Below are 113,065 nucleotides of genomic sequence, written 5' to 3'. Positions count from 1 at the left end.
TCTGTTCGGGGCGCACGGCCTCCTCGACCATCATGTCGCCTTCGCGGCTTTCGGCCTCGGCCAGGTTCTTCTCCAGCTCGGGGATGCGCCCGTATTGCAGCTCACCCGCCTTGGCGAAATTGCCCTCGCGCTTGGCGTGGTCCAGTTCGACGCGGGCGCGGTCCAACTGCTCCTTGATGTCGCGTGCGGCGTCCAGCTTGTCCCGCTCGGCCTGCCACTGCGCGGTCATCTCACTCGACTGTTCCTGCAGGTCGGCCAGCTCCCGCTCCAGCTTCTCGAGCCGGTCCTTGGACGCCTTGTCGTCCTCCAGCTTGAGCGCCTCGGTCTCGATCTGCATCTGCAGGATCTGACGGTCCAGCGCGTCCAGCTCCTCGGGCTTGCTGTCGACTTCCATGCGCAGCCGACTGGCCGCCTCGTCCATAAGGTCGATGGCCTTGTCCGGCAGGAACCGGTCGGTGATGTAGCGCTGCGACAGCGTGGCCGCCGCGACCAGGGCGGAATCGCTGATCCGCACACCGTGGTGCAGTTCGTACTTTTCCTTGATGCCGCGCAGAATGCTGATCGTGTCCTCGACCGTCGGCTCCTCGACCATCAGGGGCTGGAACCGCCGCGCCAGCGCCGCGTCCTTTTCGACATACTTGCGGTATTCATCGAGGGTGGTCGCACCGACACAGTGCAACTCACCCCGGGCGAGCGCGGGCTTGATCAGGTTGGCGGCATCCATTGCGCCATCGGCCTTCCCGGCCCCGATCAGCGTGTGCATCTCGTCGATGAACAGGATCACTTCGCCAGCGGCAGCCGTCACTTCGCTCAGGACGGCCTTCAGCCGCTCCTCGAACTCGCCGCGATACTTCGCCCCGGCGATCAGCGCGCCCATGTCCAGCGCCATCAGCCGCTTGTTGCGCAGCGATTCCGGCACGTCGCCGTCGATGATCCGCAGGGCCAGGCCCTCGGCAATCGCCGTCTTGCCGACCCCCGGCTCCCCAATCAGGACGGGGTTGTTCTTGGTCCGGCGGCTCAAAACCTGCATCGCGCGCCGGATTTCCTCGTCACGTCCGATGATCGGGTCGATCTTGCCGTCGCGGGCCGCTTCGGTCAGGTCGCGGGCATATTTGGACAGGGCCTCATAGCCATCCTCGGCGGATGCGCTGTCGGCGGTCCGCCCCTTGCGGACATCGTTGATCGCGGCGTTGAGCGCCTGCGCATTCACCGCCCCGGCATCCAGCGCGTCCTTGGCCTTTGACTTCACCATGGTCAGCGCCATCAGCACGCGCTCCACGGGAACGAAGCTGTCACCGGCCTTCTTGGCGACCGTTTCGGCCTCGTCCAGAACGCGGGTCAGGTCGCGCGACAGAAACACCTGTCCCGCATCGCCCGACACCTTGGGCAGCTTGGCCACGGCCAGGTCGACCGCTTCGCGGACCCTGCCGGGCGCGCCGCCCGCGGCTGAAATGAGATTGGCGGCCATGCCCTGGTCATCGTCCATGATGGCCTTGAGCAGATGCTCCGGCATCAGTTGCTGATGTCCTTCGCGCGTCGCGATTGTCTGGGCCGCCTGCAAAAAGCCGCGCGCCCGTTCCGTGAACTTCTCCAGGTTCATATCGTCTCTCCTTCTACAAGCATCCGACTTTCACCGCCCCGAACGGGCACGGCATCTCACGGACCTTTCAGATTGAAATGGGGAGAGCAGAGCGCGGCGGCAAGACCGGCCGCCAACAGAAAGCGGGCGCCGACCCCTCGCAGGCGACGCCCGTTCCTGACCGGGGAAACCCCGTATCAGACGGGTCTTTCGACCCCGGAAACCGACTTCGGCCTCAGCCGTAGACGCTTTCCTTTCCGAAATGCTTGGTCAGCGCGTAATAGACGACCGCACGATACTTGTTGCGCTCCGACTTGCCGTATTTCTCGATCACGGCATTGATCGCTTCATCCAGCTTGGGTCCGTCCGACAGGCCCAGCTTCTTGATGAGGAAATTGTTCTTCACCGTCTCCAGCTCCTTGGGCTGGCCCGCGGCGACGGTCGCGCTGTCCGCGTTATAGATCGACGGGCCGCAGCCGATGGTCACCTTGGTCAACAGGTCCATGTCAGGGGCCATGCCCATCTTGTTCTTCAGATCGTCGGCGTACTTCGCGATCAGGTCATCACGCTTGCTCATAGTATATCTGTCCCCAGCTAGATCTCATTCCAGGACGCAATTCCGCGCCTCGGATCATGATTGCCGGGTCAGGCCGGAAAATAAAGCAAAAGTTGGGCAGGCCTCATCGGCACAGCCCCCATCCCCGCGATTGCAGGTGGAAATGGTCGGCATGCAAGTCGTTGTAGTCGGGCCCCAGAACCGTCGCGAACCATGTGCACGCCCCATCCCGCGCCGCACGCCAAAAAGCGGCTTCGGCCCCGCTCCCGTCCCAGCCATCCAACAGGCTCAGCTGTCGGCCATCGGCCAGAACGACCCCGCGCACATCCCAGGCTTCGGCGGTCGCATGGGTGCTCAGACGCGCCGAACTCCCCCGGATGGGGCGGCAATTATAGCTGCCCTGATGCAGGATGCGGGCAACGGGCGCGCCAAGGTCGGCGGCGGCGTCGCGCAGCGCGTGACGCTCCCACATGGCGGAGCGCAGGGCGATGGCGCAACTCGTCTCGACCGGATCGATCGCCGCCCCTCCGACCGACGACAGCATCACGCGGTTGCCGACACTGCACGCCCCGGCCTCCAGCGGCTCCATCCGGGAATAGGCGGCGCCGGTGTCGAGGGCGGCAAGGCAGGTCGCGTCACTGCCCAAGGCCTTGCGCAATTTCATGCCGGTCAACCATGTTTCGGGGGCCGCCACGTCCAGCGGTTCCAGCGGGTTCCAACCCGGGGGCAAAGGCGAGTCGGGGTCCATCAACGCCCACCATCCGCCCCAAAGGAGCAGAGCCAGGATGGACAGGCGCACAGTGATGCGCCCCAGAATGCGAGACAGGCGGGCCATTGCGGCCCTTCGTGCCCTGCATTCCGGTCAGACGAAAGGCCCCCGTTTCGGGGGCCTCCCGATCTTGCCTGCAATCGGATCTACTGACTGATCGTCGCGTCGCCGCCTTCGGGCGCCACGGGAAGGATTTCCTCTTCCAGCACATCGCCCGCCACGGTGGTATTCATCGGCAGGGCCTCGCCCGCGCCGTCATAAGCGGGCATCCCTTCCAGCGTGGCCAGGTCCAGGCTCTGCAACAGCACCGCCCCCTCCGCCGGGGCCAATTCGGTCAGCGGTACGGCCACGTCATGTTCGCCGAATCCCAGGAAGCCACCGATCCCCAGAACCGCCATCACGTCGCCATCGGCGCTCGCCTTCACAAGCGTTTCGATCTCGCCGACGTTCTCGCCGGAATTCGTCAGGACATTCAGCCCGACCAGATCGGACACGGCGATATCGGCAAAGGCACCGTATCCTCCGGTCGCAGGTGTCTGGTCCTGTGCCGCAATCGGCAGGGCGGAAAGGGTCAGAAGAACAGCCCCCATGGGCAGGATTGGGGAAAATCGCATTGGTTGAGTCTCCTTGTCGACACTCCGGGCATGATTGACCCGTCGACAAACGGTCCGCCAACGCGACCGACAAGGAAAGGCCACCCTGTCCCGCAAGCCCCGCCGCGCCTTCCCCCGCCGAAACGCCCGAGTCGCATCGGCGCAAAAAGGCCGCGCCCTCGGTCTGCGGGAACGCGGCCAATTTCAGCCGATGGTCAGCCGTCAGTAGCGGTAGTGCTCCGGCTTGAAGGGCCCGTCCGGCGACACGCCGATATAAGCGGCCTGCTCGGGGTCCATCTTGGTCAGCTTCACGCCGATCCGGTCCAGATGCAGACGCGCGACCTTCTCGTCCAGATGCTTGGGCAGGATGTAGACGCCGGGCGCATATTCCTCGCCCTTGGTCCAAAGCTCGATCTGCGCCAACACCTGGTTGGTGAAGCTGGCCGACATCACGAACGACGGGTGGCCCGTGGCGTTGCCCAGGTTCAGCAGGCGACCTTCGGACAACAGGATGATGCGATTGCCCGACGGCATCTCGATCATGTCCACCTGTTCCTTGATATTCGTCCACTTGTGGTTCTTCAGGCTCGCCACCTGAATCTCGTTGTCGAAGTGGCCGATGTTGCCGACGATCGCCATGTCCTTCATCTCGCGCATGTGCTCGATCCGGATGACGTCCTTGTTGCCGGTGGTTGTCACAAAGATGTCCGCCGTGCTGACGACATCCTCAAGCGTGGTCACCTGAAAGCCGTCCATCGCCGCCTGAAGCGCGCAGATCGGGTCGACCTCGGTCACGATGACGCGCGCGCCGGCCCCTTTCAGCGACGCGGCCGAGCCCTTGCCCACATCGCCGTAGCCCATGACCACGGCAACCTTGCCCGCCATCATCGTATCGGTGGCGCGGCGGATCCCGTCGACCAGCGATTCCTTGCAGCCGTACTTGTTGTCGAACTTCGACTTGGTCACGGAATCGTTCACGTTGATCGCCGGGAAGGGCAGCTGACCCTTCTTGTGCAGATCATAGAGGCGGTGAACGCCGGTCGTGGTTTCCTCGGACACGCCCTTGATCGCGTCGCGCGTCTTGGTGAACCAGCCGGGGCTTGCCGCCATGCGCTTCTTGATCTGCGCCTTGATCACCTCTTCCTCTTCGGAGGTCGGGACGGGGATGATGTCTTCTCCGGCCTCGGCGCGCGCACCCAGCAGCACGTAGAGCGTGGCATCGCCCCCGTCGTCCAGGATCATGTTCGGCCCGTCGGGGAACATGAACGACCGGTCCAGGTAATCCCAATGCTCGGTCAGGGTCTGGCCCTTGATCGCAAAGACCGGCGTTCCGCCCGCCGCGATGGCCGCCGCCGCATGGTCCTGGGTCGAAAAGATGTTGCACGAGGCCCAGCGCACATCCGCGCCAAGCTCGACCAGCGTTTCGATCAGAACCGCCGTCTGGATCGTCATGTGCAGGCTTCCGACGATGCGCGCACCCTTCAGCGGTTTCGCTTCGCCATATTCGGTGCGCAGGGCCATCAGGCCCGGCATCTCCGTTTCCGCGATGTCCAGTTCCTTGCGGCCATAGGCGGCGAGGTCGATGTTCTTGACGATATAGTCGGTCATGTCCGTGTCCCTGATCAGGTGATGCGCGGCCCCTAGCACCGGAACGCAAAACCCTCAATGCGACATCAGACCCAAGGTTGAACGGACCCGGTCACAAATCGCCGGCCGACACCTTCTGTTCCATCCCCGGCTGCCAGTCGGTCCCCGCCGCGATGATGCACGACAGGCCCATCGAGTCGGTCAGAAGCAGCGTCCAGGTCCCGCCATCGGCCACCCAGATCTCGAACATCGCATTCGCCCCCTGAAGACCGCCGCCCTGAAACACCTCGCCGTAATCGTCGGCCAGCCGTCCGATGACGACTTCGCGCGCGGCGCAATTGGCCAGCTCGGCCTGCGCGGGCGCAGACAGCGTATTCAGGATCGGGAAAAGGGCAGCACTCAGGATAGCGAGGCGGGTGTTCATCGGCAGACTCCATCATAAGGCACGCGTTCACGCACCGCTTCGACTCACTGCTCTTTTCTTGCTCTTGCGCCTGATAGTAGAGGTCATCTGAGTGCGCACCACCCCCAAGGGCCAGAAAAAGCCATGAAATCGCCAAAATCCCCCCGCGCATGGCAGCGGATGTTGTCGGGTCGCCGTCTGGATCTCCTGGATCCGACGCCCCTCGATATCGAGGTCGAGGATATCGCCCACGGCCTCGCCTTCGTGGCGCGCTGGAACGGACAGACCCGGGGCGACTGGCCCTATTCGGTGGCCGAACACTCCCTTCTGGTCGAGGCGATCCTGACCCGCATCGACCCTGCGGCGACCGCCCGCGACCGTCTGTCCGCCCTTTTGCACGACGCCCCGGAGTATGTGATCGGCGACATGATCTCTCCGGTGAAGGCCGCAGTCGGCCCCGGTTACGGCGCGCTCGATGACCGATTGCAGGCCGCGATCAACCTGCGGTTCGGCCTTCCGGCGCAGACGCCCGTGGCGCTCAAGAAACGCATCAAGAAGGCCGACAAACTCTCTGCCTGGCTGGAAGCCGTTCAGATCGCAGGGTTTTCCGAAGCCGAGGCCGACCGCTTCTTCGGCAAGCCCGCCCCGGGCCAACTCGGCGGCCTGTCCCTGACCCTGCGCCCCCCGGCCGAGACCCGCGCCGCCTATCTGTCCCGCTTCGCCGCGTTGATGGCCGCCTGCGACGCCTCCTGATCGCGCAGCAGGAACGCCACCCGCTCCCGGATCGACGGCCAGGGGTCGTCGATCAACAGCGCCGCAATGTCCCGCGTCTCGGGCGCGCCCCGATCCCGCAGACCATCCAGCAACGCGCGACGCACCACGGCCGACGGATCGCGGACAAAATCCCGAAGCGCCGCGTCCGACGCGGGCGCGCAGACGATCCGGCGCACCTCCAGAACGGGCTTCCAGGCAAACACATTGTAGCGCCGGTCGACCCAGACTTTTTCCCAACCCACGACGGTCCGGATGTCGCCCCGGGCAAGCGCCTGAACTGCCCCGGCACGAATGCCGGGCACCACGGCGTCGGTCGCCAATGACGGCAATATCCCGTCGAAAGCCTCTCCCACCATCAGCGCCGCCAGGGTCACCGGACGGGCCGACGCATCGCACATCCGGCGAAGAACCGCGTCTTGCAGATCGGCTTGCGCCAGAATGCCCCGGATCACCTGCTGCCCCGACCCATCCCGCCGCCACGACCGGCTCTCCACCAGAAGCGACAGGGCGACCTCTGCCACCTGCACTGGATCCGAGCGCGCCACACACCGCCGCACCGCCGCCCTGGCGGCCAGCCTGACGGACACCACCCAATCGTTCAGACGACGCAACAGCACGGCCAGCAGAAACCCGCAGGGCGCCGCCTGATCCAGCGTTTGCAACGCCGCCTCGCGCCGATGCCCATCCGGCGACAAAAGCTCCGTCCAGATCGCCACACCCGACCCGGCCACGCGCGGTACATCCCGCGTCCCCCATCGCAGGCCACTCCGAACCCGATCCTCCACCGCGCCGCTCCCGCGCAGGGGGATGGCCCCCGCCGCGATCACAGCCTCATCCGCGCTCCCATTCAACAGCACCTCGACCAGCACCGCCGCCATCGTCCGCCCATCGTCGCGCTGCCGCATCGTTTTGCCATTGTCCGCCCCGTCGAAACACAGCTAGCCTTATCGCATGGCGACTCTCAACATCCGACCGGCCCAGCCCTTCGACGCGGGCGCGATGGCGACGCTTCTGAACGCGATCATCCGGCAGGGCGGCACCACGGCCCTGACCAAACCGGTGACGGGCGACGACCTGCGCGACAAGATGGCCCTGGGCGGGATCTGGCACCTGGCCGAAAACGACGGCGACGTGATCGGTTTCCAATGGGTGAATGGCCACGCCGACCTGCCCGGCGACACCTGCGAAATCGCGACCTTCGTGGCCCTGGGCAATCACGGCATCGGCGTCGGCTCGGCCCTCTTCGATGCGACGCGCAATGCGGCACGCGCCCGCGGCTATGACTGGATCGAGGCGGTGATCCGCGCCGACAACGACGGCGGGCGGGCCTACTACCGCTCCCGCGGGTTCGAGACGGCCAGGCATCTCCACAACCAGACGCTCGCCGATGGCACGCCGGTGGACAAGGTCGTCAAGCGCTACAGGTTATAGGCCGAACAAGCCACGAGGTCCCCATGCAACCCGTCATTCTCTACGGCATCACTGTCGTCGCCTTTCTGGTCATTGATGCCATCATGCTGACCAACGTCATGAAACCGCTGTTCGAGCGGCACATCGGCGACATGATCCGCTCCCCCATAAGCCTTGCGCCCGCCGCCGTCTTCTACCTGTTCTATGTCGCGGGCCTGATCTGGCTCGTCTCCCTGCCCGCCCTGCGCGAAGGCTCGGTCTCTCAGGCGGCCATCAACGGCGCGATCCTGGGCGCGATGGCCTATGGCACCTATGAATTCACCAGCATGTCGATCATGAAGAACTGGAGCTGGACCATGGTCGCCGCCGATACCACCTGGGGCGCGATCCTGACCGGCGGCACGGCGGCCCTGGGTGTGTGGGCCGTCAAGACCTGGACCTAGAGGGCGCAGCACATGACCGACACCTACCTGCTCCGCGCCGCCGACATCGCCGCGATGGAGGGGCTGTCCAAGACCCACTACCTCAACCCCGCCGCCACCCGGGTGAACAAGTCGCTCGGCGACGCGACCGGCCTCGCCGGCCTCGGCGTCCACGTGATCACCGTGGCGCCGGGGGCCGAGACCACCGAATACCACGTCCACCACCACGAGGACGAGGCGATCTTCGTCCTGTCGGGGCAGGCCACCGCCACCATCGGTGACGACGATCATGCCATCGGCCCGGGCGACTTCATCGGCTACCGCGCCCGGGGCCTGGGCCATACCATCGTCAACACCGGCGACGGACCGCTGACCCTTCTGGTGATGGGCCAGCGCCTGCCCCACGACGTGACCGACTATCCCCGCCTGGGCAAACGCCTCTTCCGCAATGCGGGCCTGCCCTGGGACATCGTCGATCACGCCGCCCTGTCGCACCCGAATGCCGGGGCCAAGGGTTGAACGGCTTCACCCGCATCGCGACAGGCCACGACGCCACCGACATCTCGCTGGCCGTCACAGCACTCGAAGGGGCGGGGTTCATGGTGCTGACGCCCGGTCGCCACACAAATTCGGTCGTCCCGCACATGAGCCTGGCATTCGGCGGCGTGCCCATCATGGTCCCCGACCATGACGCGCCGGATGCCCGCGACCTGCTCGCCGCAATCGATGCCAAGGGTATCAAGATCGATCCCGCCGACCTGCCCCAGCCCTACGACGACACAGCCGACATCGCCCGCCCCCTAGGGGTTCTGGGCCGCTTCAAGGAGGTGTTCTTCTTCTGGCTCGGCGGCGTGTCCCGCCCGATCAAGGGGCTGTTCCTGAACGACAGGCCGAAAGACTAGGGCACGGCGGGCCGGAACAACGCCTCCATCTGGTCTGCCGTATTCGCGTTGGGCTCCTCCGCCCGTGCCTGCCGCAGCAGGGGCAGCGCCGCCTCAGGCCATGTTCCCCGCTCCCATGCCGCCAGGGCCTTGCAGGCCATGTTCCGGTTCCGCGTCACCGGGCTGCGCAGGGCGACCGCGATCAGGGGCCAGCCAAGCCCCGGGAAATGCCGCAATTCCTGCACGATGTAGTCCAGCGCCGAATGATCCTTCCAATCCGGCCCGAACCCCATTTCATCGGCGGGCCCGGTCTCAAGGTCCTCCAGCGGCAATTGCACCAGAGCCAGATCGACGACCTTCGCCACCCGCTCCGCGTCCTTCGTCGTCATCAAGGCGAACCAGTCCGACCGCTCCGGCTCGGCCATCTGCCGGTCGAACACGATCTGCCAGACATCCACCCCGACCTCAGGCCCGACCTGCCGCGCATCCCAGTTCGCGCCCTCGTCCGCCCCGGTCAGCGCCGCGCGCACAAGATCGGCCAATCCCTCACGCGCCAGATACGCCGCCACAAGACCCGTCACGCGGGCCCCGTCCTCTGCCGTCCACCCATAGCCTTCGACACCGCGTCGCAGCCCAATGGCGCAGGCCCCGTGGCGCAGGGACAGGGGCGCACGCCCGATCGCCTCCAGCCACAGAACCGAGGCCGACGCGCCCTCGGCATAATCCACCATCTCCTCTGCCGGACCCCCGCAACTCAAGGCGCGCAGGATATCCCCCGCCCCGTCCAGAAGGGCCGTGTCCGCCCCCGCCATGTCGCGCAACTGCCCCGCCAGATCGCCCTCCCGTGCCGCGAGACAGGCCAGATATTCGTACATGATCGCGTTTTGATATCCCTCCCGGACCAGCCACCTGCGCCAGTCGGCGTCGCCGCCCGCAGCCAGCCGTTCGACAAGATCGATCCGACCCCACCCGTTCAGGTCACGCGCCGCCGCCTCGAGCAGCGGACGCGCCTCCGCCTCGGGCAACAGCCGACCCAGCGCGATCACCGCGAACTTGCTGAACTCTTCATGCCCCGCAAAAAGCCGAAGGACTCCGGTATCGCTTCCCTCGATCAAACCGATCATGGCCAGCCCGAATTTCGCCGGCTCCGCCATCGGGCAGTCTTTGGCCAGCCATTGCGCAAACCGGCCCAGCTTCTGCAGATCGGGCGGATCGGCCATGACCCTCTCCGTCACATCGTCGACCAGTCCGATGGTTCTGTGCGTGTTCAGAAGGTCGACGAAATCCTTGATCCGACCCTTCGTCGGATGTGCCAGAACCCGACGCAATGCCGCGTCGACCTCTCGGGCACCATCCGTCGAACCGCCCAAGACGTTGTCGAGCATCCCCGCCGCAAACCGGATCTTGCGAGGATCGTCCCCCTCTTCCTCGACCTCAAGGTCATTCAGATTGGTGCCGGCCTCCCGCAGGGCGAAAAGCCGGTCATGGATCGACACCCGCTCTCCGGACCACGGCTTGGGAAACTGTCCGCTGCGCCATATCGCCGTCGCGTTGAAAAAGGGAAGGACCGCCATGCCGTGACCCTAGGCCAGCCCCGCGCCGCCGTGCAATTCCCGTCAGGCGCAGGTCCGCCCCGCGCTTGCCGCGACCGTATCCCATCCGACGAATTTGCCCCCGGAGAAATTCAGCCGGACCGAGTCCCTTGTCGCGAAGGCCTGCATGCCCGGGGCGCAATCGACCGCGCGCGGGGGGCGCCCCTCGACCCGGGCCACGCTTTCCAGCACGCCCGCGATGTCGCGACCGAACCCGATCTGCCGCCCGCCCGACCCGACCACGTCCAGCCCGTCCGACGCAGGGACAAGCGTCAACCCCGACACCGCCTCGGCGGCCGGAGTCGCAACCGACTGACAGGACGCCAGAGCAGCGACCAGAGCAAGGGAAATGTACAAACGTATGTACAGGGGGTGTACAGGGGGTGCACCGGGGGTGACACCCTGTTTCCCGCGTGTTTTCAACGGGGTGACCGCTTAGCCAGGATGCGTTGCAGCGTCCGGCGATGCATGTTCAACCGCCGCGCCGTCTCGCTCACATTCCGGTCGCACAGCTCATAGACCCGCTGGATATGCTCCCACCGGACCCGGTCCGCAGACATCGGATTCTCCGGCGGCGGCGGCAGTTCCTCGGGCAGGCAAAGCAGGGCATTCATGATGTCATTGGCATCCGCAGGCTTCGACAGATAATCCGTCGCCCCGATCTTCACCGCCGCCACCGCCGTCGCGATCGCGCCGTATCCGGTCAGCACGACGATGCGCGCATCGGGCCGCTTTTCGCGAAGCCTTTCAACCACATCCAGACCGTTGCCATCCTCCAGCCGCAGGTCGACCACAGCATAGGCCGCGGGCCGCGCGGTCGCCTTGGCGATGCCCTCGGCGACGGAGCCCGCCGCCTCGACCTCGAAGCCGCGCTTCTCCATCGCGCGTTCCAGCCGACGCAGGAACGGCTCGTCGTCGTCGACAAGCAACAGGGACTTGTCGGGTCCGATTTCCGGCAACTGCTGGTTCATGTCGCTCTCCTGGCGTGATCTTGTGACGTTCAAGATATGGCGCTAGCTCAAACGGTCAAATCCCACTAAGGCAATCCCCATGCCAAACACCGGAAACGCGGGCCTCCTGCCCCCCGAGACAACGCATCCGCAGGTCCGCCTCCAGACCCTGATCAACCTGCGCTGGCTCGCCATCGTCGGCCAGACCACCACGGTCGTGCTGACCAGCCTGGCGCTGACGATGTCGGTGCAGCTTCTCCTTTGTCTCGTCGTCATCGGTTTCGCCGTCGCCGCCAACGTGCTGGCCACCGTGATCTATCCCACCAGCACCCGGCTGTCGGACCGCGCCGCCTTCTTCTTCCTGCTCTTCGACCTGGCACAACTTGCGGCGCTCCTGTTCCTGACCGGGGGTCTCAACAATCCGTTCGCCCTGCTGTTCCTGGCCCCGGTCACCAGCTCCGCGACCGCGCTATCGCTGCGGTCGACCCTGACCCTTGGGGTGATCGCCGTCGCGCTCATCACCTTCCTTGGCGGGTATCACATGCCCCTCGAACTGGCGGATGGCTCGACCCTGACCCTGCCGCCGATTTTCCTGATGGGGTTCTGGGCGGCCATCGTCATCGGCACGCTATTTCTTGCGGGCTTTGCCTATCGGCTGACGCTGGAGACCGAGCGGATGTCAAATGCGCTGCTGGCGACACAGACCGCGCTGGCCCGGGAACAGAAGCTCCACGATCTGGGCGGCGTCGTCGCGGCGGCGGCGCATGAGCTGGGCACGCCGCTGGCAACGATAAAACTCGTATCGTCCGAATTGGCCGAGGAACTGGCCGACCGGCCCGACCTGCACGAGGATGTCATGCTGATCCGGTCCCAGGCCGACCGCTGCCGCGATATCCTGCGCTCCATGGGCCGGATCGGGAAACGCGACCGCCAGGTCAGCAGTGCCCCGCTGGAAGCGATCCTGCGCGAAGCCGCCGAACCCCATGCCGACCGTGGCATCACCATCCGTTACGACACCGCGCCGCTCGACGGGCAGCAAGGCACCGGACCCGGTCTGCGCCGCACGCCCGAAGTGATCCACGGCCTGCGCAACCTGATCCAAAACGCCGTGGATTTCGCCGAGACCGAAATCTGGATCGAGGGCCGCTGGTCCACCGAAGCCGTGGTCGTGCGGGTCATCGACGACGGGCCGGGATATCCTGCGGACGTGCTGTCGCGATTGGGGGACCCGTTCCTGCGAAACCGGCGGCGCCAGGGATACGAGGGCATGGGTCTGGGGCTATTCATCTCGAAGACCCTGCTGGAGCGGACCGGCGCGACCATCGCCTTCTTCAACGGATCACAAAGTGGACGGAACCGCCCCCCGAAACGTGGCGGAGCCATCGCCGAGGTGCATTGGACCCGCAACACGATCGAAGCCCCGCTCCGCGAAGGCCTGGGCGAGAACCTGCCTTTTGACGTCGCCTCCGAAATCTCGCGCCGTTAACACCCCCTTAACCAAATTGCCGCATGGTCACCTGATCCAGACGGACAGTGAGCCATGATCGACACCATCCAATTGCTCTGGCCACTCTTGGCAGGCTTGGCGACAGCAGTGATCGCACTGCACCTTGTCTTGTGGTTCGCCCCCGCCGACCGGCCGACCCCCCAGATAGGCGAGCATCTGTCGGAGCCGCGCTGGTTTACCTTCCGCGAAGGGTATCTGACGGAACATTCGGGGACCGTGGGATTCCTGCTCGAGGATCCGATCGACCACCTGAAGGCCTGGGACGAACTGGCCGAGGTCTTGACGGACGTAAACCCGACAATCCCCGAAGCCTTTGCCGCCCTCCGGCACATGGGTCGCCCCTTCCGGCTGGAAGGTCTGTTCGGCGTCGACCGCATTCTTGTCATCGGCATCCAGGAGGGTCGCGACATCCGGATCACCGTCACCGCGGCCTCTCGGCAAAGCAGCTCCATGCGGGTCGATCTCGCAAGCCTGCGCGCCATGGAGGAAGAGGTCGACGTGCTGTCCCGGTCCAACGACAGCAGCCCGACCCTGGCGTGGGTGGTCAACCCCCAAGGCGATGTCGTCTGGTGCAATGATCGCTATCTGAAGATGGTCGAGACCTGTTCGGGCAGCGAGGTCGCCCGGGGCTGGCCCATCCACACGCTCTTCCCGACATTCGACGCGGGTGGCCAGACCAAATTCCGCCGGAAGCTTGTGTGCAGGGCCGGCGCAGAGCATTGGTTCGAAGTGGTCGTCCAACCTGCGGACGCGAACGGTCTTCGGCACCTGCACGCGCAATCCATGAATGTCGTCATCGCGGCCGAGGAAACGCTGCGCAACTTCATCCAGACCCTGACGCGTAGTTTCGCCTTCCTGCCGAACGGCCTCGCCATCTTCGATCATGCGGGCGACCTGGTGTTGTTCAACCCCGCGCTCATCGACATGACCGGCCTTGACGCAGCCTGGCTCACGCGGCGTCCGAAACTGACCGAATTCTTCGATGCACTGCGCCAGGCAAAACGGATGGCCGAGCCTCGGGACTACCGCGCCTGGCGTGACGCCTTCGTCAAGCTCGGCTCGGCCGACGATGACGCCGCGCATGTCGAAACATGGGCGCTGCCCGATGGCCGGACCTTCCGCATGACCGGTCAGCCCCAGGGCGACGGGGCCGTGACCGTCCTGCTGGAGGACATCACCGCCGATATCGAAGCCGCGCGGCGGCAGCGCGCGGACCGGACGATCCTGACGACCGTGCTCGATACACTGAGCGAAGCGGTCATCATCTTCGACCACGACGGGAAGACCATCGTCGCGAACGATGCAGCGCGCGATATGTGGTTCAACGGGGCCGCCGACGCGATCCTTCCGGCCTCTCTGGACGGCTGCCTTGCCTTCTGGAGCGCCTTGTCCGAGCCGACCGACGCCTGGGCCGACCTGCGCAGCTTTCACCGCGATCCCGACAAGGAACGTGCCGACTGGACCGAGGCACTGCGCCTGCAGGATGGCCGCCCGCTGGACCTGCGCATTTCGCCGCTTGCGGGCGGTCGGTTGAGCCTGAGCTTCCAGTTGGCGTCCCGCACCGTCCACCGTCAGAGTCCGCACGGACCGCAGCAGGCCCTCCGCGCCTGAGAAACCGCCGCGCGCCCCTTGCGGGGCGGTGGCCCGGGCGTCTAACCGTGCAGCATGACCGCCGCGTGCCTGACCCGGACCCTGACGTCCCCCGCCGAGACCGAGGCTTTCGCCAGGTCTCTGGCGCCCTGTCTACGTGGCGGTGACACCCTTTTGCTGAACGGCCCGGTCGGCGCGGGGAAGACGGCCCTGGCGCGGGCCGTGATCGGCGCCCTGCGGGACTTGGCGGACCTGCCACCCGAGGATGTCCCCTCACCGACCTTCACCCTGATCCAGACCTATGATGTCGGCCCGGTCGAGGTCTGGCACGCCGATCTCTATCGCCTCGGCGATCCGTCCGAAGTGATCGAACTGGGGCTCGACGACGCCTTCGAGACGGCGATCTGCCTGATCGAATGGCCGGAACGTCTGGGCGCCGCGACCCCCGCGAACGCCGCGACGGTCACGATGGCGGTCACCGGCGACGACAGCCGGGCACTCATGCTGACCGCGCCGATGCCGATGCTGGCCCGCCTCGCCCCGGCCTTCGAAGGGACGCCCGCATGACGGACCGCAAGGACCTGATCGACCAATTCCTGAGCGATGCGGGGTGGGCCGGTGCCCGCCGCGACCCCTTGCCCGGCGATGCCTCGCTGCGCCGCTACATCCGGCTGGCGCGCGCGGGCGACCGCGCGATCCTGATGGACGCGCCACCAGAGACGGGCGAGGACGTCCGGCCCTTCCTTGCCATCGGTGACTGGCTGACCGGCTGTGGCCTTTCGGCGCCCGCGGTTCTGGCCCGCGACGCGGATGCGGGCTTTCTGCTGCTGGAGGACCTGGGCGACGATCTGGTGGCACGCCATGCCGACGCCTGGCCCGCCGATGCGCCGGTGCTCTATGCCGCCGCCACGGATGTCCTGACCGAAATCCATCGTCATACGCCGCCGACCCTGCGGCATTACCCCGACCAGATGGCCGATTTGGCCGCCACGGTCGTCGACTGGTACGCGCCCGAGGCCCGCGCGCATCGCCCGGCGATCCGCGATGCCATGCAGGCCGCCATCGACGCCACCCTGACCGGGCCGGACGTTCTGGTCCACCGCGACTACCATGCCGAAAACCTGCTTTGGATGCCGGACCGCGCGGGCGTCCGGCGCATCGGCCTGCTGGATTTCCAGGATGCGATGACGGGCCCCGGCGAATACGACCTTGCCTCGCTCATCCATGATCCGCGCCGGTCCGTGTCGAACGCATCGGCAGAGGCGGCCGTTCGGGCCTATCTTGGCGCGACGCAGGCTGACCCCGACGAGGTCGCCGCCCGCATCGCCGTCTGTTCGGTCCAGCGGTCCCTGCGGATCATCGGGCGCGTCTTCACCCGGCTCTGCCTGCACTCGGGCCGCACCTCCTACCTGCGGTTCATCCCGCCGACCTGGGTCGCGCTGCAACGCGAACTGCGCCACCCGGCATTGACGGACTTGCGCGGGGTTCTGGATGGCCTTTTGCCCGAACCCGACGCCGACTGGATCGCCGACAAGATGGCCCGCGCGGGCACATTGGCGGGCCGGGCCCATGCGGGCACCGAATGATCGGCACGATGGTCTTTGCAGCCGGTCTGGGCACGCGGATGCGGCCGCTGACCGACGACCGCCCCAAGGCTCTGGTCCAGGTGGCCGGGCGCGCCCTGATCGATCACGCGCTGGAGCAGGTCGCGGGCCCTGGCCCCACGATCGTGAACGCCCATCATTTCGCAGACGCGCTCGCCGCGCATCTGGCGGGCCGCGACGTGACCCTGCTGCGGGAAACGCCGGTTCTTCTGGAGACCGGCGGGGGCCTGCGCAACGCTTTGCCGCATCTGGGCAAGGGTCCGGTCCTGACGATGAATGCCGATGCCTGCTGGACCGGTCCGCGCGCCCGCGACACGCTCACGGCGGCATGGGATCCGACGCATATGGACGGCCTGCTGCTTCTGGTGCCATCGGCGCGGGCCGTCGGTCAGGCGGGCGGCTCCTTTGCCATGGACGGAGACAGTCGGCTGGTGCGGGATACGGGCGGGATGGTCTATACCGGTACGGGCATCGTGAAGCCCGAGGGTTTGCTGCGCGACCCGAGGCAGGTCTTTTCCCTCCGCGATCTGTGGTTCGAGATGCTCGACCGGGGTCGCCTGTTCGGGGTGGAGCATCCCGGGCACTGGGCCGATGTCGGCACCCCGGGCGGGATCGCCGAAGCCGAAGCCATGCTGGCGCAGGCACCATGAAGGGTCTTTTTGCCGAACCCATGGGCGTCGATTTCAGCGCTGCGCTGGCCGACGGTCTGCACGCCCGCCTGACCGGCAGCACGCCGCAGGCCATGGCGCGCGTGACCCTGCTGACCAACACAAGCCGGATGGCCCGCCGCACGGAAGCGGCGCTTGCCTCGCGCGGGGCGACGTTGCTGCCCAGGATCGGACTGGTATCGCAACTGGCCCCCCTGCTGGCCCCGGGAGAGGCGCCCGTGGCGGATATCTCGTCGCTGGCCACACGCCTGCGCCTGACCCAACTGGTCGATCTGCTTCTGGCGAAGGAACCCGGGCTGTCGCCCCGCGCCGCCGCCTTCGATCTGGCGGGGAGCCTGGCGAACCTGCTCGACGAGTTGCAGGAGGAGGAGATGGACCCCTCCGCCTTCGATGCGCTGGATGTGTCGGACATGTCGACCCATTGGGAGCGGTCGCTCCGGTTCCTGCGGATCGTCACCGGTTGGTCCGCCAGGGATGGGAACCTCACAGAGGCGGCAGCGCAGGGCCTGGCCCTCGACCGATTGGTCGCCGGGTGGGAACGCAACCCGCCGCAGGACCCCGTCATCATCGCGGGATCGACGGCATCGCGGACACCGACGCGGGCGCTGATCCGGCATGTCCTCGATCTGCCTTCGGGTGTGGTCATCCTGCCCGGCCTCGACACCGACATGCCCGAAGAAGCATGGCAGGCACTGACCGAAGAGGCAGGGCATCAGGACCATCCGCAGTACCGGCACGCGGCCTTGCTTGCGGCTTTGGGACGAACCCGAAGCGAGGTGCCGCGTTGGTCCGAACGGGCCCCGGCGGTCCCGGCCCGCAATGCGCTGATCTCGCTGGCCCTGCGTCCTGCGCCCGCGACGGATGCCTGGCGCGCCGAGGGGCCGGAGTTGCCCGGCGTCGCCGAGGCCTGCGCCGGGATCACGTTGCTCCGTGCCCCGTCTCCGGGCGCAGAGGCCGCCACGATCGCCGCCGGTCTGCGCGCCGCCCTGGCACAGGGCAAGCGCGCCGCGCTCATCACGCCGGACCGGGCGCTGTCACGGCAGGTCGCGGCCCAACTCGACCGGTGGCGTATCATTCCGGACGACTCCGCCGGTATCCCCCTGGGCCAGACGTCGCCGGGGCGCTTCCTTCTGCAATTGGCCGAGATGCGGGGCCAGCCGGTCGAGGCCGAGCCGCTGGTCATCCTGATGTCCCATCCCCTTACGCATTCGGGCCGGGGTCGGGCCGACCACCTGACCCGCCTGCGGGAGGTCGAGATCGAGTTGATCCGGGCCAAACCGCTGGCCTTCCCCGACCGCGCCGCGCTGACCGCCTGGCTGAACGACCCCGAAAAGCCGCGCCTGAACGACGCCTGGACGGAATGGCTGGCCGACATGCTCGACGCGGTCGCGGCACAACCGGACAGCGCGCCCCTGATCGACCACGTGACATCGCACCTCGAGCTGGCCGAAGCCCTGACCCGGGGCAGCGCCGACGAGGCCGGGGCCCTGTGGTCGGACGCGGCGGGCCGCGCCGCGCGCCAGATGCTCGACCGCATGATCGACGCTGCGCCGCATCGGGGCGAGACGGCGATCACCGCACGGGATTATGCGCGCATCCTGCACGCCCTCCTGTCGGGCGAAGAGGTCCGCGAGACGTTCTCCCCGCATCCCGAGGTCATGATCTGGGGCGCGCTCGAGGCGCGGGTCCGCAGCGCTGACCTGGTGATCCTGGGCGGGCTCAACGACGATGTCTGGCCCGGGCAACCCGCACCCGACCCCTGGCTGAACCGGGCGATGCGCCGGGCCTGCGGGCTCCGTCTGCCGGATCGCTCCACCGGCCTGTCGGCCCATGATTTTCAGCAGGCCGCGTCGGGGGCCGAGGTCTGGCTGTCGCGCGCCGTGCGCAGCGCCGAGGCCGACACCGTGCCGTCCCGCTGGCTCAACCGGATCGAGGGATTGCTCGGCGGGATCGGTCCGCACGGCGAGGCGGCGCTGGCCGGAATGGTCGCGCGGGGCGACAGGTGGCTGGCGACGGCGGCCCTGCTGGATCGGCCGGACGCCCGCCATCCGACCGCGCGCGCGCCCCGACCGGCTCCGCGCCTGCCCCGCGGCATCAAACTGGAGCGGATTTCGGTGACCGGCGTCGAGCGGCTGATCCGCGACCCCTATGCGATCTATGCCGAGAATTTCCTGCGCCTGCGCGCCCTGCCCGCCCTGCGGCAAGGCCCCGATGCGCGTCTGCGCGGCGAGATCGTCCACGAGGCGATGGAGCGCTTTGCCCGGGCGGTGCCCGACACCCTGCCCGAGAATGCCGACGCCATCCTGCGCGCGACCCTGGAGCAGGCCTTGGCCGACATCGCGCCCTGGCCCGGGCCGCGCAGGCTCTGGCTGGGCAAGTTCGACCGCGCCGCCGCCGACTTCCTTGCGGCAGAGGCCGAGAGACGGGCCAAGGGGCGGCCCCTGCACCTCGAGGACACGGGCAAACTGACAATCAACAGCCTGGGCCTTGTGCTGACCGCGCGGGCCGACCGCATCGACGACCTGGGCGACGCCGTCGCCATCTATGACTACAAGACCGGCACGGCGCCGGCCGGCCGGCAACAAAGGCAGTTCGCCAAACAGCTGCTGCTCGAGGCGATGATGGTCGAGGACGGGGGCTTCGCCGGTATCGCGCAACGCCGCGTGGACGAGGTCGCCTATCTGACCGTCGGGACCCGATACGCCGAAACCTCGCCCGAAGACTTCGGACCCGAGGCCATCGCCCGGACACGGGCCGACTTTCTCAAGCTGATCGGCCGCTACGCCGAGGGGCAACCGTTCATCGCGCGGCTTGCCCCGGATCTGCTGACCTACGTCGGCGACTACGATCAGCTCTCGCGCTTTGGCGAATGGGACGACACGCAGTCCGCCCGTGTCATACCGGTGGGCCAATGACCGACGCCTTCACCCCCGACGCCGCCACCCGCGCGCAGATCGACGCGGCCAACCCCGAAGGGTCGGTCTGGCTGGCGGCCAATGCCGGATCGGGCAAGACGCGGGTCCTGACCGACCGGGTGGCATGGCTCTTGCTGGATGGCGCGGCGCCCGAGCGGATCCTCTGCCTGACCTATACCAAGGCCGCCGCGGGCGAGATGCAGAACCGCCTGTTCAAGCGGCTTGGGCAATGGGCCATGCTGTCCGACGATGATCTGCGCCGGGAGATAACCCGACTGGGTGCGGCGCGCGGGACGATCCCGCCCGAACAGCTTCGCCGCGCCCGGACCCTCTTTGCCCGTGCCATCGAGACTCCGGGCGGCCTGAAGATCCAGACGATCCATGCCTTCTGCGCCTCGCTCCTGCGGCGGTTCCCGCTGGAGGCAGGCGTGACGCCGACCTTCAGCGAGATGGACGACACCGCCAAGGCACGTCTGCACGCCGAAGTCCTGGACGACATGGCCGCCGATCCGGAACGGCAAGCGCTGGTCGATGGCATCGCCAGCCGCCTGACCGACAGTGAGCCGTCGAAATTCCTGGAGGCCGTGGCCCGACTGCGGGGCGCGATCCCGGCGCTGTCGGACGCCGAACTGCGAGACCGTCTGGGGATTATCCATGACAGTCCCGAGGCCGCTCTTGCCGACTTGGTCGGCGAGCAAACTCTACATTTGCTGACTGAATTCATGGAGCTTGCCAAGTCCGCACCGGGCAAGTCGGTCGAAAATGTCGCGCGGCAATTCGAACTGATCTGCAAAGCCGATGCGACAGAGCGGTTGGATCTTTTGACAGCGGCCTGCCTCAATTCGGACGGCAGTCCGCGCAAGACAGGCAGATGGCCAAAAGCTGTCCAAGCCGGAGAGTTTGGCCCGCTTGTCGAACGATTCAACTCCTTGGTGCAGAGGGTCTTAAAGGGTCGCATGCACATCGGCGCCTTTGAAACGCTTGCCCAGACCAAGGCCCTGCACGCCTTTGCCCCCGCTTTCGTGGCCGAGGTGGAGGCGCGCAAGACGGCGCGGGGATGGCTCGACTTCGACGATCAGATCGCGGGGGCGCAGCGGCTTCTGTCGACCTCCGACATGGCGCAATGGGTTCTGTTCAAGCTGGATGGCGGCATCGACCACATTCTGGTGGACGAAGCGCAGGACACCTCGCCCGGCCAATGGGAGGTCATCACCAGGCTGGCCGCCGAATTCGCCGCCGGTCTTGGCGCACGGGAAGACGTCCGCCGGACCCTCTTCGTGGTCGGGGATCGCAAACAATCGATCTATGGCTTCCAGGGCGCCGATCTGAAGGCGTTCGAGGCGATCCGCCTGGCCTTCGGGGCCATGCTCCCGAAGAACGGCCCGCAATTGCGCGACCACGCCCTGCTCTATTCCTTCCGGTCCTCGCCCATCATCCTGAAACTGGTCGATGCAGTCTTTGCCGAGGACAGCGGCCTTGGCCCGGCCCCGGAACACATCGCGTTCTTTCAGGACAGGCCCGGACGCGTCGATCTCTGGCCTGCGATCCCGAAGGAAAAGGACGACAAGGAAGACCGCGAGTGGTTCGAGCCCATGGATCGTCCCGCGTCCAACGATGCGGATGTCGTTCTGGCGGACCATGTGGCCAATGCCATCGACGACATGATCCGCAGCGGCACGGCCATCGGCACCGGCGATGCACGACGGCCCATCGTCGCGGGCGACATCCTGATCCTGCTCCAACGGCGCAACAAGCTGTTCTATCACATCATTCGCGCCTGCAAGGCGCGGGGTCTGAACCTTGCCGGTGCCGACAGGCTCAAGCTGTCGAGCGACCTTGCGGTCAAGGACCTGATCGCCGCGCTGACCTGGACCGCGACCCCCGACGACGACCTGTCGCTGGCCACGGTCCTGCGGTCGCCGTTGTGCAACACCACCGAAGAGGGGCTGTTCGCTCTGGCCCACGGGCGCAAGGGGCGGCTTTGGGACGCGCTTCGGCACGGTGAAAGCGACCCGCAGGCCATCGAGATGCTGGCCGATCTGCTTCGGGTGTCGGATGTGCTGCGCCCCCACGAAATGCTCCAGCGGATCCTGATCCGGCATGATGGGCGCAGGCGGCTGCTGGCCCGTCTGGGCGCGGAATCGGCAGAGGCCATCGATGCCCTGCTGGGCCAGGCGCTGGCCTATGAACAGCTTGAAACGCCCAGTCTGTTCGGCTTTCTCGGCTGGCTCGCCTCGGCGGATGTGGACGTAAAACGGCAGGGGGCCTCTGGCTCCATCCGGGTGATGACGGTCCACGGGGCCAAGGGTCTGGAGGCACCCGTCGTCATCCTGCCCGAAACGATGTCTCGCAAGATCGAGGGCGCCAAGGGGGTTCGCAGGCTGGAGGACGACACGCCTGTCTGGCTGCCGACCAAGGCGGGATGGTCGCCTGCCGTCCACGCCATGAATGAAGCCTCCGAAACAGCCGAGCGGGCGGAACGCCACCGCCTTCTGTATGTGGCGCTGACGCGGGCAGAGAGCTGGCTGATTGTCGGGGCCGCAGGCGATTTGGGAAAGGAACCGGGTGACAGCTGGTACGGCATGATCAACGAGGGCATGAAGAACGTCGGGGCCGAACCGCACGACTTCCCGACCGGGACGGGTCTGCGGATCGAGTCGGGCGACTGGTCCGCGATGCCGCGCGACACCGAAACGGACTTCCCCGTTCCCGACCGGCCCGAATGGTTGGAAACACCGGTTCCCGCCCCCGACAAGGTGGCCGCGCGCATCGCACCGTCGGCCTTGCCCGGCCCCAAGGCCCTGCCCGGAGACATGGGCGACGATACCGAGGCGGCGCTGCGCCGGGGCACGGCCCTTCATGCCCTGCTGGAGCATCTGCCGAACCATGCGCCGGACCACTGGGACCGGATGGCCCGCGCGATCCTGCGCTCCACCGATGATGCCGCGGCCCTGCTGGCCGAGGCGCGCGCCGTGCTTGAGGCCTCGGAGCTTGCGCATATCTTCGCCCCGGGCACACTGGCCGAGGTTCCCTTTGCCCTGCCCGCGACCGCCGACCGTCCGGCCATCTTCGGCACGATGGACCGCGTCATCGTCGGGGACGACCGCGTGCTGATCGTCGATTTCAAATCGAACCGCGTGCTGCCCGACACGGCGCAGGCTCTGCCGGGTGGGTTGCGAAACCAGATGGGCGCTTACGTTGCCGCCGCGCGGGCGATCTGGCCCGACCACCGGATCGATGCGGCGATCCTCTGGACGGCGGGGCCGCGGCTCATGCCGCTTCCGCACGAACTCGTGACCGGATTCGACGCAGCCATTGACCCGGTGCGGCCGCCTGCATAGCTTCCACCTCCCGCGCTTGACGCAAAACCGACGGAGAATCCCATGGCCACCATCGCCGCCACCGACGCCACCTTCGACGAGGTGGTCAAGCAGTCCGACATCCCGGTCATCGTCGATTTCTGGGCCGAATGGTGTGGCCCGTGCAAACAGATCGGCCCCGCGCTCGAGGAGCTGTCGGCCGAGTATGACGGCCGGGTCAAGATCGTGAAGGTCAACGTCGACGAGAACCCGTCCAGCCCCGCCGCCATGGGCGTGCGCGGCATCCCGGCGCTGTTCCTGTTCAAGGGCGGCGAGGCCGTGGACCAGAAGATCGGCGCCGCCCCGAAGGCCGCGCTGAAAGACTGGATCGACAGCGCCGTCTGATCTTCGCCCTATCGAGACGGATATTCCAGGCCCGGTCGTTTGTTCGACCGGGCCTTTGCTATTGCGCGGAACGGGACCTCTCGGATGCTTCAGCCCGAACGCTTGGCCTTGAGGCGGTGACCGACCTGCACGATCGCGTCCAGCGCCGGCAAAAGCTCTGCCCCCAAGGGGGTCAGCCGATATTCGGTCGACGGCGGTGACGTGCGGCGGACATGTCGCGTGAGGACCGCCTTCTGTTCCAACTCGCTCAACCGCGTCGACAACACCTTGGCCGAGATCGGCGGGATGTCCGCCCGCAACTCGCTGAACCGGCGCGGCCCGGCCCGCAGGGACCAGATCACGTTCGGAGCCCAGGCCCCCGAGATCACCGCCATGCACTCGGACAGCATGCAGGGTTCGGGAGGCGCGACACTCTGATTTTTTCGCATCTTCAAGGACATGAAAGGTGACCAGGTTTCTGGAAAGTAACTCGAAAATCGAGGTTACTATTCGATACCTAATTGTCAGGCGAAACTCAAGCTGACATCTGATCGCCGCCCCTATCGGCAATTGGAAGGATCGAAAGATGAAGCTGTTCTACAAACCCGGCGCCTGCTCGCTCGCCAGTCATATCGCCCTGATCGAAAGCGGGGTTTCGTTCGACATCGACGCGGTCAGCGACATGGCCGGACGCACCGAAAGCGGCGTCGACTACACGACCGTAAATCCCAAGGGCTATGTCCCGGCGTTGCAGCTCGACACCGGCGATATCCTGACCGAAGGACCGGCGATCCTTCAGTTCGTGGCCGACACCTATCTGGACGCCGGGCTCATGCCAGCCGTCGGCACGATGGCGCGCGCCCGGACGATCGAGCACTTGGTGTTCGTGTCGTCCGAACTGCACAAGGCCTTTGCGCCGATGTTCAAGGACACCGCCGACGCGGCCGAGATCGCCCGGGCGCGCAGTGCCGTGATCCGCAACTTCGATGTCATTGAAAACATCCTGGCGGATGGTCGCCCCACCCTGGTCGAGGGACAATTCACCGTGGCAGATGTTTATCTGTTCGTCGTCGCGAACTGGGCGAACTTCAAGGAGATCGACCTTGCGGACTGGCCGCATCTTGCCGGATACATGGCGCGCATCGCGGCCCGGCCAAGCGTGCAAAGGGCCATGCGCGCCGAGGGCTTGCTCTGATGTCGGTGGATGATTTCGCAGAGGTCGGCGGTTTGATATCTGCCTATTTCGACGGCCTCTATCATGCGGACAGCGCCCGTTTGCGCGATGTGTTCCACCCAAGGCTCGCCTATGTCTGCGCGACCGAGGGGGATGAGATATATCTAGACTTGGAAACCTACATGGCCCGGATCGATGAACGCGAAGGCCCCGCTGCACGCAACGAACCGCGACAGGAGGCAATCCTCGAGATGAGTTTCGCAAGCCCGAGGCTGGCCCATGTCACCGCCGCCATGTCGATGATGGGGCGGCGCTATCTGGATCACCTGACCCTCGTTCGTCAGGGCCGGGATTGGCGGATCATCTCCAAGGTCTTTGCCTATGTTCCCGAGCGAGGCTGACCCATGCCTTACGTGAATATCAAGATCACCCGCGAGGGCGGTCCCGACGGCACCGGTCCCGGTCCTGAGGACAAGGCGCATCTGATCGCGGGGGTGACCGCCCTGTTGCAAGACGTCCTGGGCAAGAGCCCCGCCACGACATTCGTCGTCATCGAAGAGGTTGACCTGGCGGATTGGGGAATTGGCGGGCTTCCCGTCTCGGACTACCGCAAAGCCGCATCCTGACAGTTGTCCTGTTCACCGAGATGACCCGATCGCCCGGTCGGCACAACTGAGCGGCGGCCCCGTCCCTCGGGCATCCGACAAGGCCACGAAACGCAAAGCCCCCGGCCACTTTCGCGGCCGGGGGCATGTTTCGCACGGATCGAGGGAGGGTCAGCCGCGCGAGAATTCGGGATAGGCTTCCATCCCCAGTTCGGCCATGTCGAGACCGTTGATTTCGGCTTCCTCGCTGACGCGGATCCCGCCCAGAACCTTCAGGATCGACCAGACGACGAGGCTGGTGATGAACACGAAGGCACCGATGGAGACGAAGCCCAGGATCTGCGTCCCGAAGCTTGTGCCTTCGGTATAGACCGGAACCACGAGCGTCCCCCAGAAGCCCGCGATCAGGTGCACCGGGATGGCACCGACCACGTCGTCGATCTTGAGCTTGTCGAGCATCGGGACCGCGAAGACCACGATCACGCCGCCGACCGCACCGATCCAGAGCGCCCCGAAAAGCGTCGGGTCAAGCGGCCCCGCGGTGATGGACACGAGGCCCGCCAGCGCACCGTTCAGGACCATGGTCAGGTCGGCCTTCTTGTACATCACCTGCGTCAGGATCAGCGCGGTGACTGCACCCGCTGCGGCGGCCATGTTGGTGTTGGCGAAGATGCGGCTGATGTCGGTCACATCACCGATGGTGCCCATGGCCAGCTGCGAGCCGCCGTTGAAGCCGAACCAACCCAGCCACAGGATGAACGTACCCAGGGTCGCGAGGGCGAGGTTGGAGCCGGGCATCGGAACGGTCCGGCCATCCTTGGTGTATTTGCCCAGACGCGGGCCCAGGATGATTGCACCGGCGAGGGCCGCAAAACCGCCCGCGGCGTGCACGAGGGTCGAGCCTGCGAAATCGCTGAAGCCCGCTTCCGACAGCCAGCCGCCACCCCACTGCCAGGATGCCTCGACCGGATAGATGAAGGCGGTCAGAACGACAGTGAAGATCAGGAACGGCCAGAGCTTGATCCGCTCGGCCAGCGTGCCCGACACGATGGAGGCCGTGGTGGCCACGAACATCAGCTGGAAGAAGAAGTCCGAGGCAGCGGAATAGCCGGTCGCCAGATCGGCGCCACCGACATCGTCCAGCGCCTTGAGGGCGAAGGTGCCGAAGTAGCCTTCAATGATCCAGTTGCCGTCGCCCGGGTACATGATGTTGTAGCCGACGAGCCAGTACATGATCGACGCGATGGAAAAGAGCGCGATGTTCTTGGTCAGCTGCATCGCCACGTTCTTGGAACGAACGAGACCCGCCTCCAGCATGGCGAAACCGGCGGCCATCCAGAAGACGAGGAAGCCCCCGATCAGGAAGAGCAGCGTGTTGAGGATATAGGCCGTGTCAGGTGCGGCCGCGAATTCGACATCCTGCGCGGCGGCCACCATGGGCAGAGCCGCGAGCGCGGCGCCAAGCGCGAGGGTAGAGCGGAGTTTCATGTGGTTCATTCCCCTGTGTATTCGTTCAAATGGCGTCGTCGTTCATCTCGCCGGTGCGGACCCGGATGGCCTGCTGCACGTCGAGAACGAAGATCTTGCCGTCGCCGATCTTGTCGGTCTTGGCGGTGGTCGCGATGGTTTCGACCACCTGGTCGGCCATGGTGGAGGGCACCACGATCTCGAGTTTGACCTTGGGCACGAAATTCACCGCATATTCGGCACCGCGATAGATCTCGGTGTGGCCCGACTGACTGCCGAAGCCCTTGATTTCGGTTACCATCATGCCGCGCACGCCCAATGTGGTCAGCGCCTCGCGGACCTCCTCGAGCTTGAACGGCTTGATCGCTGCAATGATGAGTTTCACGAGGGTCCCCTTGTCTTGACGCCCGATGAACGGACTGATGCGGGCAGATCACGAACCGCCGCGGGGCTGCGCAACGAATGGGCGATTGAAAGACACCCCCTTCCCGGCGATTGCTGCAAATTGCGCCTCTTTTTCAGGCATAGCCTAAAATTTGTGCATTTCGTGGATGCTGCAAATGCGAAGGATTTACGGTTCGGGCTCCACAATCGACTCAGCTATGCTTATCTTGCCCCCAACCCCCATCAGAGGGACAGTGAACCCCGAGAGAGGGATGAGCAGACATGGCTAAACCCACCAGGTCCCGTCTTGTGGCCGACAAGCGCAAGACGACGCCGCCACCTCGCGCAGGGGCGGCCAAGACCCCGAAACGGCGTGCGGCGAAACCGCGTGCTGCGCGGCGGGGTCTGTTCTACTGGCTGTTCTGGCCGTTCCGCATTCTGTTGCGTGTGATCTGGGCCCTGTCCTGGCGTGGGGCCTTTATCGTGGCGGCGCTCCTCGTGGCGGCGACACTCTACAACTACACGCGCATTCCCGATCTGGCGACGCTGGCGGACGGGCGGGCCCGCGGGTCCGTCACGTTGCGTGACCGCAACGACGAGACCTTTGCCTGGCGCGGCGACAACTACGGCGGTCTGGTCATGCTCGACCAGGTGTCGCCCCATCTGGCCAACGCCGTCGTCGCCTCCGAGGACAAGCGGTTCTACAGCCACTTCGGCGTCAGTCCGCGCGGCATCGCCGGGGCCATGCGCACCAACATCCGCGCTGGACGCAGCCCGTTTTCCGGCTCGGGTGGCTCGACCATCACGCAGCAGGTCGCGAAACTTCTGTGCCTCGGCGTCGACTGGGACCCGCGCACCGGCCAATCCGAAGCCGATTTCGAGGCCGATTGCCGCCGCGGGTCCGTCTGGCGCAAGATCAAGGAAATCCCCTATGCCATGGCGCTGGAGCTGAAGTTCTCCAAGGACGAGATCCTGGCGATCTACCTGAACCGCGCCTATCTGGGCGCCGGTGCGCGGGGCTTTGCGGCGGCCAGCCAACGCTACTTCGGCAAGTCCGTGGCCGAATTGACCCCGCCCGAAGCCGCGATGCTGTCCGGCCTCCTCCCGGCTCCGTCCTACTATGCGCCCACCAACAACCTGGAGCGCGCGCAGGACCGGGCCCGCACGGTTCTGCGGCTGATGCGTGACCAGGGCCTTTTGAACAGCGCGATGTTCACCCAGGCGATGGAGACGCCCGCGACGCTGTCGCCCGCCGCCGGACAGAACACCGGCGGATATTTCGCCGATTGGGTGATGGCCGACGGCCCCGATTTCCTGACGAACGAGACGACCGAGGATGTCATCGTCCGCACCACGCTGGATCAGGACATCCAGAAGGCCGCCGAAGACGCGCTGGCCTACATCTTCGAAACCAAGGTCCGCGAAGGCTCGGATGCGCAGGCCGCCATTGTCGTGATGAGTGCGGATGGCGCCGTGCGCGCGATGGTCGGCGGGCGCGATACGCGCGGCGGGGGCCAGTTCAACCGCGCCATTCAGGCGGTTCGCCAGACCGGATCCAGTTTCAAACCCTTCGTCTATGCCGCGGCGCTCGACCTGGGGTGGACGTTCGACTCGCGCATCCTCGACAGCCAGCTTGCCATTCAGGTTCCAGGATCGGGCACCTATTCGCCCTCCAACTACACGAACCGCTTCTACGGCGAGGTGACCCTGACCGAGGCCTTGTCCCGGTCGCTCAACGCCGCGACGGTCCGCCTTTCGGAAAACGTCGGCCGCGACATCGTGCGCAACGTGGCCACACAGTTCGGCATCGCCAGCGACCTGGCCGCCGGACCCGCGCTGGCCCTGGGCGTCAGCGAATCCACCCTGCTGGAAATGACCGGAGCCTATGCCGGCATCCTGAATGGCGGGACGAGCGTCACGCCCTATGGCCTGACGGCGCTGACCCTGCGCGGTGAGCGTGACCCGCTTCTGGAACAGGACAGCGGTCTGGGCGAACGCGTCATTCAGGAGGGTGCGGCCCGCCAGCTGGTCTACATGATGTCCCGCGTGATCGAGGATGGGACCGGCCAGCGCGCCAAACTCCCCGACGGTCGGCCTGCCGCCGGCAAGACCGGCACCACGCAGGCCGCCCGCGACGCCTGGTTCATCGGCTTCACCGGGGATTTCGTCGCCGGCGTCTGGATGGGCAACGATGACAACACGCCCCTGCGCGGGGTCACCGGGGGCGGATTGCCCGCGGATATCTGGCGCGAAACCATGGTTCGCGTGCATGCCGGGCGTCCGATCCGGCCCCTGCCGATGATCGATCCGGCCACCATCCGCCCCGCACCACAGCCGCAAGTCGTCCAGCAACCCAACCCGACCCCCGCCCCCGTCGACGAACCCGATCTTGCCGAGCGGATCCTTCTGGACGTGCTCGGCGGGATCTTCCGCCGAAACTGACGCAATTGACTCAGAGGCCGATTAAGTCGTGCTATTCCTCGAACGCACCAAGCCTCGCTCCGGAAACCAAGCCGCATGAGACAACCTCAATCCGCCCGACCCGCTGACGGACGCCTCGAAGTCGCAGAGGTCCGCCGCAAGTCCAACGGGCTGATGGTCATGGTCTTCCTGTTTTCCGTGGCCGTGAACGCCCTGATGCTGACCGGCCCGATCTACATGTTGCAGGTCTATGACCGGGTTCTCGGCTCCCGCTCCGAAGAGACGCTGATCGCGCTGTCGGTCCTGTTGTGCTTCCTGTTCCTGATGATGGGCGTTCTGGACCACGCGCGCGGGCGGGTGATGGCCCGGGTCGGCGCCCGGTTTCAGGCAGCTCTCGATGCGCGGGTGTTTTCGGCGCACCTGCGCCGCGCGGCGGCGACACCGGGCGGGGCCGGGGGGCGCAACCCGCTGCGCGACCTGGAGGCGGTCCAAAGGCTGATGTCGTCGCCGGTCTTCCTGGCCCTGTTCGACATTCCCTGGACGCCCCTGTTCCTAGCGGCGATCTTCCTGTTCCACCCCTATCTTGGCCTTCTTGCCATGGGCGGCGGGTCGGTTCTCGTGATCCTCGCGTTGGTGAACAAATGGCTGACAACCGGCCCGATGGCCGAGGCGAACACGGCCACGGTCAAGGCCGAGATGACGTCGCAATCCCTTGCCTCCGAGGCGGAGCTGGTCCAGTCGCTCGGCATGCGTGGAGCGGCCTTCGCCCGCTGGTTCGACGCGCGCAGCAAGTCGCTGACCCAGGCGATCAACTATTCCGACCGCTCCGGTTTCTTCACGGTGACGACCAAGACGCTGCGGCTGTTTCTGCAATCGGCGATGCTGGGCCTCGGCGCCTGGCTGGTGCTGCAGAACGAGCTGACGGCCGGCGCGATGATCGCGGGATCGATCCTGATGGGCCGCGCGCTCGCCCCGATCGAGATGGTGATCGGACAATGGCAGATGGTCGATGCCGCCCGTCGCGGGCGCACCTCCGTGATCGAGCTTCTGTCCGCCGTTCCGCCGGAAAAACCGCGCACGCCGCTGCCACGACCGCAGGCGCTTCTGGTGGCCGAAGCCGTGACGCTGGTGCCACCCGGCGCGTCGCAGGCCTCGCTCAAGTCGGTGTCGTTCATCCTCAAACCCGGGCAGGCCATGGGCGTCATCGGACCGTCGGGCGCGGGCAAGACCTCGCTGGCCAAGGCCGTCACGGGGTCCTGGGCACCGGCGGCGGGCAAGCTGCGCCTCGACAGTGCGACGCTCGACCAATACGACCCAGACGTCCTGGGCAGCTATACCGGCTATCTGCCGCAGACCGTGACCCTGTTCGACGGCACCATCGCCGAGAACATCGCCCGTCTTCAGGCCGACCCCGACCCGGCCAAGATCGTCGAAGCCGCCAAGAAGGCTGCCGCGCACGAAATGATCCTGGCGCAGCCCAAGGGCTATGACACCGTCGTGTCGTCGGTGGGCGGTCTTCTGTCGGGTGGCCAGATCCAGCGCGTCGGCCTGGCCCGCGCGATGTATGGTGACCCAGTCCTGCTTGTGCTGGATGAGCCGAACTCCAATCTCGACAACGAAGGCACCATGGCGCTCAACAGGGCCATCGCAGGCATGAAACTGGAAGGGAAATCAGTCATCATCATCGCGCACCGTCCTTCGGCCATCAAGGAATGCGAAATGTTGCTGATGCTTGAAAACGGGGCCCGCGTTGCCTTTGGCCCGCGCGAGGAAGTGCTGCAAAGCATGGTGCGCAACCACGCCCAGATCGCGCAATCGCAGAAGCTCGGAGGCGTCACATGAACGCGCAGCTCCCGGTTCCGCACAAGCCCGCGATGGCGCCTGAGCCGGTCAACATCCCGACGATACGCCCCGTCCTTCTGGGCGTGATCGGGTTGCTCATCCTTCTGGGCGGCTTCGGATCCTGGGCGGTGATGGCGAATATTTCCGGCGCGATCATCTCATCGGGCCGCATCGCGGTCGAAAGCAATCGACAGGTGATCCAGCATCCCGACGGCGGCGTCGTCGAGGCCATCATGGTCCGCGAGGGGGATCGCGTCGAAAAAGGCGATGTCCTGGTCCGGCTGGACCCCTCGGTCCTGGCCTCCACCGCCGAGATTCTGCGCGGCCAACTCCAAGAGATCAGCGCGCGGTCGGCCCGGCTCGAAGCCGAGCGCGATGAAGAGCCGGAGGTGACATTCCCGCCGGACCTCTTGGCTGATGCCGCCGGGAACGAGGCCGTGGAAGAGATCATCGAGGGTCAGCGCGGCCTCTTCGCCGCCCGCGCCGCTTCCCGCGAACGGGAAACCGAGCAGTTGGCGCGCCGCAAGGAGCAGATCGCCTCACAGGTCGATGGGATCACCGCGCAGAGCATCGCGCTCGACCAGCAGCTTGCCCTCATCCGCGAGGAGCTGGAGGCACAGCAGAGCCTTCTCGACCGCGGCCTGGCCCAGGCACCCCGCGTCCTTGCGCTTCGGCGAGAAGAAGCAGGCCTTCTGGGGCAGGTCGGGGATTTCGCCGCCACCGTGGCCGAACTCGAAGGTCGCGCGACCGAGATCGACCTGGAGATCCTGAAACTGGGCACACAGGCCCGCGAACAGGCGATCACCGAACTGCGCGATCTGCAATTCCGGCAAATCGAGCTGGCCGAGCAATACCGTGCCCTGACGGAACGCATGTCGCGCCTCGATATCACCGCACCGGTTGCGGGCATCGTCTATGACATGCAGTTCTTCGCCGAACGATCCGTCATCCGGCCCGCGGATCCGGTCCTCTATCTGGTGCCACAGGATCGTCCGCTGGTCATCCAGACACGGGTCGATCCGATCCATGTGGATCAGGTGTTCCCCGGTCAGGATGTGACGTTGCGCCTTCCCACCTTCGATGCGAACACGACGCCCGAGCTCTTTGGGGCCATCATCCGCGTGTCGCCCGATTCCTTCACGGATCAGGCGACGGGTCAGACCTATTATCAGGCCGAAGTCCTGCCGAACGAGGGCGAGATCGAGCGGCTTGGCGATCTGGTCCTGCTGCCCGGGATGCCGGTCGAGGCCTATATCCGTACCGACGACCGCACGCCGCTGGCCTATCTGGTCAAGCCGGTGACGGACTACTTCAACCGCGCCTTCCGCGAATAGAGGTCAGGCGGCTTTCTGCGCCTGTTCCGGGCGCAGGAAGACGGGCGTCTCGGGCGTCGAAGGCCCGGCCTGCCAGACGTAGCCGCCGGTCGAGAAACCGCGCAGATCGTCCGCGTCGGTCAGCCGGTTCTCCATCACGAAACGCGCCATGGCCCCCCGCGCCTGCTTGGCGAAGAAACTGACGATCTTGGGGCCGCCCGGCTTGTCCTCAAGGAATGTCGGCGTAATGATGTCGAGCGCCAGCGCCTTGCGGTCGACGGCGCCGAAGTATTCCTGACTGGCGCAATTCACCAGAAGGCGCGTCCCCGCCTCTTCCGCATCCTGATTGAGCGCGCGGGCCAACCGGTCGCCCCAGAAAGCATAGAGATCCTTGCCCCGCCGTGTGGCCAATTTGCTGCCCATTTCCAGCCGGTAGGGCTTGAGCGCATCAAATGGCCGCAAAAGGCCGAACATGCCCGACAGGATGCGCAAATGCCCCTGGGCATGGCGCAACGCATCCTCCGACAGGGTCGCGGCGTCGAGGCCGGTATAGGTGTCGCCCGCAAAGGCGAAGATCGCGGGCTTTTCGGGCGCATCGTCCCAGTCACGGAACCGGTCGCGGTTCAGCCGGGCGAGCGCATCCGATATCGACATGAGTTTGCGGAGGTCCCCGATCCCCTGCCGCCGCGCCGTCGTCAGAAGCGTCGCGGTCTCGGCGGCGAAGCGGGGCGGCGTCATGGGGTGACCCACGGGGTCGAAGTCGAGTTTCTTGGCGGGAGAGATGACTGTCAGCATGGTGGCAAACCTAGCGGCATCGCGCGCAGTCTCAAGTCCCGTCGGACCCCATCAGACGGCATCGCGCAGAACCTCGAGGAAGGCATCCCCGAAGCGTTCGGCGTGGCGGTCACCGATGATGCGGGTGATGTCGGCCGGGTCGGGCCGCGCCTTGGCGACCTTGGCCAGTTGTGTCGACGAACAGGTCATCGGCTTGTCGAGGCCGGTCTGGCCCCGCGACAGGTCGTTCTGAACCGACAGCAGCCGATCATAGATCGCCCCCTCGCCCCGCCCGGCCAGTTTGCGCCGCGCCGGGTGGACGGCGTCCGGGGTTTCGCCGGTGATGACGGACAGGAAGGTCGCGCCATAGCGCTCCAGCTTGGTCGCCCCGACGCCCGAGACCTGGGCCATGGCGTCGAGCGTGGCGGGCCGCGTTTCGGCCATCTCGATCAGGGTCTTGTCGGTAAAGACGACATAGGCCGGCACGCCCTGCGCCTCGGCCAGGGCACGGCGCTTGGCCTTGAGCGCCGACAGAAGCGGCGCGTCCTCCTCGCTCACCAATTGCTTGACGGCGGGGCGACGCTCGGGCCGTTCGATGGTGTCGCGGCGCAGGGTCACGCTCGCCTCGCCGCGCAGGATGGGGCGGGCCGGGTCCGTCATCCGCAGCGCGCCGTGCCGTTCCGCATCCGGACGCACGAGATCGAGGCCCATCATCTGCCGGAACACCGCCTGCCACTGCCCCTTGGGCAGATCGCGGCCACAGCCCCAGGTCGGCAGGGTGTGATGGGCAAAGCGCCGGGTCTTGTCCGTTTCGGTCCCGCGCAGCACGTCGATCAGATGGCCAGTGCCGAACCGTTCCTCGGTCCGCAGCATGGCGGACAGGGCCTTGCGTACCGCTTCCGTGCCGTCAAACAACTCGGGCGGTGCCTCGCACAGATCGCAGTTGCCACAGGGCGCGGGGCTTTCGCCGAAATACGACAGCAGGGCCACGCGGCGGCAGACCTGCGCTTCGGCCAGACCCAGAAGGGCGTTCAGGCGTCCATGGTCGGCCTGCTTCATCTCGGGCGGGGCCAGCCCCTCGTCGATCTGCTGGCGGCGGTAACGGATGTCGTCAGACCCGAAGAGCGTCAGCGTATCGGCAGGCGCGCCGTCACGCCCCGCGCGTCCGATTTCCTGATAATAGGCCTCGATCGACTTGGGCAGGTCGGCGTGGGCGACCCACCGGATGTCCGGCTTGTCGATGCCCATCCCGAAAGCCACGGTGGCGACGACGATCAGCCCATCTTCCTGCTGAAACCGGCGCTCCACCTCGCGGCGATCTTCGGCGTCCATGCCGCCGTGATAGTAACAGGCCAGATGGCCGCTGTCCGACAGGGCGCGGGCCAGCGTCTCGGTCTTGGCGCGGGTGCCGCAATAGACGATGCCCGACTGTCCCTTGCGCGCGGCAGCAAACGACAGGATCTGCTGGCGCGGGCCGTCCTTGGGTTGAAACGTCAGGGTGATGTTGGGCCGGTCGAAGCCGTGCAGAAACGTCTCGGGCGCAGCATCGAACAGGCGCGTGACGATCTCGGCCCGGGTTTCGGCGTCGGCGGTCGCGGTGAAGGCGGCCAACGGCACGCCCAGGGTTTTGCGCAGCGCCCCGATCCGCAGATAGTCGGGGCGGAAATCGTGGCCCCACTGGCTGACGCAATGCGCCTCGTCCACCGCGATCAGAGAGCAGTTCGCGCGCTGCAACATCCGCTCGGTCCCGGTTGAGGCCAGACGTTCGGGCGCGATGTAGAGGAGTTTGAGCCGCCCGTCGTCGATGGCCCGCCAGACGGCGTCGGTCTCCTCCTCGGTATTGCCGGAGGTGAGCGCCCCCGCCTCGACCCCGGCCTCCTGCAGGGCGCGGACCTGGTCCCGCATCAGCGCGATCAAGGGCGAAATCACCACCGTCAGCCCGTCACGGCACAGGGCCGGCAGCTGGAAGCACAGCGACTTGCCCCCGCCCGTCGGCATGATCGCCAGAACATCGCGGCCTGCACAGACGGCATCGACGATCTCTTCCTGCCCGGGGCGGAAGGCATCGAATCCGAAGACGGAGGACAGAAGGTCCTTGGGCGTGTTCATCATGGGTCTCACAGGTTTCGCATAGGGAATCACATATGAAGAATCTCGAAACAAGACCCTGCTTGACCCCTTAGTTGAGAATTATTCGCAAATTTCCCCCTATCGGTGGCCCACATCTGCCCCTAGATAACCCGTCCACTACAACAAATGGGGGCCCTCCCATGAAGATTATCTACGCCACTCTCGCCGCCGCGGCCCTTGCCTCGCCGCTTGCCGCACAGGAAGTCACGCTGCGTTTTCAGCACTTCGTGAGCCCCGCGTCGGCCAATCCGACCTATTTCATGCAGCCTTGGGCCGATGCCATCGAGGCGCAGTCGAACGGGCGCATCAAGGTGGAGCTTTACCCCTTCATGCAACTGGGTGGCGCGGCCCCGAACATGTACGACCTGATCGCCGATGGCGCGGTCGATGGCGGATGGGTCATCCCCGGCTATCAGCCCGGGCGCTTCCCCGAAGCCGAGGCGCTGGAACTGCCATTCATGACGTCCAAATCGGGCGAGGCGGCCAGCATGGCGGCCTGGGACTATACCCAGGCCTATCTGATGGACGATTTCGAGGATGTGCATGTCATCGCCGCGCATATGCACGGGCCGGGCATCATCCACCTGAAGGGCGACGCGCCCGAAGCGTTGTCAGACCTGTCGGGTCTGAACCTGCGCGGCCCGTCGCGGCCTGCCACGCTTCTCCTGGACAAGCTGGGGGCCAATCCCGTCGGGATGCCGGTTCCCGCCTTTCCCGAGGCGCTGGCCAAGGGCGTTCTGGATGGCGGTGTCATCACCTGGGAGATGTCGCCCTCGCTCAAGCTGGACGAGTTGACGCGCAGCCATACGGATGTGGCGGGCGATGACGCGCTTTATAATCTCTATTTCATCTGGGCGATGAACAAGGCCGTCTATGCCGGTCTGCCCGATGACCTGAAGGCAGTGATCGACGCGAATTCCGGGATGATGGCCTCGGCCTGGGCCGGGCGCGCCCATGACACCGGCGATGCCGTCGGCAAGGCCACGATGACCGAAGCCGGCAACCAGATCGCGGAGCTTTCGCCCGAGGTGACGGACCAGATCGTCGCCCTGGGCCAGGAGGTGACGGCCGACTGGATCGCCGAGATGGATGGCAAGGGGTTCGACGGGGCCGCCCTGGTCGAAGCCGCACGCGCCGCCGTCACGGCGCACCGCTGACCCTGCACCAGGGTCGCCTTGCCTAGACCGACGTCGGCCTTGTAAGACGAGCCAACCGGGCGGCCCGCCATGTGGGCCGCCCCTTTGGTCTGATCCGGGGGGATCGCATGTCGGATCGCGTCACCATCGTCACCGTGGCCTATAATTCATCAGAGGTACTGCGCGACCTGATCGCCTCGGTCCCGCCAAGCGCCGATCTGGCCATCGTCGACAACGGCTCCCACGATATCGAGGCGTTGCGGGTGCTCTGCGACCGGCCCGGCGTCCGCCTGATCGAGAATGGCGAAAACCTGGGCTTCGGAACCGCCTGCAATGTCGGCGCCCAGGGCAGCACGCGGGACTTCCTCTTCTTTCTGAACCCCGACGCGCGTCTGCGGCCCGACACGCTGGATCGGCTCTGCGCCGCCGCCGACCGCTATCCGGATGCCTCTGCTTTCAACCCGCTGATCCGCGAACCGGACGGGTCCACTTTCTTTCGCCGCCGTTCGGTCCTCTTGCCCCGGTCGCGCTGGATGCCGCGCGGTGCGCCGACCGAAGACCGGGAGATCACGCTGCTGTCGGGGGCCGCGATCTTTGCCCGGCGCAGCGCGTTCGAGGCGATTGGCGGCTTTGACGAGGATATCTTCCTGTTTCACGAGGACGACGACATCAGCCTGCGGCTGGAGGCCAGGGGCCCGCTCATGTTCATCCGCGATGCGGTGGTCATCCATGGCGGCGGCTCCACCTCGGGCGACCGGGCCGAGGTCGCGGCATTCAAGGCGCGGCTGATGGGGCAATCGCGAGTCCAGACGACGATCAAGCACGGCATTCCCTTTGCCCGCGTGCGCAACCTGGCCGACGCGGGGTTGCAGGCGATGAATGTCATGGTGTTGTTCTCGCGCCGGAAGCGGGCCAAGAACTGGGCGTTCCTGCGTGGCGTCTGGGACGAGACTTTTTCGCGGGGAAAGACATGACGACATTTCGCACCTTCAAGCGACGGATGTTCCTGCGCCTTCGCGAGGGGCTCGGCACCGCGCGCACCGAATTCGCCCCCCATGGCGTGCCCGTCACGGTGCCCCGCGCGGCGGGTGTCGACATGCGTTACCTGCTGGAACGGGGCCGCCCCTATGAAGACCCGGAGGCCGCGCTGATCCGCGCCCATATCGCCCCCGGCACGCCGGTAATCGAATTGGGCGGCTGCCTTGGCATCGTGTCGGCCCTGGTGCGCAGTGTCATCGGCCCCGACGCGCGTCACATCGTGGTCGAGGCGATGCCCGACCTGGCCCCGATTGCCCGCCTGAACGCGACTCGCGGCGCGGGCGCGGGCAAGGCCGAAGTGGTCGAGGCGGCGGTCGATTATTCCGGCGCGGACCACGTGACCTTTGCCGTCGGCCACTCCGCCCATGTCGGCCATGTCGCGGGCGCGGGCGAGGCGGGGCTGAAGGTGCCCGTCACGACGCTGTCGGCGCTGGCCGACCGGTTGGGCGCAGATCGCTTTGCGCTGGTGTGCGACATCGAGGGGGCGGAGCTGGCCCTGTTCGAGCATGAGACCGAGGTGATGTCCCGCATCGACGTCATCGTCCTTGAAACCCACGAGCGGGCCTATCCGAACGGCAAGGCCGACCTTGAGGCGATGTGTGCCCGCATCGCCGCCGCGGGCCTGCCCGAAGTGGCGCGGATCGACGGCGTCTATTGCTTCAAGCGGGGCTGACCCCGGTGCAGGCGCCCCCCGTCTTCGTCATCAACCTGCCCGGCAGCGACGACCGCCTGGCCGAGATCAGCGGCAATCTGGCGACCGAAGGTCTGGAGTTCGAGCGGGTCGAGGCGGTGGATGCCCGCGCCATCGTGCCCGAAGATCACCCCGAGTTCGACGGGCGCGCCATGCGGCGCACCATGGGGCGGCGGATGATGGGGGCGGAACTTGGCTGTTGCCTCAGCCATCGCAAGGCCCTGCTGCGGTTTCTGGACGGCGACGCGGATACCGCGCTGATCCTCGAGGACGATGCGCGGCTGACCCCCGGCACCGGAGCCGTTCTGCCGAAATTGCTCGATGCATTGACGGGGCGCGACTGGTCGCTGGTCAACCTGGGGCATCCGTCGGTCAAGATGTCCCACCGGGTGGCGACGCTGCACCGCGATGGTGCGGCGCATGACCTGCTGGCGGCCCATTACGCGCCCATGGGGGGCTTTGCCCTGCTCTGGTCGAGGCTTGGGGCCGAGGATTACCTGCACCGCCACCCGAAGATCACCGCACCCTGGGACAACATGCTGCAAGGCTGGCTCTGTCGGGCAGGGGGCGGCTTCGCCCTGTCGCCCCCGCTGGTGGGCGTGACAGATGCGCTGAGCGAGATCGACGCGGTGGCCGCCTATGCCGCGACGGCCCCGCGCGCGCGTCACGGGCGGCACTGGTCCTATCCGCTGGCCAAACAGCGCAGGCTCTGGCGCAACCGGGCCTGGGCGGCGATCAACCGGGCCAGGTGGCAAGGGTGACGATCGTCTCGCCGTAGCGGCGCTGATCGACCGGCGTCAGGCCCGACTGATCGGGCGCCTGCCCCTCTTCCCAGACGATCATCGCGCCCGGGGCGAACCATCCCTCTCCGGCCAGCGCCGTCACCGCCTTTTCGCCCAGACCCTGCGCATAGGGCGGGTCGAGGAACACGAGGTCATGGGGCGTGCCCGGTCCGGGACGCCGGGCATCGCGACTGACGATCCGGGCCTGTGCCTGAAGCAGGGACAGGTTTTCGCGCAGGAGGGTCAGCGATTTGCGCCCCTGTTCGATGCAGGTCAGGCTGTCCGCCCCCCGGCTCAGCGCCTCGAGGCCGAGGGCCCCGGACCCGGCAAAGACGTCCAGAACCCGCGCGCCCGTGACCGGGTCGCCGTGGCCGTTGATGAGCAGGTTGAAGATCGACTCGCGCACCCGGTCGCTGGTCGGGCGCAGATGCGCCGCCGCATCGCCCTTGCCGACCGACGCCAGCCTGCGGCCCCGCCACTTGCCGCCGATGATCCTCACAGAAGCGACTTGATCGGGACGGAGGCATCGGCCACCTGCGCGGGATCGGGCGAACGCCCGGCCTCGATCAGGCGCTTGCCGACCATATAGGCGCGCGGGTCGTTCATGGCATCGACGGCCAGAAGGGTGTCCCCGGCGAAATACCAATGCGACCGCCCGTCATGTCCGTCTGACCCCTCGCGGACCACGACATGATCGAACCCGGTATTCAGGCCCGCGATCTGCAACTTGACGTCATATTGATCGGACCAGAACCAGGGCTTTGCCTGATAGGGCACGTCCGCGCCCAGAATGTTGCGCGCGACGGCCTGCGCCTGTTCGATGGCATGGGGCACCGACTCGAGCCGTATCCGCCGGTCGCCATAGGGGAAGGAGCAGCAATCCCCCGCCGCCCAGATCCCGGGCGCGGATGTCCGGCCCAGGGCGTCGACCACGATGCCATTGTCGACGGCGAGACCCGCCTTGGCGGCAAGGTCGGTGTTGGGTTCGATGCCGATCCCGCAGACGACGATACCGACAGCAAGGTGGGTGCCATCGGACAGAACCGCGCCGGTCACTCGGGTGTCGCCGGTCAACCGCTCCAGCGCCGCCTTTTCGCGGATCTCGACGCCCTCCTGCCGGTGCCGGGCCGCGAACCAGAGCGCGGTGTCCCAACAGGACACCCGCGACAAAAGACGCTCCGCCGCCTCAAGCAGGGTGACGTTCATGCCCCGCTTGCGCGCCACGGCGGCCGCTTCCAGACCGATATAGCCGCCGCCCACCACCAGAAGATGCGCGCCTTCCATAAAATGCGGCTCCATCGCATCGATGTCGGCCAGGGTCCGCACCCCGAAGACGCCGTCCAGATCGCCCCCGATCGCGGCGGGCAGGCGGCGTGGTGTCGATCCGGTGGCCAGGACCAGCGCGTCCCAGGCTTCCGTCCCGCCCGCATGGGTCAGCGTCCGCGCCTTGGCATCGATGGCGGTGATCCTCGTGCCGATGCGCAGTTCGATCCGCTGATCGGCATAGAAACTCTCGGGGCGCAGGTGCAGGCGGTCGCGTGTCATCTCGCCCAGAAGATAGGCCTTGGACAGGGGTGGCCGCTGATAGGGGATCTCCGGCTCCTCGCCCCAGAGGGTGATCCGACCCTCGTAGCCGTCCTTGCGCAGTGTCTCGACACAGGATGCACCGGCCTGTCCGGCCCCGATGACGGCGATATGATCCATTGTCTTCTCCGGCTGGTCCGACCCTGCCCGGAGAGCTATATGCAGCTTGTGTGAATTCAAACCCCCGAAGGAGGCTCTTCATGGCCATCACCACCGGCGACTCCCTGCCCGACGCCAACCTGATCCGACTGGGCGAAAGCGGCCCCGAGGCCGTTGCCATGTCCGATATCGCGGCGGGCAAGACCATCGCGGTCTTCGCCGTGCCCGGGGCCTTCACGCCCACCTGCTCCATGGCCCATGTTCCCAGCTTCATCCGCACCAAGGATGACTTCGCCGCCAAGGGCGTCGACACCATCGTCTGCGTGTCGGTCAACGATCCCTTCGTGATGAAGGCCTGGGGCGAAGCGACCGGGGCGACGACGGCGGGGCTGCACATGCTGGCCGATGCCGACGGGTCGTTCACCAAGGCCATCGGCATGGATTTCGACGCACCACCCGCCGGGTTGATCGGGCGGTCCAAGCGCTATGCGATGCTGGTCAAGGACGGCAAGGTGTCGGCGCTGCACGTCGAGGAAAGCCCCGGCGTCTGCGAAACATCCGCGGGCGAATCCCTGCTGACCGAACTCTGAACCACTTGAGAGGACCGACCCGCGCCTGCCCCGCCATGTGATCTGGCGGGGCGAGGCGTGGGTTCCGGTGCTGTCAGGCCCCGGCCTCACGCCCTGCGACTCCCGGGGCACGGAATGGATCGGCGTCCGCCTGCCGCCCGAAGCCGGCGGCACCCTTCCCCCCGAGATCCGCGCCGGTGGCATCCTGCGTGGCGACGAAGCGCTGGCGGCGATGCCGAGTCTGCGCGACATGACGGGGCCCGAACACCTTTTGCACGTCGTAGCGAACCTCGGGGCACATCGGACAGTGCCGTCATGGTGCCGGTCCGCCCTTGCGGCACTTCGCGCGGGCAACAGACCCGGGGCCGTGGCGCGTGAAGCGGGGGTGTCGCCCCGGGCCTTCCGCCGGTCGTTGGTACAGGCAACCGGATTGACCCCGAACACCATCGCAGCACTTGGCCGGTTCCACCGCGCCCTGCTCCTGATCCGGGCTGGAGTGCCCTTGGCGGAGGTCGCCATTGCGGCGGGCTTTGCCGATCAACCGCACCTGACGCGCGCCTGCCGCCGGTGGGGCGGCTTCACCCCGGGGCGCATGCCGGACCTGGCCTTGCCGCATCTGCCGGCCTGTCCGGATCTTTTGTTCAAGACAGATCACGGTGCAGGCTTCAGACTGATCCTGACCGACAGGGGACCAGAGATGAAATTCGGATATACCATCCTCTATGTGGCGGACGTGCCCGCGATGCTGACATTCTGGGAGGCGGCCTTCGGTCTGACCCGGAAGATGCTGCACGAAAGCAATCTCTACGGTGAACTCGACACAGGCGACACGACGCTGGCCTTCGCCGCGGACGAGATGATCGCGATGAACGGCCTCGACCTGCGCCCAAATCGCGCGGCGGACCAATCGGCCGCCATCGAAGTGGCCCTCGTCTGCGACACCCCCGCAAAGGCCTGGGCGCAGGCCGTGGCGGCGGGGGCCGAAGGATTGAAGCCGACCGAAGAAAAGCCCTGGGGCCAGATCGTCGGCTATGTCCGCGACCCGAATGGTATCGTCGTCGAAATCTGCTCGCCCGTGGGATGACCTTGGGTTCAGTCGCGCCGTGTCGACAGATAGAGGTTCGTCTCGGATCGGGACACCCCGTCGATCAGGCGGATCCGGGCCAATGTCGCATCCAGCTGTTCCAGCGTGTCCGAGCCGAGTTCGGCGATCAGGTCCCACCGGCCGTTTGTGGAATGCACCGCCTCGACCTCGGGCATGACCGACAGGGTGCGCGACACGCGGGACGCGCCCTTCCCTTCGATCTCGATCAGGATGATCCCGCGCACGGGCCGCTGCACCAGATCGCCCTTGAGCACCGCGCGGAACCCCAGAAGCTCGCCGGTCTCGGACAGGCGCGTCATCCGGGCCCGAACGGTGGCCCGCGTCACGCCAAGCTCTGCCGCGAGGGACGCGACGCTGGCCCGCCCGTCCGAGGACAGCGCCGAGAGAAGACGATGGTCAAGATTATCCATAATGGTCGATTGTCCTGCTCAATCCGGGTCATCCATCGCCCGTTTTGACCCCTTATCGCCCTTCCGACTGCCCGTCGAGTTGTGTTTCCTCGGGCCAGCAACCCCGCAGGAGGTCCCATGTCGAAATCCGTCACACTCATCGGCGCGCCGATCCAGACCGGCGCCTGGCGTCGCGGATGCCTCATGGGGCCCGACGCCCTGCGCACGGCGGGCCTGCGGGCGGCTCTGGCCGAATTGGGCCATGATGTCGTCGATGCGGGCAACCTGCATCCCGTGGCCGCCTCGGTCCCGCCGACGCACAATGCCACGATCCGCGATCTGGACCTCTGCGCCGGATGGGTCCGCGTGCTGCAGGAAGCCGCGGCCGAGGTCGCGCCGGACACCATCCCGATCTTCATGGGCGGCGATCACCTGATGGCGGCGGGCACCGTTCCCGCGATGGCCAAACGGGCCGAGGCGGCGGGCAAGCCGCTGTTCGTCCTCTGGCTGGACGCGCATTCCGACATCCACGACTTCGACAGCACCGACAGCGGCAACCTGCATGGCACGCCCGTCGCCTATTTCACCGGCCTGTCCGATTTCACGCCGCAGTTCCCCGCGCTGGAGCAGACCGTGGACCCGGCGAACATCTGCATGATCGGCCTGCGGTCGGTCGATCCGCATGAAAAGAAGGTTCTGGCGGCCTCGAACATCGACGTGGCCGACATGCGGATGATCGACGAACATGGCATCGCCGCCCCGCTGCGCGCCTTTCTGGAACGTGTCGCAGAGGCCGACGGGCATCTGCACGTCAGTTTCGACGTCGATTTCCTCGACCCCGATATCGCGCCTGCGGTCGGCACGACGGTTCCGGGTGGCGCCACCTTCCGCGAGGCGCATCTGGTCATGGAATGGCTGCACGACAGCGGCCTTGTCACGTCGATGGATATCGCGGAGCTGAACCCCTTCATGGACGACCGGGGCCGAACCGCCCGGCTGATGGTCGACTTCGTCGCCTCGCTGTTCGGCAAATCCGTCCTCGACCGACCCACCCGGAGCTGAGATCATGCTGAACCCTTCCAAGCTGGCCATGGTGCCCTTCGTGTCGGTCCACGACATGATGCGGATCGTGAACGATGCGGGCGTGGCTGAAACCATCGCCGCCATCGCCGACCGGATCGAAGCCGATTTCCTGCGCTGGCAGGATTTCGACAAGGTCGCGCGCATCCCGTCCCATTCCGAGGAAGGCGTGATCGAGTTAATGCCCACGTCGGACGGGGAATTCTATGGCTTCAAATACGTGAACGGGCACCCGGCCAACATGGCGCGGGGATTCCAGACGGTCACGGCCTTCGGTGTGCTGGCCCGGGTCGATACCGGCTATCCGGTGATGCTGTCGGAAATGACCGTCCTGACCGCGCTGCGCACCGCGGCCATGTCGGTGGTGGCCGCGCGGCACCTCGCTCCGAAGGACGCCCGCGTCATGGCAATGATCGGCAATGGCGCGCAATGCGAGTTTCAGGCCCTGGGCTTCCACCATTGCCTCGGGATCGAGGAAGTGCGGCTTTACGACATCGATCCCGGCGCCACAGCCAAGGCCGCGCGCAACCTCGGCACTACGGGCCTGCGGGTCGTGTCCTGTGCCACGGCCGAAGAGGCGATCACCGGGGCGCAGATCATCACCACCTGCACCGCCGACAAGAAGCAGGCGACCATCCTGACCGACAACATGGTGGGGGCGGGCGTCCATCTGAACGCCATCGGCGGCGATTGCCCGGGCAAGACCGAATTGCACCGCGACATCCTTCTGCGGTCGGACATCTTCGTGGAATATCCGCCGCAGACCCGGGTGGAGGGCGAGATCCAGCAGCTGGACCCGGATCATCCGGTGACCGAGCTTTGGCGCGTGATCGACGGGCAACTGCCGGGGCGAACAGGCCCCGACCAGATCACCCTGTTCGACAGCGTGGGCTTCGCGACCGAGGATTTCAGCGCCCTGCGGCATATCCACGGCGAGATGAAGCGCACAGGGTTCTATGTCGATCTCGACATGCTGGCCGACCCCGATGATCCGCGTGATCTGTTCGGAATGGTTCACCGCGCTTCTGGGCCAATGGCCTAGAAGCGCGGCCTCAAAGCGAGAAATCCAAACCGGGACTTTGCCCGGCAAAGTCTCCGGGCCAAGCGCCCTCAGTCGTCCTTGACGATATGCACCGTGCGGTTCGGGAACGGGATCTCCACCCCTGCCGCGTCGAGCGCGAGTTTCACGTCGCGGTTCATGTCCTTCCAGAACCCGAAGAAGTCGGTCCGCTTGACCCAGGCCCGCACCAGGAAATCGACGCTGGAGGAGTTCAGCGCATCGACCTTCACCGTCATCTCGGGCTCGGCCAGAAAGCGGGGGTCGGCGCTGACCGTGTTTCGGATGGTATTCTCGACCACGGCCAGATCGGCGTTGTAGCCCACGCCGAAAATCCACTCGGCCTGACGCGTGTCATAGCCCGAGTAGTTGGTGATCGTGTTCCCCCAGACCTCCGAATTCGGGATGATGATCTGGACATTCCCGATACTGGCGAGTTCGGTGAAGTTCAGGTTGATGGCCTTCACGGTCCCCATCTCGTCGTTGATCTTGACGAAATCGCCCAGCTTGATGGGCCGGAAAAAGATCAGCATGACCCCGGCGGCGACATTCGACAGCGTCCCCTGCAACGCAAGACCGATGGCCAGACCGGCGGCACCGATGACGGCGACGACCGACGTGGTCTGAATGCCGAAGGTGTTCAGAACGATCAGGACGCAAAGTCCCATGATGACATAGCGGACGATGTTCGACAGGAAATCGAACAGGGTGTCGTCCAGCTTGGCATGACGATGGGACAGGCGGCGGATGCGGCGCGCGACCCAGCCCGAGATCACGAAACCGATCAACAGGACGACGATGGCCGACAGCACATTGCCGAAGATCGAGACAAGGAATTCCAGAGAGAGGAAATCGCCGAGCGACCGTCCGGCATAGATTTCCGTCGACAAGAGTTCAGAGAGATTCAAGGGAGAGTGTCTTTCAGGTCAATTCGTTGATCGCCCGGGCCAGATCGATGTCCTTGTCGGTCAGCCCGCCCGCGTCATGGGTGGTCAGGGTGATATCCACCTTGTTCCAGACGTTGCTCCATTCCGGATGATGCCCCTGGGTCTCCGCCACAAGCGCCACACGGCTCATGAACCCCCAGGCCTCGGAAAAGTTCCCGAACTTGAAACTGCGGGTGATCGTATCGTCGGACCTGGTCCAGCCTTCGGGGATGTTCATTCCTGTTCCTCCACATTGGCGCGCCTGAACGGCCCGTAGGACGTCAGCACTTCGATATCCTGTTCGATGGCCCGGGCTTCGGCCTTCAGGAAATGGGCCACGGCATCGCGGAAGCCCTTGTTGGGGATATAGTGCAAACTGTGACAGGTCACGGGCAGATAGCCGCGCGCCAGTTTGTGATCGCCCTGCGCCCCCGCCTCGACCCGCGACTGGCCCCGGGCGATGGCGTGGTCGATGGCTTGATAGTAGCACAGCTCGAAATGCAGCATCGGATGATGTTCGACGCAACCCCAATAACGCCCGTAAAGCACATCACGGCCAATGAAATTGAGCGCCCCGGCCACCGCCACCCCGTCGCGTTCGGCCAGAACCAGCAGGACATCGTCGCGCATGTGGGCTTGGATTTCATCGAAGAACGCCCGCGTCAGATAGGGCGTGCCCCATTTGCGCGCGCCGGTATCCTGATAGAACCGCCAGAAGGCGTCCCAATGGTCTGGCCGGATCGCGTCGCCGGTATAGCTGTTGATCTGGCCGCCGAAGCCTTGGGCCGCGGCGCGTTCTCGGCGGATGGTCTTGCGCTTGCGCGACGACAGCGCGGCCAGGAAGTCGTCGAAGCTGCCATAGCCGTCGTTGAACCAGTGGTATTGCTGGCTCGACCGCTCCATCAGGCCAAGCGACGCGCCGGCGGCCCGCTCGTCTTGGGTGCAGAAGGTGATGTGCAGGGACGACAGTTTGTTCTGGTCCGTGACCTGCATGGCGCCCTGCACCAGTGCCTGAAATCCGACCTCCTCGAACCCGGGGCGCAGCAGGAACCGCCGACCCGTCGCGGGCGTGAATGGTACGGCCAGTTGCAGCTTGGGGTAATAGTCGCCGCCCGCCCGTTCCCAGGCATGGGCCCAGTTGTGGTCGAAGATATATTCGCCCTGGCTGTGCCCCTTGGCATAGAGCGGCGCGCAGGCGATGACCTGACCCGCCGTTCGCGCCAGCAGGTACTGCGGTTGCCACCCGGTCCCCGGCCCGACGCTGCCGCTGGTTTCCAGCGCGCGCAGGAAGCGGTGCGTGGTGAAGGGATCGTTGGGCGGGCCACCATCCGCAGCCTCGGGACAGGCGCAGGCATCCCAGTCCGCGGCGTCGATCTGCCCCAGACTGGGCAGGACGCTGATCTCGATCTCGGTCTCGCTCATGGGGCTGAGGTGGGGCGCGATATCGTCAGGGCAAGTAGCCTTCGAAGGTCACCGCATCGGCGACCTTGCGGGCCTCGGCCTCCTGTGCGGCGGACTTGACCGTCCAGCACAGGATCGGAACCCCCTGCGCCTTGAGCTCCGCCACGCGGGGCATGCCGAGTTCAGCGACTTCGTGGCTGATGAAACAGGCGCCGACGCGGTCGAAATCGGGGATGTCGCGCAGATGGTCGCGCACCGGTTCGGACAGTTCCTTCCACCCCTTGGTGCGATAGCCCGAGGTGACGATGCCGCGCGGCAGATGCGGGGCCTCGCGCTGAAAGCAGGCGACGGAATGGGGGTTGAACGACATCACCGCGACATCGCCGTCATAGCCCGCAAGCGCCGCCATCACCGCTGTTTCCACGGGGCCGACATTCGTCCCCATCTCGCCGTCGCGGTCCTTGATCTCGATTAGCAGGGGAACGCGCCCGGCCACGAGCGTCAACACCTCGGACAGGCGCGGCACACCCGCAGGGCCGCCCGAGAGCGTGATGCCCGAAAGCTCGGTCGCGGACTTGTCGTGGGTCCAGCCCGTCTGGGCCGTCAGACGCTCCAGCTTGTAGTCATGAAAGGCCATCGGGACACCGTCCGACGACGGCTGCACGTCCAGCTCGATGGCAAAGCCGCGATCGATTGCCGCCTGAAAGGCCGCCATGGAGTTTTCGGGCCGACCGTCGGCGCGGTCATGCAAGCCCCGGTGCGCGATGTATCCGGGGCTCAGGAACGAGTCAGGCAGTTTCATTTGATGCGAAAGATCCCTTCGATCTCGACCGCGACACCGAATGGCAGGATCGCACCGACCGCCGACCGGCTGTGCCGACCGGCATCGCCCAGAACCTCGACCAGGAAGTCCGAGGCGCCGTTGATGACCTTGGGCTGATCGGTGAAATCGGGCGTGCAATTGACGAACCCGGTCAGTTTCACCACCTGCTCCAGCCGCTCGATATCGCCGCCGCAGGCCGTCCTGACCTGCGCGAGAAGGGAGATGGCACAGGCGCGCGCAGCGGCGGCCCCGTCCTCGACCGACATGCCGTCGCCCAGACGCCCGGTGACAAGGCCGTCGGGCCCGCTGGAAATCTGGCCCGAGACGAACAGCAGATCGCCGCTGCGCACGGCGGGCACATAATTCGCGGCCGGGGCCGGCGCGTCGGGCAGAGTGACGCCCAACTGGGCAAGGCGGTCGGTGATGGACATGAATCTTCCTCCGGGCATTCGCGGCAGGCTGCCACGTGGCCCCGGAATTGAAAAGCCGGGCTAGGGGGCGTCCGCGAAATACCGCGTCAGGATCCGGCCATAGATCGCCTTGAGCTGGTGGATCTGCTCGACCCGCACCCGTTCGTCGACGGCGTGCATTCGGTGGCCGACAAGGCCGAATTCGACCACGGGGCAATGATCCTTGACGAAGCGCGCGTCCGACGTGCCGCCAGTGGTCGACATCTCGGGCACGCGGTTGGTTTCCAGCTGCACCGCCTCGGACACAAGCGCCGACAAGGCGCCGGGCGGGGTCAGGAAGCTTTCGCCCGACACCTTCGTTTCCATCGACACCGACACGCCCGTCTCGCCCACGATGCGATCCACCTCGTCCTGCAACCAAGCGATGAGGCCCGCGCCGCTGTGGGCATCGTTGAAGCGGATGTTGACGGTCGCGCGCCCCTCGGCCGGGATGACGTTGGTGGCGGGGTTGCCCACGTCCATCGTCACCACCGCCAGAGTCGAGGCGTCGAAATGATCCGTGCCTTCGTCCAGCACGTGATCGGACAGCCGCGCCATCATCCGCGCCATCGCGGGCAGAGGGTTGAGCGCGCGGTGCGGATAGGCCGAATGCCCCTGCTTGCCCCGAAAGGTGAACCAGGCGGTCAGCGACCCGCGCCGCCCGATCTTCATCATCTGGCCCATGTGGTCGGGGTTGGTCGGTTCGCCCACGAGGCAGACATCCAGCCGCTCCCCCTGCCGGTCCATCCAGTCCAGAAGGGCGACGGTGCCGTCGGTCGCGTCGCCTTCCTCGTCCCCGGTGATCGCAAGGACGACCGCGCCATCTGGCGGCGTGTCGGCGACGAAGTCGATGGCGGCGGCGGCAAAGGCAGCCACGCCCGATTTCATGTCGGTGGCGCCGCGACCGTAAAGCCAGCCATCCTCGATCACCGCGCCGAAGGGGTCGTGCGTCCAGGCGGCGACATCGCCCACGGGCACCACGTCGGTGTGGCCGTTGAAGCCGAAGGTGCGCGCGTGGCCCCGCGCGCCCCACCGGGCATAAAGGTTGCTGGTGCCGTTGCGGTCGACACGGGTGCAGTCGAACCCCGCCCCGGACAAGAGCCCTTCGAGCAGGACAAGCGCGCCCCCTTCGGTCGGCGTGACAGAGGGGCAGCGGACCAGGTCGGCGGTCAGGGCGACGGGATCAATCATCGCCCTCATCCTCACCTTCGTCCTCGTCCTCATCACCTTCGCGAAATACGGTGCTTTGCGCCACGATGACCGAGTTTTCCCGCAAGGCGCGCGCCATCATCTTGCGCTCGTCCGGGGCGATGTCGTGGCCTTCGTCCTCCCGTTCCTCGAGGGAGCCATAGCCGGTCACTTCCAGCACATTCAGGTCCGCGGTCTTGAGGACGGCGACGGTTTCGCGCACCGCCTCATCCTCGTCCACGCCCGAGGCATAGCACATCAGCGCGGCCCCGGTAGCATCCTCGGGCAGGCCGTCGCCGACCTTGCGGCCGACCTCGACAAGCAGGGTGTAGACGTAGTGCGGGCGTTTGGGTTTCTTCTCGGACATGGGGTCGGGTGTCAGCCGGGCGACGGGTCTTGTCAACGGGGGCTTTCCCATGCGTCATGTGTCGATGAAGCGCCTGATCCTTGCCCTTGCCTATCTATGCTCTGCCGTGCCGGGACTTGCGCAACAATCCGCGAGCGACCGCCTTGTCATCGGCACAGTGACACGCGCGCCGTTTTCCTTCGTCGAGGATGGCCGCGACACCGGCTACGGGATCGACCTCTGGGATGCCCTGGCGGCAGAGAACGGTCTTGAATACGACCTGCGCCGCTACGAGACTTTCAGCGACATGCTTCTTGCGGTCCAATCGGGCGAGGTGAACGGCGCGGTCGCCAATATCTCCATTACCGAAGAGCGCGAGAAGGTGATGGATTTCACCCAACCGATCTTCAGTGCCGGGATCCAGATCATGATGCCGATGGAGGCTGGGACCGGTGCCGTGATGCGTGCCGCCCTGACGCCGCGCTTGCTGCTCATGATGGGCCTTGGCATCCTGGCCGTCCTGGCGCTCGGGATGCTCATGTGGCTGTTCGAAAGGCGGCGACAGGCCTATTTCGGCAACACCGCCAAGGAGGCCGCTTTTCCCGCCTTTTGGTGGGCGCTGCACCTTCTGATTTCGGGGGACTACCGGGCCGAAACCCCGATATCGCCTCTCGGGCGGATTTTCGGATCGCTCATGGTCATCGGCAGTTTGTTCATCGTCTCGCTGTTCGTGGCGAACGTCACGGCGAATCTGACGCTGAATGCCCTGAGCCGCGATATCGAGCGGATCACCGATCTGGATGGAAGGCGGGTCGGCACCACCGAAGCCTCGACCACGTCAAGCTTCCTGTCGCGGCGCGGGGTCACCCATCAGACCTTCCCGGATCTTGAAACGCTCTACGCGGAATTCGAGGCAGGAAATCTGGATGCTGTGGCCTTTGACGGACCGATCCTTGCCTACTACGCGCAAACCCGCGGTCAGGGCAAAGCCCGCGTGCTGGATCGCGTGTTTCAGCGGGAGTATTACGGAATCGTCTTTCCGACGGGGTCACCCCTGCGGGAGACGGTGAACCAGACGTTGTTGCGGTTCGAAGAGGGCGACGTGTCACATGAGATCGAGCTCAAATGGTTCGGCTCGATCTACGCGGACAAGTGATCGCCGCCCTGTTCGCGGGGTCAGCTGCGCACGGCCCTGACGCCGAAAATCAAGAGACAGGCCCCGGCGATCCCGACGAAAAGCTGCGGGATCCAGCTGTTGGCGGCGTAGATGCCGATCAGGCTCAGGATCAGGTTGAGCACGAGGGCGCCGACGATACCCAACACGATATTCATGAGCAGACCCGTGTCTGCCTTCATGATCATGCTTGCGATCCAGCCGGCCAATCCGCCGACGATGATTGATGCGATAAGTCCCAGGCCCATTCTGTGCCCCTCCGATTCAGTATTTCCGGGAACGAACGCAGCGATGCGCCATCCGGTTCCACGCGGGCCGTTTGACAGCCTCGGCCGCAGATCCCATGTCTGGCGCATGACGATTGGTCCGAGACAAGATCTCGCCCGCGCCCGTGACCGGGCAAGGGTCATGGCAGATTACGACGATCTGCCGCCCGCCCTGCGGGACTGGCTCTCCTCTGCGCGCCTTCAATGGGAACCACGGTCGGCGCATCGGGCCTGGCGCAAGGGCCTTTGGAAGGGTCTGGGCCGCACCAAGGCCGCCCGCGCCCATATGGATGCCCTCGAGGACGCGGCGATTGCGCGCGAGACTGCCATGATTTCGGCAGAGTCCCGCAAACCGCAGGATCGTGACAAGGAGTCTGGGGAGTCCCGATAGATTGCATGGGCAGGTGTCAGGCAGAACGGACAGGCAGAACCGCCGCATCCTCGAAAGGCCGCCGCAATGACACACCGCTCTCTCCCCCGGAAAACTGTGTCTGACCTCCCCCCGTCGCAGTGGTCCGACGATCTACAGGTCTGCCTCCCCCGACAGCTGGATCGGCGGCGGTTCTGCATCGCCCTCGCTGGCGGCGCTACGGCCCTCGCCATGCCTTCCCCCCTGCCCGCCGCCATCACCGGGACGCGCAATCGGACGGTCGGCACGCTGCAGGTCACGGCCTGGTCCGACGGATTCTTCGATCTGCCGCTTGCCGCCTTCATCGACACGCCCGCGGGCATCCTCACCCATGCCAGGGGACCTGTGCACCTGGGCGCGACGCTCTGGACAATCCGGACCCCGACCCGCCTTGTCCTGGTCGACGCCGGGTCCGGCACCGCTCTCAGGTCAAGCTATGCGGACACAGGGCTTCTGGCGGAACGTATGGCCGATGCCGCCTTCGATCCGGCAGACGTGACCGACATCGTCATCACCCACATGCATCCCGACCACATCGGCGGGCTGATGGTCGACGGCAACAAAGGCTTTCCCAATGCCACCCTCCACGTCTCGGACATCGAATGGCGGTATTGGACCGATCCGTCCCGTCCGTCGCAGGTGGCCGAGGCGCTGCGAGGCCCGGCCATGATGATCGCGAGCCTGGCGGCAACCCTGGACTATGACATCGCACGACACGGCGGCATGCTCGACATGGGCGAAGGTGTGACCGTCCTGCCCGCCCCGGGTCATACGCCGGGGCACAGCATCGTGCATATCGCATCTGGCGCAGAGCAGATGATGCTCATGGCCGATACCTTGATCTGCGGGCCGATGCAGATGTCGCATCCGGATATCGCCTATGTCCTCGACACTGACACCGATCTTGCGGTTCGGACGCGACGGCGGATGTTCGACTGGCTTGCCACCGACAGAATTCCCTTCGGCGCGACCCACATGAATTCCCTTGCGCCCGGAATTCTTCGACGCGACGGGGCCGGATATGCCTTCGCCCCTGTTTGATATTCTCCCTTGCAAAGCGAACCCGTGTTCAGGACCATCAACCCTGCAGAGACCGCAGGAAAGGGCGATGACCGACGCCACGTGCAAGCCCGGGTCAAGCGGGACCTACGACAACCTCTACGGGACGTTGTACCGCAAATTCCCCCAAGAGAACCGGTCCGCCGGGTCAGAAAGGCTTGCCCTTGTCGTCGCGGATCAGGACAGCCATGCGACCCCGGACCCGCCCGTGGACGACGTGGTCTTTCGCCTGGTGACCCGCGGCGGGACCCGGGTGTCACAAGTCGACTATGGCGATGGGCTTCGCACGTTGGCAGGCCGCGTCGGCAGCCTCTATCTCGCTCCGGCAGGGGCTACCGCCCATTGGGAGGCCGAAGGGACGCATCAGATCATGCTGCTTGCGCTGCCCCGCACGATCCTTGCGACCATGTTGTCGGGGCTCGGCGACGGAGATCCGCTGGCGTCACTCTACGGGCGGGAGATCTTCGACCCGCAGCTGGCAGGCACGATGAACCGGATCTGGACCGAATCGGAATCAGAAGGGCCGGTGGCCAATCTGATGGTCGACGGGCTTCTGATGTCGATGACCGCCATGCTGGCCCGAATGTCGGATACAGAGACTGAGATGACCGGGCCGGACACCGCCCTCGACGCCAAAAGGCTCAACCGCGTCACGGAATTCGTCGAGGCGAACCTGTCCGAAAACATCTCGGTTGACATGATGGCGCAGGTCGCCTGTCTGTCGCCCGCGCATTTCGCCCGGACGTTCCGCGCGGCGACGGGTATGCCGCCCCATGCCTACGTCCTGTCGCGCCGGTTGGATGCGGCCCGGCGGATGCTCGGGTCGTCGGACCTGGCCTTGTCGGAAATTGCGCTGGCCTGCGACTTCTCGAGCCAGTCGCATTTCACCGCGCGCTTCCGCGATGTCGTGGGGCAGACACCGCACCAGTTCCGCGCCGCCACGCGCTAGTCGCGCAGCAATTCGTTGATCGCCGTCTTGGAGCGGGTCCGCTCGTCCACGCGCTTGACGATCACCGCGCAATAGAGGTTCACGCCGTTCTTCGACGGCATGGACCCGGCGACGACCACCGAATAGGGCGGCACCTCACCATAGGTGAACTCGCCCGTCTCGCGGTCGACGATCTTGGTCGACTTGCCGATGAAGACGCCCATGCCCAGGACAGACCCTTCGCGCACGATACAGCCTTCGACGACCTCCGATCTCGCGCCGATAAAGCAATTGTCCTCGATGATCGTCGGGCCGGCCTGCATCGGCTCCAGCACGCCGCCGATGCCGACACCGCCCGACAGGTGCACGTTCTTGCCGATCTGTGCGCAGCTTCCGACCGTGGCCCAGGTGTCCACCATGGTGCCGCTGTCGACATAGGCGCCCAGGTTCACGAAGGACGGCATCAGCACCACGCCCGGCGCGATATAGGCCGACTTTCGGACGATGCAGTTGGGAACGGCACGAAAGCCCGCCTGCTCCCACCGGGCGGCGTTCCAGCCGTGGAACTTGCTGTCGACCTTGTCCCACCAGCTGCCGCCCTGGGGTCCGCCCGCCTGCAATTCCATGTCCTTCAGGCGAAAGCCCAGCAGGACCGCCTTCTTGGCCCATTGGTTGACATGCCAGTCGCCGTTGTCCTGCCGTTCGGCCACCCGCAGGGAACCGCTGTCGAGTGCGGCAAGGGTTTCCTCGATCGCGTCGCGCGTCTCGCCGGTGGTGGCGGGGGTGATCGCATCGCGGGCATCCCATGCGGCTTCGATGGCGACTTCGAGCTGTTCGTTCGACATGGGGCGGGCTCCGGCATTGGCGTGATTGACTGGCCTGCTCATATCGGCCAGCCCTTTCAGGGGCAATCCCGCCCTGCCGGAGCGTCGCCGGATGCGAAGCCTGTCGCAAGCAATGCTGATTCTCGCGGCGCTTTCCGCGCCGCCTCGGGCCGAACCCGTCCTGTCGCTGGCCGGAACGATGCCCGCCTCGGGCGACTATGGCGAGGTGATCGGGGCCATGCGGGAAATGCGCCTTTCCAGCACCTCGATCCTGTTGCGGTCGGACGATTTCGACCGGGGTAACGGCTATGACCCGATGGACGACTGGCCCGCCATTGCCAATCAGGTCTATCCGGCCCTCGACATCCGGTTGCACCTGACGCTGGCCGTGATCGACACAGTGGCCGACCGGCGCCCCGCCGACCTGCGCGACCGCCCGTGGGACGACCCCGAGACGGTGGCCCGATTCAATGCCTTCCTGACCGAGGTGCTGACCCGGATGGCGGATGTCGACCTGATCGCGATTTCCATCGGGAACGAGGTGGATGCCACGCTCACCGATGCGACGCGGCCCGCCTACGCCCGATTTTTCGCCGCCACCCGCGCCCATGCCAGAACCCTCCGCCCGGATGTGCCGGTGACCGTGACGCAGACCTATGCGGGCCTCATGGCCACGCCGGGCGCGCGCGAACTGGCGAATCTGGGGGACGGATGGGCGGTGACCTACTATCCGCTGGAGCCCGATTTCACGGTGCGCGACCCCGACACCGTGCCCACCGACATGGCGGGCTTGCGGTCACTGGCGACACCGCCGATCTGGCTGGTGGAGGCGGGCTTTCCGTCCGACGGCTGCGGTGCGGGGTCGCCTGCGGCACAGGCCCGGTTCTTCGATCTGGTCCTGGAAGAGACCCGCGATTTCGCTTTCGTCAACCTGACCTGGAGCCACGACATCGGCGACGCCGAAGTCGAGACCTATACCGAATACTACGGAGTCGGGACGCCCTGCTTTGCGCGCTATCTCGGCTCGCTCGGCCTGAAAGCTTCGGACGACCGGCCGAAGCCCGCGTTCGACGCGATGGTGCGCAGGGCAAGGTAAGGGAAACCTGACTGTCGCGATCGGTGACCTGGGGGCAGACTGCCCGCAAAACAGGCGTTTTGCAAACTGGTCCCGGAGGCTTCGATGCCCACATCCCTTGTCGTTCTTTTTCCCCTGACCCTGATCGTCGTCGCCGGCGGTCTGGCGGCGTTGCAGGCCCCGATGAACGCGGCCCTCGGCAAGGCCCTGGGCAGTCCGATGGCGGCGGCGACGGTGTCGTTCGGCGTGGGCTTCGCGTTCCTGCTGTTCCTGACGATGATCACGGGCGACGGCCGCACGTTGGCCCGGGCGGGGTCGGTCAATTTCTGGCTGCTGCTCGGCGGCTTTCTGGGCGCGTTCTATGTCTGGGCGATCCTCTGGTCGGTTCCGACGCTGGGCATCGTCACGGTCGTTTCGGCCATGATCCTGGGGCAGCTGGTCGTCGCGCTGACGCTGGATGCCTGGGGGCCTTTCGGCCTGCCGGTCCACGAGGTGACGCCGCAACGCCTGATCGCGGTGGTCTTGGTGGGGGGTGGGCTTGTCCTGTCACGGCTCTGATGGATCTGGCGACGGGTTGGCCCCGCAGATCAGCACCGCCACCCGCTCGCCCGCTGACGGCACGTAGGCACCGGAGGTCAGCACGGCGAGGGCGCAGGCCCCCGACGGCTCGACCCATTGGCGCAGATCCCGCCACAGCACCTGCCGTGCCTCCGCAATTGCGGCATCCGGCACGGTGACGGAGGCGATGCCCTGTGCCTGCGCCAGGCCAAAGCAGATGTCGCCAACCCGGCGCGCCCCCAGGGCGTCGGCGGCGATCCCGCTGACCGGGACGTCGACAGGGTGCCCGGCGGCCAGCGCGGCGTTCAGGGCGCAGGACGTCTCGGGCTCCACCGCGACGACCTTGCGCCGACCGGCCAGGCAGGCCAGCGACCCGGCGATCAGGCCACCGCCGCCGACCGCGATCAGGATCGTGTCCGCCTCCAGCCCCTGCGCCTCCCATTCCGCCATCAGCGTGCCCTGCCCCGCGACGGTCGGCACGGCGTCATAGGCATGGATCTGCATCGCGCCTGTCTCTGCCTCATGCGCCCGGGCCCGCTCCATCGCATCTGCATAGAGCCCCGGCACCACGTGGCATGTCGCCCCCGACCTTTCGATCAGGGCGATCTTGGACGGGCTCGACACCTCGGGCACGAAGATATGCGCAGGGTATCCCAGTTGCGCGGCGGCATAGGCGACGGCGGCCCCATGGTTGCCACCCGACGCGGCGACGACACCGGCGGCAGGCACGTCGGCGGACAGAAGCGTGTTGAACGCCCCGCGTGCCTTGAAGCTGCCGCTGTGCTGCATCTGCTCGAACTTCAACCAGAGGTCGTGCCCGCCAAGGGTCATCCGCGCTGCGGGTGTCTGCCGGATGTGGCCCGCGATGCGCGCCCGCGCGGCCGTGATCTCTGCTTGCCAATCCATGATGCACCTTTCCGTTCGGGCTGTTACACCCCTCTCAAACAAAGGACGCAAGAGCAGGACCATGACCGATCAGCACCGAACCCACCCGCTTCGCGAAGCCCGCGAAGACAGCCGCACCGCGCGCACCGTTCCCGACACGCCCCAGACCCGCAGCCCGGCCTATCGGCTGGCATTTGCGGACGAGGATTTCCTGTGCCGCGATGATCTGCGTCCCGTCCGCCTTCAACTTGAGCTGTTGAAGACCGGTCTTCTGATGGACGAGGCAGAAGTGGAATCGACGGTCGTCCTGTTCGGCGGCGCGCGCATTCCCCGGCCCGCCGACAAGGCGACCGCACGGACCGAGACGCTGCGCGCGTTGAGCCAGCAATACGACGAGGCGCGCCGCTTCGCCAAACTGGTGACCGAACATTCGATGGCCGCCTCGGGCGGGCGCCGGAACGTCATCGTCACGGGCGGTGGCCCCGGCGTGATGGAGGCGGGCAACCGGGGCGCGGCGGACGCGGGCGGCCGGTCCATCGGCCTCAACATCGTGCTGCCCCATGAACAGGCGCCGAATGAATATGTCACCCCCGAGCTGTCGTTCAACTTCCATTATTTCGCGATCCGAAAGATGCACTTCCTGATGCGGGCCAGCGCGATCTGCGTCTTTCCGGGCGGTTTCGGCACGCTGGACGAACTGTTCGAGGCGCTGACCCTGATCCAGACGGGCCGGATGGAGCGTGTGCCGGTCCTTCTGTTCGGCGAATCCTTCTGGCGCAGCATCGTCAATTGGGACGCGCTGGAGGAAGCGGGAACCATCGGGGCCGACGACCTGGCGCTGTTCCGCTTTGTCGAGACGGCCGAAGACGCGATCGAGCTGATTGAAAACTGGCCCCTGCCCCGCACCCGGCGGGAGTTTCACCGCTAACCGGTGCCGATCAGGATGCCCGCCGCAAGGACCAGCGCGCCGCCCACCACGACCTGAAGGGTGGCGCGCCAGAACGGCGTCTCCATGTAGCGGTTCTGGATCCAGGCAATCGCCCAAAGCTCCACGAAGACGACGGCGATGGCGATGGCCGTGGCCAGCCCGAATTGCGGGATCAGATAGGGCATGGCGTGGCCCAGGCCGCCGATGGTCGTCATCACCCCGGCGGCAATGCCCCGCTTGATCGGAGAGCCCCGGCCCGACAACTGCCCGTCATCGGAGGCGGCTTCGGTAAAGCCCATGGAAATGCCCGCGCCGACGCTGGCGGCAAGCCCGACAAGGAACGTCGTCCAGGTGTCCTGAGTGGCAAAGGCGACGGCGAAGATCGGCGCAAGGGTCGAGACGGAGCCATCCATCAGGCCGGCCAGACCCGGCTGCACCCAAGTCAGCACGAACTGCCGGTGGGCGCGCTCGTCCTCGACCTCGCGCGCTTCGGGGGTCAGGGTCTTGGCGGTCAGGGCATCGGCCCGCGCCTCGTGCCCTGCCTCGGCCGCGGCCAGATCGCCCAGAAGCTTGCGCGTCGCCGGGTCGCTGCTGCGCTGCGCGGCCTTGATATAGAAGTGGTGCGCCGCGTTCTCCATCGCCGAGGCTTCGGCCCGGATCCGGTCAAGGCCCAGATTCTCGGTCAGCCAGATGGGTTTGCGCGCATAGAAACCCGCGACGTGCTCGCGCCGGATCAGCGGAATGACCTTGCCGAAGCGTTCGGCGTGCAGGTCGATCAGGCGGCGGCGGTGATTGTCTTCCTCGGCGGCCATGGCGTCGAAGACGGTCGCGCTGTCTGGAAAGTCGGTCCGAAGGCGTTCGGCAAAGGTGCGATAGATGCTGGCATCGTCTTCCTCGGCCGAGATGGCGAGGGCCAATATCTCCTGCTCCGAAAGGTCGGCAAAGCGGCGGCGGTTCGAGAATCCGTAGAACATGACCCGATGTTGCGCCTGCGCGCGATCCTGCGCAAGCGCGGGCAGGTCTTGGCCGACGGCGAATATCCGCGAATTGTCCCCGGCCACCCGCGCCCCCAGATCAGGTGGGCAGGACGGAATGCCTGCGATGTGTCGAAAAGGAGATGTGCATGACACCCTTCAAGACTGCCGCAACCTTGACCACGGGCCTGTTTCTGGCGCTGACGGCGCCCGCGATGGCCCAGACGATGAAGATCGATGACGACGGATGGTCGCTGAATTCACCGTCGGAATCCTCAGGCGCGCCGGTGAGCATCGATGACGATGGCTGGTCGCTGGACGACAAGTCCGAAGTCCAGGGCCTGAACGAACGTGTCGGAACGCCGGGCGATTGCACCGCGCTGGAAACCTCTGCCGGGCTGGCCGGAGAGGCCTGCGGCCAGATGACCCGGGGCGAGTTGATCCGGATGCTCGACGGCTGACGTGACATGACGAGTTTCGCCGGGCCGTCCCCCTAGCGGCCGGGCGAAGGGGCGGACGGGTTGGTGGCGAGTTGGCCCGTCCGCGCACCTCCGGGACGTGATCGGACCAAGCCGGTCACGTCCCGCTTTTGGGAAGATCGCCCTCTGCAAAAAAGTGAACTGTTCGGTTCAGTTTTATCTTGACCGTCCCTGTATCGGCCTCTAGGTCTGAATTACGAACTAAACTGTTCGGTTCAATTTAAGGAGCGCCGCAATGACGAAGACACTTCTGAGCACCAGCCTGGTTGCATCGCTGATCGCCCTCTCGGCCCTGCCCGCGGCAGCCGATCGCATGGTCATCGACGACGACCGCTGGTTCATGGCCGATGACCGCCCCTCTGGTCCCGCCATCGAGATCGAAGACGACTACTGGCGTCTGATCGATGCGCCCGAAACCGCGTCCCAACGGGATGCGGGCGGCATTCCCGGAGACTGTTCCGGCCTCGAGTCTTCGGCCGGACTGAGTGGTGCCGACTGCGGAACGTTGTCACGCGCCGAGGTGATCCAGATCCTCGCGAACGACTGACACCGATTGCCCCCTCTCCCCCGGGGGCATGTCGGGCGGGGTCTTCCCCGGGGTCCCGCCCGACCCCTTTTCCCTCAACCCAAGGATACGACATGAAACCGATCATTGCCCTGCTGACTGCCGTCACTCTTCTCGCTTCCGGACCCGCGAGCGCCCGGTCGGGCGGTGGCGTCACGCTTCCGCATCTGACCTTCCCCAACGACGATTCCGGATCGCAAGTCACGACCATCATCCGGTCGAATCGCGGTCGATAAGGGCGTCTGAACGCCCGATGACGCGGGGTCGCTTGCATCTGCAGGCGGCCCCGTTTGCCGTTCGCCTTGTGCGACGGCTGCTTCGTCTATAATTTCAGCGCAAATGGGGTTCACAACATGAATGACGTCTCGCCGATCAAACGGGGCCGCAAGTTCGACCAGGTGCTCGAAGGCGCGCGGGCGGTGTTCATGGCCGACGGCTATGAAGGGGCGAGCGTCGACAACATCGCACGTGCCGCCGGTGTGTCGAAGGCAACGCTATACAGCTATTTCCCCGACAAACGCCTGTTGTTCATGGAAGTCGCCAAATGCGAATGCGGCCTCCAGATCGAGGAGGCCGATGCCATCCTGAGCGACGACAGCGATCCGCGCGAAGTGCTATGCGTGGCCGCCGAACGGATGTTGGGGTTCTTCCTGTCCGATTTCGGCCAGTCGATCTTTCGCATGTGCGTCGCCGAATCCGACCGTTTCCCGGAACTGGGCCGCGAATTCTATGAAACCGGGCCCAAGCTGTTTCGCGAACGGATGGTCGAATACATGCGCTGCGCCGTCGCCGACGGTGAGTTGGCCATCGACGATCTGGAACTGGCGGCGGACCAGTTCGCCGAACTCTGCAAGGCGAACCTGTTCCCCGAGATGGTATTCGGGATCCGCAAGACCACGACCGCAGCCGAGCGCAAGCGCGTCATCGACGGCGCGGTCGAGACCTTCATGGCCCGCTACGGCGTCTGACCGATCAGGCCGGTTTGGTGCTTGCCGTCACGTAGTTGACCGACAGGTCGCGTTCGGACAGGCGCCAGCTCCACCCCAATGGATTGAACACGAACCCCATGCGGTCGACCGGCGTCAGCCCCGCCTTGCGGATCAGGTCGAACAATTCGTCGGGGGTGATGAACTTCGACCATTCATGGGTGCCCTTGGGCAACCAGCGCATGACATGCTCCGCCCCGATGATCGCCATGACATAGCTTTTCGGATTACGGTTCAGGGTCGAGCAGATCATCAGGCCGCCCGGGCGCAAAAGCTGCTGACAGGCGGTCAGATAGGCCAGCGGGTCGGACACATGCTCCACCACCTCCATGTTCAGGACGACATCGAAGGGCGGCTCACCCGCCTCGACCAGCGCCTCGGCGGAGGTATGGCGATAGTCGATCGTCAGGCCGGATTGTTCGGCATGGGCTTGTGCGACCGGGATGTTGCGCCCGGCGGCATCGACACCCACGACCGTCGCCCCCAAACGCGCCATCGGTTCCGACAGAAGCCCGCCACCGCAACCGATGTCGAGGATGCGCAGCCCGGCGAAGGGGGTCTCGGACGTCAGGTCGCGATCGAACTCCCCCGCGATCTGCGTGGTGATATAGTCCAGACGGCAGGGGTTGAGCATGTGCAGCGGCTTGAACTTGCCGTTCGGATCCCACCACTCGGCGGCCATGGCCTGGAACTTGGCGATTTCGGCGTCGTCGATGGTCGTCGTCATGTCATCCTCTTTCGTATGTTTGCCGGTGGTGGCCGGGCAGCGACAGTCTATATAGGGCGAAATGGATCGGAGTCCGCATCAGACCAGCGCCAACGCGCTCTACCCGCCCATCGACCCGTTCGACCAGCGAACGCTCGATGTCGGCGACGGGCATCACATCTATGTGGAGCAATGCGGCAACCCCGACGGTTTGCCCGTGGTGGTGCTGCACGGCGGCCCCGGCGGCGGATGCAGCCCGATGATGCGGCGCTTCTTCGACCCGTCCATCTGGCGCGTAATCCTGTTCGACCAACGCGGATGCGGACGGTCGCGGCCCCATGCCAGCGTGCAGAACAACACGACCTGGCATCTGGTGCGCGACATTGAACTGATCCGCGAGACGTTGGAAATCGACCGCTGGGCCGTCTTCGGCGGAAGCTGGGGCGCGACGCTTGGCCTGATCTACGGCATCACGCATCCGGACCGGGCGGCCAGCCTGATCCTTCGGGGCGTCTTCCTGATGGAAGATCGCGAACTCGACTGGTTCTATGGGGGCGGCGCGGGGGCCTTCTGGCCCGACCAATGGGCACGCTTCACCGGGATGATTCCGGAGGACGAGCGTCAAGACCTGATCGCGGCCTACAACCGCCGGATGTTCGACACACCGCCACACGACCAGATCCGTTTCGCGCGGGCCTGGGCGGCCTGGGAAAACGCGCTGGCGTCGGTCGGGTCGCAGGGCCATTCGGGAGAACCGGGGGGCGAGTATGCCCGCGCCTTCGCCCGCCTCGAAAACCATTATTTCACCCACAAGGGCTGGCTCGATCATGATGGCTGGATCCGGGACAACCTGGATCGTCTCAAGGGCATTTCCGGTGTCATCGTGCAGGGGCGGTTCGACATGATCTGTCCACCGCTATCGGCACATCTGCTGGCGCAGGGCTGGTCCGACGCCAAGCTGGAGATCGCGCCCTTCGCGGGCCATGCCCTGTCCGAGCCCGGTATCGCCGACCGGCTGGTGGCGGCAACCGACCGGATCGGGCGGGCAAACGCGGGACAGTTGCGCTTCTGACAACCGCTCCGATATGAGGGCCGAAGAATTTCAGGTGACCATTCGGAGAAGGCGGCATGCAGATCGACGACACCAGATTACCGGGGGTGAAACTTCTGACGCCCCGCCGGTTCGGCGACGCACGCGGCTTTTTCGCCGAGACGTGGAACGCCCGGACCTTTGCCGAGATCGGCGTCGATGCGACCTTCGTGCAGGACAACCATTCCCTATCGGAAGCCATCGGCACCTTGCGCGGCCTGCACTTCCAGGCGCCGCCCGATGGGCAGGGGAAACTGGTGCGCTGCGGGCGTGGTTGCCTGTTCGATGTGGCGGTCGACATCCGCCGCGGCTCGCCCACCTATGGCCAGTGGATCGGCGAGGAGTTGAGCGCGGCAAACGGCAAGATGCTCTGGATCCCCGAAGGCTTCGCCCATGGGTTCATCACCCGCGAACCCGCCACTGAAATCGTTTACAAATGCACCGACTTCTATGCGCCCGCCTCCGATGGTGCGGTCCGTTGGGACAGCTGCGGCATCGACTGGGATCATGAGGGCGATGTGATCCTTTCGGACAAGGACGCCGCCGCCCCGGCGCTGGCCGATTTCGTCAGCCCGTTCACCTGGGAAGGTTGAGCCATGAAGATCATCGTCACCGGCGGCGCCGGGTTCATCGGGTCCGCCGTCGTCCGCCAGGCCGTGCGTGAGGGCCTTGAGGTCGTTAACCTCGATGCGCTGACCTATGCGGCCTGCCTCGACAACGTGGCCTCGGTCTCGAATGCGCCGAACTACAGCTTCGTGAAATGCGACATCACCGACCGGGCCGCCGTTGACGCGGTGTTCGACGAACACGCGCCGGACGCCGTGATGCACCTCGCTGCCGAAAGCCACGTCGACCGCTCCATCGACGGCCCCGGGGCCTTTATCGAGACGAATGTGATGGGCACCTACAACCTGCTGGAAGCCGCGCGCGCCAGTTGGGCCGCCCAGGGCAAGCCCGAGGGCTTCCGCTTTCACCACATCTCGACGGACGAGGTCTTCGGCTCCTTGGGTGAAACCGGGCAGTTCACCGAAGACACGCCCTATGACCCGCGCAGCCCCTATTCGGCCTCCAAGGCGGCCAGCGACCACCTGGTCCGCGCTTGGCACGAAACCTATGGCCTGCCCGTGGTCCTGACCAATTGCTCCAATAACTACGGGCCGTTCCACTTCCCCGAAAAACTGGTCCCGGTCGTCATCCTGAACGCGCTGCACGGTCGGCCCATTCCGATCTATGGCAAAGGCGAGAACGTGCGTGACTGGCTCTATGTCGAAGATCACGCTGATGCCCTTCTGACGGTCTTGCGGCGCGGCGAACTGGGGCGCAGCTATAACATCGGCGGCGAGAACGAGGCGCGCAATATCGACCTGGTGCAGATGATCTGCGCCCTGCTCGACAGGATGCAGCCGCGCGAAAGCGGCTCCTATGCCGACCTCATTACCTATGTGACCGACCGGCCCGGACACGACGCGCGCTATGCCATCGACCCCACACGGATCAGCACCGAATTGGGCTGGCGGCCTTCGGTGACGTTGGAACAGGGTCTGGAAAAGACCGTCCGCTGGTATCTGGACAACGAAGCCTGGTGGCGGCCCCTGCTGGAGCGGGACGGCGTGGGCAACCGATTGGGGACGAAGGCCTGAGCGATCCGAGGCGGCAGGGACAGGTTGAGCGGCACCATGACCGTGCCGATCATCAGGTCAGCGCCGCTTTGCACATCGACTCCGCAGCGCCATGTGACGCAAGGCTGCGGGGTCTGCGGTCAGTTCACCGCACGCGCCAGGCCGAACGCCGACCCCACGATGGCGAAGACCGTCTGTGCCGTCGTCACCGGGCTTTCGGTGACATAGACCAGATCCTTGGGCATCACCTGGAAGTTGCGCGCCGAAAACAGGCCGTCCGCGCTTGTCAGATCGAGGGTGAAAACCACGCGCTGCTGACGCGGGCCCCGCGTTCCCGCCGACAGGGCAGACGTCGGATATTCGCGCAGGATCAGGATGCCCTTCGGATTCGCCCGTGTATCGTTCACGCCGCCAATGATCGACACGGCGTCCATGGCACTGACGGTGTCCTTGGTGAAGGCGTGCAAGGCTTCGTTCCCCGCCGCGCCGACCGACAGGAAGTAGCGATCATCTTCCTCCACGATCACCCGATCCCCACTGGCCAGCAAGGTATCCAGGTTCGGCTCCTCATAGAGCCGGTCCATCGAGGTGCCATAAACGCGCGAGCCGCGCTGTAGCCGGATCTGGGGGTTCTTCAGGGCATTGGACACGCCGCCGCCCGCCGCGATCAGGCTGAGCACGGTGAAGTTGCGATCCGGCATCGGGAAGGCCCCGGGCTGGTTCACACCGCCGACCAGGTCGACGGAATTGCCCCGGCCCTCGACCATGTCGAGCTGCACCTGTGCCGACGGCGAGACGGCAATCACCGCCGTCTGCACCCGCGTCCGCGCGGATTCAGGCGAGGACCCGGCGATGTTCACGTTCCCGATGTAAGGCACGAACACCGATCCCGCAGGAGACACCCGCAGCGATTCCAGCACTGTTCGTTGTCCATCCTCGGGCACGAGAAGCGAATTCACATCGCTGTCCCAGATCGTGATGGTCACGGAATCCCCCGCGCGCACCACCCGGCTGTTGGAGCCCTCGCTGGCCGTGATCCACCCGTAGCCACGGGCCCCGACCGCTGGCCACTGCTGCACCGAGGGCAAGAGCGCGCGGGTCACGGCATAGACGGCGAAGTCGGCATTGTCCTGCTGATCCGCCGACAGGACTTCGGATTGGAGCGCTGCCCCACGCGGCAGCTCGCACGCGGCAAGCCCGACCGCGCATGTCATCGCGGCCAACAGACGGATCATCGGTGTCATATTTTTCTCGTACGGCAGTTCCCCCGTGACCGGCGCTGGCAGGCAACCGATCACCGGGTCACGATAGAGAAGACCGCCCCGGCGTCAACGCAGCCTTGCGAAAGACTTGCGCAAATACCGGCCGAACGCCCGAAAAACAGGCGCTGAATTGCCAGAATCGTTACCATCATCTAAGGACACTGTGTTTCCTGAAGCGGATCGATTTAGTCCGTTGGCAGAAACAAAGGGGAAAGAACCTTTTTGTTAACCGTTTTCCTGTTCTGTCATCCCGACGGAGCACCACGAATTAAGAGTCGAAGTCATATCGATGCGCATTTTCAAACAGCCTGACAGTGTTCTCAAAGGGCTGAGCCGTCGGAAGAAATACGCGTTCTTCCTGCTCATGGACACGTTGTTCATCCCGTTTGCGCTGGCGACGACGCTGATGATGGCACCCCTGCCGTGGAACGCCCCGAGCGCGGGGATGATCCTTCTGGTCGCGGGACCGGCCCTGGCCCTTATCGGGGCCCTGCTTCTGGTGGCGATGCGGATCCCGGCGATTCAACTGGTGGAATTCGACGGCGACGCGATCCTGCGAATCGGTGTGATCGCCGCCGTGCTGGCCACAGTGGGCACGGCACTGGCCGTCGGCGTCGGCGTCGAGCTGCCCCGGTCGGCGTTCTTCGTGTTTGCCATGGTCCTGTGGCTGTCCATCGCGGTGTCGCGGGTCATCATGTTGCAGGTCGTTCTGGCGATCTACCGACGCAGCAACACCGCGATCCGTGTCCTGATCTATGGCGCCGGATCGACCGGGACGCAGCTTGTCCAGGCTTTCCGAAGCCACCACGACATCGACCCGGTCGCCTTCGTCGACGACAACCCGGCACTTCAGGGGCTGACCATTGCCGGTTTGCCGGTCCATACGCCGATACGCATCGCCGAAATCGCGCGGGACAAGCGGATCGACCGGGTTCTTCTGGCGGTGCCGTCCCTCAGCCCGCCGAAGCAGGCCCGCATTGCGCGGCGGCTTCAGCGCCTCGGCCTCGAGGTGCAATCGCTGCCGTCCTTCTCCCAGTTGATCGGCACCGAAGCCCTGATCGATCGATTGGAAACGCTGAAGCCGAAGATGTTCCTCAACCGCGACGAGGTGAAGGCACCGCTGCTCGAGGGGGCCGATTCCTACACCGGCAAATCCGTGATGGTCAGCGGCGCGGGTGGCTCCATCGGCTCCGAACTCTGCCGCCAGCTTCTGGAATGCCGTCCCCGTCGCCTCGTCCTGTTTGAGCTGAGCGAAATCGCCTTGTTCACCGTGCATCAGGAATTGCGCGGCACGGCCGCGGAACTTCATGTCGAACTGATCCCCGTCCTGGGGTCGGTGACCGACGGCCGTCAGGTGCGTCAGGTTCTGGCGCAGCACGTGGTCGAAGTCGTCCTGCATGCCGCGGCCTACAAGCACGTCGCCCTCGTGCAGCAGAACCCCCTGGCCGGTATCGCGAATAACGTTCTGGGAACGCATACGCTGGCCACCGCGGTCGTCGAGGCCGGGGTCGAGCGGTTCATCCTGATCTCGTCGGACAAGGCCGTGCGACCCCGGGGCGTGATGGGCGCGACCAAGCGCCTGGCCGAATTGGTGGTGCAGGACATCGCCCAGCGCACGCCCGAAGGGGGCACCGTCCTGTCGATGGTCCGCTTCGGCAATGTCCTGGGCTCCTCCGGGTCGGTCGTGCCGATCTTTCACGACCAGATCCGTCGCGGCGGTCCCGTGACCGTGACGCACCCCCATGTCACCCGCTATTTCATGACCATCGAGGAGGCCGCGCGCCTTGTGCTGCGCGCCGGCTCCATGGCCGAAGGCGGCGAGGTCTTCCTTTTGGACATGGGCAATCCGGTCAAGATCCTCGACCTCGCGATCCAATCGATCGAGGCGGCGGGATATACCGTCCGCTCCGAAGACAATGCGCAGGGCGACATCTCGATCCGCTTCACCGGCCTGCAACCGGGTGAAAAGCTGCATGAAGAGCTTTTCTTCGACGGCTCCGAACTGCCGACGACGCACACGAAAATCTTCCGTGTCCGGGAACCGGCCCTGTCCGAATTCGTGATCGCGCGGATGCTTCGCAATCTGCGCCAGGCCCTCGCCAGCGGCGACGGAAGCGCCGCCATCGATATCATGGCCGAACAGGTCGAGGGCTTCCGTGGCGACCAGAAGACAGTGCCGCCCATCGAACCCGGGCGCATGCTCTAGGCGCGACGGTTTGACAGGGCGCTCCCCCTGGGTCACGACAGCCCCATGACCACAGCACTCGTCACCGGTTCGGCCGGGTTCATCGGCTATCATCTCTGCGACCGGCTGCTGTCGCTCGGCTGGACGGTCATCGGCGTCGACAACCTGTCGGAGTACTATGACCCGGACTTGAAACGCCGCCGCCATGCCCGCCTGGGCAAGGGGTTCACACCGATCATCGGCGACATCGCGACACCGGGCTTGCTGACCGATCTGATGGGCGCGCATGCTCCACAGGTCGTCATCCACCTGGCCGCGCAGGCCGGTGTGCGGCACTCCATCGAGGCACCGCGCGACTATGTCGAGGCGAACCTGCTCGGCACCTATGAACTGCTCGAAGCCGCCCGCGCGCATCCGCCGAAGCACATGCTGATGGCCTCCACCTCTTCGGTCTATGGCGCGGGCACCGACATGCCCTACCGCGAGGTTCAGAAAGCCGATGCGCAGATGTCGTTCTACGCCGCCACCAAGAAGGCGAACGAGGCGATGGCCCACAGCTATGCGCATCTCTATGCGCTGCCGATCACGATGTTCCGATTCTTCACGGTCTACGGACCATGGGGACGCCCCGACATGGCGTTGTTCAGGTTCGTGCGCGCCATCGAGGCCGGTGAGGCGATCGACGTCTACAATCACGGCAGGATGCGTCGGGATTTCACCTTCGTCAGCGACCTTGTCGCGGGCCTGACCGGCCTGATCGATCGCATTCCCGGCGACACCCCGGTCTCGGAACGCGACAGTCTCAGCCCCGTCGCACCGCACCGCATCGTCAACATCGGCAACGGCGAACCCGTTGAGCTTGGCCGGTTCATCAACGCCATCGAGGCCGCCCTGGGCAAGACCGCCCGTCGCAACCTGATGGACATGCAGCCGGGCGATGTCCCCGCCACATGGGCCGATACCGGCCTTCTGACAGACCTGCTGGGTCATCCGCTGCCGCGCACCGACATTCAGGACGGCGTCCGGGCCTTCGTCGACTGGTACCGCGCCGAACAGGCGTGACACCGCGCCGCCATTTGCGCAAAGGTGACCCACCGATACCACCCGAGGACGCCATGGCCATGCTTCTGTTCCAGGTTCCCGATGCTCCGATCCTCCAGATCGCGGACGAGGACAGCTATTTCCCAGTGAACCGCGTCTTTTGCGTCGGACGGAACTATGCCGCCCACGCCGCCGAGATGGGGAACGAAGTCGACCGCGAAGCGCCGTTCTACTTTACCAAGTCCCCGGCCTCGGTCACCAGGTCGGGCGCGACCCTGCCCTATCCGCCGGAAACCAGCGACTACCACCACGAGGTCGAGTTCGTTCTGGCCATCGGCAGCCCTGTTTTTCGCGCCGGCCGCGAAACGGCCAATGGCGCGATCCTGGCCTATGGCGTCGGCCTCGACATGACGCGGCGCGACCTTCAGGGGCTGGCCAAGGACAAGCGTCGGCCCTGGGATCTGGGCAAGGACGTCGAAGGCTCCGCAATCCTGGCGCCGATGACACGCGCCGAAACTTTCGGCCCGGTGGGATCGCAGCGCATCGCGCTCACCGTGAATGGCAACCTGCGGCAGGAGGGGCATCTATCGGACATGATCCACGATTGTGCCGCCATCGTCGCGGACCTGTCGCGGTTCTATCATCTGGTGCCCGGCGATATCATCATGACCGGCACGCCGTCGGGCGTTGGGCCGGTCGTCGCCGGGGACGTGATCGAGGGGACGGTCGATGGGCTGACCCCGGTCACCCTGACCCTCACCGAAGCGGAATAGCGTCAGAGGTCGACACCGCCATCCATCAGCCGCCGCCGCACCGACGCCGGGGGACCAAGGCCGAAACCGCCCCGCAGGATGGCCTCGGCCGCGCGCATATCGCGGCGCATCGCCATCTGCGCCGCCTTGGCCAGGGTGAACGCGACCGCACCGTAATAGCTGACCCGTCGATGTCGCCGGACGAATTTCATCCGGGCCCGGTGCTTGAACCATTCCGAGAACGCCGAGGCCGCTTGCCCCGGCTTGGGTGAACCGATGGAGGTGCCTGCGCGGTGCCGGACAACGGCGCTTGGGCAATACAGCAGCGGCAGGGGCCCGGCGCTCAGCGCCCAATCCACTTCCTCGTAATACAGGAAATAGTCCTCGGGCATGGGTCCGGCCTGACGCAGGAAATCGCGACTGACCACCATGCTGGCCCCGGTCACGAAATCGACCGCCTCCGGGTCGGGCGGAGGCGCATCGGCGGGCGCGCCCTGGTTTAGGTTGCGCGTCTGGCCCGTCCGCCAATCGATGGTGCCCCCGTCGATCTGCACGTTCCCCGGCGGATCGGCATAGACGACGCGCCCCCCGATCATCCCGAACACCGTGCCATCTGCATGGGTCGCAAAGGCCGCCGCCGTCCCCTGCGGCACCAGCGTATCGGGGTTCAGCACCCAGAACCGGTCCAGACCCGTGTCGCCCACAAGCACCGACAGCCCGTGGTTCACGCCAAAGGCAAATCCACCGTTCCGGCCCGTCGGCGACCAGAGGAGGCGATGCGGCGACGGTACCGAAATCGCGCCCACGACGGCCTCCGTGTCGTCCGGCGACGCGTTGTCGGCCACCACGATGGACAGGCCCACGTCCCGCGACGCGAGCAGGGTTTCGAGGCACTCGCCGATCACTTCGGCAGCCCCATGGGTCACGATCACGACACCAAGTCGGGGCAGCGGGCTCATGTGGCGCGGCGGCCCAAGGCGGGGCGGGGCGCCCCCGGTGCAAAGCGCGTATAGGTCGGCGCCTTGCGGCCCGATGGTTGCGGCGCGGGTGACACGTCACCGTCGTCCGCCGCCCCCGGTTGCAACAGCCAGGCCGTCGCTCCGATCACAAACATCACGAAGGAGAAGACGTTTCCCCAGATATGAACCGTCGCGAGGGTGAAACTGAGACCGAGGAACGTGAAGACGCAGGCGCGGCGGATGTGAAGGATCGGACTGTCCGGCCCCAGCTTCAACGTCATCAGCCCGCGCAGGTGCATGATCCAGCCGGCCGCCATGAAGAAGAAGCCGGGCACGCCGTAGCGAACCCCCATCACCAGCCAGAAGTTGTCCATGGAACCGGAATACATATAGCTCGGCCGGACCCAGTCGTTCAGGCCGAGGCCGAACCAGATGCTGGAGGGGATATCGTTCTCGGCGCTGCCGAAGATGTTCATCATGCCCCATTCGAAGATGATCGAGCGCCAATAGGCCGTGTGGGACGAGAAGGTCGCATAGCTCATGAACACCCGGATCGGCGAGCGCGTCGACAGGATGTCGATGGCCAGATAGGCCGCCACGAACATTCCGAACAGCAACCACCACCGCCATTCGATCCGGGCGAAGATGACCGCCCAGGCGATCAGGCCGAATTGCAGCGCGATCGCCAGGAACGCCCCCGAAGACAGGGCCAGAAAGCCGGCGAATGCAACCAGACCACCGATCAGCAGCCGACGCTTCTGTCCCATCACCCCCTTGAGGGCGACAAAGGCCATGGAGAAGACGACCGAACAATAAAGGCCCAGATGGATGGGGTGGGCAAAGACCAGCTGCGCCCTTTCGAGGCCAAGGCGTTTGTCGGCATAGACGTTGGCAAGGGTCTGTATCCCCGGCAACTTGCCGATTGTCTCAAGCAGGTAGGGTGTCCCCGACCGGACCTCGGCCAGGGTGAACGGCAGGAGCAACAGGACGCTCAGGATCAGGAACCGACACAGGGCGATGAAGTCGGCCCGCGTGCGGATGCAGGCGCGGGCCAGCACATAGCCGCCCAGAAATTCCATTCCGACAGACGGGGCCTGCTGGATGACGCGGTCGGGGTTGTTGACGGCCAGCGCCAGCGCCAGCCAGATGACATGCCCGAGGAATAGCCAATCGGTCGGCAGCACCCGACCATAGTGGCCGGCCAACATGCGCACCGTCATCGGCAGCGTGGTGAGCAGAAGCAGGATGCGCAGCGTCGTCAGGTGGATCGATCCGACGTTGACCGCCATCGGGACTAGCACCGTCAACAGATAGAGCACGACCAGCCAATGCAGTCGCGCGCGCTCGGTCCCCGCCGACAGCGGGGTCGCCTGAGCCGAGGCGAATGTCACGGGCGATACCGGAACTGCGTCGGGGCGATTTCCGAGAAGTCGTTGCCGTTCGCCGTCAATTCGAACGCCTCGACCCGGCCGGCAAAACTGTCATGTGTCCCGAACGGATTGCCGAAGCTGAGACCCCAGGCATTGCGCGCGGGCAACTGCCCGGTCATCGTCACCTCTTTCAGGACCACGCCATCGGCATCGAGCAGGCGCAGCAGTCCGTCGGGACCGGCATAGGTCACGCTGAATTCCACCGGATCGCCCCGGAAAAGGCGCGTTGCAGGCCCTTGCATCCGGATCGTCCGTCCGCCGTCGGTATGCACCTCGACGTTGATGACCCCCCGCCCGTCAGCCCAGACCTTCAGAGCCTGATGCAGGCGAATGATCTCGCCCGCACCGCGGTAATTGTCGTCGGATGCGACCCGCAGGCGCAGCTGAAACCCGGAGGCGTCATAGAGCGGGGCCGTCATCGCACGCGACAGGACCAGCGGATTGACCGTATTGCCGACATGGATCACCGGCCCGCCGACCAGATGTTCGAGCGGCGGATTTCCGGCGCCGCCATCGGCCAGAATGACCCCATCCTCGGGGACGAACCTGATGGTGCCCGCCAGTTCATGCGGGATGGAAACCGCATCCTCCGGAGCCTCCAGATCGAGCGTTTTCGCCAGCGCGACCAGATAGGGGGCCCCGACTTCGCTGCCGTCGAGCACCCCGCCCGGACGCGCCACGAAATCCTCGACCCGCGCGGCCCGTGTCGGATGGGCGCTGTTGAAGACGCGGTCGAAATGATCTTCCTGCCCCGGCAGGATGTCCTGAACCAGCGTGTTGCCCACGACGACCCAATCCTCGTGCCAGGTCGCATCCGGAACCTTGTGCGCCACATTGCCCAGGATCAACACATCCTTGGCAAGCTCGCTCACCCGGATCTGCGGCGTCCAGAGGCCCGGATTGTGCTCCGCCCCTTCGGCAAAGGCCGTGCGCACGACGGTATTGCGGCGGATCGTCAACCCGTTGACAGCGCCCACCGAGATACCGTGCAGATGCGCGTTGATGACGACGTTCCCCTCGATCACCACGTCGCGGTAGAACATGCGCGCCCCCGCCTGCCCGGTGTCCACCATCTCGTTGCGCATGAAGATCGACTGCGTCCAGTAGCCGCCGCCCGCATTCAGGATGTTGTCGCGGATGACGATCTGGCGGCTCGGCTCGTCGGTGCCGCGCGTCCAGAACTGGATCATGTCGGGATGGTCGTCGCTCGCCTCGGAGCGGGCAAAGTCGCGCAGGTGGTTCTCGATGATGCGGATATCTTCGACCTGGGCGAAGTTCATCCCGTCGGACCGCATCGAATGGAAGAGGTTGCCCTGGATCAGGGCATCGCTGACCCGCGCGACGATCAGACCGCGCTCCATGTTCCGAAATTCGCTGTTGGTCAGCCGAAGCCCACGAGTGTCTTCCACCACCAGGCCCAGGCCCCAGTATTCGTTGCCACCGCCCTGAACTGGCCGCTCGGCCCCATCGAAGAGCATGTCGGTCAGACCGATCTCTGCGGCACCCTCGATGCGAAAGCTGGCGCGGTCGGCCAACGGCCCGGACACCAGATCAAAGACCAGACCGTCCAGCTTCAGATTTGCCGCACCGTCGATCAGCGCCTCGTTGAACACCGGGCGGTCGCCACGGTCGGCGGCCCGCAGGGTGATCGGAGCCGTGTCCGTACCGCCGCGCGTGATATGGAGTGCGGGATAATCCCCGGGCAAAAGATCCAGAACATCGCCCGGCTGGGCCTGCGCCAAGGCGTCGACAAGTGTGTCGGGCATCACTTCGACGGTGCGCGCCGAAACCGGCAACGTCAGGAATACCAGCGCCAGAATGGCGCGGGGGATGAGTTGCAAGATCATTGCCTGCTCCGTGCCCGGCCTTTGCCGGTCTGCTGCTCTGACCCTCTATCGGGGCCAATTGCGGCAACTTTAGCGGCGCAAGTGCCCTTTTTGCAAAGGTCAGCCGCTGTTCGGGTCAGATTGAGGCCGAAGTGTCACCTCTGTGCGCCGGTCAGCGCGGCGCGGCTCAGCCAACCGGCGATGACCGCCGCGGGAATCAGAGCCGGAAGGGCAAAGAGCGCGACCGCAGCCGCCGCCATGCCCACGCCCCAGATCGCCAACCGCCGTTTCGGCAAGACCAGCCCCCCGTCGCGCACCACCAGGATCAGGGACAGAACCATGCCCGCCGCTTCGCCCAGGACTGCGGTCCAGATCAGCGCAGGGATCGAGCCGCCGCCCGCCACCAGTGCGATCCCGACCGCCAGGCTGGCAATCCGGGGCACATTCGACCAGGCGGCGTTACCCGTGCGACCCCGCGACAAGGCCACGATCGTTCCCGCCGATTTCGCGATCCGGAAACCCTGCACAAGGGCCAGCGGGCCGACAAAGGCAGCCAGCGCAGCATAGCCCGTGCCCATCAGAAGCGGCGCCAGCAGCACCCCGCCCAGAACACCCAGGCAGGTCACGGCCAGTCCCGCCGCAAGGGCCAGCGCGACGAGACGCCGGGCCACGTGCCCCGTCTCGCCTTTCGCCGAAAGACGGGGCAGAAAGATGGTCTGCAAGGATTTCGTCAGGACCAGCGCGGGCGTCAACGTCAAGGTCACGGCCAGGGCGAAAACCCCCAGCGCCTCCATCCCCAGAAGACGTCCGACAACGAGTTTATCCCCCTGAAATACCAGAAATAGGATCAGCGCGTTCACCAGGATCGGCCAGCCGAACCGCAGGGACCGACCCCAAAGCGCGCGGTCGACCGCCACGCCGAACCGCCGCTCCGCCACCAGATGCGACATCGCCGTGGTCAGCGCGTCGTTGAAGACCAGCGCGATCAGCATCACCCGCCAGTCCCCCAGCCACACCGCCAGCGGCCAGAGCGCGATCAACGACAGAAGCGGAGGCACCGTATTGGTCAGGACGAGGGGCCAGAACCGATGGGTTCGGTTCAGACGGTGAATATCGAAATGCTGAAGCGCGCGCAGCAGCGGCACAACGGCCAGAACCTGATAGGCCCAGGCCACCTGCGGCACATTCAGGAAGTCCGCGATCGGCCCCGCCAGAAAGAACAGCGCGACCGCCGAGAGCAGACCCCGGAACAGCTGAAACCCCGCAAGAGCGTTCTGCAGATGGGGATCGTCGCCATCGCGGGCCTGCACGATCTGCTGTTGCAGACCAAGGGCCGAGGCCATCTCCACCCCCGTCATGACCAGCGCGAAGGTTGCCGCGATGCCGTAGTCACCCACCGGAATCAGCGCCGCCAACGCCAGGTTCCGCGCGAACAACAGGGCCGAGGAGACCATGTTTCCGGACAGGATCAGAAGGGCGGATCGAAACATCGGGTCGGGGGCTTCCGAGAGGTCAGGGGCGAAAAGGCTTGCGCGCTTCTGCGGGCCTTGCCATGTTTGGGTCAAGCCGCAAGCCCAAAAGAAGGCCCCAAGCGGCAGGCAGAGCAGACACTTGGAAACAACGCGCCCCCCCGTTCTGGACGATGCCGTCGGCACGTCCGCGTCCCTCGCCCGGGTGGCAGAGGGCGATCTGTGCACGGGCTGCGGCGGTTGTGCGGGGCTTTATCCGACGGCTCTGACCATGCGGATGACCGACCCGGGCTTTCTGCGGCCGGTTCAGGTCGCCCCGCTTCCCGTCGGCGCGGACGAAGCAATCGCCGCGACATGCCCCGGCCTCGGCCAGACGGTAACGGCCCAGGGTCGTCAGGACGATCCGCTCTGGGGGCCGTGGCGCAGTGTCTGGACGGGTTGGTCCACGGACGAGGAGCAACGTTTCAAGGGGGCGTCAGGCGGCGCCCTGACCGCCCTTCTCACCCATTTGCTGAGGGCCGGAGTGGTGGAGGCCGTCGTCCAGAACGCGCCGGACCCGGAGAACCCTGTGGGCAATCGCACGGTGCTGACCGATGATCCCGCCGCCTTCGCCGTGACGGCCGGGTCGCGCTATGCGCCGTCCGCCCCCTTGGACATGCTGCCCGACATTCTGGCCGATGGCCGCCGCGTCGCCTTCGTCGGCAAGCCCTGCGATGCGGCGGCGCTTGCGGCCATGCGCGCCCGCGATCCGGCGATTGCGCGCACCATCCCCGTCATCGTGTCGTTCTTCTGTGGCGGTATCCCGTCGGAAACCGGGGCGAAGGAGGTTCTGTCGGCCCTGGGCGTGACGCCCGATCAATTGGAGAGTTTTCGCTATCGCGGCAAAGGCTGGCCAGGACGCGCCACGGCGACGCTGAAGGACGGGTCCAGCGCCGATATGACCTATCACGCCAGTTGGGGCGGCATCCTGTCGAAGCATGTTCAGCACCGCTGCAAGATCTGTGCCGACGGGACCGGCATGGCCGCCGATCTGGTCTGTGCCGATGCCTGGGACGTCGACGCCCGTGGCTATCCGACCTTCGACGAACGCCCGGGCGAGAGCCTGGTTCTGGCCCGCACCAGCCTTGGAGAGCAGATCGCCCAAGGCGCAGAAGCCGCGGGTCGCCTGACCCTGAAATCCTTCGACATGGGCACGCTTGCCGCCATTCAGCCGGGGCAGCGCAATCGCCGCCGGGCCCTGCGCGCACGCCTAGCCGCCCTGCGGATCCTGCGCAAACCGGTGCCGGTCTACCGTGGTCTGCATCTGCGCGCGGCCTCGCGGCAGAACGACGTCAGGACGAACCTGCGCAATTTCCTGGGAACGCTGCGCCGAGCACTGCGGCCATGACGCGCCCCCTGCGTCTGCTTTTGCTGATGCATTCCACGCGGTCCCACAATCTGGGTGTCGGCGCGTTGAGCGTGGCGCAAGTGGCCATTCTGCGCGACATCGCGGCGGACCTCGGGCGGCAGGTGGAGATCACGCTGGTCGACTTCAAGGACGCGCGCGCGCCCTACATCGAAGGCGATGACATCCGGATCGTCCCCCTGTCGGGCAAATGGGTCAAAAGCCCCTCGGGCTACTGGGCCGAACTGCGCAAGACGGACGTGGTCATCGACATCGGCGGCGGCGACAGCTTTGCCGATATCTATGGCACCAAACGCCTGCGCATGATGTTCGCGCTCAAGGCACTGGCGCATCTGGCGGGCAAGCCCTTCGTCTTCGCACCGCAGACCGTCGGGCCCTTCACCAAGGCGTCATCCCGCATCGCCGCCAGGATACACCTGAACCGCTGCGCCCTTGTTGCCGTGCGCGACGAGCCATCGCGCGATCACATGGCCGAGCTTGGCGTCAGCAGGCCGCCGATCCTTGCCTCCGACGTGGCCTTGCGGATGCCGCCCGGCCCCAGGCCGACGTTTCGCGGCGATGGCCCCAGGGTCGGGCTGAACGTCTCCGGTCTGTTGATGGCCGGGGGCTATAGCGGCGGCAATGATTTCGGCCTGGGCCTGGACTATCCGCGCCTGATCCGGGACCTGATCGCCTTCTTTCAGGCCGAGGGCGCAGAGGTCCACCTGATCCCCCATGTCATCGTCCCCGAGGGGCCGATGGTGGGCGAGGATGACTATGCCGCCTGTGCCGCACTGGTCGCGGGCCACCCGGGAACGGTGCTTGCGCCCGCCTTTGCGTCCCCGCCCGAGGCCAAGGGCTATATTGCGGCCATGGATTTCTTCCTCGGCGCGCGGATGCATGCCTGCATCGCGGCCTTTTCCACGGACGTGCCGGTCGTGCCCATGGCCTACAGCCGCAAGTTCGCGGGCCTTTTCGGCAGTCTGGGATATGGCCGGACCGTCGATTGCACGGCCGAGGATGCCGAGACGATCCTGAGCCGAGTGCAAACCGCCTGGCGTGACCGCGCGGCCGTCGCGGGCGAGGTGGCGACGGCCTATGCGAATGGGCGCGAAAGGCTGAAGCACTACGAAAACGGCCTGCGCGATATCCTGGCCCGGGCCTGAGGACGGATCGGTGACCCCGCGCGCGGCCATCATCATCCCACATCGCGACGATCCGGACCGGTTGGACCGGTGCCTGATGTCGCTGGTCGTGCCTGGCGGGGTCGAGGTGATCGTGGTGGATAACGGATCGGCCACGGACATCGCCCCGCTGATCGACCGGCACACAGGCACCCGCCTTGTCCGAGAGCCGACACCCGGCGCCGGCCCCGCGCGCAACGCGGGCGTGGCCGCAACCGGCGCGCCCATCCTTCTGTTTCTGGATGCGGATTGCATTGCCGCGCCGAACTGGGTGCAGACCGCACTCGACCTGATGACCGACGACATGCTGATCGGCGGCGCCGTCGCCGTCTTTGACGAAACCGCGCCGCCCCGGTCGGGGGCGCAGGCCTTCGAGGCGGTCTTCGCCTTCGACAATCGCAGCTATATCAAGGATCAGGGGTTTTCGGTTACGGCCAACCTTGCCACCACCCGCGCCATATTCGACGCGACCGGGCCTTTCCGCGCGGGCCTGTCCGAGGACAAGGACTGGTGCCTGCGGGCCTGCGCGGCAGGCTTTTCCATCCGCTATTCCAAGGCGATGCGGGTCTCGCATCCATCGCGCGGCGATTGGCCTGCGCTGGCCCGCAAGTGGCGTCGCCTGACCGAGGAGGCCGCCGCATTGCACCGCGCCTCGGGCGGGTCACCCGTGGCGTGGTGGCTTCGGGCGTTGGCAATGCCGCTTTCGGCCATCGCCCATGCGCCGAAGATCCTGCTGGCGCGAAACCTGACCTGGGGCGAGCGATGGCGGGGGTTTGGCACCCTGATCCGGTTGCGCTGTGCCAGGTTGGTCTGGATGCTGCGCTAGTCCCGCATCCGCAGGACACGCGCGGGAATGCCACCGACAATCGCGCCGGGCGCCACGTCGCGCGTCACGACCGACCCGGCCCCTACGACACAGCCATCCCCAAGCGTCACGCCCGCCGTGATGACGGCCTTCGTCCCGATCCAGCAATCCGCGCCGATCACGACATCCCGTTCGGTCATCACCTGATCCACGATCCGCTGACCCGCGGCCAGACCATAGTCCGCTGCCGTCACGAAGACGTCGGGCCCAAGCGTGGTGCGCGCGCCGATCGTCACCCGCGCCGTGGTCTTTCCGGCCCAGAGCGACACCCGTTCGCCCAGTTGAACCCCGTCGGCCAGCGCGATCCGCGCGCCATGCCGGAACGACACATTGGGCGCGATCCGGACACCGCGACCCATCTCAATCAGACGTCGGGGCCGGACATGGGCATAGCCATAATAGTTCAGCATCCGGAGCGGATGAAGCAGGACGCCCAGGTCCAGAACCCGGACCAGGGCGCGCAGGGCGCGACCGGGCATCGTCTCAGCCATCGGAGCCGTAGCCGTATCCGTAACCATAGCGACCGCCGTCATTCCCGTGGCCGCATTTGTTCAGAACGACGCCCAGAACATTCGTCTGTGCCGCCAGTTCCTTTTCGCAGGCATCCACGTCGCCCAGGGTGCTCTGCTCGGCGGCGGCGATCATCAGGGCGCAATCCGCGTTCGGCAGAAAGGCGATGGCATCGTCGCTGACCATGATCGGCGGCAAATCGAACAGGATGACGTCCGGCGCGAAATCGTCTTCGAGCCGCAGCAGCATTTCGGTCATCCGCCGACCCTGCAACAATTCGGCGGGGTCGTGGACCGGATTGGCCGTGGTGGCGAAGGCCAGGTTGTCGGCCACGCGGACCATCTGATCGGCGACCGACGTGGTGCCGCGAATGGCCGACGTGATCTCGTGCCCGGTGTCCAGACCCAGAAGCGAGGCAATCATCGGGCGGCGCAGGTCGAGGTCGATGACCACGGTCCGGATATCGGGCTGACGCGCCAGCGAGAACGCCAGGTTCATCGTCACCGTACTCTTGCCGCAGCCGGGACCGGGCGAGGTGATGGCAAGCCTGCGCCATCCCTGCGCCGACATCTGTTGCAGCGCGCGGGTCCGAAGCACATCGAACGGCGCGCTCTTGGGGCCACCGTCCCGGGTCACGATCTTCCGCTGAAGCAGCGCGTCGACCGGGGGCGCGTGATAGGGCAGTGCGGCCCAGGCGGCGTCCGGGTCGCTGGTGGTGACGGTCGCATCCTCGACCGGGGCGACGGGACGGCGCGGTTTGGGGGCCTGGAACATCGACGGGTCGGAATAGGCGGGCGCATGCGCCTCCGCTTCCATTGCGGGTCCGGCGCCTGCCAGAACGGCTTCGCGGGCTTTGCGGGCCTGGGCGATGGCGGCGTGAAGGCGATCCATGGTCGGTCCTTTCCGGTGCGTCAGAGCTTGGTGAAGCGTTGCAATTGGTCGGCCACTTCGGTCGGCACCGGAAGATGCCCGGTCACCACACCGGCGATCAGACCCGCGATCACCAGACAGGCCGTTGCGACCGTCAGCTTGCGTTGCAGGCTGCGACCCGTCCGCGGCGCGACCGCCACATCCTCAAGGATCGGCAAGGTCGCAATCGGGGTGATCCCAAGACGGCGTTCCAGATCGACGGGCCTGCGCAGGAAGCCAAGGCGCAGTTCCAGCAGCACGACAATCAGAAGGCCCAGGAACACGCCGATGCCCGCACCCGCGATGGCGACGATCTTGCGATTGGGTCGGTCGGGCACACGCGGGATGACGGCCTGTTCGATGACGCCGATCCGCTGACCCTTGGACAGGGTTTCGATGGCATCGCCGGTTTCGGCCACGGCCCGCGACTCGATGGCCTGGTCGTATTGGGCGCGAAGGTTTGCGTGATCCCGCTCCAGAGTGGCCAGTTCAGCGGCCTTGATCGGGGCCAGGGCAAGCCCTGTCCGCAACTCCTCCAGCTCGTCCAGAAGGCGGATGCGCAGGGCGTCCTCCTCGGCCAGACGTGCGTCCAGCTCGTCGCGGTGGCGATGGAATGCCCGACGCTCGTCCGGGACTTCGCCCCGCGCGTCCAGCCTGCGGCTCAGCGCGGTGATCCGGCGCGCGATCTCGTCCGCACCCGGGTCTCCGGCGGGCAATTCATCGAGTGTCTGGCGAAGCGCCGCGATCTGGCGGGCTTCGTAGCTGGCTTCGGGCGCGCCCTCGCGGCGGCGCACCGACTCGTGCAGGCGCACAAGACGGTCCCGCTCGCGGCGCATGTTGGCGGTGTCCCGCTCGATCCGCGCCAGTTCCGTTTCGATCGCGATGATCCGGGTCATGCGAATGTCGCGCGTGTCGGGCAGGACGTCCTGGTGCTCCTGCTGGAAGGAGACCAGCGTGGCCCCGCTCTGCGCCAGTTCCTGCTGCAACCGCGACACTTCCTGGTCGAAGAATTCCAGCGTCTGACGGGCGACACTTGTCCGCATGTCGACATCTTCGGCCATGACGCGCGTCACCAACTCGTTGGTGACGGCTGCCGACATGACGGCAGTCCCGGCCTCGAAGCCCAGGACCAGCATCGTCGCATTCAGGGGATCGCGCGGACGGTTCTGACCGCCCTCGATGGTATAGGTGATGCGCTTGCGCAGGTCGGTCACGATCTGATCGGGGGCGGGCGACACGGGGCCATAGATTTCAAGGCGATTGGCCATGTCGAGCAGAGCCTCGCGCGACAGAACCCGCTGCTCGATGATCTGCAGATGCTCCAGCGCCTGCGTCTGCACCGTGGAGGCGGCCAGTTCATCGGGGATTTTCTCGGATTCGACGACCAGTCGCGCGTTTGCGAGGTAGACCGGCTTGAGCGATACAGCGACACCGACCCCGGTGCCGGTGCACAGGAATACCGCCAGCAGGAACCAGCCCAGGCGCCGCCGGAACAGCTGCGCGTAGAAGCGGAGTTCAGACATCATCGCAGTCACCCCCATCCGCCTGGGGCAGATGCGCAAACGACGGCAAGGCCGTCACCGGACGCATGAACAGACCATCGTCCAATACCTGGCGGATCACCTCGGCATCGATGAAGGGACCGTCGCTCGTCATGGCATAGACCAGCGCCAGTTCGCAGAGCTGGTTGATCGGGCGGGGCAGGCCCGCCGTCGCCTCGAACACGAGGTCGAGCGCATCGGCGGTGAACAGATCCTCGGGCGCACCGGCATAGGCCAGGCGCGTGGACACGTATCCCGTCAGCGTGTCACGGTCGAGCGTGTCGATGTGACCCCAGGCGGCGACCCGTTGGGCCAGACCGGCCATATCGGGGTCCTGCAAGGCGTCGCGCAGCGCCGGCAGACCCGCCAGGACGATCTGGATCAACTGGTCCCGGGCGGTATTGATGTTGGACAGCACCCGCAACTCGTCCAGCGCGTCGGCCGACATGTTGTGCGCCTCGTCGAAGATCAGCACGATCCGGCGACCGGCGGCATATTCGGAGATCATCAGGTTCTGGATGCGCGAATGCAGCGTCGTCTCGGAGGCACCGTCCGGCACCTCTTCGCCCAGGGCCTGAAGGATCCAGGGAAGAACCGAACCGCCGCCGCGCCGCAGGCCCAAGACCATCGCGACCCGCATGTCGTCGGGCGCGGTTTCCAGCAGGTTCAGAAGAAGGGAGGTCTTGCCCGACCCCGCCACACCCGTCAGCACCGAGAAGGGCGCGCCGGAAATCAACCCGTACTCCAGAGCGGCCTGCGCCCGAACATGGGCAGGACCCCAGTGAAACACGGTCGCATCCGCCAGCCCGCTGAACGGGCGGCCGGTCATGCCGAAGTGGTTCTTGTAGAGGGTTTGTATCTGGCTCATCTCAACTTCCGAACAGTCTCGGCATTTTTGCTTTTATTGTTTCCGGAAACTCACCGGCACACACAGGAACATCCCGTTTATTCAATTCAAATGCGACGGGACTAAGGCATCGGAGCGGGGATTCAACGACATGGATTGGACGTTCCGGGCGGACCTGCGGCGCAATCGCGGCGGTGTCCAAACGGGTCGCGAAAAGACACCGGAACCGCCACGATTCAGGGTTAACAAGCCATAAAGCCACCACGCTGTCCCGCCAGTTTCGGGGTCGACGCAGGATCTCCCTGCCAAGACCAACGAAGCGAGACAGACGAATGTCCATCCAGTTCGATCCCAAGGCCGCCATGATCGGCGCGACTGCCGTGAACCTGCCGGGCACCTCTGCGCCCCGCTCGGGTGGCGGCATCTCCTATCGCACCCATGCCAAGCGAGCCCTTGATATCACGCTGGTCCTGCTGGCCGCCCCGATTGTCCTGCCGCTGGTCGCGCTTCTGTCGCTTTTGGTCGCCCTCGACGGCGGATCGGCCTTCTATAGCCAGCAACGCCTGGGCCTGGGGGGGCGCCGCTTCCGCCTGTGGAAGCTGCGGTCGATGGTGATGAACGCCGATGCCGCACTCGAGGCGCATCTGGCCGCCGACCCCGCCGCGCGTGCCGAGTGGAACCGCGACCAGAAGCTGCACAACGATCCGCGCATCACACCTCTTGGCAAATTCATCCGCCGCACCTCACTCGATGAGTTGCCGCAGCTGTGGAACGTTCTGACGGGCGACATGAGCCTGGTCGGCCCGCGCCCCATGATGCCCGAGCAGCGCAGTCTCTATCCCGGCCAGTCGTACTTCCGCCTGCGCCCCGGTCTCACCGGCAGCTGGCAGGTCTCGGACCGCAACCAGTCGAGCTTTGCGGCCCGTGCCGAGTTCGATCTGGGCTATGACCGCGCGCTGTCGCTGGCCACTGATATCGCGATCATCTGCGCCACCTTCGCTGTTGTCCTTCGCGCCACAGGTCGCTGAGTTCTTGGACGCGGGCAGCCGAGCGGTTTGCCCGCACGTCCCCTGTCGGGCATGCTGGACGGCAATAAGAACCAGAGCAGAAACAGGTTCAGACACATGACGATTTCGGGCACCCTCCGGGGCACCGCCGCGGCCTTGGCCGTGGCGCTCATTCTTTCAGGCTGCAAGTCCGAGGGCGACCGGATGGTCAAATACGTGTCCAGCGGTGAAAGCTATGCGGCACAGGGCGACTATCCCCGCGCCCTGATCCAATACCGGAACGCGCTCAAGATCGACCCCGACCACGCCGCGACCCGCGCCGCGATCGGGCATATCCTGCTCGATCAGGGGGCCCTGGGCGAAGCCCGGCAGGAATTCACCCTGCTGGCCGAACGCTTCCCGAACGATCTGGAATTCCGCTCCAAACTGGGCGAGATCGCCCTGGTCCGCGCCGATTGGCCCGCGCTGGAACGTCAGGCCGATGCCGCCTCCCTGATCGATGGCGATGCCCTCGACAGCCGGGCGCTCAGCATTGCCAGCCGCTATCACGACGCCACCCGCGAACGTGCCGCGACCCTGCAGGCGCGCCTGGCGGACGAGGCGACGGAGCTCCTGGTCGATGCGCCCGCCCATCCCGTCCTTCTGCGCGTCGCCATCGATCACAGGACCCGCAGCGATGACCCGATGTCTGCGGTCCCCCTGCTGGATGCCGCGCTCGACGCCGACCCCCACTGGCCCGAGCTTCAGATCCTGCGCATTCGCCTCTTGTCGGATGCCAACCAGACCGACGCCGCCGAAGCGCGCCTGTTCGAGTTGGCCCGGCTCTACCCGGACGACCCGCAGATTGCCGGCCTTCTGGTGGCGCGGCACATGTCGCGCGGCAAGCTGGACGAGGCCGAAGACGTTCTGCGGGCGCTGGCCGATGGCGCCCCGCGGGGTCAGGTGCAGATGCGCATGGTCCTGGTCCAGTTCCTGAACCGGACTCGTGGCCCGGATCGCGCCCTGGCCGAGCTGGACCGCCTTGTGAAGGATGCAGGGGATGGCCCCGCAGGGCTGGTCTATTCCGCGATGGACTACAGCATCCGCTTCGATCAGGGCGACCGCGACACCGCCGTCGACGGGCTGACCGCGTTGCTGGCCAAGGCAGGCGAACAGCCCGAGGCGCGGCGTATCCGCGTCATGCTGGCCCGGATGCACGATCGTCTTGGCGACCGCGCGCGGGCACGAGCCGAATTGAACGCGGTCCTGTCGGTCGACCCCGGCGATGCCGATGCGCTCAAGTTGCGCGCGCTTTGGGCCATCGACGAAGAGGCGCCGAAAACCGCCATCGTCGACCTTCGCACCGCCCTGGCGCAGCGCCCCCGCGACAGCGAATTGATGACCCTTCTGGCCGCCGCCCACGCGCAGGAGGGGCAGCGCGGCCTGGCCATGGAGCAATTGGCCGCCGCGGCACAGACCTCGGGACATGCCGCGCGCGAAACCGAACGCTATGCCACCGCCCTGATGACCGAGGGCCGCAATACCGTGGCGCAGCGCGTTCTCGAAGTCGCCTTTGAGGCGGCCCCCGGCGACCTCGGCATTCAGGCGATGCTGGCGGATATCTACCTCGACAAGGGTGACTGGGCGGATGCCAACAGGGTCATCAGCCACATGCGCCGCATCGACAGCGATGCCGCCCGCGCAGCCATCGCCCCGCTCGAGGCGGCCCTCCTTCTGGGTCAGGGTCGCGGCGCCGAGGCGGATGGCGCGCTCTCGACGATGCTGCAAGGTGACCTTGGCCGACAGCAGGCGTTCGGGCGGCTCATTGCCGGGCTCGTGCGTCGCGGCGACGCCGATCTGGCGCGGCAACAGTTGGACGCCGCCCTCGGTCGGCATCCGGGCGACCGCGCCCTTCGCATCCTCGACGCCGATCTGCGTCTGACCGAGAACGATGTGAGCGGGGCAGAGGCGATCTATCGCGACATGCTCGAAACCGATGACACGGACGAAGCCTACACCAAGCTCTTTGCCGTGCTGCGGTCCCAGGGCAAGCTGGATGAGGCCGACACCTTGCTGGCCGAAGCCCTGGCGCGGCACCCCGCCTCCCGCGCGCTGCGGCTGATTGAGTCGAACCGACTGGACGTGGTGGGCGACACCGCCGGCGCGATTGCCCTGCTCGAAACCCTGCACGCCGAAGACACGCGCGATCCGCTTGCGGCCAACAACCTCGCCGCTCTGCTGTCCGCCGGAACCCCCACCCCCGAGGTTCTGGAGCGGGCGGCCCGCATCACTGCGCATCTGCGCGGCACCAGCAATCCGGCAATGTCCGACACCATCGGCTGGATCGCCTATCTTCGCGGCGACGTGAACGGCGCCCTGCCCCTGATGCAGCGGGCGGCCCGGGGCCTGCCCCGCGACCCGCAGGTGCAGTTGCGGCTGGCCCGCGTTCTGGAAGCGACCGGCGCGATCGACGAAGCGCGCGAGGCCTATGACGCCGTCCTGACCCTGACGGCCGAGGATCACCCCCTGGCACAGGATGCCCGCGCCCGCCGCGCCGCCCTGGGCGGCTGAGCATGGCCTTTGCCCCGACGTCCCCGGCGCGCAGCCTGCCCTTCGGGAGAATCGCCCTTGCCCTGGCGACATTGGCCGCCATCCCGCTCTTCTGGTCGGGCGCGGCTGCCTTGGGGGCGGCCTGGGCCACGCCGGAATACAGCCATGGGCCGCTGATCCCGCTCATCTCTCTCTTCCTGTTCCTGCGCGAGATGCGGGACCAGCCCCCGGTCGTCGATGCGTCGCCATCCCGCAGTCCGGGTCTGATCCTCGGCCTCTTCGCCTTGCTGTTGGCGCTGGCGGGCAACCGCACGGCGATCCCCGACATCGTGACCTATGCGATGATCCTCTGGGTCATGGCGGTCGTCCTGATCGTCATGGGCTGGTCGCGTGGCCGCAGGCATTGGGCGTCGGTCTTCCACCTCGTCTTCATGCTGCCCCTGCCGCAAGTTCTCTATTGGAAAGTGTCGACAGCGTTACAGGGCGTTTCGGCCGAAATCGGGGTCGCTCTGGTCAAGGCGGCCGGTATTCCCGTCCTGCTCGAGGGGCAGATCATCGATCTGGGCGTCTGGCAGCTACAGGTGGCCGAGGCCTGTTCCGGCCTGCGCTATCTTTTCCCGATCCTGAGCTTTTCCTATCTGACGGCGATCCTCTATCGCGGACCTCTGTCCCACAAGGTGATCCTGTTCGCGATGGCCGCGCCGCTGGCGATCCTTCTGAACGCCGTGCGCATCGGGATCATCGGCATCCTGGTCGACCGCTACGGCATCGCGCAGGCCGAGGGTTTCCTGCATGTCTTCGAGGGGTGGGTGATCTTCGGCATCTGCATCGCCCTCCTGCTGGCCACGGCCTGGGCTCTGTCGCGGCGGCGCGTGAACCCCGACGGGATGCTCGACCTCGACGTGGCGGGGCTGGCCCCCGAAGCCGCGCGGATCAGCCGGATCGGCGGCGGCGGCGCGATGATGGCGCTGGCAGGGCTGACCTTCGCCGCGATCGGACTTCAGGCGGCCCTGTCCGAGGCGGGCCCGGTCCCCCGCTCGACCCTTGCCGCCTATCCCCTGACCCTTGGCAATTGGTCGGGTCAGCGCGGCTATCTCGACCCCGATGTGGTGCGCATTCTGGGGGCGACGGATTACCTGGCCGCCGACTATGCCGCGCCGGGTCAATCCGGCGCCGTGGGCCTGTTCGTCGCCTGGTACGCACGGCAGGCCGATGGCACCGGGCTTCATTCCCCGGAAATCTGTCTTCCGGCAGCGGGGTGGGAGATCGCCTCGCTCGACAAGACGACGTTGCAGATTGACGGGGACAGCTTCCCCGTCAACCGCGCGATCATCCAGAACGGGCTCAGCCGCCAGATGGTCTACTACTGGTTCGAACAGCGCGGCACGCGCCTGACCAGCGATTGGCAGGCCAAGTTCAGCGCGGTCCGCGACGGTCTTCTGACCGGGCGGAGCGACGGGATGATGGTGCGTTTCATGACACCCATCGGCGCCGACGAGAGCGAGGCGGACGCCGAGGCCCGCCTGCGCGCCCTGGCGGTCGATGCCCTGCCGCCGCTGGTACCGTTGATCCCGGGGTGACCGCCTAGGCCTTGGTGAACACACGCTCATAGGCGGCGAGAAGGTTGGGGACGGAATGATCCCAGCTCAACTCCTCCAGAACGCGCTTGCGGCCCCGTTTGCCCATGGCCCGACCGGCGTCGGGATGGTCCATCAGCCAGGCGATCTGTTCCGCGAAATCTCGCGGATCATTCGCCTCGGCGTAAAGCCCGGCATCCCCCGCCGAGGCCCGCCCCTCGGTCAGGTCGAACTGCACCAGCGGCTTTTCCAGCGTCATGTATTCCATGACCTTGTTCATGGTCGAGATATCGTTCATCGCGTTCTTGGGGTCCGGCGCCAGCCCGATGTCGATTGCATTGAGCGCGGCCAGCATCTCGTCGCCGTAGAGCGCCCCGGTGAACGTGAACTTGTCGGTCAGGCCCGCGCGGGCGACCTCGGCTTCGATCACCGGCTGGTGGGGGCCGAAGCCGACGACAACCACGTGAACATCCGGCTTGCCCATGTCGCGCAGGTGGGTCATCGCCTCGATCAGCAACTCCAGCCCCTCCTGCTGCCCGATGATGCCGATCCAGCCCAAGACCGTGCCGGCCTTGCGATACGCGGGGTCGCCGTCACCGGGCAGGAATTTCTCGATCCGGGGGGCCGAGCGGACGATGAACACATCCTCGGGCGCCATCTTGCCGCGCCGTTCGGCAATGCGGGCGAAACTTTCGTTCGTGGCGATCGAGACATGGGCGCAGGCGAAGGTGATCCGCTCCCACAGAAGCATCACGCGGTAGAGCAGGCCGCGCTTGCCGAACTTCGCCTCGAAAAGCTCAGGGCAGACGTCGTGGTGGTCGAACAGATAGCGCACCCCGGCCCGCCGATACCGCAGGGCCAGAAGCCAGATCAGGTCGGGCGGGTTGCACCCGTGGATGACGTCGAACCCCCGCTCCTGCCGGACCACACGGGCCAGCCGAAACCAGTGGCGGATCGCGTGCAGGTATTCGCGGGCATAGGCGACGGCTCCCGAATGCGCCTCGGGCGGGGCGGGATGGCGATAGATGTGGACGCCGTCGATCACTTCGAAGGGCGCATCCCAGCCCCGCCCCATGGGACAGATCACGGAAACCTCATAGCCTGCCGCGGTCAGCGACGTCGCCTCCAGCCAGACGCGGCGGTCCAGCGGCACGGGAAGGTTTTCGACCACGATCAACACGCGGCGGGGGGAACTGCTCATCGGATGGACCTCTTGGCGGGACCGGTTTGCCGGACAGGACAGTCGGGCCGCCCGGATGGCAATGCGAACGCGGGATTTTCGCCCGTCCGGATGACCTCAATGCCACATCCTTGCCACTTTGCCTTGGCAAGGACAGGACCGTCGGCGACGATGGTCGCACGACCGGGCATTTGTTGAGGGAAGCATCCATGCGTATCGCCATGATCGGCACCGGCTATGTCGGGCTCGTGTCGGGGGTCTGCTTTTCCGACTTCGGCCACGAGGTCTGCTGCGTCGACAAGGATCCCCGCAAGATCGAGATGCTGGAAGCGGGGAAGGTCCCCATCTTCGAGCCGGGCCTCGACGATCTGATGGCGCGCAATGTCGCCGCAGGCCGCCTGTCGTTCACCACCGACCTGAAGGCCGCCGTCGACGGCGCCGATGCGGTGTTCATCGCCGTGGGCACCCCGACGCGCAGGGGCGACGGGCACGCCGACCTGACCTATGTGATGGCCGCCGCCGCCGAGATCGGGCAGGCAATGACCGGCTATGCCGTCGTGGTGACCAAATCGACCGTCCCCGTGGGCACCAACCGCAAGGTGGCCGAGGCGATCCGCGTCGCGGCCCCCGAGGCCGACTTCGACGTCGCCTCCAACCCCGAATTCCTGCGCGAGGGGGCGGCCATCGACGACTTCATGCGCCCCGACCGCGTGGTCGTCGGCGTTCAGACCGATCGCGCCGCCAAGGTGATGTCGGACATCTATCGCCCGCTGTATCTGCGCGATTTTCCGATCATGGTCACCGACCTCGAATCCGCGGAGATGATCAAATACGCGGCCAATGCGTTCCTTGCGACCAAGATCACCTTCATCAACGAGATTGCCGCCCTGTGCGAAAAGGTCGGCGCGGACGTCAAGAAGGTGTCCAAGGGCATGGGGATGGATGGCCGCATCGGCAACAAGTTCCTGCATGCGGGCCCCGGCTATGGCGGGTCGTGCTTTCCCAAGGATACCGCCGCGCTGGCCCGGATCGGCCAGGAACACGCCGTGCCGATGCGGATCACCGAGACGGTGATGCTGGTCAACGAGAACGTCAAACACCGCATGGTCGAAAAGCTGCGCGATCTCTGCGACGGCAGGTTCAACGGCAAGACCGTCGCTGTTCTGGGCGTGACCTTCAAACCCAACACCGACGACATGCGCGAAGCCCCCAGCCTGACCATCGTCCCGGCGCTGGTCGGTGGCGGCGCGAAGGTCCGCGTCGTCGACCCCGAGGGCCTGCGCGAGGGCGAGGCGCTGTTGCCGGGGGTGGTCTGGCACGACGATCCCTATTCCGCGGCCGAAGGCGCCGACCTGATCGTCCTGCTGACCGAGTGGAACGAATTCCGCGCTCTCGACCTGCCGCGCATCGCGGGCAGCATGGCGACGGCCCGCATGGCCGACCTGCGCAACATCTACAGCCGCGAAAATGCGATGGCGGCGGGGTTCGATGCCTATGACGCCGTCGGACGCTGAACCATGAAGTTCCTGATCGTCCACCAGAACATGCCCGGCCAGTACCGCGAATTGCTGGACTGGCTGATCCGGCAGGGCGGTCACGACATCGTCTTTCTGACGCAGCGGCGGAACTACCCCGATTTGCCGGGCGTGCGCAAAGTCGTCTACCGCCCGCACCACAACCCCGCCAAGGACGCCTACGGCCTGTCGAAGACATGGGAGGAGGCGACGGGCTACGGCTACGGCGCGGCAATGGCGGCCAAGACCCTGCGGGACGAGGGTTTCATCCCCGATCTGATCCTGGGGCACACCGGGTGGGGCGAGCTTCTGTTCATGAAGCAGGTCCTGCCAGATGTGCCGATCCTGGGCTTTTTCGAATATTACTACCTGGCCAGCGGCGGCCCCGTCGGGTTCGACCCCGAAGAACCGGTTTCCGAGGCATCGCCGTTTCTGCTCCATGCCCGCAACGCCGTGCCCAACACGGCCATTCAGGTCGTCGACCGGGGCCTGTCCCCCACCCTGTGGCAGCGCGATACCTTTCCGAAATCGTTCCATGACAAGCTCTATGTCTGCCATGACGGGATCCGCACCGACCGCCTGCTGCCGAACCCAGACATCGCGCTGACCCTTGGCCGGGCAGGGCAGATCACCCGCGACGATGAAATCTTCACCTATGTCGCCCGCAACATGGAGCGGACGCGCGGGTTTCACATCTTCATGCGCGCCCTTCCCCGCATCCTGAAGGAACGGCCCAAGGCGCGGGTCCTGATCGTCGGCGGCTCGGGCGCGTCCTATGGCAAGGCCAGCCAGGCCGAGGGTGGTTTTCGCGCCGAAATGGAACGCGAGGTCGGCCATCTGGTCGACTGGGACCGGGTGCATTTCCTGGGCCAGGTGCCCTATCCCGACTTCCAGAAGATCGTCCAGATCAGCCGCTGCCACATCTATCTGACGATGCCCTTCGTCCTGTCCTGGTCCCTGCTGGAGAGCATGGCGATGCAGGCGACCATTGTCGCCAGCGACGTCCCCCCCGTCCGCGAGGCGATGACCCATAATGAAACCGGCCTTCTGGTCGATTTCTTCCAGCCCGAGGCCCTGGCCGAACAGGTGGTCGAGGTTCTGGCCGAGCCTGCGAAATTCGCCCATCTGGGCCCCGCCGCCCGCGAACATGTGGTCCGGGAATACGACTTCCTGACCAAATGCCTGCCCCAGCATGTGGCGCAGATGAACGCGCTGCTCCCCGCCGACCGGCAGTTGCACCTCTGACCCCTTGGGCCTATCTGCCATTGCCATGACAGACCCCATCGAGACCGGGCAGGAAGTCCTGCGGACCGAGGCGCGCGCACTGGAGGCGCTGGCCGATGCGATGCCCGTTGATTTCCTCGCTGTCGTCGAGCTGATCGCCGCCTTGCCGGGCCGGGTCATCGTCACCGGCATCGGCAAATCGGGCCATATCGCCCGCAAGATCGCCGCCACCCTGGCCTCGACCGGCACGCGCGCGCTGTTCGTTCATCCCGCAGAGGCGAGCCATGGCGACCTGGGCATGATCGTGGACGGCGACGCCGTGCTGGCGATTTCCAACTCGGGCGAGACGGCAGAGCTGCGCGACATCGTCGCCCACACGCGGCGGTTCGGGGTTCCGCTGATCGGGCTGTCTTCGCGCCCCGACTCGACGCTGATGCAGGCCGCCGACCACCGCCTGACGCTGCCCGCCCTGCCCGAAGCCTGCGGCATCGGCATGGTGCCCACCACCTCGACGACTCTCACCCTTGGCATGGGCGATGCGCTGGCCGTCGCCCTTTTGCGCAAGCGCAACTTCAAGGCCGAGGATTTCAGCGTCTTCCACCCGGGCGGCAAACTGGGCGCGCAAATGGCCCGCGTGCATCAGATCATGCAGGGCCGCGAACGTCTGCCGCTGGTCGGAGCCGCGACACCCATGGGCGACACGCTGGTCGAGATGACCGCCAAGGGTCTGGGCATCGCCGTCGTGACCGAAGGCGCGACGCTGGTCGGGGTCATCACCGACGGCGACCTACGGCGCAACATGGCCAACTTGATGGATCGGACGGCGGGCGAAGTGGCCACGCGCAAGCCGCTGACCGTCGCGCCCGACATGCTGGCCGCCAAGGCGCTGGCCGTCCTGAACGAGCGCAAGCTGAACGTGCTGGTCGTCTGCGAAGGCGACACGCCGGTCGGCATCCTGCATATCCATGACCTGTTGAGGGCCGGCGTCGCATGAAGACCGTCATCCTGATCCCCGCCCGCTATGCCTCCACGCGCTATCCGGGCAAGCCGCTGGCCGAATTGACGCAACGCGACGGCACGAGGAAGACGCTGATCCAGATGACCTGGGAAGCGGCGTTGCAGGTGCCCGATATCGCCGCGACCTATGTCGTCACCGACGATGACCGGATCGCGGACGCGGCGCGCGGCTTTGGCGCGGACGTCCTGATGACCTCCTCGGAGGCACGCAACGGCACCGAGCGCTGCGCCGAGGCGCTGGCCCAGATCGACGCTGACCTGATCGTGAACCTTCAGGGCGACGCCCCCCTGACGCCGCCTTGGTTCCTGACCGCGCTGATCGAGCGGATGGCCAACGATGCCGATGCCCAGGTGGCGACGCCCGTCCTGCGCTGCGATGCCAAGACCTATGCGATGTTCGTCGAGGACCGGAAGGCCGACCGCGTGGGCGGCACCACCGCCGTCTTCGACCGCAACCGGCACGGGCTCTATTTCTCCAAGGAAGTGATCCCCTATATCGACCCGGGCAAGCTGCCTGATCCGATCCCGGTGTTCCACCATGTGGGCGTCTATGCCTATCGCCCCGAGGCCCTGCGCGCCTATACCGGCTGGCCCGAGGGTGAGCTGGAGCGGCGCGAGGGGCTCGAGCAGTTGCGCTTTTTGGAAAACGGGGCGACCGTCGCCTGCGTCGAGGTGGACGCCAGGGGTCGCCTGTTCTGGGAGCTGAACAATCCGGCGGATGTGCCCCGCATCGAAGCCGTCCTGAGAGAGGCCTGAGCCATGGATCCCATCACCACCCGCACCGTGACCGTGGGCGATATCGCGATCGGCGGCGACGCGCCCTTCGCGCTGATCACCGGGCCCTGCCAGCTGGAAAGCCTCGACCACGCCCGGATGATGGCCGAACGCATCGCCGAGGCCTGCGCGCCGACCGGCACGCGGTTCATCTTCAAGGCAAGCTATGACAAGGCGAACCGTTCGTCCCTCGGCTCGCAGCGGGGTCTGGGGATGGAGGAAGGCCTGCGCATCCTGGGGCAGATCCGCGACGAATTCGGCTGTCCCGTCTTGACGGATGTTCACCTGCCGGACCATTGCGCCCCCGCCGCCGAGGTCTGCGATGTGCTGCAGATCCCTGCCTTCCTGTCGCGCCAAACGGATCTCTTGCTGGCCGCGGGCGAGACGGGGCGCGCCATCAATATCAAGAAGGGTCAGTTCCTGGCCCCATGGGACATGGAAAACGTCGCCGCCAAGGTGGCGAGCACCGGAAACACCCGGATCCTGCTCTGCGACCGGGGCACCAGTTTCGGCTATAACACGCTGGTCAGTGACTTTCGCGGCCTGCCGACGATGGAGCGGACGGGCTATCCCGTCGTCTTCGACGCGACCCATTCGGTGCAGCAACCGGGGGGTCAGGGCACCACATCGGGCGGTCAGCGCGAGTTTGCCCCGGTGCTGGCTCGCGCCGCCTGCGCCGTGGGGGTCAGCGCCCTGTTCATAGAGACGCATCAGGACCCGGACAATGCCCCGTCCGACGGCCCCAACATGATCCCCGTGGATCAGATGGCGGGGCTGATCGGGGATCTTCGCGCCTTCGACGACCTGCGCAAGTCGCGGTGACCGGGCGGGGGCCGGCCCCCGCACCCCCGGAGTATTTTTGAAGCAGAGAAGCCGCCATGTTCGAATGGATCACGGAGACGATGGCGGCGGGCGGGTATCTCGGACTCGCCTTCCTGATGCTGATCGAGAATGTCTTTCCGCCGATCCCTTCGGAAATCGTGATGTCGCTGGCGGGGTTCCTTGCGGCGGAGGGGCGGTTCACCCTGCCGATGGTGATCGTCGTCGGGACCTTCGGATCGGTCCTTGGGGCGACGTTCTGGTATTATGTCGGCCTTTGGCTCGGGTTGGAGCGGCTGCGCGACCTGGCCGAAAGATATGGCCGCTGGCTGACGATTTCGGCGGCGGATGTGGACCGGACGGCGGAGTGGTTCGGCCGAAAGGGCCACTGGGCCGTCCTGATCGGCCGCTTCCTGCCGGGGTTTCGGACGTTGATTTCCGTGCCCGCGGGTGTGGCGCGGATGCCGATCGGAAAGTTCCTGCTGTTCTCGACGCTTGGAACGGTCGTCTGGATCGGCGGCCTCGCCATCGCGGGCTTTATCGTCCGCTCCCAATTCGAAGAGGTCGCAAGCTGGTTCGAACCGCTTGGATGGGCGACCCTGGGGGCGGTTGTGGGGATCTATGTCTGGCGCCTGTTCCGGATGCCCCGCCGCTAGCGGGGTTGCGGATTGCTGGCGGACTTGTAGGCGCTCCAGTCCGAGATATCCGGGTAATACTGCTTGCGCCAGGCGCGCACCTTCGGGTTCATCATGCGACGCCAGAGGGGCGGCACCATCGCCGCCGCCGTCATCACGGGATAGCCCGCAGGCAATTGCGGCGCGTCGTTCGCATCATAGGTCTGGAGCAGCGGGAAAGGCCGGTCCGGCTTGAAATGGTGGTCCGAGTGGCGTTGCAGGTTGATGAGCAGCCAGTTCGACACCTTCTGTGCTGAATTCCAGCTGTGATGCGGCTTGACCGGCTCGTATTTGCCATCGCCCAGATGGCGGCGCGTCAGACCGTAGTGTTCGATGTAATTAACCAACTCAAGCTGCCAGATCGCGACGCCGGCCTGAAGCAGGAACAGCCCGATCCCGAGCCAGCCGCCCAGGGCAAGGGCCAGCACGAGCATCGCCGCCTGAAGCGCCAAATACCGCCAGAACGGATTGCTGCGATGCCAGCGCGACAGGCCCTTGCGGTCCAGCATCGCGGCTTCGGCGTGCCAGGCGGAGACCAGGCATTCGCGCAGCACCCGGGGAAAGAAGCGATAGAACCCCTCGTTGTAGCGGGCGGTCACCGGGTCGCGTGGGGTCGCGACGTAGCGGTGATGCACCAACAGGTGTTCGGACCGGAAATGGCCGTACATCACCATCGCCAGCAGCAGGTCGCCCATCCAGCGGTCGACCTTGGGTTTCTGGTGCAGCAGCTCGTGGGAATAGTTGATGCCGATGGTCCCCGACACGACCCCCATGCCGAAGAACAGCCCGACCAGCGACCAACCCTCCAGATGGGGGGCACGGGTGGCGTAGTAGATCAGCGCGAACAGGGTGACGAACTGGACCGGTCCCCAAAGCAATGTGATTGCGCGGTACCAGCCAAGACCCGACCGCTCCATCAGAGGGTCGGCGTTTCGTTCGTTTTCCCCGGCGACGAGATCCAGCAGGGAATAGAGGCCCCAGGAATAGACCGGGATCGCCAGCACCCAGTGACCGCCCATCACAGCGCCGAACCAGATGATCGGCACCATCGTCAGCGACACCCAGAACGGGAGCGCGGCCACAGGATTGCGGACCTGATCGTCGTCAAGGGTAGTGATGGACACGGGCAAAGCCTCCGATGCGTTCGGTCGGCATACTACCGCAGGCCCGGTCCCCCGCTCAAGCGCCCGCTGCGAAACGCTGCGTTACCAGCCGGTGCGCCTTGGCGAACAGCGTGGGCAAGGCCCCGGGGTCCAATGGAGCATAGGTGCCGCGATCCGCATTGCCTGCGGCATCTGCGCGCAGAACGGTCAGCGTCAGGTGGAAATGGGTGAAGGTGTGTCGGACATCGCCCAAGGCCTCCCAATCGGCGGCGAAGGGCGGGGCTGGGGCCGGGTCTTCGGACCACTCGGAAGTGGGAAAGGCCAGCATTCCGCCCAACAGACCCTTGGGCGGGCGCGTCTCCTGCAACCAGGTGTCCCCGCGCTGCGCGACATAGACGAAGCCCCGCCGCTCGGGCTTGGCCGCCTTGGGCAGTTTGCGGGGCAGGTCAGCGGCAATTCCGGCGGCCCGCGCGGCGCAATCGGCAGACAGCGGGCAGAGGATACAGGCAGGCGACCGGGGTGTGCAGATCGTCGCGCCCAGGTCCATGACGGCCTGTGCATGGTCGCCGGGGCGATCCTGCGGCGTCATCGCGGCGGCCACGTCGCGGATCAGGGGCTTCGAGGTCGGCAGGGGCACTTCGATGGCGGCAAGGCGGGACATCACCCGCTCTACGTTGCCGTCTACGACCACGGCGGGCCGCTGAAAGGCGATCGCGGCAATCGCGGCGGCGGTATAGGGGCCGATGCCGGGCAAGGCGCGCAGCCCGTCCTCGGTATCGGGAAACACGCCGCCAAGATCGTGGGCCACGACCCGCGCGCATTTCAGAAGGTTGCGCGCCCGTGCGTAATATCCAAGTCCCGCCCAGGCGGCCATCACCTCGGCATCCTCGGCGGCGGCAAGATCCTGAACACGCGGCCATTTTTCTGTGAAGCGGGCGAAGTAGTCCTTCACGGCGGCCACGGTCGTCTGTTGCAGCATCACCTCGCTCAGCCAGACGCGGTAGGGGTCCGCCGCTTGCTCCGACCCCGGCGGCGCGCGCCAGGGCAGGTCGCGGGCCTGGCGATCGTACCAGGCCAGCAACGCGTCGCTTCGCTTATCACGCATTGGTGAGGTGGCCCCTGTTCCCTGCTACGGCCAGTGATGTAGACTGCATCGACCCGAGAGGAAGCCCGTTTCATGGCCATCTATCGCAAATCCGCCCGCCGCGTCTCCTCACTCGTGGAGCGGGATGTCCGTCGTCTGGGCGAAAAGCGCGGCTTTTCGGAGACGAAACTCCTGACCCATTGGGAAGAGATTGTCGGGCCGGACACCGCCGCCATCTGTCGCCCGGTCAAGGTCGGCTTTCCCCGAGGCGGGTTCGGCGCGGTCCTGACGGTGCTGACCACGGGGGCGCAGGCGCCGATGCTCAACATGCAGTTGCCGAAGATCGTGGAGAAGGTGAACGCCTGCTATGGCTACAACGCCATCAGCCGCATCACCCTGACCCAGACGGCCCCGACCGGCTTTGCCGATGGTCAGGCTGCCTTCACACCCAAGCCGAAGGCCCGCCCGGCCCCCGATGCCGAAACGGTGGAATTGGCGCGACGCCAGACCGCAACCGTGGGCGACACTGGACTTCGCGAAAGCCTTGAACGGCTTGCCGCCAATATCATATCAAAACAACGCGCCTGAGACGGGCGAAACGGAGGAATGCAGATGATCACCCGACGCAAGGCCCTTGTCCTGACGGCCACCGGCCTGGTTGCCGGAGGGGCCTACGGCCTCTGGAACGGCAATGCGACCGAGGGCGGCCTGGTCGATCTGGGCGCGGCCAATGCGCAGACGATCGAGATCGAGGACATTTCCATCGGCGATGCCAACGCTCCGGTGAAGGTCGTCGAATACGCAAGCTTCACCTGCCCGCATTGCGCGAATTTCCACCGCGATACCTTCAAGGACTTCCGCCGCGACTATATCGAGACCGGCAAGGTGCACTTCACCTACCGTGAGGTATTCTTCGACCGTTACGGTCTCTGGGCCGCGATGATCGCGCGCTGCGCCGGGCAGGATCGGTACTTCGGTGTGGCCGAAGTGCTCTACCAGACCCAGGGCGAATGGGCCCGGCAGGGTGACCCGGCGTCGGTCGCCGCCAGCCTCAAGCGGATCGGGGCGCAGGCGGGCCTATCCGCCGAGCAGGCCGACGCCTGCCTGCAGGATGGCGAAATGGCGCAGAGTCTGCTCGCCTGGTACGAAGGCAACGCCAGCTCGGACGGCATCCGCTCCACCCCGTCTTTCCTGATCAACGGCGAAGTCCATAGCGGCAACATGAGCCTGTCGCAGCTCGGCGCTCTGGTCGACGAAGCCAGCTGATCCCCAGGTATTTCAGATCGAACGGGCCGCCGGGACATCCCGCGCGGCCCGTTTTCATGTCGAGTGCGTCAAAGGCCCAGACGGTCCAGATGCGCGTCGATCACAGTCCAATCGTCCAGTTGTAGCCGCACGGGAAGGGTCAGGACCTGCCCGCGCAGGTTGGCGGGCAGTCGAACGGCGTCCTTTTCCGTCGTCACCGGCTGCGCGGCAAGTTTTGCGGCCTGCGCCGCAAGCCTGCGCAACAGTGCGGGTGTCAGGGGCTGATGATCCGCCAGCGCCTCGGTCCCGCGCAGGTCGGCCCCAAGCGTTCTGAGGGTGGCAAAGAACTTCTCGGGCCGACCGATCCCGGCAAAGGCGAAGACCGGCATATCGGTCCAATCCATGCCCGTTTGCAGGGGCGTCAGATGCCCGCGGACGCGGGGGATGGAGACAGGCAGCGGCACCTCTTCGGACCCGATCGTCAGGACGAGATCGGCCCGGGCCAACCCCTTGGCGACCGGTTCCCGAAGCGGGCCAGCCGGTATCACGCGCCCATTGCCGAAGCCGACACCGCCGTCGATCACGACAATCGACAGATCCTTGGTCAGCGCCGGGTTCTGAAATCCGTCATCCAGCACGATCACCCGAGCCCCGGCGGCGACGGCAGCCTTTGCACCCAGCGCCCGATCCCTTGCGACCCAGGTCGGGGCGAAGGCCGACAGCAGCAAGGGCTCGTCCCCGGTGTCCGCCGCATCATGGCGCGCGGGATCGACCTGCACCGGCCCGTCAAGCCGCCCGCCATAGCCACGGCTAACCACATGGGCGACGGTCCCGCGTTCGGCCAGACGCTGCACCAATGCGATGACCGTCGGCGTCTTGCCGGTCCCACCTGCCGTCAGATTGCCCACGCAGATCACCGGCACCCCGGCACTGTGGCCCGGCTGTGCCACCCGGCGTGCGGTTGCAGCGGCATAGATCCAGCTCAGCGGTGTCAGAAGATGTGACCAAAGCCCCGCAGGCCGGGTCCAGAAGCCGGGCGCGCGCATCTCACTCGACCCCGTCGAGCATCGCCAGAAGCAGGTCCATCGCCTTTTCCGTCACTTCCGCGCCCTCGGAACAGACGGACCAGGCGGCATGGGCCATGCGCGCGGCCTCGTCCGGCTCCAGCGTTCGCGCGACCGAGTCGCCCAGGGACTCTTCGCTGACACAAAGGCTGGCCTTCGCTTCGGCCAAGCGCTCGAAGATATCGGCGAAGTTGACGACATGGGGGCCATGCAGGATCGCCGAGCCGAGCGCGGCTGGCTCGAACGGGTTGTGGCCACCGACCTCAACCAGGGAGCCGCCGATGAAACTGACCGGACAGAGACGATACCAGAGCCCCATCTCGCCGATGGTGTCGGCGACGTAGATCTGGGTCTCGGCCGTGATGTCCTCGGACCGGGACCGCTGCGCCACCTTCCAGCCGCCCGCGCGCAGACCGGCGACAATCCCGTCGGCCCGGTCCGGATGACGCGGGGCCACGATCAGAAGCAGGCGATGCCAGGACCGGCGGGCGACACGGTGCGCCTGGGCGGCCATGGCCTCCTCCCCCTCGTGGGTCGAGGCGGCAAGCCAGCAGGGCCGTCCTTCAAGCACGCGGGCCAAATCCTGGCGCTCGAATTCGTCATGTGGAAGCGCCGCCGACCCCTCCTTGAGGGTTCCGGTCACTTCGAGACGTTCCGGCGGCAGGCCGAGCGACAACAGGCGATCCGCCGTTGCCTGATCTTGCGCCTGAACGGTTCCGATCCGCTGCAAAAGTGTTTTCGCAGCCCGCCGCGCAAACCGCCAGCGTTTGTGGGCACCTTCGGTCATGCGGGCGTTGATCATCGCAATCGGAATGTCGCGCGCGCTCGTCTCGTGCAGAAGGGCGGGCCAGATCTCCGCCTCGGCCAGAACGACAAGGTCGGGTTTCCAGTAATCCAGGAAGCGCCGCACCCAGGGGCGCACATCCAGTGGTACGAACTGGTGGATGGTCTGACCCGGCATGCGGTCGGCCAAGATCTGGGCCGAAGTCACCGTCCCCGTCGTCAGAAGGAACGTCAATTCCGGACGCTCCTCGCCGATCCGGCGGATCATCTCCAGCAGCGAGACGCTTTCGCCCACGCTGGCCGCATGAAGCCACATCAGCGGCCCGTCGGGGCGCGCCACCGACGCGATCCCACGACGCTCATCCAGGCGCGCCGGGTCTTCCTTGCCTTTGGCAAGACGGCGCTTCAGGGTCCGCTCCGCAAACCCCGTCGCCCGGTTCGAAAACAGCAGATAGGCCGCCAGGACGGGCGAGAAGGCCATGGGGTCAGCCCAGTTCCTCGGTCGGAGAGGCGGGCGACTCCTCGTCCCGCAGGCGGTGAATGTGGGCGATGAAATACCGCATGTGGGCATCGTCCACCGTCCGCTGTGCCGCACCCTTCCAGGCGCTGTAGGCGCTGGCATAGTCGGGATACATGCCGACAATATCGATGTTCTCGACGTCGGTGAATTGGGTCGAGCTGGGATTCACGAGTTCCCCCCCGAAGACGAGGTGCAGGCGTTGGACCATCTTGGCCTCCTTCATGTCATGTCACCTGCCCCATAGCCTGTCGCGGCGGCGGCGTGAACCTCAGACCAATCGCCGGATCAGGGCATCGGCGATGTCCGGCGTGCCCGCCAGCACCCCGTCCAGCATCGGGGTCGCACCGTTGAACCGCAGGTCCGCGCCGCGGCGGTCGGTGATGCGCCCCCCGGCCTCGCTCACCATCAGGGCGCCGGCGGCGATATCCCATTCCCAGGCCTGGCGCAGGGTGATCATCGCGTCGAAACGTCCCTCGGCGGCAAGGGCCAGACGATAGGCCAGCGACGGCATGAAGCGGCGCGTCACCGGGGGCGTTCCGCCTTTCCAGTTGGCATCGGCGAAATTGGCCTTGGTCCCCAGAACCGTCGCCCCGTCCAGTTCGGGCCGCCCAGAATGGCGGATCGTGTCGCCGTTTCGTGTCGCTCCCTGACCGCGTGCGGCGAGATAAAGCCGGTCCTTCATGGGAAGGTAGATCGCGGCGGCAATCGGAATACCGTCTTCGACCACGGCGAGGGAGTGGCTGAACGTCAGCTCGCCGTTCAGGAACGCCCGCGTGCCGTCGATTGGGTCGACGATGAAGACGCGCTTGCGGGTCAGCCGGTCGGGCCCATCCGCCGTTTCCTCGGACAGCCAACCATAGTCGGGACGCGCCGCCATCAGGCGCTCGCGCAGCATGGCGTCGATTTCCAGGTCCGCCTCGGTCACCGGGCCCTGGCCATCGCCCTTGTCCCAGGTTTCGGGGCCATTGCCGAAATGCCGGCGGGCGATCTCTCCGGCGGCATGGGCGGCACTGGCAAGCAGGTCGCGATCAGCCGCCGGCAATCGTGAGCCCTTCCACCAGAAGCGACGGAACCTGTCGCCCGACATGCAGTCGCGCGTCATTCGCCGGGCGCAGGCTGCGCAACATGTCCCGGAGGTTGCCCGCGACCGTGCATTCGTTGACCGGACGGACGATTTCCCCGTTCTCGACCCAAAAGCCCGAGGCACCGCGCGAATAATCCCCGGTCGTCGCATTGATCGACGATCCGATCATCGACGTGATCAGCAATCCGGTCCCCATGTCCGCCAGAAGGTCGGCACGGCTTTGGCGGCCGGGGGTCAGGCGGATGTTTGTCGTTGACGGCGACGGCGGGGCAGAGGTTCCGCGCGCCGCATTGGCCGTGCTCGGCAGTCCCAGCTTGCGCCCTGTGGCCAGATCCAGGATCCAGCCGGTCAGAACACCATCCGCCACGATATCGCGGGGGGCGACGGGCAGACCTTCGGCATCGAAGGGTTTGGACCCGGAAATGCGCGGCATCGTCGGATCTTCGGTCAGGCTCAGCCCCGCAGGCAGGACCAGCTCGCCCAAGGCGTCGCGCAGAAAACTGCTGCCGCGCGCGATGCTGCCGCCATTGATGGCGCTGAGCAGGTGACCGATGATCTGACCGGCGACCCGCTCGTCATAGACGACCGGATATGCGCCAGTCGGGGGTTTCGTTGCCCCCTGGCGCGCGACGGTCCGCTCTGCGGCGATCCGGCCCACGTCTTCTGGACTGTCGAGGTCGGCGCGGTGAATGCGGCTGTCGCCATAGTAATCCCGCTCCATTTTCGTGCCTTCGCCGGTGATGGCGACACAGCTGAGCGAGGTGCCGGTGCGGGCATAGCCGCCTTCGAACCCGTTGGTGGCCGCCAGATGGATGCGGCGGCTGCCATAGCTAGCGCCGGCGGACCCGACCTGCGATATGCCGGTGACGGCAAGCGCCGCCGCCTCGGCCCGGGCAGCCATGTCCTGGAGCTCTTCGGGGGACGGGGCGGGCCCCGCGTCGACCATGTCCAGACGCTCGGCATCCCAATCCCGGGCCAGCTGCGCGGGATCGGCCAGACCGATGTTGGGGTCTTCGGGCGCTTCGCGGGCCATGGCGACGGCGCGTTCGGCCATCATGGCAAGCGTGCGGTCGCTGATGTCGGAGGCAGAGACACAGGCCTGCCGCTGGCCAACCATCACCCGCAGGCCGATTTCCACTCCCTCGGACCGCTCGGCATGTTCCAGCTTGCCGCCCAGCACATCGACCGAGACGGAGGTCCCGTCGATGGCAATCGCGTCGGCCGCATCGGCCCCGGCGCGGGTGGCGGCCTGCAAGAGCCCTTCGGTCAAACGGGACAGGTCGGTCATGCGGTCTCCTTCGCGGCGCGTCTGAGCAGCAGGTAGCCCTGCACCCCCCTGTCCACAAGGCCAAGGCTGCCTTTGACCGCAGAGACGGGCCAAGCCCCAACGAAAATGCCCCGCCGGGTCGGGCGGGGCACAAGTGACCGAAGTCGCAGCGGTTTACTGAAGCGGCAGGCCGTTGGCCGTGATGCCGCCGCCGGGCGTGAACTCGATCACCGATTCAAGTTGATCGTCTCCGACAGGCTTGGCCACGGCACCGGCCATGCCCTTGACGAAGGCGGCCTGCTCGGCGGGGATGAAGCCCAGCGCCACGATCTTGTCGATCAGGCTGAACCCACCGTCGAGCGCCAGGTTGATCGTCCCGACCGGCTGCGGCACGGGTCCGGGCGTCGGGAAATCGAGGTCACCCGAGCCGCGCAATTCCGCCCCAGCCAACGACAGCAGGATCTGCTTGATGGCGACGCCCTTCAATTCACCTGGAGGGCCCTGAAGGCCCGCCATCGCCTCGGGGTCGCCGAAGACGTCGACGTTCAGCACGGCGGTTCCTTCCAGATCGACCACCAGGTCGGCCGGGTCGCGCGGCAATTGCCCGGTGGGGTCGAAAAGACCCCAAAGCGCATCATCGATGGCAAGACCGCGATAGGACAGCGTCATACCGAAAGGCTTCTCCTCGCCGACCGGGCCGAGGGGGAAGTCGAATGCCGTCCGCGCCTCCGACATGCTCATGGACACGGGGACCGGCAACATCGGCAGCTGCATCTGCACATTGGCGTCCGTCGAGCCGATGTCATAGCTGACCACGCCGTCCTCCATCCCGAACCCCAGGCTGCCCGACGCAGAGGCTCCGGTCATCGTGAAGGGCCCCTCGGGATTCTGCATCGACAAATTCGTGGTCGACCCTGAATGGGTGATCGTCGCCGCGTATTCTATGTTGAGCAGCTTGCTGGCGGTAAAGCCGGGGCCCTCGAGGTCGCCATAGGTGCCATCGACCACGCCTTCGACACCCGACATGACGTAGTTCAATACGCCAGGGGCATCGCCTTCGGACGAGACATTGATCGTCAGGGCATCGTTGTTGAACGTCTGCGCAAACTTGTTGGCATCGCCGTCGACGCCAGAGCGGTATTCCGACACGATATCCGTGAATGTGATCGCCACGTTGGGCGCATCGGGGCCGACATTCGTATCCGTCTCGATCAGCATCGAAACGGCATCGGCGGCGAAATCGTAAACCCGCTCGGCACCGTCTTCGCGCACGATCAACGACAATCCCTCGTTCGTGAAGGTCACGGTCTGATCCTGCGAATATCCATCGACCTCGGTGGTGGTCTTGCTCTCGATCACGGCGGGAATGTTGACGCGGACGGTTCCGTCGCCCTGTTCGACAAGGGTGATCGATCCGTAGTTCGCGACGGATTCGGCCCCGGCAATCTCGGCCGTCATCGTCAGCCCGTCGAGGGTCAGCGTTCCGCCTTCGTAGGATTCAGTCTCGGCCGTCAGCTCCAACCCCATGGTTTGATACAGAGATTGCCAGTCAGCCCAGATCGTTGGCGCATCCAGATCGGCCCAGGCGGCGGGCGCTGTGGTCAGCAAAAGGGCGGCAGCGCCCAGAATGGCATGTTTCGGCATCGTGAACGTTCCTTTACAAATAGTCGGACATAGCAAATCGGACCTCGGCAACGGGGTCAACCGGAGGCGACAATGACAGAGCTTGCTGGCAAGACAATCCTGATTACCGGCGCATCCCGCGGCATCGGCGCCGCAGCGGCCCGCGCCTTTGCGGCACAGGGCGCCAATCTGGCCTTGCTCGCACGGGGGACGGCGGAAATCGCCGACCTTGCGGGCGAAATCGGGAAAAGCGCGCTGGCCATCCCCTGCGACGTGGCCAACTGGTCCGAAATGGCCCGCGCCGTCGATGCGACGGTCGAGACCTTCGGCGCGCTGGATGTGGTCATAAACAACGCAGGCGTGATCGAGCCGATTGCCGGTCTGGCCGAAAGCGACCCCGCCGCCTGGACCACGGCAATCGATGTGAACCTGAAAGGGGTCTATCACGGCATCCGGGCGGCCCTTCCGGTGATGCTGGCCCAGGGGTCGGGCACGGTCATCACCATCTCGTCGGGGGCGGCGCACCGGGGTCTGGCCGGATGGTCGCATTACTGCACATCGAAGGCCGGGGCGAAGATGCTGACGGAATGCCTGCACGTGGAACACGGCGACACCCTGCGTGTCATGGGCCTGTCGCCCGGCACGGTCGCAACCCAGATGCAGCGGGAGATCAAGGCCAGCGGCGTCGGTCCGGTCGCACAACTTGACTGGTCCGATCACATCCCGCCGGAATGGGTGGCCGACACATTGGTCTGGATGTGCGGGGCGGGGGCGGATGATCTCTTGGGAACCGAAGTGTCGCTACGGGACGAAGCAATCCGTCGAAAAGTCGGGCTGACATGATCCGAGCGGTCCGGGACGGCGATGTCCTGACACTGACCATCGACCGGGCGGACAAGGCGAATTCTCTGACGGGCGCGATGCTGGCGGAACTGGCGGGGCACATTCGTAAGGCAGGTAATTTGCGCCTGCTGATCCTGAGCGGCTCAGGGGCAAAAGTGTTCAGCGCGGGCGCGGACCTGGAGGAGACGCGCGCGGGCCTCGCCACCTCGCCCCTGTGGGAAAAGCTGTCGGCGGCCATCGCGGAACAGCCCTGCCTGACGGTTGCCGCGCTGAACGGCACGCTGGCCGGGGGCGCGTTCGGCATGGCTCTGGCCTGCGACATACGCCTGTCGGTGCCCCATGCGTCGTTCTTCTATCCGGTCGCAAAACTGGGGTTCCTGCCGCAGCCGTCGGACCCGAGTCGGATGGCGCGCCTGATCGGCCCGGCGCGGACGAACCTGATCCTGACGGGCGGCGCACGCCTGACGGCGGCCGAGGCGCTGGCCTTCGGGCTGGTCGACCGGTTGACCGAAACACCGCTGGACGACGCCCGTGCGCTGGCCCCGGGTACGCCGGAGCACACGGCGGCGATCAAGGCGATGATCCCCACGGGGTTGTGACTGCCCCAGGCGAAGGTCGTCTGCTAGGGCGAAGTCGTCGAACAGGGAAAAGATCATGTCCGAGACGAACCGCGACGCCGCCGCGACCCTCATCCTGCGCCTTGGGCTGTCGTGGTTCATCTTTCTCTGGGCCGCCCACAAGATCATCACGCCCGGACAGTATGCCCAACTGGCGCGGCATTTCGACGGCATCGACCCCAGCTTTGCCCAGATCTATGCCGTCGGCGCGATCCAGATCATCCTGTGCCTGTTGGCCGCTGTAGGCCTGTTCCGACTGCTGAGCTTTGGCGCGCTTGCCGTGATGCATGTCTTCACGATCACGCGCCGGTGGGACGGGTTTTTCGATCCCTTCGCGCTCAACGACAGCGGCTTTCCGATCCACCGCAACCAGGTGATCGACCTGGCGGTCATGGCGGGGTTCATTGCGTTGATCCTTCTCATCCATCGCGACCGGTGGTCCATCGGCGGATGGCTGGACAGGCGGCGCGGCCCGGCCTGGTGGCACTAGGACACGGGATCCTGAACGCGAGACGAGATCTCGGCGGACGAGGCCCTCACATACGTCCCTCGACAGCCTTCCGGTCATTGCGGGCAAGGAGAGCCGTTCAGAAGATGCCCTCGGACGCGCCCGCAGCCGAGCCCCCGGGCGCCCACTTGGGGCGGCCCGGGTCAAGTCCTAGAACTGTGCCAGCAGGTTGATGAACAGGCCCTCGTCATCCTGCACCAGGTCGGTCAGGTCGTCGCTGAACGTGCCGAAGTTGTAACCCAGGCCGATCGAGTAGTTCTCGTTGATCTGGCGATAGCCCGTGGCGACGAAACCCGTGTCGGAGGTCTGGGCGTCGAGGGCCTCGAACTGACGCGCCTCCAGCAGGACATCCCACTTCTTCAGGGCGTGCCAGCGAACCGAGGCGACCCCGAGCCAGGCATCGTTGTCGATGAACGGATCGGCCGGCCCGGCCGAGGTCTGCGCCGCGCGGTAGGCCAGCGACCCGCCGAGCGTCCAGCCGGGGCTCACGTCATAAAGCGCGCTGACCGAAGCAATGTGGCTGCGCTGCCGGGGGCCGGGGTCGTCCACGCCGTCGATGCGCTGGCCCACGCCGTCATCGAGGAAGCGGTAGCGCGCCAGTACGTTCAAGCGGTCGTTGGTGACCGGACGATAGGCATAGCCCAGCACCACGTCGGTATAGTCGCCCGAAATGATGGTCGAGGAATCCGTGCTCACGTCGGCATAGTCGAGCGAGAAGACGAGGCGCTGCGAGGCGTCGATCTCCCAGGCGACGTTGGCCGTGGCGATGATGGTTTCGCTGGCAAAGACCGTGCCCGCGCGCAGGCCCTCCTCGTCGCGGAATTCCAGCCGTCCCGAGGCTTGCCAGAACTCCCGGTCCAGGGTCGCGCCCAGACTGACCGCGCGCCGTTCCAGGTCGGTACCCGGACGGTCGTCGATCCGCCCGATCTCGAAGGCGAGCGTCGTCGACAGGTCGGCGTGGGGCGCATAATCGACGCCGTAGGCCTGCGTCAGCGTGCGATAGTCACCGAAGACGTCATAGATGTTTTCGCCGAAGACGGTAACGCGGTCGTTGATCCGCTGCCGTCCGCCGGTCACGATCCGACCTTTGTCGCTGCCGCGCAGGGTGGTGCCCGCGACAGTGCGCTCGGGGTCAAGAACCCAGCCCAGATAGCGGGTATTGCCGGCCTCGTCGCCGTAGGACAGCAGCACATCCGCCGCCGGTCCAAGGCTTCCGTCGCTCGCTTCCACGCCAAGCGCCCAACCCTCGGCAAAGCTCCACTCGAAGCCCGCGCCAAGTCTGTCGTCGCTGCCCAGACCGCTTTCGCTCAGGGTGCCCTGGCCGAATACGCTGATCGAGAAATCCTCGGTCGCGGCATAGGTCAGCCGCGCCGCCGCATTGGTGCGCGTCCCGGTCGGGCGCGCGCCGCCCCGGCGTTCCTCGTGATAGAGACCCAGGCCAAGGCGGAAGCGTTCTGTCAGGTCGATCACAGCCTCGACCGAACCTTCGCGGTCGGCCTCGCCCACATCGTTTTCATAGTCGTCATAGGTCAGCGCGAAGGTCAGCCCGTCGCGCGGGGTCACCTCGGTCGCCACACCCCAGAGACGCTCGTCCCCGGTGGCCGCCGTCGTGCGGAAATCGAGGCTGTTGAACCCCTCTTCGCGCCGCTCGGCATAGGCGGTCAGCGCACCGTCGAAGGCCAGACCCGCATCGCGGAAATCGAGCTGGAACTCCGCCTTGTAGGCACTGCCCGATCCGGCCGGAGCCGCGTCCGTCTCGAAGGCCAGACCGCCATCGGGCGAAAAGGCCTCGCCAAAGCCGGGGCCGTCGCTTTCGGCGACTTCAAGGCTCAGGAAACTGTCCTCGCCGATCACCCAGAGCAGATCCGCCCCGGTCAGCGTCTGATCCGCCCCGCCGGTCCGTTCCTTGATGCCCGCCACACCAAAGCGCAGGTCGTCGGTCACCCAGGCCTCGACCCGCGCGCCACCCGTCTCGCCGGTGACGGCAAAGGCGTTCGGCGTGTATTCGTATTGCACCGCCAGCACGACATCCAGCGGGCGCGAAATGCCGGTCAGGCCCAGCAGGCCCTCTTCGACCCGCGCCGACAGCGGACGATCCAGCGTCACGATGCCCTGCGCGTGGTTGATGCGGTAATCCTGTCCGGGCTCAAGCCTGCGCGTCTCGATCACGCGGCCGGTGTCGGGGTCGCGCAGTTGCACGGTCAGGATTTCGGTGCCGACGGCCACATCCTGCTGGCGCAGGAAATAGACCGACCCACCGGTGCCCTGGAACAGGTCGCGTTGCGGCAGCCGGTCGGGCGAGGCGGCATAAGCCGACACGCTGGCCCGGGGCAACCCGCGCGATGTGGTCGCGGGCGTCTCGCCATAGACCTGGAGGCCATAGAGCTGGCGTTCGTTGCGCACCAGGGAATTGTTCCCGATGTTGCCGGCGAAATCGCCCCATTGCAGATAGTTGCGGTCCTTCTCGACCCGCAGGAACAGGCGGCCCGAAGACGGCGTGCGATCCTCCAGGGTGCTGTCGTCGCCATAGGTCGGGAACAGGTCGCGCGGGTCGATGCGTTGCAGCACCTCGCGCGGGTCGCGCTCTTCCAGTGCCTTGAACAGGTCGTCCAGATCTTCCTCGCCGGTATCGGCGGATGCGGTGATCTCGACCCCGCCAGCGGTCCGCCCCTCGATGAAGAAGGCAAGTCGGCCGCGATTGTCGCTGGCCCCGTCGGCTCCGGTGCCCAGACCGAAGGTCAGATCAGCGGTGCCCACGCCAAAGAATTCGCGCGTCGGAATGTCAACGTCGCGCGTGATGTCGAGCGGTGCCGCACCGGCCCCATTCACCGCAACCCGCACCGGATGGCTCCCCGGCGGCAGGATACGCTCGACAACGAAATCGCCGGACGGATCGGGCAGGATCGCCTCGCCCATGGTCTCGATCACGGCCCCGGGGGCCACGGAAGACCCGCTGACCCGCACCGCGCCGCCCCGGATGGGAATGCCCCGCCGGGCGGTAATGTCGCTGCCGCGTTCCACGCCCGCAACGGTGTCACCGAGCACGGCCAGCGCCACCTCCTCGGTTTCGTTCCAGCGGCCCTGCGCGTCATAGACGCGATAGACCAGCACCAGATCCTCGACTGCCACGCCCGAAGGCAGGATCACATCGGCCGCGCCATTGGGGCCAAGGGCCTGCCGCGAGACAACGCGCGGCCCCGCCGTCGCGGCCCGGTCGACCAGCCGCAATTCACCGCGCACGATGAAGGCGGGGAAGTTCGACGCCGTCTGCACCCGGACGCGCCCGTTCGCGACCTCGGTCACCTCGACGGTCAGCCGCGCCTCGGGGGCAAGGCCGCTGTATTGGACGCGGACGTCAGCTTGCTGCAATTGCCGGTCGACGCGCGCCACTTCGGCGGCCACGTCGGCCGACCCCGTCACGGTATCGCCGTTCAGCGTCAGCGCGAAACCCTGCGCCCCGGCCTGTCCCGCCATCAGCGCGATCACGGAGACTGCGGTTGCCAGTTTCATTGCCCTGTTTCCCATACTGCCAGCCCCGTTCAATTCGCTATCCGGCGGTCGACTTCGACCTGTCCGCCTCCGCGCCAGATGTCACGTGCCAGGGCCTCGACCGCGTCGAGCCGGGCGCGTGCCGTCTCGGTGCTGTCGCCGCGCCGCACATATGTCAGCCTCAGCAGGACGGGTGCTCCGGCCAACTGCGCCCGCAACCCGGTCAGACCGTCGCGCAACGCGGCACTGGGGGCCGACCCGGCAAAAGCCTCGGCGGTGAGGTCGATGCCAACGACGTCGACCAGGGTCGCGCCGAAGTTCATCTTGGTCACCGTGCCGCGCGTGATGCGCAGCGTCCGCGGGTTCTCGGTCGTCAGGTTGTAGCCTGTCGGCAGACTGCGCTCGTCCAGCTTGAGGGTGAAATTGCTGCCCCCCTGCAAGGGAAGGGCGGCGCAGGGAACGCTGAAGCGGCCGTATTCATCCGTCGTGATAATGATGCCGTCCACCGTCGCCAACCGCACCCCGGCCAACCCCGGCTCATGGCCTGGAAGGGTCGCGGGTGCGACCACGGGCTTGCCGCCGACATAGGCCTGGTCGGACAGGGCGGCGGATTGCTCGTCCTGGATGCCGTCCAGATCGCGGTCATCGAAGACCTTGCCGATCACGTCGCCACAGGTGAACGCCGCCTCGGTCCGCAGGCGCAGCGTCGCTGTCGCCACATTGGACAGGGGCGTGCCGGCCGGGTCCAGCGCAAAGGTCCGGTTCACCCGCTCGCTCGTCCCCTCGCCCACGCGGGCCGAGAAGGTGACCGTCACGGTCGCACCGGCGGCCACGTTGATCCCGCTCCAGCGCAGGGTCCGGCCCGATTGCACCGGCTCCAGCGCGACACCGTCAACCAAGGCCGTGCCCGGCGTGTAAGCCACGCCGACCGGCAATTCGTCGATCAGGGCAACACCCGCCAAAGCCGTAGCCCCGTTGGTGAAGGCCAGCGTGTATTGCACCGTTCCCCCCAGCAAGACCTGCGACGGGGTCACCGTCTTGGTCGCCGACAGGACATCCGCCGCCGAAAGCGCGACGGAGGTCGTCCCTTGGATGGGCGCGACCAGTTCCGCCGACGCCAGCGTCGCGATGTTCGGACGCGGCGGGCTGCCTGCGGCGACGTCCACGGTCACGGTGAAGGTCACCTGACCGGTCGCACCGGGTGCGAGGGTCACATCGCCGGTCAGCAGGTTCGTATCGCCTGCCCCGTCAAAGCCGACATTCGCCCCGCCCGTTCCACCAAAGCCCGTCGCGACCGGCGCCGTGACACCCGTCACCACAGCCGGCGTGGCCCAGGCCGCCAGATCGTCCGTCAGGACAAGCGCGGTCTGCGTCAGGTTTCCGTCGTTCGTCACCGAGATGGTGAAGGGCACGTCGAAGACCGTGGCACCAACACGCGTCGGCGCGCCAGCCACCTTGGAGATGACCGCCGAAGGGTTGCGCGGCAGGGCCAGAACCGTGGGGTCGTCCACCGTATTGCCGTCGAAGTCATCGGCGTCGTCCGAGTCGTCGAACACGGGAGCCGGGCTGCCGATGGCCGTCGCCGCGACCCGCGCGCTGTTCTCCAACCCGCCCGAATCCACGTCCGACTGTGTCAGAACTCGCGTCACCTGCCATGTGGCCACGCCGCCCGGATCGATCGGTCCACCGGCATCGGTCCGCACCAGCGTGTCGAAGGGGGCCGGATCGCCGTCCGCATTGGTCATCACATCGGTAATGACGGGGTTCTCCAGACGCACGTTGCCGGTGTTCGTCGCACGCACCTCGAAGGTCGCGGTATCGCCCACGGCCACGGCGAGCGGCGCGATCAGCACTTTCTCGACGTTGATCGCGGGAAGCGGCGGCTCATAGGTCACGCTGATCGTCCCCTCGTTCGACAGGGTACCGATGGTGTCCTCGACCACATAGGTCGTGGGCGTCGGGTCGCCGACCAGCGCCGGATCGGGCGTGAACGTCACATCGCCGGTCGGCGTGACCGTCCAGGTGCCCTCGCCAGGAACGACCAGGGTGTCGGGACGCCCGTCCGTATCCGTGTCAACAGCTGCCGGGTCGGTCAGGGTGACGGTCGCCACATTCACCGGATTGTCGCCCGCCGTATCGTTGCCCACCACGGGTACCGTCGCCACGTCACCGCGCGGCAAGGGGCCGACACTGTCATCCACCGCCACCGGCGGCGCGACATAGTCGAGCGTCACCGTCGCCGGGTTCGACCTGCTGCCGTTCAGGTCGGCCACGGTATAGGTGACCGGCGTCGGATCGCCGGTGAAGCCCGGCTCGGGCGTGAAGCGGATCTCGCCGCCCGGAAGCGCGTCCCAGGTGCCCTCACCCGGCACCACCAGCTGCGTCACCGGCGCACCGCCCGCATCCACCAGCCGCACCGAGTCCGGATCCAGCGCCCCGCCCGGGAAGCCGTTGTTGCCGCTGTCGTTCACCGTCACCGGCACCGTCGCCACATCGCCGACCGTCAGGTTGTCCTGGCTGTCGTTCACCGCAACCGGGGCCGCCGTGTAGGTCACGGTCAGCGTCGCGGGGTCAG

General features: G+C 66.1%; 109 protein-coding genes and 1 pseudogene (1 of these 110 cut by a window edge). 60 read left to right on the top strand and 50 right to left on the bottom strand.

The features are described from left to right. The 6 genes from clpB to BM002_RS17230 all read right to left on the bottom strand — a co-directional run. A protein-coding gene (clpB, locus tag BM002_RS17255; protein ID WP_092784283.1) for an ATP-dependent chaperone ClpB crosses the window boundary here: on the bottom strand, positions 1-1,600 show its 5' portion. The gene continues 1,016 nt to the left of window position 1, outside the view; 1,600 of the gene's 2,616 nt are visible here — the first part of the coding sequence; it begins with the start codon at positions 1,598-1,600; its stop codon lies off the left edge, out of view. 214 nt (positions 1,601-1,814) lie between these two features. Next, positions 1,815-2,156: a DUF2853 family protein gene (locus BM002_RS17250; protein ID WP_092784280.1), complete on the bottom strand. Its 342-nt coding sequence runs from the start codon at positions 2,154-2,156 to the stop codon at positions 1,815-1,817. Positions 2,157-2,259: 103 nt separating this feature from the next. Then, positions 2,260-2,970, bottom strand: a complete 711-nt coding sequence (locus BM002_RS17245) for an extensin-like domain-containing protein (RefSeq protein ID WP_092784277.1) — start codon at positions 2,968-2,970, stop codon at positions 2,260-2,262. Between the two features lie 80 nt (positions 2,971-3,050). Continuing rightward, positions 3,051-3,518 (bottom strand): PRC-barrel domain-containing protein, encoded by a 468-nt coding sequence (locus BM002_RS17240; protein WP_092784274.1) that lies wholly within the window; start codon positions 3,516-3,518, stop codon positions 3,051-3,053. Between the two features lie 201 nt (positions 3,519-3,719). After that, the gene (ahcY, locus tag BM002_RS17235; protein WP_092784271.1) at positions 3,720-5,105 is read right to left on the bottom strand and encodes an adenosylhomocysteinase; all 1,386 of its coding nucleotides are present in this window, start codon (positions 5,103-5,105) and stop codon (positions 3,720-3,722) included. A gap of 91 nt (positions 5,106-5,196) precedes the next feature. Further along, entirely contained in the window at positions 5,197-5,508 is a 312-nt protein-coding gene (locus BM002_RS17230; RefSeq protein ID WP_092784268.1) for a hypothetical protein, read from the bottom strand. Positions 5,509-5,631: 123 nt separating this feature from the next. On the opposite strand from BM002_RS17230, the gene BM002_RS17225 reads away from it, so the two are divergent. Next, on the top strand, positions 5,632-6,240 hold the full coding sequence (locus BM002_RS17225; RefSeq protein WP_092784264.1) for an HD domain-containing protein: 609 nt from the start codon (positions 5,632-5,634) through the stop codon (positions 6,238-6,240). Here BM002_RS17225 and BM002_RS17220 read toward each other — a convergent pair. After that, complete coding sequence (locus BM002_RS17220) at positions 6,192-7,166, bottom strand: hypothetical protein (RefSeq protein WP_092784261.1); 975 nt, start codon at positions 7,164-7,166, stop codon at positions 6,192-6,194. The genes BM002_RS17225 and BM002_RS17220 overlap by 49 nt on opposite strands. A gap of 46 nt (positions 7,167-7,212) precedes the next feature. Here BM002_RS17220 and BM002_RS17215 point away from each other — a divergent pair, with 46 nt between their 5' ends. From BM002_RS17215 to BM002_RS17200, 4 genes are read left to right on the top strand one after another with little or no spacing between them, the layout of a single operon-like run. Further along, positions 7,213-7,692, top strand: coding sequence for a GNAT family N-acetyltransferase (locus tag BM002_RS17215; protein WP_092784258.1), 480 nt, complete (start codon positions 7,213-7,215; stop codon positions 7,690-7,692). Between the two features lie 23 nt (positions 7,693-7,715). After that, a complete protein-coding gene (locus BM002_RS17210; RefSeq protein ID WP_092784255.1) occupies positions 7,716-8,114 on the top strand; it encodes a DUF2177 family protein in 399 nt (132 codons plus the stop codon). A gap of 12 nt (positions 8,115-8,126) precedes the next feature. After that, positions 8,127-8,612, top strand: a complete 486-nt coding sequence (locus tag BM002_RS17205; protein ID WP_092784252.1) for a cupin domain-containing protein — start codon at positions 8,127-8,129, stop codon at positions 8,610-8,612. Further along, positions 8,609-8,995 carry a putative signal transducing protein gene (locus BM002_RS17200; protein WP_092784249.1) on the top strand — a complete coding sequence of 129 codons (387 nt, stop codon included), beginning with the start codon at positions 8,609-8,611 and terminating at the stop codon, positions 8,993-8,995. The genes BM002_RS17205 and BM002_RS17200 overlap by 4 nt, the downstream gene beginning before the upstream one ends. Here BM002_RS17200 and BM002_RS17195 read toward each other — a convergent pair. From BM002_RS17195 to BM002_RS17185, 3 genes are all read right to left on the bottom strand, one after another. After that, positions 8,992-10,548 (bottom strand): hypothetical protein, encoded by a 1,557-nt coding sequence (locus BM002_RS17195; protein WP_092784246.1) that lies wholly within the window; start codon positions 10,546-10,548, stop codon positions 8,992-8,994. The genes BM002_RS17200 and BM002_RS17195 overlap by 4 nt on opposite strands. Positions 10,549-10,590: 42 nt before the next feature. Continuing rightward, a complete protein-coding gene (locus BM002_RS17190) occupies positions 10,591-10,923 on the bottom strand; it encodes a hypothetical protein (RefSeq protein ID WP_139212409.1) in 333 nt (110 codons plus the stop codon). A gap of 62 nt (positions 10,924-10,985) precedes the next feature. Beyond that, positions 10,986-11,537, bottom strand: a complete 552-nt coding sequence (locus BM002_RS17185) for an ActR/PrrA/RegA family redox response regulator transcription factor (protein ID WP_092784240.1) — start codon at positions 11,535-11,537, stop codon at positions 10,986-10,988. A 79-nt stretch (positions 11,538-11,616) separates the two neighbouring features. Here BM002_RS17185 and regB point away from each other — a divergent pair, with 79 nt between their 5' ends. Genes regB through trxA form a run of 8 tightly spaced genes read left to right on the top strand, consistent with a single transcriptional unit; the run spans position 11,617 to position 23,504 of the window. Beyond that, a complete protein-coding gene (gene regB / locus BM002_RS17180) occupies positions 11,617-13,002 on the top strand; it encodes a sensor histidine kinase RegB (RefSeq protein WP_092784237.1) in 1,386 nt (461 codons plus the stop codon). Between the two features lie 54 nt (positions 13,003-13,056). Continuing rightward, on the top strand, positions 13,057-14,634 hold the full coding sequence (locus tag BM002_RS17175; protein WP_092784234.1) for a PAS-domain containing protein: 1,578 nt from the start codon (positions 13,057-13,059) through the stop codon (positions 14,632-14,634). 54 nt (positions 14,635-14,688) lie between these two features. Beyond that, complete coding sequence (gene tsaE, locus BM002_RS17170) at positions 14,689-15,180, top strand: tRNA (adenosine(37)-N6)-threonylcarbamoyltransferase complex ATPase subunit type 1 TsaE (protein ID WP_092784231.1); 492 nt, start codon at positions 14,689-14,691, stop codon at positions 15,178-15,180. Next, complete coding sequence (locus BM002_RS17165; protein WP_175484950.1) at positions 15,177-16,199, top strand: aminoglycoside phosphotransferase family protein; 1,023 nt, start codon at positions 15,177-15,179, stop codon at positions 16,197-16,199. Before tsaE ends, BM002_RS17165 begins: the two co-directional genes overlap by 4 nt. Beyond that, a complete protein-coding gene (locus BM002_RS17160; RefSeq protein ID WP_092784225.1) occupies positions 16,196-16,867 on the top strand; it encodes a nucleotidyltransferase family protein in 672 nt (223 codons plus the stop codon). The genes BM002_RS17165 and BM002_RS17160 overlap by 4 nt, the downstream gene beginning before the upstream one ends. Then, on the top strand, positions 16,864-19,800 hold the full coding sequence (gene addB, locus BM002_RS17155; protein WP_092784222.1) for a double-strand break repair protein AddB: 2,937 nt from the start codon (positions 16,864-16,866) through the stop codon (positions 19,798-19,800). Before BM002_RS17160 ends, addB begins: the two co-directional genes overlap by 4 nt. Next, complete coding sequence (gene addA, locus BM002_RS17150; protein ID WP_092784220.1) at positions 19,797-23,141, top strand: double-strand break repair helicase AddA; 3,345 nt, start codon at positions 19,797-19,799, stop codon at positions 23,139-23,141. The genes addB and addA overlap by 4 nt, the downstream gene beginning before the upstream one ends. Positions 23,142-23,183: 42 nt before the next feature. Then, a complete protein-coding gene (trxA, locus tag BM002_RS17145) occupies positions 23,184-23,504 on the top strand; it encodes a thioredoxin (RefSeq protein ID WP_092784217.1) in 321 nt (106 codons plus the stop codon). A gap of 89 nt (positions 23,505-23,593) precedes the next feature. On the opposite strand, the gene BM002_RS17140 is transcribed toward trxA, so the two are convergent. Continuing rightward, positions 23,594-23,932 carry a winged helix-turn-helix transcriptional regulator gene (locus tag BM002_RS17140; protein ID WP_245749308.1) on the bottom strand — a complete coding sequence of 113 codons (339 nt, stop codon included), beginning with the start codon at positions 23,930-23,932 and terminating at the stop codon, positions 23,594-23,596. 137 nt (positions 23,933-24,069) lie between these two features. Here BM002_RS17140 and gstA point away from each other — a divergent pair, with 137 nt between their 5' ends. Genes gstA through BM002_RS17125 form a run of 3 tightly spaced genes read left to right on the top strand, consistent with a single transcriptional unit; the run spans position 24,070 to position 25,283 of the window. Next, positions 24,070-24,678, top strand: coding sequence for a glutathione transferase GstA (gene gstA, locus BM002_RS17135; RefSeq protein WP_092784211.1), 609 nt, complete (start codon positions 24,070-24,072; stop codon positions 24,676-24,678). Further along, positions 24,678-25,058, top strand: a complete 381-nt coding sequence (locus tag BM002_RS17130; RefSeq protein WP_092784208.1) for a nuclear transport factor 2 family protein — start codon at positions 24,678-24,680, stop codon at positions 25,056-25,058. Before gstA ends, BM002_RS17130 begins: the two co-directional genes overlap by 1 nt. A 3-nt stretch (positions 25,059-25,061) precedes the next feature. Next, positions 25,062-25,283: a tautomerase family protein gene (locus BM002_RS17125; RefSeq protein WP_092784205.1), complete on the top strand. Its 222-nt coding sequence runs from the start codon at positions 25,062-25,064 to the stop codon at positions 25,281-25,283. A 150-nt stretch (positions 25,284-25,433) separates the two neighbouring features. Here the strand turns inward: BM002_RS17125 and BM002_RS17120 are convergent, their stop codons facing one another. Both BM002_RS17120 and BM002_RS17115 read right to left on the bottom strand, forming a co-directional pair. Continuing rightward, positions 25,434-26,750 carry an ammonium transporter gene (locus BM002_RS17120; RefSeq protein ID WP_092784337.1) on the bottom strand — a complete coding sequence of 439 codons (1,317 nt, stop codon included), beginning with the start codon at positions 26,748-26,750 and terminating at the stop codon, positions 25,434-25,436. A 25-nt stretch (positions 26,751-26,775) separates the two neighbouring features. Continuing rightward, positions 26,776-27,114, bottom strand: a complete 339-nt coding sequence (locus BM002_RS17115; protein ID WP_092784202.1) for a P-II family nitrogen regulator — start codon at positions 27,112-27,114, stop codon at positions 26,776-26,778. Positions 27,115-27,395: 281 nt separating this feature from the next. Here BM002_RS17115 and BM002_RS17110 point away from each other — a divergent pair, with 281 nt between their 5' ends. From BM002_RS17110 to BM002_RS17100, 3 genes are all read left to right on the top strand, one after another. Further along, positions 27,396-29,555 carry a transglycosylase domain-containing protein gene (locus BM002_RS17110; protein ID WP_092784199.1) on the top strand — a complete coding sequence of 720 codons (2,160 nt, stop codon included), beginning with the start codon at positions 27,396-27,398 and terminating at the stop codon, positions 29,553-29,555. Between the two features lie 75 nt (positions 29,556-29,630). Further along, positions 29,631-31,376, top strand: a complete 1,746-nt coding sequence (locus BM002_RS17105) for a type I secretion system permease/ATPase (protein WP_092784196.1) — start codon at positions 29,631-29,633, stop codon at positions 31,374-31,376. Continuing rightward, complete coding sequence (locus tag BM002_RS17100) at positions 31,373-32,710, top strand: HlyD family type I secretion periplasmic adaptor subunit (RefSeq protein ID WP_425431876.1); 1,338 nt, start codon at positions 31,373-31,375, stop codon at positions 32,708-32,710. The genes BM002_RS17105 and BM002_RS17100 overlap by 4 nt, the downstream gene beginning before the upstream one ends. Before the next feature lie 3 nt (positions 32,711-32,713). On the opposite strand, the gene yaaA is transcribed toward BM002_RS17100, so the two are convergent. Together yaaA and recQ are read right to left on the bottom strand one after the other, a co-directional pair. Further along, a complete protein-coding gene (gene yaaA / locus BM002_RS17095) occupies positions 32,714-33,484 on the bottom strand; it encodes a peroxide stress protein YaaA (protein ID WP_092784193.1) in 771 nt (256 codons plus the stop codon). Positions 33,485-33,535: 51 nt separating this feature from the next. Next, complete coding sequence (gene recQ, locus BM002_RS17090) at positions 33,536-35,572, bottom strand: DNA helicase RecQ (RefSeq protein WP_092784331.1); 2,037 nt, start codon at positions 35,570-35,572, stop codon at positions 33,536-33,538. 161 nt (positions 35,573-35,733) lie between these two features. On the opposite strand from recQ, the gene BM002_RS17085 reads away from it, so the two are divergent. The 4 genes from BM002_RS17085 to BM002_RS17070 all read left to right on the top strand — a co-directional run bounded on the left by BM002_RS17085 (position 35,734) and on the right by BM002_RS17070 (position 39,219). Continuing rightward, complete coding sequence (locus tag BM002_RS17085) at positions 35,734-36,750, top strand: TRAP transporter substrate-binding protein (protein ID WP_092784190.1); 1,017 nt, start codon at positions 35,734-35,736, stop codon at positions 36,748-36,750. Between the two features lie 107 nt (positions 36,751-36,857). Further along, the gene (locus BM002_RS17080; protein WP_092784187.1) at positions 36,858-37,703 is read left to right on the top strand and encodes a glycosyltransferase family 2 protein; all 846 of its coding nucleotides are present in this window, start codon (positions 36,858-36,860) and stop codon (positions 37,701-37,703) included. Beyond that, positions 37,700-38,440 carry an FkbM family methyltransferase gene (locus BM002_RS17075; RefSeq protein ID WP_092784184.1) on the top strand — a complete coding sequence of 247 codons (741 nt, stop codon included), beginning with the start codon at positions 37,700-37,702 and terminating at the stop codon, positions 38,438-38,440. Before BM002_RS17080 ends, BM002_RS17075 begins: the two co-directional genes overlap by 4 nt. A gap of 5 nt (positions 38,441-38,445) precedes the next feature. Continuing rightward, complete coding sequence (locus BM002_RS17070) at positions 38,446-39,219, top strand: glycosyltransferase family 25 protein (RefSeq protein WP_175484949.1); 774 nt, start codon at positions 38,446-38,448, stop codon at positions 39,217-39,219. Here BM002_RS17070 and rsmD read toward each other — a convergent pair. Next, on the bottom strand, positions 39,194-39,739 hold the full coding sequence (rsmD, locus tag BM002_RS17065) for a 16S rRNA (guanine(966)-N(2))-methyltransferase RsmD (protein WP_092784178.1): 546 nt from the start codon (positions 39,737-39,739) through the stop codon (positions 39,194-39,196). The genes BM002_RS17070 and rsmD overlap by 26 nt on opposite strands. Next, positions 39,736-40,944 carry an NAD(P)/FAD-dependent oxidoreductase gene (locus BM002_RS17060; protein ID WP_092784175.1) on the bottom strand — a complete coding sequence of 403 codons (1,209 nt, stop codon included), beginning with the start codon at positions 40,942-40,944 and terminating at the stop codon, positions 39,736-39,738. Before BM002_RS17060 ends, rsmD begins: the two co-directional genes overlap by 4 nt. Positions 40,945-41,024: 80 nt before the next feature. On the opposite strand from BM002_RS17060, the gene BM002_RS17055 reads away from it, so the two are divergent. Both BM002_RS17055 and BM002_RS19455 read left to right on the top strand, forming a co-directional pair. Beyond that, positions 41,025-41,513 (top strand): peroxiredoxin, encoded by a 489-nt coding sequence (locus BM002_RS17055; protein WP_092784172.1) that lies wholly within the window; start codon positions 41,025-41,027, stop codon positions 41,511-41,513. A gap of 37 nt (positions 41,514-41,550) precedes the next feature. Then, entirely contained in the window at positions 41,551-42,576 is a 1,026-nt protein-coding gene (locus BM002_RS19455; protein WP_092784169.1) for a helix-turn-helix domain-containing protein, read from the top strand. Between the two features lie 8 nt (positions 42,577-42,584). On the opposite strand, the gene BM002_RS17045 is transcribed toward BM002_RS19455, so the two are convergent. Beyond that, positions 42,585-43,007 carry an Lrp/AsnC family transcriptional regulator gene (locus tag BM002_RS17045; protein WP_092784166.1) on the bottom strand — a complete coding sequence of 141 codons (423 nt, stop codon included), beginning with the start codon at positions 43,005-43,007 and terminating at the stop codon, positions 42,585-42,587. A gap of 117 nt (positions 43,008-43,124) precedes the next feature. On the opposite strand from BM002_RS17045, the gene rocF reads away from it, so the two are divergent. Both rocF and BM002_RS17035 read left to right on the top strand, forming a co-directional pair. Beyond that, positions 43,125-44,048, top strand: coding sequence for an arginase (rocF, locus tag BM002_RS17040; RefSeq protein ID WP_092784163.1), 924 nt, complete (start codon positions 43,125-43,127; stop codon positions 44,046-44,048). A 4-nt stretch (positions 44,049-44,052) separates the two neighbouring features. Next, the gene (locus tag BM002_RS17035; protein WP_092784160.1) at positions 44,053-45,108 is read left to right on the top strand and encodes an ornithine cyclodeaminase; all 1,056 of its coding nucleotides are present in this window, start codon (positions 44,053-44,055) and stop codon (positions 45,106-45,108) included. Between the two features lie 68 nt (positions 45,109-45,176). Here BM002_RS17035 and BM002_RS17030 read toward each other — a convergent pair whose 3' ends face one another. The 7 genes from BM002_RS17030 to BM002_RS17000 are packed head-to-tail and all read right to left on the bottom strand — an operon-like array spanning position 45,177 to position 50,277. Further along, complete coding sequence (locus tag BM002_RS17030) at positions 45,177-46,031, bottom strand: mechanosensitive ion channel family protein (protein WP_092784157.1); 855 nt, start codon at positions 46,029-46,031, stop codon at positions 45,177-45,179. Between the two features lie 13 nt (positions 46,032-46,044). Then, a complete protein-coding gene (locus tag BM002_RS17025; RefSeq protein WP_092784154.1) occupies positions 46,045-46,287 on the bottom strand; it encodes a 4a-hydroxytetrahydrobiopterin dehydratase in 243 nt (80 codons plus the stop codon). After that, on the bottom strand, positions 46,284-47,471 hold the full coding sequence (locus tag BM002_RS17020) for a GNAT family N-acetyltransferase (RefSeq protein WP_092784151.1): 1,188 nt from the start codon (positions 47,469-47,471) through the stop codon (positions 46,284-46,286). Before BM002_RS17020 ends, BM002_RS17025 begins: the two co-directional genes overlap by 4 nt. Before the next feature lie 25 nt (positions 47,472-47,496). Beyond that, positions 47,497-48,252: a glycerophosphodiester phosphodiesterase family protein gene (locus BM002_RS17015; RefSeq protein WP_092784148.1), complete on the bottom strand. Its 756-nt coding sequence runs from the start codon at positions 48,250-48,252 to the stop codon at positions 47,497-47,499. Continuing rightward, entirely contained in the window at positions 48,249-48,704 is a 456-nt protein-coding gene (locus tag BM002_RS17010) for a RidA family protein (protein WP_092784328.1), read from the bottom strand. Before BM002_RS17010 ends, BM002_RS17015 begins: the two co-directional genes overlap by 4 nt. 60 nt (positions 48,705-48,764) lie before the next feature. Beyond that, positions 48,765-49,913, bottom strand: a complete 1,149-nt coding sequence (dapE, locus tag BM002_RS17005; RefSeq protein ID WP_092784325.1) for a succinyl-diaminopimelate desuccinylase — start codon at positions 49,911-49,913, stop codon at positions 48,765-48,767. Then, entirely contained in the window at positions 49,906-50,277 is a 372-nt protein-coding gene (locus BM002_RS17000; RefSeq protein ID WP_092784145.1) for a hypothetical protein, read from the bottom strand. The genes dapE and BM002_RS17000 overlap by 8 nt, the downstream gene beginning before the upstream one ends. 64 nt (positions 50,278-50,341) lie before the next feature. On the opposite strand from BM002_RS17000, the gene BM002_RS16995 reads away from it, so the two are divergent. Then, complete coding sequence (locus BM002_RS16995) at positions 50,342-51,412, top strand: transporter substrate-binding domain-containing protein (RefSeq protein ID WP_175484948.1); 1,071 nt, start codon at positions 50,342-50,344, stop codon at positions 51,410-51,412. Between the two features lie 20 nt (positions 51,413-51,432). Here the strand turns inward: BM002_RS16995 and BM002_RS16990 are convergent, their stop codons facing one another. After that, positions 51,433-51,678, bottom strand: coding sequence for a GlsB/YeaQ/YmgE family stress response membrane protein (locus BM002_RS16990; RefSeq protein ID WP_092784139.1), 246 nt, complete (start codon positions 51,676-51,678; stop codon positions 51,433-51,435). Here BM002_RS16990 and BM002_RS19725 point away from each other — a divergent pair. The 3 genes from BM002_RS19725 (at position 51,587) to BM002_RS16975 (ending at position 54,113) form a co-directional block, all read left to right on the top strand. Continuing rightward, complete coding sequence (locus BM002_RS19725) at positions 51,587-52,087, top strand: DUF6525 family protein (protein WP_342707408.1); 501 nt, start codon at positions 51,587-51,589, stop codon at positions 52,085-52,087. The genes BM002_RS16990 and BM002_RS19725 overlap by 92 nt on opposite strands. A gap of 96 nt (positions 52,088-52,183) precedes the next feature. Further along, a complete protein-coding gene (locus BM002_RS16980) occupies positions 52,184-53,146 on the top strand; it encodes an MBL fold metallo-hydrolase (protein WP_175484947.1) in 963 nt (320 codons plus the stop codon). A gap of 67 nt (positions 53,147-53,213) precedes the next feature. Continuing rightward, the gene (locus tag BM002_RS16975; protein WP_175484946.1) at positions 53,214-54,113 is read left to right on the top strand and encodes an AraC family transcriptional regulator; all 900 of its coding nucleotides are present in this window, start codon (positions 53,214-53,216) and stop codon (positions 54,111-54,113) included. Here the strand turns inward: BM002_RS16975 and dapD are convergent. Next, positions 54,110-54,937 (bottom strand): 2,3,4,5-tetrahydropyridine-2,6-dicarboxylate N-succinyltransferase, encoded by an 828-nt coding sequence (gene dapD, locus BM002_RS16970; RefSeq protein ID WP_092784127.1) that lies wholly within the window; start codon positions 54,935-54,937, stop codon positions 54,110-54,112. The two genes, BM002_RS16975 and dapD, sit on opposite strands and share 4 nt — an antisense overlap. A 112-nt stretch (positions 54,938-55,049) precedes the next feature. Between dapD and BM002_RS16965 the strand changes: the two genes are divergently transcribed. Both BM002_RS16965 and BM002_RS16960 read left to right on the top strand, forming a co-directional pair. Then, positions 55,050-56,012 (top strand): glycoside hydrolase 5 family protein, encoded by a 963-nt coding sequence (locus BM002_RS16965; RefSeq protein ID WP_092784123.1) that lies wholly within the window; start codon positions 55,050-55,052, stop codon positions 56,010-56,012. Positions 56,013-56,096: 84 nt separating this feature from the next. Then, positions 56,097-56,549, top strand: a complete 453-nt coding sequence (locus BM002_RS16960; RefSeq protein ID WP_092784120.1) for a DMT family transporter — start codon at positions 56,097-56,099, stop codon at positions 56,547-56,549. Here BM002_RS16960 and BM002_RS16955 read toward each other — a convergent pair. Then, a complete protein-coding gene (locus BM002_RS16955) occupies positions 56,538-57,455 on the bottom strand; it encodes a threonine/serine dehydratase (protein WP_092784117.1) in 918 nt (305 codons plus the stop codon). The genes BM002_RS16960 and BM002_RS16955 overlap by 12 nt on opposite strands. Before the next feature lie 61 nt (positions 57,456-57,516). Here BM002_RS16955 and BM002_RS16950 point away from each other — a divergent pair, with 61 nt between their 5' ends. Next, positions 57,517-58,362 (top strand): LOG family protein, encoded by an 846-nt coding sequence (locus BM002_RS16950; protein ID WP_092784115.1) that lies wholly within the window; start codon positions 57,517-57,519, stop codon positions 58,360-58,362. Here BM002_RS16950 and mbfA read toward each other — a convergent pair. Next, entirely contained in the window at positions 58,359-59,336 is a 978-nt protein-coding gene (mbfA, locus tag BM002_RS16945; protein ID WP_092784322.1) for an iron exporter MbfA, read from the bottom strand. The genes BM002_RS16950 and mbfA overlap by 4 nt on opposite strands. A gap of 149 nt (positions 59,337-59,485) precedes the next feature. Between mbfA and BM002_RS16940 the strand changes: the two genes are divergently transcribed. From BM002_RS16940 to BM002_RS16930, 3 genes are all read left to right on the top strand, one after another. After that, complete coding sequence (locus BM002_RS16940; RefSeq protein WP_139212406.1) at positions 59,486-59,797, top strand: hypothetical protein; 312 nt, start codon at positions 59,486-59,488, stop codon at positions 59,795-59,797. 253 nt (positions 59,798-60,050) lie between these two features. Continuing rightward, the gene (locus BM002_RS16935; RefSeq protein WP_092784109.1) at positions 60,051-60,362 is read left to right on the top strand and encodes a hypothetical protein; all 312 of its coding nucleotides are present in this window, start codon (positions 60,051-60,053) and stop codon (positions 60,360-60,362) included. 371 nt (positions 60,363-60,733) lie between these two features. Continuing rightward, positions 60,734-61,348 (top strand): TetR/AcrR family transcriptional regulator, encoded by a 615-nt coding sequence (locus BM002_RS16930; RefSeq protein ID WP_092784106.1) that lies wholly within the window; start codon positions 60,734-60,736, stop codon positions 61,346-61,348. Between the two features lie 4 nt (positions 61,349-61,352). Here the strand turns inward: BM002_RS16930 and ubiG are convergent, their stop codons facing one another. Then, on the bottom strand, positions 61,353-62,093 hold the full coding sequence (ubiG, locus tag BM002_RS16925; RefSeq protein WP_092784103.1) for a bifunctional 2-polyprenyl-6-hydroxyphenol methylase/3-demethylubiquinol 3-O-methyltransferase UbiG: 741 nt from the start codon (positions 62,091-62,093) through the stop codon (positions 61,353-61,355). A gap of 61 nt (positions 62,094-62,154) precedes the next feature. On the opposite strand from ubiG, the gene pip reads away from it, so the two are divergent. From pip to rfbB, 3 genes are read left to right on the top strand one after another with little or no spacing between them, the layout of a single operon-like run. Further along, positions 62,155-63,144 carry a prolyl aminopeptidase gene (gene pip, locus BM002_RS16920; protein ID WP_092784099.1) on the top strand — a complete coding sequence of 330 codons (990 nt, stop codon included), beginning with the start codon at positions 62,155-62,157 and terminating at the stop codon, positions 63,142-63,144. Positions 63,145-63,200: 56 nt separating this feature from the next. Next, a complete protein-coding gene (gene rfbC, locus BM002_RS16915; RefSeq protein ID WP_092784096.1) occupies positions 63,201-63,755 on the top strand; it encodes a dTDP-4-dehydrorhamnose 3,5-epimerase in 555 nt (184 codons plus the stop codon). Positions 63,756-63,758: 3 nt separating this feature from the next. Next, a complete protein-coding gene (gene rfbB, locus BM002_RS16910; protein WP_092784093.1) occupies positions 63,759-64,802 on the top strand; it encodes a dTDP-glucose 4,6-dehydratase in 1,044 nt (347 codons plus the stop codon). A 119-nt stretch (positions 64,803-64,921) separates the two neighbouring features. Here rfbB and BM002_RS16905 read toward each other — a convergent pair whose 3' ends face one another. Next, on the bottom strand, positions 64,922-66,025 hold the full coding sequence (locus BM002_RS16905) for a polysaccharide biosynthesis/export family protein (protein ID WP_092784319.1): 1,104 nt from the start codon (positions 66,023-66,025) through the stop codon (positions 64,922-64,924). A 307-nt stretch (positions 66,026-66,332) separates the two neighbouring features. Here BM002_RS16905 and BM002_RS16900 point away from each other — a divergent pair, with 307 nt between their 5' ends. The 3 genes from BM002_RS16900 to BM002_RS16890 are packed head-to-tail and all read left to right on the top strand — an operon-like array spanning position 66,333 to position 70,042. Next, positions 66,333-68,249 (top strand): polysaccharide biosynthesis protein, encoded by a 1,917-nt coding sequence (locus tag BM002_RS16900; protein ID WP_245749307.1) that lies wholly within the window; start codon positions 66,333-66,335, stop codon positions 68,247-68,249. Positions 68,250-68,294: 45 nt separating this feature from the next. After that, positions 68,295-69,290 (top strand): NAD-dependent epimerase/dehydratase family protein, encoded by a 996-nt coding sequence (locus BM002_RS16895; RefSeq protein WP_092784090.1) that lies wholly within the window; start codon positions 68,295-68,297, stop codon positions 69,288-69,290. A 53-nt stretch (positions 69,291-69,343) separates the two neighbouring features. Continuing rightward, entirely contained in the window at positions 69,344-70,042 is a 699-nt protein-coding gene (locus tag BM002_RS16890) for a fumarylacetoacetate hydrolase family protein (RefSeq protein WP_092784087.1), read from the top strand. A 2-nt stretch (positions 70,043-70,044) separates the two neighbouring features. On the opposite strand, the gene BM002_RS16885 is transcribed toward BM002_RS16890, so the two are convergent. The 4 genes from BM002_RS16885 to BM002_RS16870 all read right to left on the bottom strand — a co-directional run bounded on the left by BM002_RS16885 (position 70,045) and on the right by BM002_RS16870 (position 75,726). After that, positions 70,045-70,980 (bottom strand): glycosyltransferase family 2 protein, encoded by a 936-nt coding sequence (locus tag BM002_RS16885; protein ID WP_092784084.1) that lies wholly within the window; start codon positions 70,978-70,980, stop codon positions 70,045-70,047. Next, positions 70,977-72,371, bottom strand: a complete 1,395-nt coding sequence (locus tag BM002_RS16880; RefSeq protein ID WP_092784081.1) for an O-antigen ligase family protein — start codon at positions 72,369-72,371, stop codon at positions 70,977-70,979. The genes BM002_RS16885 and BM002_RS16880 overlap by 4 nt, the downstream gene beginning before the upstream one ends. Then, a complete protein-coding gene (locus tag BM002_RS16875; RefSeq protein WP_092784078.1) occupies positions 72,368-74,257 on the bottom strand; it encodes a right-handed parallel beta-helix repeat-containing protein in 1,890 nt (629 codons plus the stop codon). Before BM002_RS16875 ends, BM002_RS16880 begins: the two co-directional genes overlap by 4 nt. Before the next feature lie 134 nt (positions 74,258-74,391). Further along, on the bottom strand, positions 74,392-75,726 hold the full coding sequence (locus BM002_RS16870) for an oligosaccharide flippase family protein (protein WP_092784075.1): 1,335 nt from the start codon (positions 75,724-75,726) through the stop codon (positions 74,392-74,394). Between the two features lie 121 nt (positions 75,727-75,847). Here BM002_RS16870 and BM002_RS16865 point away from each other — a divergent pair, with 121 nt between their 5' ends. From BM002_RS16865 to BM002_RS16855, 3 genes are read left to right on the top strand one after another with little or no spacing between them, the layout of a single operon-like run. Beyond that, entirely contained in the window at positions 75,848-77,092 is a 1,245-nt protein-coding gene (locus BM002_RS16865) for a Coenzyme F420 hydrogenase/dehydrogenase, beta subunit C-terminal domain (protein ID WP_245749306.1), read from the top strand. Next, positions 77,089-78,255 carry a polysaccharide pyruvyl transferase family protein gene (locus BM002_RS16860; protein WP_092784072.1) on the top strand — a complete coding sequence of 389 codons (1,167 nt, stop codon included), beginning with the start codon at positions 77,089-77,091 and terminating at the stop codon, positions 78,253-78,255. The genes BM002_RS16865 and BM002_RS16860 overlap by 4 nt, the downstream gene beginning before the upstream one ends. Positions 78,256-78,265: 10 nt before the next feature. Continuing rightward, positions 78,266-79,099, top strand: a complete 834-nt coding sequence (locus BM002_RS16855; protein WP_092784069.1) for a glycosyltransferase family 2 protein — start codon at positions 78,266-78,268, stop codon at positions 79,097-79,099. Here the strand turns inward: BM002_RS16855 and BM002_RS19760 are convergent. The 4 genes and pseudogenes from BM002_RS19760 to BM002_RS16835 all read right to left on the bottom strand — a co-directional run. Then, a pseudogene (locus BM002_RS19760) lies at positions 79,096-79,266 on the bottom strand (DapH/DapD/GlmU-related protein); the annotation flags it as partial. The gene BM002_RS16855 and the pseudogene BM002_RS19760 sit on opposite strands and share 4 nt — an antisense overlap. 355 nt (positions 79,267-79,621) lie before the next feature. Further along, the gene (locus BM002_RS16845; protein WP_092784063.1) at positions 79,622-80,539 is read right to left on the bottom strand and encodes a CpsD/CapB family tyrosine-protein kinase; all 918 of its coding nucleotides are present in this window, start codon (positions 80,537-80,539) and stop codon (positions 79,622-79,624) included. Positions 80,540-80,559: 20 nt separating this feature from the next. After that, positions 80,560-82,083 (bottom strand): GumC family protein, encoded by a 1,524-nt coding sequence (locus BM002_RS16840; protein ID WP_092784059.1) that lies wholly within the window; start codon positions 82,081-82,083, stop codon positions 80,560-80,562. Next, on the bottom strand, positions 82,073-82,966 hold the full coding sequence (locus BM002_RS16835) for an ExeA family protein (protein WP_092784056.1): 894 nt from the start codon (positions 82,964-82,966) through the stop codon (positions 82,073-82,075). The genes BM002_RS16840 and BM002_RS16835 overlap by 11 nt, the downstream gene beginning before the upstream one ends. 311 nt (positions 82,967-83,277) lie before the next feature. On the opposite strand from BM002_RS16835, the gene BM002_RS16830 reads away from it, so the two are divergent. From BM002_RS16830 to xrtD, 3 genes are read left to right on the top strand one after another with little or no spacing between them, the layout of a single operon-like run. Then, positions 83,278-83,973, top strand: coding sequence for a sugar transferase (locus BM002_RS16830; protein WP_245749305.1), 696 nt, complete (start codon positions 83,278-83,280; stop codon positions 83,971-83,973). A 51-nt stretch (positions 83,974-84,024) separates the two neighbouring features. Beyond that, the gene (locus BM002_RS16825; protein ID WP_092784052.1) at positions 84,025-86,502 is read left to right on the top strand and encodes a tetratricopeptide repeat protein; all 2,478 of its coding nucleotides are present in this window, start codon (positions 84,025-84,027) and stop codon (positions 86,500-86,502) included. Positions 86,503-86,504: 2 nt separating this feature from the next. Next, complete coding sequence (gene xrtD / locus BM002_RS16820) at positions 86,505-88,061, top strand: VPLPA-CTERM-specific exosortase XrtD (protein ID WP_092784049.1); 1,557 nt, start codon at positions 86,505-86,507, stop codon at positions 88,059-88,061. 4 nt (positions 88,062-88,065) lie between these two features. Here the strand turns inward: xrtD and BM002_RS16815 are convergent, their stop codons facing one another. Further along, positions 88,066-89,259 (bottom strand): glycosyltransferase family 4 protein, encoded by a 1,194-nt coding sequence (locus BM002_RS16815; protein ID WP_092784046.1) that lies wholly within the window; start codon positions 89,257-89,259, stop codon positions 88,066-88,068. A 188-nt stretch (positions 89,260-89,447) separates the two neighbouring features. Between BM002_RS16815 and BM002_RS16810 the strand changes: the two genes are divergently transcribed. Genes BM002_RS16810 through BM002_RS16785 form a run of 6 tightly spaced genes read left to right on the top strand, consistent with a single transcriptional unit; the run spans position 89,448 to position 95,242 of the window. Then, on the top strand, positions 89,448-90,752 hold the full coding sequence (locus BM002_RS16810) for a UDP-glucose dehydrogenase family protein (RefSeq protein WP_092784043.1): 1,305 nt from the start codon (positions 89,448-89,450) through the stop codon (positions 90,750-90,752). Between the two features lie 3 nt (positions 90,753-90,755). After that, complete coding sequence (locus BM002_RS16805) at positions 90,756-91,997, top strand: glycosyltransferase family 4 protein (RefSeq protein ID WP_092784040.1); 1,242 nt, start codon at positions 90,756-90,758, stop codon at positions 91,995-91,997. 25 nt (positions 91,998-92,022) lie between these two features. Beyond that, complete coding sequence (locus BM002_RS16800; protein WP_092784037.1) at positions 92,023-92,970, top strand: KpsF/GutQ family sugar-phosphate isomerase; 948 nt, start codon at positions 92,023-92,025, stop codon at positions 92,968-92,970. After that, complete coding sequence (locus BM002_RS16795; RefSeq protein ID WP_092784034.1) at positions 92,967-93,749, top strand: 3-deoxy-manno-octulosonate cytidylyltransferase; 783 nt, start codon at positions 92,967-92,969, stop codon at positions 93,747-93,749. Before BM002_RS16800 ends, BM002_RS16795 begins: the two co-directional genes overlap by 4 nt. 3 nt (positions 93,750-93,752) lie before the next feature. After that, complete coding sequence (kdsA, locus tag BM002_RS16790; RefSeq protein WP_092784031.1) at positions 93,753-94,589, top strand: 3-deoxy-8-phosphooctulonate synthase; 837 nt, start codon at positions 93,753-93,755, stop codon at positions 94,587-94,589. Positions 94,590-94,645: 56 nt separating this feature from the next. Continuing rightward, positions 94,646-95,242, top strand: a complete 597-nt coding sequence (locus tag BM002_RS16785) for a DedA family protein (protein ID WP_092784028.1) — start codon at positions 94,646-94,648, stop codon at positions 95,240-95,242. On the opposite strand, the gene BM002_RS16780 is transcribed toward BM002_RS16785, so the two are convergent. Together BM002_RS16780 and mutY are read right to left on the bottom strand one after the other, a co-directional pair. Further along, complete coding sequence (locus tag BM002_RS16780) at positions 95,239-96,384, bottom strand: alkane 1-monooxygenase (protein WP_245749304.1); 1,146 nt, start codon at positions 96,382-96,384, stop codon at positions 95,239-95,241. The genes BM002_RS16785 and BM002_RS16780 overlap by 4 nt on opposite strands. Before the next feature lie 55 nt (positions 96,385-96,439). Then, the gene (gene mutY, locus BM002_RS16775; protein WP_092784025.1) at positions 96,440-97,468 is read right to left on the bottom strand and encodes an A/G-specific adenine glycosylase; all 1,029 of its coding nucleotides are present in this window, start codon (positions 97,466-97,468) and stop codon (positions 96,440-96,442) included. A gap of 72 nt (positions 97,469-97,540) precedes the next feature. On the opposite strand from mutY, the gene BM002_RS16770 reads away from it, so the two are divergent. Together BM002_RS16770 and BM002_RS16765 are read left to right on the top strand one after the other, a co-directional pair. After that, positions 97,541-98,035, top strand: coding sequence for a DUF721 domain-containing protein (locus BM002_RS16770; RefSeq protein WP_092784022.1), 495 nt, complete (start codon positions 97,541-97,543; stop codon positions 98,033-98,035). 24 nt (positions 98,036-98,059) lie between these two features. Further along, positions 98,060-98,713: a DsbA family protein gene (locus BM002_RS16765; RefSeq protein WP_245749303.1), complete on the top strand. Its 654-nt coding sequence runs from the start codon at positions 98,060-98,062 to the stop codon at positions 98,711-98,713. 68 nt (positions 98,714-98,781) lie between these two features. Here BM002_RS16765 and lpxK read toward each other — a convergent pair whose 3' ends face one another. From lpxK to BM002_RS16735, 6 genes are all read right to left on the bottom strand, one after another. Then, on the bottom strand, positions 98,782-99,738 hold the full coding sequence (lpxK, locus tag BM002_RS16760; protein WP_092784016.1) for a tetraacyldisaccharide 4'-kinase: 957 nt from the start codon (positions 99,736-99,738) through the stop codon (positions 98,782-98,784). Position 99,739: 1 nt separating this feature from the next. Beyond that, positions 99,740-101,020 carry a 3-deoxy-D-manno-octulosonic acid transferase gene (locus tag BM002_RS16755; RefSeq protein ID WP_092784013.1) on the bottom strand — a complete coding sequence of 427 codons (1,281 nt, stop codon included), beginning with the start codon at positions 101,018-101,020 and terminating at the stop codon, positions 99,740-99,742. A gap of 4 nt (positions 101,021-101,024) precedes the next feature. Further along, positions 101,025-101,267 (bottom strand): DUF4170 domain-containing protein, encoded by a 243-nt coding sequence (locus BM002_RS16750; protein WP_092784302.1) that lies wholly within the window; start codon positions 101,265-101,267, stop codon positions 101,025-101,027. A 60-nt stretch (positions 101,268-101,327) separates the two neighbouring features. Next, complete coding sequence (locus BM002_RS16745; RefSeq protein ID WP_245749302.1) at positions 101,328-102,101, bottom strand: inositol monophosphatase family protein; 774 nt, start codon at positions 102,099-102,101, stop codon at positions 101,328-101,330. Further along, positions 102,088-103,431 (bottom strand): TldD/PmbA family protein, encoded by a 1,344-nt coding sequence (locus BM002_RS16740; RefSeq protein ID WP_092784010.1) that lies wholly within the window; start codon positions 103,429-103,431, stop codon positions 102,088-102,090. Before BM002_RS16740 ends, BM002_RS16745 begins: the two co-directional genes overlap by 14 nt. Before the next feature lie 153 nt (positions 103,432-103,584). Then, positions 103,585-105,054: a hypothetical protein gene (locus tag BM002_RS16735; protein WP_092784007.1), complete on the bottom strand. Its 1,470-nt coding sequence runs from the start codon at positions 105,052-105,054 to the stop codon at positions 103,585-103,587. A 72-nt stretch (positions 105,055-105,126) separates the two neighbouring features. On the opposite strand from BM002_RS16735, the gene BM002_RS16730 reads away from it, so the two are divergent. The 3 genes from BM002_RS16730 to BM002_RS16720 are packed head-to-tail and all read left to right on the top strand — an operon-like array spanning position 105,127 to position 106,983. Then, positions 105,127-105,876 carry an SDR family oxidoreductase gene (locus BM002_RS16730; RefSeq protein ID WP_092784004.1) on the top strand — a complete coding sequence of 250 codons (750 nt, stop codon included), beginning with the start codon at positions 105,127-105,129 and terminating at the stop codon, positions 105,874-105,876. Then, entirely contained in the window at positions 105,873-106,475 is a 603-nt protein-coding gene (locus BM002_RS16725) for an enoyl-CoA hydratase/isomerase family protein (protein ID WP_092784001.1), read from the top strand. The genes BM002_RS16730 and BM002_RS16725 overlap by 4 nt, the downstream gene beginning before the upstream one ends. A gap of 55 nt (positions 106,476-106,530) precedes the next feature. Further along, entirely contained in the window at positions 106,531-106,983 is a 453-nt protein-coding gene (locus BM002_RS16720; protein ID WP_092783998.1) for a hypothetical protein, read from the top strand. 168 nt (positions 106,984-107,151) lie between these two features. Here BM002_RS16720 and BM002_RS16715 read toward each other — a convergent pair whose 3' ends face one another. Together BM002_RS16715 and BM002_RS16710 are read right to left on the bottom strand one after the other, a co-directional pair. Beyond that, positions 107,152-110,511: a TonB-dependent receptor gene (locus BM002_RS16715; RefSeq protein ID WP_092783995.1), complete on the bottom strand. Its 3,360-nt coding sequence runs from the start codon at positions 110,509-110,511 to the stop codon at positions 107,152-107,154. A 29-nt stretch (positions 110,512-110,540) separates the two neighbouring features. After that, the coding region (locus BM002_RS16710) for a DUF7507 domain-containing protein (RefSeq protein ID WP_139212405.1) at positions 110,541-113,065 on the bottom strand (2,525 nt) is incomplete at its 5' end.

Source organism: Jannaschia pohangensis (assembly GCF_900113875.1).
Taxonomy (GTDB): Bacteria; Pseudomonadota; Alphaproteobacteria; order Rhodobacterales; family Rhodobacteraceae; genus Jannaschia; species Jannaschia pohangensis.
This window is presented reverse-complemented; position numbering and strand designations above follow the sequence as displayed.

Bases quoted from the DNA above. Each gene is read 5' to 3' on its own strand.
- BM002_RS16840 (WP_092784059.1), bottom strand. From the start codon at position 82,083: ATGATGTCTGAACTCCGCTTCTACGCGCAGCTGTTCCGGCGGCGCCTG.
- BM002_RS17210 (WP_092784255.1), top strand. From the start codon at position 7,716: ATGCAACCCGTCATTCTCTACGGCATCACTGTCGTCGCCTTTCTGGTC.
- BM002_RS16765 (WP_245749303.1), top strand. From the start codon at position 98,060: ATGATCACCCGACGCAAGGCCCTTGTCCTGACGGCCACCGGCCTGGTT.
- mbfA (WP_092784322.1), bottom strand. From the start codon at position 59,336: ATGTTCTACGGATTCTCGAACCGCCGCCGCTTTGCCGACCTTTCGGAG.
- BM002_RS17225 (WP_092784264.1), top strand. From the start codon at position 5,632: ATGAAATCGCCAAAATCCCCCCGCGCATGGCAGCGGATGTTGTCGGGT.
- BM002_RS16730 (WP_092784004.1), top strand. From the start codon at position 105,127: ATGACAGAGCTTGCTGGCAAGACAATCCTGATTACCGGCGCATCCCGC.
- BM002_RS16770 (WP_092784022.1), top strand. From the start codon at position 97,541: ATGGCCATCTATCGCAAATCCGCCCGCCGCGTCTCCTCACTCGTGGAG.
- BM002_RS16900 (WP_245749307.1), top strand. From the start codon at position 66,333: ATGCGCATTTTCAAACAGCCTGACAGTGTTCTCAAAGGGCTGAGCCGT.
- BM002_RS17185 (WP_092784240.1), bottom strand. From the start codon at position 11,537: ATGAACCAGCAGTTGCCGGAAATCGGACCCGACAAGTCCCTGTTGCTT.
- dapD (WP_092784127.1), bottom strand. From the start codon at position 54,937: ATGTCGAACGAACAGCTCGAAGTCGCCATCGAAGCCGCATGGGATGCC.
- BM002_RS16830 (WP_245749305.1), top strand. From the start codon at position 83,278: ATGTCCATCCAGTTCGATCCCAAGGCCGCCATGATCGGCGCGACTGCC.
- rfbC (WP_092784096.1), top strand. From the start codon at position 63,201: ATGCAGATCGACGACACCAGATTACCGGGGGTGAAACTTCTGACGCCC.
- kdsA (WP_092784031.1), top strand. From the start codon at position 93,753: ATGGATCCCATCACCACCCGCACCGTGACCGTGGGCGATATCGCGATC.
- xrtD (WP_092784049.1), top strand. From the start codon at position 86,505: ATGGCCTTTGCCCCGACGTCCCCGGCGCGCAGCCTGCCCTTCGGGAGA.
- BM002_RS16845 (WP_092784063.1), bottom strand. From the start codon at position 80,539: ATGGATCGCCTTCACGCCGCCATCGCCCAGGCCCGCAAAGCCCGCGAA.
- BM002_RS17035 (WP_092784160.1), top strand. From the start codon at position 44,053: ATGCTGAACCCTTCCAAGCTGGCCATGGTGCCCTTCGTGTCGGTCCAC.
- BM002_RS17025 (WP_092784154.1), bottom strand. From the start codon at position 46,287: ATGAACATCCCCGAAGGCTGGACCAGGTCCGACGATACGATCACCCGC.
- BM002_RS16810 (WP_092784043.1), top strand. From the start codon at position 89,448: ATGCGTATCGCCATGATCGGCACCGGCTATGTCGGGCTCGTGTCGGGG.
- BM002_RS17250 (WP_092784280.1), bottom strand. From the start codon at position 2,156: ATGAGCAAGCGTGATGACCTGATCGCGAAGTACGCCGACGATCTGAAG.
- BM002_RS16805 (WP_092784040.1), top strand. From the start codon at position 90,756: ATGAAGTTCCTGATCGTCCACCAGAACATGCCCGGCCAGTACCGCGAA.
- BM002_RS16950 (WP_092784115.1), top strand. From the start codon at position 57,517: ATGACCGATCAGCACCGAACCCACCCGCTTCGCGAAGCCCGCGAAGAC.
- BM002_RS16885 (WP_092784084.1), bottom strand. From the start codon at position 70,980: ATGAGCCCGCTGCCCCGACTTGGTGTCGTGATCGTGACCCATGGGGCT.
- rocF (WP_092784163.1), top strand. From the start codon at position 43,125: ATGTCGAAATCCGTCACACTCATCGGCGCGCCGATCCAGACCGGCGCC.
- BM002_RS16975 (WP_175484946.1), top strand. From the start codon at position 53,214: ATGACCGACGCCACGTGCAAGCCCGGGTCAAGCGGGACCTACGACAAC.
- mutY (WP_092784025.1), bottom strand. From the start codon at position 97,468: ATGCGTGATAAGCGAAGCGACGCGTTGCTGGCCTGGTACGATCGCCAG.
- rfbB (WP_092784093.1), top strand. From the start codon at position 63,759: ATGAAGATCATCGTCACCGGCGGCGCCGGGTTCATCGGGTCCGCCGTC.
- BM002_RS16800 (WP_092784037.1), top strand. From the start codon at position 92,023: ATGACAGACCCCATCGAGACCGGGCAGGAAGTCCTGCGGACCGAGGCG.
- BM002_RS17000 (WP_092784145.1), bottom strand. From the start codon at position 50,277: ATGTCCGAGAAGAAACCCAAACGCCCGCACTACGTCTACACCCTGCTT.
- BM002_RS17195 (WP_092784246.1), bottom strand. From the start codon at position 10,548: ATGGCGGTCCTTCCCTTTTTCAACGCGACGGCGATATGGCGCAGCGGA.
- BM002_RS16960 (WP_092784120.1), top strand. From the start codon at position 56,097: ATGCCCACATCCCTTGTCGTTCTTTTTCCCCTGACCCTGATCGTCGTC.
- BM002_RS17010 (WP_092784328.1), bottom strand. From the start codon at position 48,704: ATGTCCATCACCGACCGCCTTGCCCAGTTGGGCGTCACTCTGCCCGAC.
- BM002_RS16785 (WP_092784028.1), top strand. From the start codon at position 94,646: ATGTTCGAATGGATCACGGAGACGATGGCGGCGGGCGGGTATCTCGGA.
- BM002_RS16825 (WP_092784052.1), top strand. From the start codon at position 84,025: ATGCTGGACGGCAATAAGAACCAGAGCAGAAACAGGTTCAGACACATG.
- gstA (WP_092784211.1), top strand. From the start codon at position 24,070: ATGAAGCTGTTCTACAAACCCGGCGCCTGCTCGCTCGCCAGTCATATC.
- BM002_RS17240 (WP_092784274.1), bottom strand. From the start codon at position 3,518: ATGCGATTTTCCCCAATCCTGCCCATGGGGGCTGTTCTTCTGACCCTT.
- BM002_RS16715 (WP_092783995.1), bottom strand. From the start codon at position 110,511: ATGAAACTGGCAACCGCAGTCTCCGTGATCGCGCTGATGGCGGGACAG.
- BM002_RS16935 (WP_092784109.1), top strand. From the start codon at position 60,051: ATGACGAAGACACTTCTGAGCACCAGCCTGGTTGCATCGCTGATCGCC.
- BM002_RS16750 (WP_092784302.1), bottom strand. From the start codon at position 101,267: ATGGTCCAACGCCTGCACCTCGTCTTCGGGGGGGAACTCGTGAATCCC.
- BM002_RS17160 (WP_092784225.1), top strand. From the start codon at position 16,196: ATGATCGGCACGATGGTCTTTGCAGCCGGTCTGGGCACGCGGATGCGG.
- tsaE (WP_092784231.1), top strand. From the start codon at position 14,689: ATGACCGCCGCGTGCCTGACCCGGACCCTGACGTCCCCCGCCGAGACC.
- ahcY (WP_092784271.1), bottom strand. From the start codon at position 5,105: ATGACCGACTATATCGTCAAGAACATCGACCTCGCCGCCTATGGCCGC.
- BM002_RS16990 (WP_092784139.1), bottom strand. From the start codon at position 51,678: ATGGGCCTGGGACTTATCGCATCAATCATCGTCGGCGGATTGGCCGGC.
- BM002_RS16995 (WP_175484948.1), top strand. From the start codon at position 50,342: ATGAAGCGCCTGATCCTTGCCCTTGCCTATCTATGCTCTGCCGTGCCG.
- BM002_RS16870 (WP_092784075.1), bottom strand. From the start codon at position 75,726: ATGTTTCGATCCGCCCTTCTGATCCTGTCCGGAAACATGGTCTCCTCG.
- BM002_RS17220 (WP_092784261.1), bottom strand. From the start codon at position 7,166: ATGCGGCAGCGCGACGATGGGCGGACGATGGCGGCGGTGCTGGTCGAG.
- BM002_RS17205 (WP_092784252.1), top strand. From the start codon at position 8,127: ATGACCGACACCTACCTGCTCCGCGCCGCCGACATCGCCGCGATGGAG.
- BM002_RS17110 (WP_092784199.1), top strand. From the start codon at position 27,396: ATGGCTAAACCCACCAGGTCCCGTCTTGTGGCCGACAAGCGCAAGACG.
- pip (WP_092784099.1), top strand. From the start codon at position 62,155: ATGGATCGGAGTCCGCATCAGACCAGCGCCAACGCGCTCTACCCGCCC.
- BM002_RS17085 (WP_092784190.1), top strand. From the start codon at position 35,734: ATGAAGATTATCTACGCCACTCTCGCCGCCGCGGCCCTTGCCTCGCCG.
- BM002_RS19725 (WP_342707408.1), top strand. From the start codon at position 51,587: ATGAGCAGACCCGTGTCTGCCTTCATGATCATGCTTGCGATCCAGCCG.
- lpxK (WP_092784016.1), bottom strand. From the start codon at position 99,738: ATGCGCGCGCCCGGCTTCTGGACCCGGCCTGCGGGGCTTTGGTCACAT.
- BM002_RS16875 (WP_092784078.1), bottom strand. From the start codon at position 74,257: ATGATCTTGCAACTCATCCCCCGCGCCATTCTGGCGCTGGTATTCCTG.
- BM002_RS17245 (WP_092784277.1), bottom strand. From the start codon at position 2,970: ATGGCCCGCCTGTCTCGCATTCTGGGGCGCATCACTGTGCGCCTGTCC.
- BM002_RS17140 (WP_245749308.1), bottom strand. From the start codon at position 23,932: ATGCGAAAAAATCAGAGTGTCGCGCCTCCCGAACCCTGCATGCTGTCC.
- BM002_RS17130 (WP_092784208.1), top strand. From the start codon at position 24,678: ATGTCGGTGGATGATTTCGCAGAGGTCGGCGGTTTGATATCTGCCTAT.
- BM002_RS17055 (WP_092784172.1), top strand. From the start codon at position 41,025: ATGGCCATCACCACCGGCGACTCCCTGCCCGACGCCAACCTGATCCGA.
- recQ (WP_092784331.1), bottom strand. From the start codon at position 35,572: ATGAACACGCCCAAGGACCTTCTGTCCTCCGTCTTCGGATTCGATGCC.
- BM002_RS16735 (WP_092784007.1), bottom strand. From the start codon at position 105,054: ATGCCGAAACATGCCATTCTGGGCGCTGCCGCCCTTTTGCTGACCACA.
- BM002_RS16940 (WP_139212406.1), top strand. From the start codon at position 59,486: ATGACACCCTTCAAGACTGCCGCAACCTTGACCACGGGCCTGTTTCTG.
- BM002_RS17080 (WP_092784187.1), top strand. From the start codon at position 36,858: ATGTCGGATCGCGTCACCATCGTCACCGTGGCCTATAATTCATCAGAG.
- BM002_RS16755 (WP_092784013.1), bottom strand. From the start codon at position 101,020: ATGGCCTTCTCGCCCGTCCTGGCGGCCTATCTGCTGTTTTCGAACCGG.
- addA (WP_092784220.1), top strand. From the start codon at position 19,797: ATGACCGACGCCTTCACCCCCGACGCCGCCACCCGCGCGCAGATCGAC.
- dapE (WP_092784325.1), bottom strand. From the start codon at position 49,913: ATGATTGATCCCGTCGCCCTGACCGCCGACCTGGTCCGCTGCCCCTCT.
- regB (WP_092784237.1), top strand. From the start codon at position 11,617: ATGCCAAACACCGGAAACGCGGGCCTCCTGCCCCCCGAGACAACGCAT.
- addB (WP_092784222.1), top strand. From the start codon at position 16,864: ATGAAGGGTCTTTTTGCCGAACCCATGGGCGTCGATTTCAGCGCTGCG.
- trxA (WP_092784217.1), top strand. From the start codon at position 23,184: ATGGCCACCATCGCCGCCACCGACGCCACCTTCGACGAGGTGGTCAAG.
- BM002_RS16895 (WP_092784090.1), top strand. From the start codon at position 68,295: ATGACCACAGCACTCGTCACCGGTTCGGCCGGGTTCATCGGCTATCAT.
- BM002_RS17015 (WP_092784148.1), bottom strand. From the start codon at position 48,252: ATGAAACTGCCTGACTCGTTCCTGAGCCCCGGATACATCGCGCACCGG.
- BM002_RS17075 (WP_092784184.1), top strand. From the start codon at position 37,700: ATGACGACATTTCGCACCTTCAAGCGACGGATGTTCCTGCGCCTTCGC.
- BM002_RS17175 (WP_092784234.1), top strand. From the start codon at position 13,057: ATGATCGACACCATCCAATTGCTCTGGCCACTCTTGGCAGGCTTGGCG.
- BM002_RS16740 (WP_092784010.1), bottom strand. From the start codon at position 103,431: ATGACCGACCTGTCCCGTTTGACCGAAGGGCTCTTGCAGGCCGCCACC.
- BM002_RS17045 (WP_092784166.1), bottom strand. From the start codon at position 43,007: ATGGATAATCTTGACCATCGTCTTCTCTCGGCGCTGTCCTCGGACGGG.
- ubiG (WP_092784103.1), bottom strand. From the start codon at position 62,093: ATGACGACGACCATCGACGACGCCGAAATCGCCAAGTTCCAGGCCATG.
- BM002_RS17125 (WP_092784205.1), top strand. From the start codon at position 25,062: ATGCCTTACGTGAATATCAAGATCACCCGCGAGGGCGGTCCCGACGGC.
- BM002_RS16905 (WP_092784319.1), bottom strand. From the start codon at position 66,025: ATGACACCGATGATCCGTCTGTTGGCCGCGATGACATGCGCGGTCGGG.
- BM002_RS16815 (WP_092784046.1), bottom strand. From the start codon at position 89,259: ATGAGCAGTTCCCCCCGCCGCGTGTTGATCGTGGTCGAAAACCTTCCC.
- BM002_RS16860 (WP_092784072.1), top strand. From the start codon at position 77,089: ATGACGCGCCCCCTGCGTCTGCTTTTGCTGATGCATTCCACGCGGTCC.
- BM002_RS16725 (WP_092784001.1), top strand. From the start codon at position 105,873: ATGATCCGAGCGGTCCGGGACGGCGATGTCCTGACACTGACCATCGAC.
- BM002_RS16890 (WP_092784087.1), top strand. From the start codon at position 69,344: ATGGCCATGCTTCTGTTCCAGGTTCCCGATGCTCCGATCCTCCAGATC.
- BM002_RS17230 (WP_092784268.1), bottom strand. From the start codon at position 5,508: ATGAACACCCGCCTCGCTATCCTGAGTGCTGCCCTTTTCCCGATCCTG.
- BM002_RS17120 (WP_092784337.1), bottom strand. From the start codon at position 26,750: ATGAAACTCCGCTCTACCCTCGCGCTTGGCGCCGCGCTCGCGGCTCTG.
- yaaA (WP_092784193.1), bottom strand. From the start codon at position 33,484: ATGCTGACAGTCATCTCTCCCGCCAAGAAACTCGACTTCGACCCCGTG.
- BM002_RS17215 (WP_092784258.1), top strand. From the start codon at position 7,213: ATGGCGACTCTCAACATCCGACCGGCCCAGCCCTTCGACGCGGGCGCG.
- BM002_RS16720 (WP_092783998.1), top strand. From the start codon at position 106,531: ATGTCCGAGACGAACCGCGACGCCGCCGCGACCCTCATCCTGCGCCTT.
- BM002_RS16965 (WP_092784123.1), top strand. From the start codon at position 55,050: ATGCTGATTCTCGCGGCGCTTTCCGCGCCGCCTCGGGCCGAACCCGTC.
- BM002_RS17020 (WP_092784151.1), bottom strand. From the start codon at position 47,471: ATGAGCGAGACCGAGATCGAGATCAGCGTCCTGCCCAGTCTGGGGCAG.
- BM002_RS16835 (WP_092784056.1), bottom strand. From the start codon at position 82,966: ATGAGCCAGATACAAACCCTCTACAAGAACCACTTCGGCATGACCGGC.
- BM002_RS16795 (WP_092784034.1), top strand. From the start codon at position 92,967: ATGAAGACCGTCATCCTGATCCCCGCCCGCTATGCCTCCACGCGCTAT.
- BM002_RS17165 (WP_175484950.1), top strand. From the start codon at position 15,177: ATGACGGACCGCAAGGACCTGATCGACCAATTCCTGAGCGATGCGGGG.
- BM002_RS17105 (WP_092784196.1), top strand. From the start codon at position 29,631: ATGAGACAACCTCAATCCGCCCGACCCGCTGACGGACGCCTCGAAGTC.
- BM002_RS16955 (WP_092784117.1), bottom strand. From the start codon at position 57,455: ATGGATTGGCAAGCAGAGATCACGGCCGCGCGGGCGCGCATCGCGGGC.
- BM002_RS16930 (WP_092784106.1), top strand. From the start codon at position 60,734: ATGAATGACGTCTCGCCGATCAAACGGGGCCGCAAGTTCGACCAGGTG.
- BM002_RS17100 (WP_425431876.1), top strand. From the start codon at position 31,373: ATGAACGCGCAGCTCCCGGTTCCGCACAAGCCCGCGATGGCGCCTGAG.
- BM002_RS17060 (WP_092784175.1), bottom strand. From the start codon at position 40,944: ATGGATCATATCGCCGTCATCGGGGCCGGACAGGCCGGTGCATCCTGT.